The sequence below is a fragment of the Streptomyces sp. CB01373 genome (assembly GCF_002803075.1).
GTDB lineage: Bacteria > Actinomycetota > Actinomycetes > Streptomycetales > Streptomycetaceae > Streptomyces.
The window spans coordinates 1-113,670 of the sequence record NZ_NNBK01000015.1 but is presented as its reverse complement, the minus strand read 5'-3'; the positions used below and the strand labels follow the sequence as shown (position 1 = coordinate 113,670).

101 protein-coding genes, 12 pseudogenes and 1 riboswitch (1 of these 114 only partly in view) are annotated in these 113,670 nt (G+C 70.1%); of the genes and pseudogenes, 54 read left to right on the top strand and 59 right to left on the bottom strand.

What is annotated here, in order from left to right:
- The 7 genes from CG719_RS24675 to CG719_RS24645 form a co-directional block, all read right to left on the bottom strand.
- Positions 1-846, bottom strand: the start of a protein-coding gene (locus tag CG719_RS24675; RefSeq protein WP_100570870.1) for a glycoside hydrolase family 3 protein. It extends 2,058 nt beyond the left edge of the window; the window shows 846 of its 2,904 coding nt (coding positions 1-846); the start codon lies at positions 844-846; its stop codon lies beyond the left edge, outside the window.
- Between the two features lie 41 nt (positions 847-887).
- A complete protein-coding gene (locus CG719_RS24670) occupies positions 888-1,898 on the bottom strand; it encodes a LacI family DNA-binding transcriptional regulator (RefSeq protein WP_100570869.1) in 1,011 nt (336 codons plus the stop codon).
- 31 nt (positions 1,899-1,929) lie between these two features.
- Positions 1,930-4,218 carry an alpha-xylosidase gene (yicI, locus tag CG719_RS24665; RefSeq protein ID WP_100570868.1) on the bottom strand — a complete coding sequence of 763 codons (2,289 nt, stop codon included), beginning with the start codon at positions 4,216-4,218 and terminating at the stop codon, positions 1,930-1,932.
- A gap of 11 nt (positions 4,219-4,229) precedes the next feature.
- Positions 4,230-5,057, bottom strand: coding sequence for a carbohydrate ABC transporter permease (locus tag CG719_RS24660; protein WP_100570867.1), 828 nt, complete (start codon positions 5,055-5,057; stop codon positions 4,230-4,232).
- Positions 5,054-6,004, bottom strand: coding sequence for a carbohydrate ABC transporter permease (locus tag CG719_RS24655; protein WP_100570866.1), 951 nt, complete (start codon positions 6,002-6,004; stop codon positions 5,054-5,056). The genes CG719_RS24660 and CG719_RS24655 overlap by 4 nt, the downstream gene beginning before the upstream one ends.
- Positions 6,001-7,293, bottom strand: a complete 1,293-nt coding sequence (locus tag CG719_RS24650) for an ABC transporter substrate-binding protein (RefSeq protein WP_199836763.1) — start codon at positions 7,291-7,293, stop codon at positions 6,001-6,003. The genes CG719_RS24655 and CG719_RS24650 overlap by 4 nt, the downstream gene beginning before the upstream one ends.
- A gap of 196 nt (positions 7,294-7,489) precedes the next feature.
- Positions 7,490-10,210 carry an ATP-binding protein gene (locus CG719_RS24645; RefSeq protein WP_159024949.1) on the bottom strand — a complete coding sequence of 907 codons (2,721 nt, stop codon included), beginning with the start codon at positions 10,208-10,210 and terminating at the stop codon, positions 7,490-7,492.
- 220 nt (positions 10,211-10,430) lie between these two features.
- Here CG719_RS24645 and CG719_RS24640 point away from each other — a divergent pair, with 220 nt between their 5' ends.
- The 3 genes from CG719_RS24640 (at position 10,431) to CG719_RS24630 (ending at position 11,988) form a co-directional block, all read left to right on the top strand.
- The gene (locus tag CG719_RS24640; protein WP_100570864.1) at positions 10,431-11,186 is read left to right on the top strand and encodes a hypothetical protein; all 756 of its coding nucleotides are present in this window, start codon (positions 10,431-10,433) and stop codon (positions 11,184-11,186) included.
- An 87-nt stretch (positions 11,187-11,273) separates the two neighbouring features.
- Entirely contained in the window at positions 11,274-11,507 is a 234-nt protein-coding gene (locus CG719_RS24635; RefSeq protein ID WP_100570863.1) for a heavy-metal-associated domain-containing protein, read from the top strand.
- Positions 11,508-11,532: 25 nt separating this feature from the next.
- Positions 11,533-11,988: a hypothetical protein gene (locus CG719_RS24630; protein ID WP_100570862.1), complete on the top strand. Its 456-nt coding sequence runs from the start codon at positions 11,533-11,535 to the stop codon at positions 11,986-11,988.
- 114 nt (positions 11,989-12,102) lie between these two features.
- On the opposite strand, the gene CG719_RS24625 is transcribed toward CG719_RS24630, so the two are convergent.
- Entirely contained in the window at positions 12,103-12,306 is a 204-nt protein-coding gene (locus CG719_RS24625) for a cold-shock protein (RefSeq protein WP_100570861.1), read from the bottom strand.
- Positions 12,307-12,477: 171 nt separating this feature from the next.
- Positions 12,478-12,945 (bottom strand): hypothetical protein, encoded by a 468-nt coding sequence (locus CG719_RS36715; RefSeq protein WP_234375749.1) that lies wholly within the window; start codon positions 12,943-12,945, stop codon positions 12,478-12,480.
- Between the two features lie 316 nt (positions 12,946-13,261).
- Between CG719_RS36715 and asnB the strand changes: the two genes are divergently transcribed.
- A complete protein-coding gene (gene asnB, locus CG719_RS24610; protein ID WP_100570860.1) occupies positions 13,262-15,100 on the top strand; it encodes an asparagine synthase (glutamine-hydrolyzing) in 1,839 nt (612 codons plus the stop codon).
- A 306-nt stretch (positions 15,101-15,406) separates the two neighbouring features.
- Entirely contained in the window at positions 15,407-16,840 is a 1,434-nt protein-coding gene (locus tag CG719_RS24605) for a glycoside hydrolase family 6 protein (protein WP_100570859.1), read from the top strand.
- Positions 16,841-17,018: 178 nt separating this feature from the next.
- Here the strand turns inward: CG719_RS24605 and CG719_RS24600 are convergent.
- A pseudogene (locus CG719_RS24600) lies at positions 17,019-17,524 on the bottom strand (hypothetical protein).
- A gap of 24 nt (positions 17,525-17,548) precedes the next feature.
- Complete coding sequence (locus CG719_RS24595) at positions 17,549-18,619, bottom strand: DNA polymerase III subunit beta family protein (RefSeq protein WP_100570858.1); 1,071 nt, start codon at positions 18,617-18,619, stop codon at positions 17,549-17,551.
- Between the two features lie 188 nt (positions 18,620-18,807).
- Here CG719_RS24595 and CG719_RS24590 point away from each other — a divergent pair, with 188 nt between their 5' ends.
- The 3 genes from CG719_RS24590 to CG719_RS24580 all read left to right on the top strand — a co-directional run bounded on the left by CG719_RS24590 (position 18,808) and on the right by CG719_RS24580 (position 21,352).
- Positions 18,808-19,545 carry a trimeric intracellular cation channel family protein gene (locus CG719_RS24590; protein WP_100570955.1) on the top strand — a complete coding sequence of 246 codons (738 nt, stop codon included), beginning with the start codon at positions 18,808-18,810 and terminating at the stop codon, positions 19,543-19,545.
- Positions 19,542-20,798, top strand: coding sequence for a M20 family metallopeptidase (locus tag CG719_RS24585; protein WP_100570857.1), 1,257 nt, complete (start codon positions 19,542-19,544; stop codon positions 20,796-20,798). Before CG719_RS24590 ends, CG719_RS24585 begins: the two co-directional genes overlap by 4 nt.
- A gap of 116 nt (positions 20,799-20,914) precedes the next feature.
- The gene (locus CG719_RS24580; protein WP_100570856.1) at positions 20,915-21,352 is read left to right on the top strand and encodes a cytidine deaminase; all 438 of its coding nucleotides are present in this window, start codon (positions 20,915-20,917) and stop codon (positions 21,350-21,352) included.
- A 287-nt stretch (positions 21,353-21,639) separates the two neighbouring features.
- Here the strand turns inward: CG719_RS24580 and CG719_RS24575 are convergent, their stop codons facing one another.
- Complete coding sequence (locus tag CG719_RS24575; protein ID WP_234375748.1) at positions 21,640-22,122, bottom strand: GNAT family N-acetyltransferase; 483 nt, start codon at positions 22,120-22,122, stop codon at positions 21,640-21,642.
- Between the two features lie 303 nt (positions 22,123-22,425).
- Between CG719_RS24575 and CG719_RS24570 the strand changes: the two are divergent.
- Both CG719_RS24570 and CG719_RS24565 read left to right on the top strand, forming a co-directional pair.
- Positions 22,426-23,021: pseudogene (locus tag CG719_RS24570) on the top strand (globin domain-containing protein); the annotation flags it as partial.
- Positions 23,022-23,174: 153 nt separating this feature from the next.
- Positions 23,175-23,753: a maltokinase N-terminal cap-like domain-containing protein gene (locus CG719_RS24565; RefSeq protein WP_100570854.1), complete on the top strand. Its 579-nt coding sequence runs from the start codon at positions 23,175-23,177 to the stop codon at positions 23,751-23,753.
- A 73-nt stretch (positions 23,754-23,826) separates the two neighbouring features.
- On the opposite strand, the gene CG719_RS24560 is transcribed toward CG719_RS24565, so the two are convergent.
- The 8 genes and pseudogenes from CG719_RS24560 to CG719_RS24525 form a co-directional block, all read right to left on the bottom strand.
- Complete coding sequence (locus tag CG719_RS24560; protein WP_100570853.1) at positions 23,827-26,034, bottom strand: xanthine dehydrogenase family protein molybdopterin-binding subunit; 2,208 nt, start codon at positions 26,032-26,034, stop codon at positions 23,827-23,829.
- Between the two features lie 4 nt (positions 26,035-26,038).
- Positions 26,039-27,028, bottom strand: a complete 990-nt coding sequence (locus tag CG719_RS24555) for an FAD binding domain-containing protein (RefSeq protein WP_100570852.1) — start codon at positions 27,026-27,028, stop codon at positions 26,039-26,041.
- Positions 27,015-27,545 (bottom strand): (2Fe-2S)-binding protein, encoded by a 531-nt coding sequence (locus tag CG719_RS24550; protein WP_100570851.1) that lies wholly within the window; start codon positions 27,543-27,545, stop codon positions 27,015-27,017. Before CG719_RS24550 ends, CG719_RS24555 begins: the two co-directional genes overlap by 14 nt.
- Before the next feature lie 268 nt (positions 27,546-27,813).
- Complete coding sequence (locus tag CG719_RS24545; RefSeq protein WP_100570850.1) at positions 27,814-28,269, bottom strand: DUF5707 domain-containing protein; 456 nt, start codon at positions 28,267-28,269, stop codon at positions 27,814-27,816.
- 195 nt (positions 28,270-28,464) lie between these two features.
- The gene (locus tag CG719_RS24540; protein ID WP_100570849.1) at positions 28,465-29,259 is read right to left on the bottom strand and encodes an amino acid ABC transporter ATP-binding protein; all 795 of its coding nucleotides are present in this window, start codon (positions 29,257-29,259) and stop codon (positions 28,465-28,467) included.
- Positions 29,256-30,101 carry an amino acid ABC transporter permease gene (locus CG719_RS24535; protein WP_100570954.1) on the bottom strand — a complete coding sequence of 282 codons (846 nt, stop codon included), beginning with the start codon at positions 30,099-30,101 and terminating at the stop codon, positions 29,256-29,258. The genes CG719_RS24540 and CG719_RS24535 overlap by 4 nt, the downstream gene beginning before the upstream one ends.
- Positions 30,098-30,946 (bottom strand): transporter substrate-binding domain-containing protein, encoded by an 849-nt coding sequence (locus CG719_RS24530; RefSeq protein WP_100570848.1) that lies wholly within the window; start codon positions 30,944-30,946, stop codon positions 30,098-30,100. The genes CG719_RS24535 and CG719_RS24530 overlap by 4 nt, the downstream gene beginning before the upstream one ends.
- 171 nt (positions 30,947-31,117) lie before the next feature.
- Positions 31,118-31,378: pseudogene (locus CG719_RS24525) on the bottom strand (VOC family protein); the annotation flags it as partial.
- A gap of 97 nt (positions 31,379-31,475) precedes the next feature.
- Here CG719_RS24525 and CG719_RS24520 point away from each other — a divergent pair.
- Positions 31,476-32,465: an NAD(P)-dependent alcohol dehydrogenase gene (locus CG719_RS24520; RefSeq protein ID WP_100570847.1), complete on the top strand. Its 990-nt coding sequence runs from the start codon at positions 31,476-31,478 to the stop codon at positions 32,463-32,465.
- Positions 32,466-32,503: 38 nt separating this feature from the next.
- Here CG719_RS24520 and CG719_RS24515 read toward each other — a convergent pair.
- Positions 32,504-33,158, bottom strand: a pseudogene (locus CG719_RS24515) (HAD family hydrolase).
- A 229-nt stretch (positions 33,159-33,387) separates the two neighbouring features.
- On the opposite strand from CG719_RS24515, the pseudogene CG719_RS24510 reads away from it, so the two are divergent.
- From CG719_RS24510 to CG719_RS24460, 10 genes and pseudogenes are all read left to right on the top strand, one after another.
- Positions 33,388-33,990: pseudogene (locus CG719_RS24510) on the top strand (SDR family oxidoreductase); the annotation flags it as partial.
- Between the two features lie 234 nt (positions 33,991-34,224).
- Positions 34,225-35,382 carry an acyl-CoA dehydrogenase family protein gene (locus tag CG719_RS24505; protein ID WP_100570953.1) on the top strand — a complete coding sequence of 386 codons (1,158 nt, stop codon included), beginning with the start codon at positions 34,225-34,227 and terminating at the stop codon, positions 35,380-35,382.
- Positions 35,379-36,233, top strand: a complete 855-nt coding sequence (locus tag CG719_RS24500; protein WP_100570846.1) for a phosphate/phosphite/phosphonate ABC transporter substrate-binding protein — start codon at positions 35,379-35,381, stop codon at positions 36,231-36,233. Before CG719_RS24505 ends, CG719_RS24500 begins: the two co-directional genes overlap by 4 nt.
- Entirely contained in the window at positions 36,230-37,435 is a 1,206-nt protein-coding gene (locus CG719_RS24495) for a hypothetical protein (protein WP_100570845.1), read from the top strand. The genes CG719_RS24500 and CG719_RS24495 overlap by 4 nt, the downstream gene beginning before the upstream one ends.
- Positions 37,436-37,541: 106 nt before the next feature.
- Entirely contained in the window at positions 37,542-38,522 is a 981-nt protein-coding gene (locus CG719_RS24490) for a zinc-dependent alcohol dehydrogenase family protein (protein WP_100570844.1), read from the top strand.
- 1,383 nt (positions 38,523-39,905) lie between these two features.
- The gene (locus CG719_RS24480; RefSeq protein WP_100570842.1) at positions 39,906-40,088 is read left to right on the top strand and encodes a hypothetical protein; all 183 of its coding nucleotides are present in this window, start codon (positions 39,906-39,908) and stop codon (positions 40,086-40,088) included.
- Positions 40,046-40,390: a hypothetical protein gene (locus tag CG719_RS24475; protein WP_234375747.1), complete on the top strand. Its 345-nt coding sequence runs from the start codon at positions 40,046-40,048 to the stop codon at positions 40,388-40,390. Before CG719_RS24480 ends, CG719_RS24475 begins: the two co-directional genes overlap by 43 nt.
- Positions 40,391-40,458: 68 nt before the next feature.
- A riboswitch (M-box (ykoK) riboswitch) is annotated at positions 40,459-40,632 on the top strand.
- 336 nt (positions 40,633-40,968) lie between these two features.
- Positions 40,969-42,600, top strand: coding sequence for an NRAMP family divalent metal transporter (locus CG719_RS24465; RefSeq protein ID WP_100570840.1), 1,632 nt, complete (start codon positions 40,969-40,971; stop codon positions 42,598-42,600).
- 187 nt (positions 42,601-42,787) lie between these two features.
- Positions 42,788-43,159: a hypothetical protein gene (locus tag CG719_RS35500; RefSeq protein ID WP_159024948.1), complete on the top strand. Its 372-nt coding sequence runs from the start codon at positions 42,788-42,790 to the stop codon at positions 43,157-43,159.
- Between the two features lie 266 nt (positions 43,160-43,425).
- Positions 43,426-44,910 carry a peptidoglycan D,D-transpeptidase FtsI family protein gene (locus tag CG719_RS24460; RefSeq protein ID WP_100570839.1) on the top strand — a complete coding sequence of 495 codons (1,485 nt, stop codon included), beginning with the start codon at positions 43,426-43,428 and terminating at the stop codon, positions 44,908-44,910.
- A gap of 87 nt (positions 44,911-44,997) precedes the next feature.
- Here the strand turns inward: CG719_RS24460 and CG719_RS24455 are convergent, their stop codons facing one another.
- Positions 44,998-45,186 (bottom strand): hypothetical protein, encoded by a 189-nt coding sequence (locus CG719_RS24455; RefSeq protein ID WP_442802747.1) that lies wholly within the window; start codon positions 45,184-45,186, stop codon positions 44,998-45,000.
- A 21-nt stretch (positions 45,187-45,207) separates the two neighbouring features.
- Here CG719_RS24455 and CG719_RS36710 point away from each other — a divergent pair.
- The 6 genes and pseudogenes from CG719_RS36710 to CG719_RS24430 all read left to right on the top strand — a co-directional run.
- Positions 45,208-45,297, top strand: a pseudogene (locus tag CG719_RS36710) (Lrp/AsnC family transcriptional regulator); the annotation flags it as partial.
- 117 nt (positions 45,298-45,414) lie between these two features.
- Positions 45,415-45,618 (top strand): hypothetical protein, encoded by a 204-nt coding sequence (locus CG719_RS35930; protein WP_199836762.1) that lies wholly within the window; start codon positions 45,415-45,417, stop codon positions 45,616-45,618.
- 249 nt (positions 45,619-45,867) lie between these two features.
- Positions 45,868-46,308 (top strand): annotated as a pseudogene (locus CG719_RS24445) (PP2C family protein-serine/threonine phosphatase); the annotation flags it as partial.
- Complete coding sequence (locus CG719_RS24440) at positions 46,305-46,715, top strand: VOC family protein (RefSeq protein ID WP_100570838.1); 411 nt, start codon at positions 46,305-46,307, stop codon at positions 46,713-46,715. The pseudogene CG719_RS24445 and the gene CG719_RS24440, both read left to right, overlap by 4 nt.
- A 152-nt stretch (positions 46,716-46,867) precedes the next feature.
- Complete coding sequence (locus CG719_RS24435; RefSeq protein ID WP_100570837.1) at positions 46,868-47,386, top strand: helix-turn-helix transcriptional regulator; 519 nt, start codon at positions 46,868-46,870, stop codon at positions 47,384-47,386.
- Positions 47,386-48,069 (top strand): glyoxalase, encoded by a 684-nt coding sequence (locus CG719_RS24430; protein ID WP_199836761.1) that lies wholly within the window; start codon positions 47,386-47,388, stop codon positions 48,067-48,069. The genes CG719_RS24435 and CG719_RS24430 overlap by 1 nt, the downstream gene beginning before the upstream one ends.
- 39 nt (positions 48,070-48,108) lie before the next feature.
- Here the strand turns inward: CG719_RS24430 and CG719_RS24425 are convergent, their stop codons facing one another.
- A complete protein-coding gene (locus CG719_RS24425; RefSeq protein ID WP_100570835.1) occupies positions 48,109-48,735 on the bottom strand; it encodes an isochorismatase family protein in 627 nt (208 codons plus the stop codon).
- 212 nt (positions 48,736-48,947) lie between these two features.
- Between CG719_RS24425 and CG719_RS24420 the strand changes: the two genes are divergently transcribed.
- Positions 48,948-49,430 carry a MarR family winged helix-turn-helix transcriptional regulator gene (locus tag CG719_RS24420; protein WP_100570834.1) on the top strand — a complete coding sequence of 161 codons (483 nt, stop codon included), beginning with the start codon at positions 48,948-48,950 and terminating at the stop codon, positions 49,428-49,430.
- 105 nt (positions 49,431-49,535) lie between these two features.
- Here the strand turns inward: CG719_RS24420 and CG719_RS24415 are convergent, their stop codons facing one another.
- Together CG719_RS24415 and CG719_RS24410 are read right to left on the bottom strand one after the other, a co-directional pair.
- Positions 49,536-50,453: an NmrA family NAD(P)-binding protein gene (locus CG719_RS24415; RefSeq protein ID WP_100570833.1), complete on the bottom strand. Its 918-nt coding sequence runs from the start codon at positions 50,451-50,453 to the stop codon at positions 49,536-49,538.
- Between the two features lie 160 nt (positions 50,454-50,613).
- Positions 50,614-51,024, bottom strand: coding sequence for a nuclear transport factor 2 family protein (locus tag CG719_RS24410; protein ID WP_100570832.1), 411 nt, complete (start codon positions 51,022-51,024; stop codon positions 50,614-50,616).
- 71 nt (positions 51,025-51,095) lie between these two features.
- Here CG719_RS24410 and CG719_RS35495 point away from each other — a divergent pair, with 71 nt between their 5' ends.
- The 4 genes from CG719_RS35495 to CG719_RS24390 all read left to right on the top strand — a co-directional run bounded on the left by CG719_RS35495 (position 51,096) and on the right by CG719_RS24390 (position 53,733).
- The gene (locus CG719_RS35495) at positions 51,096-51,407 is read left to right on the top strand and encodes a hypothetical protein (protein ID WP_159024947.1); all 312 of its coding nucleotides are present in this window, start codon (positions 51,096-51,098) and stop codon (positions 51,405-51,407) included.
- Positions 51,408-51,524: 117 nt separating this feature from the next.
- Positions 51,525-52,214 (top strand): ArsR/SmtB family transcription factor, encoded by a 690-nt coding sequence (locus tag CG719_RS24400; RefSeq protein ID WP_234375745.1) that lies wholly within the window; start codon positions 51,525-51,527, stop codon positions 52,212-52,214.
- Positions 52,211-53,398 carry a cysteine desulfurase family protein gene (locus tag CG719_RS24395; RefSeq protein ID WP_234375744.1) on the top strand — a complete coding sequence of 396 codons (1,188 nt, stop codon included), beginning with the start codon at positions 52,211-52,213 and terminating at the stop codon, positions 53,396-53,398. Before CG719_RS24400 ends, CG719_RS24395 begins: the two co-directional genes overlap by 4 nt.
- The gene (locus CG719_RS24390; protein WP_100570828.1) at positions 53,395-53,733 is read left to right on the top strand and encodes a sulfurtransferase TusA family protein; all 339 of its coding nucleotides are present in this window, start codon (positions 53,395-53,397) and stop codon (positions 53,731-53,733) included. Before CG719_RS24395 ends, CG719_RS24390 begins: the two co-directional genes overlap by 4 nt.
- A 156-nt stretch (positions 53,734-53,889) precedes the next feature.
- Here CG719_RS24390 and CG719_RS24385 read toward each other — a convergent pair whose 3' ends face one another.
- Positions 53,890-54,168, bottom strand: coding sequence for a hypothetical protein (locus CG719_RS24385; protein WP_100570827.1), 279 nt, complete (start codon positions 54,166-54,168; stop codon positions 53,890-53,892).
- A 309-nt stretch (positions 54,169-54,477) separates the two neighbouring features.
- Here CG719_RS24385 and CG719_RS24375 point away from each other — a divergent pair, with 309 nt between their 5' ends.
- Together CG719_RS24375 and CG719_RS24370 are read left to right on the top strand one after the other, a co-directional pair.
- Entirely contained in the window at positions 54,478-55,818 is a 1,341-nt protein-coding gene (locus CG719_RS24375; RefSeq protein ID WP_100570825.1) for a hypothetical protein, read from the top strand.
- Positions 55,819-56,359: 541 nt separating this feature from the next.
- Positions 56,360-56,902 (top strand): carbonic anhydrase, encoded by a 543-nt coding sequence (locus CG719_RS24370; protein ID WP_100570824.1) that lies wholly within the window; start codon positions 56,360-56,362, stop codon positions 56,900-56,902.
- Between the two features lie 189 nt (positions 56,903-57,091).
- Here CG719_RS24370 and CG719_RS24365 read toward each other — a convergent pair whose 3' ends face one another.
- Together CG719_RS24365 and CG719_RS24360 are read right to left on the bottom strand one after the other, a co-directional pair.
- Complete coding sequence (locus CG719_RS24365) at positions 57,092-57,877, bottom strand: MIP/aquaporin family protein (protein ID WP_100570823.1); 786 nt, start codon at positions 57,875-57,877, stop codon at positions 57,092-57,094.
- A 38-nt stretch (positions 57,878-57,915) separates the two neighbouring features.
- Positions 57,916-58,890: a quinone oxidoreductase family protein gene (locus CG719_RS24360; RefSeq protein ID WP_100570822.1), complete on the bottom strand. Its 975-nt coding sequence runs from the start codon at positions 58,888-58,890 to the stop codon at positions 57,916-57,918.
- Between the two features lie 139 nt (positions 58,891-59,029).
- Here CG719_RS24360 and CG719_RS24355 point away from each other — a divergent pair, with 139 nt between their 5' ends.
- Positions 59,030-59,914 (top strand): LysR family transcriptional regulator, encoded by an 885-nt coding sequence (locus CG719_RS24355; RefSeq protein WP_100570821.1) that lies wholly within the window; start codon positions 59,030-59,032, stop codon positions 59,912-59,914.
- Positions 59,915-60,079: 165 nt separating this feature from the next.
- On the opposite strand, the gene CG719_RS24350 is transcribed toward CG719_RS24355, so the two are convergent.
- From CG719_RS24350 to CG719_RS24320, 7 genes are all read right to left on the bottom strand, one after another.
- The gene (locus CG719_RS24350; protein ID WP_100570820.1) at positions 60,080-60,934 is read right to left on the bottom strand and encodes an amidohydrolase family protein; all 855 of its coding nucleotides are present in this window, start codon (positions 60,932-60,934) and stop codon (positions 60,080-60,082) included.
- A complete protein-coding gene (locus tag CG719_RS24345; protein ID WP_100570819.1) occupies positions 60,931-61,245 on the bottom strand; it encodes an L-rhamnose mutarotase in 315 nt (104 codons plus the stop codon). Before CG719_RS24345 ends, CG719_RS24350 begins: the two co-directional genes overlap by 4 nt.
- Before the next feature lie 162 nt (positions 61,246-61,407).
- Complete coding sequence (locus tag CG719_RS24340) at positions 61,408-62,163, bottom strand: SDR family NAD(P)-dependent oxidoreductase (protein WP_100570818.1); 756 nt, start codon at positions 62,161-62,163, stop codon at positions 61,408-61,410.
- Positions 62,160-63,500: an L-fuconate dehydratase gene (locus tag CG719_RS24335; RefSeq protein ID WP_100570817.1), complete on the bottom strand. Its 1,341-nt coding sequence runs from the start codon at positions 63,498-63,500 to the stop codon at positions 62,160-62,162. Before CG719_RS24335 ends, CG719_RS24340 begins: the two co-directional genes overlap by 4 nt.
- Before the next feature lie 37 nt (positions 63,501-63,537).
- Positions 63,538-64,566, bottom strand: a complete 1,029-nt coding sequence (locus CG719_RS24330) for an ABC transporter permease (protein WP_100570816.1) — start codon at positions 64,564-64,566, stop codon at positions 63,538-63,540.
- On the bottom strand, positions 64,559-66,070 hold the full coding sequence (locus CG719_RS24325; protein WP_100570815.1) for a sugar ABC transporter ATP-binding protein: 1,512 nt from the start codon (positions 66,068-66,070) through the stop codon (positions 64,559-64,561). The genes CG719_RS24330 and CG719_RS24325 overlap by 8 nt, the downstream gene beginning before the upstream one ends.
- Entirely contained in the window at positions 66,067-67,176 is a 1,110-nt protein-coding gene (locus CG719_RS24320; RefSeq protein ID WP_100570814.1) for a sugar ABC transporter substrate-binding protein, read from the bottom strand. The genes CG719_RS24325 and CG719_RS24320 overlap by 4 nt, the downstream gene beginning before the upstream one ends.
- A gap of 161 nt (positions 67,177-67,337) precedes the next feature.
- Here CG719_RS24320 and CG719_RS24315 point away from each other — a divergent pair, with 161 nt between their 5' ends.
- On the top strand, positions 67,338-68,075 hold the full coding sequence (locus CG719_RS24315; protein WP_100570813.1) for a FadR/GntR family transcriptional regulator: 738 nt from the start codon (positions 67,338-67,340) through the stop codon (positions 68,073-68,075).
- A gap of 307 nt (positions 68,076-68,382) precedes the next feature.
- Here CG719_RS24315 and CG719_RS24310 read toward each other — a convergent pair whose 3' ends face one another.
- Positions 68,383-70,596, bottom strand: coding sequence for an ArnT family glycosyltransferase (locus CG719_RS24310; protein ID WP_100570812.1), 2,214 nt, complete (start codon positions 70,594-70,596; stop codon positions 68,383-68,385).
- 255 nt (positions 70,597-70,851) lie between these two features.
- On the opposite strand from CG719_RS24310, the pseudogene CG719_RS24305 reads away from it, so the two are divergent.
- Together CG719_RS24305 and CG719_RS24300 are read left to right on the top strand one after the other, a co-directional pair.
- Positions 70,852-71,683: pseudogene (locus CG719_RS24305) on the top strand (IS5 family transposase).
- The gene (locus CG719_RS24300) at positions 71,680-72,078 is read left to right on the top strand and encodes a hypothetical protein (protein WP_100570811.1); all 399 of its coding nucleotides are present in this window, start codon (positions 71,680-71,682) and stop codon (positions 72,076-72,078) included. Before CG719_RS24305 ends, CG719_RS24300 begins: the two are co-directional and overlap by 4 nt.
- A 55-nt stretch (positions 72,079-72,133) precedes the next feature.
- On the opposite strand, the gene CG719_RS24295 is transcribed toward CG719_RS24300, so the two are convergent.
- Together CG719_RS24295 and CG719_RS24290 are read right to left on the bottom strand one after the other, a co-directional pair.
- Positions 72,134-72,733 (bottom strand): hypothetical protein, encoded by a 600-nt coding sequence (locus tag CG719_RS24295; RefSeq protein ID WP_100570810.1) that lies wholly within the window; start codon positions 72,731-72,733, stop codon positions 72,134-72,136.
- A 480-nt stretch (positions 72,734-73,213) separates the two neighbouring features.
- Positions 73,214-73,375: pseudogene (locus CG719_RS24290) on the bottom strand (transposase); the annotation flags it as partial.
- Positions 73,376-73,918: 543 nt separating this feature from the next.
- Here CG719_RS24290 and CG719_RS24285 point away from each other — a divergent pair.
- The gene (locus CG719_RS24285; RefSeq protein ID WP_234375743.1) at positions 73,919-74,932 is read left to right on the top strand and encodes a permease; all 1,014 of its coding nucleotides are present in this window, start codon (positions 73,919-73,921) and stop codon (positions 74,930-74,932) included.
- Complete coding sequence (locus tag CG719_RS24280; protein ID WP_100570809.1) at positions 74,929-75,681, top strand: TIGR03943 family putative permease subunit; 753 nt, start codon at positions 74,929-74,931, stop codon at positions 75,679-75,681. Before CG719_RS24285 ends, CG719_RS24280 begins: the two co-directional genes overlap by 4 nt.
- Before the next feature lie 51 nt (positions 75,682-75,732).
- Here CG719_RS24280 and CG719_RS24275 read toward each other — a convergent pair whose 3' ends face one another.
- Complete coding sequence (locus tag CG719_RS24275; RefSeq protein ID WP_442802745.1) at positions 75,733-75,915, bottom strand: hypothetical protein; 183 nt, start codon at positions 75,913-75,915, stop codon at positions 75,733-75,735.
- 361 nt (positions 75,916-76,276) lie between these two features.
- Entirely contained in the window at positions 76,277-77,077 is an 801-nt protein-coding gene (locus tag CG719_RS24270; RefSeq protein ID WP_100570808.1) for an AraC family transcriptional regulator, read from the bottom strand.
- A gap of 85 nt (positions 77,078-77,162) precedes the next feature.
- Here CG719_RS24270 and CG719_RS24265 point away from each other — a divergent pair, with 85 nt between their 5' ends.
- Positions 77,163-77,966 carry a sulfite exporter TauE/SafE family protein gene (locus tag CG719_RS24265; protein ID WP_199836760.1) on the top strand — a complete coding sequence of 268 codons (804 nt, stop codon included), beginning with the start codon at positions 77,163-77,165 and terminating at the stop codon, positions 77,964-77,966.
- Between the two features lie 105 nt (positions 77,967-78,071).
- Here the strand turns inward: CG719_RS24265 and CG719_RS24260 are convergent, their stop codons facing one another.
- Together CG719_RS24260 and CG719_RS24255 are read right to left on the bottom strand one after the other, a co-directional pair.
- Positions 78,072-78,980 (bottom strand): LysR family transcriptional regulator, encoded by a 909-nt coding sequence (locus CG719_RS24260; RefSeq protein WP_100570807.1) that lies wholly within the window; start codon positions 78,978-78,980, stop codon positions 78,072-78,074.
- A gap of 48 nt (positions 78,981-79,028) precedes the next feature.
- Complete coding sequence (locus CG719_RS24255; protein ID WP_100570806.1) at positions 79,029-79,886, bottom strand: NAD-dependent epimerase/dehydratase family protein; 858 nt, start codon at positions 79,884-79,886, stop codon at positions 79,029-79,031.
- A gap of 350 nt (positions 79,887-80,236) precedes the next feature.
- On the opposite strand from CG719_RS24255, the gene CG719_RS35925 reads away from it, so the two are divergent.
- The gene (locus CG719_RS35925; protein WP_199836759.1) at positions 80,237-80,593 is read left to right on the top strand and encodes a hypothetical protein; all 357 of its coding nucleotides are present in this window, start codon (positions 80,237-80,239) and stop codon (positions 80,591-80,593) included.
- A gap of 70 nt (positions 80,594-80,663) precedes the next feature.
- On the opposite strand, the gene CG719_RS24245 is transcribed toward CG719_RS35925, so the two are convergent.
- From CG719_RS24245 to CG719_RS24225, 4 genes are all read right to left on the bottom strand, one after another.
- Positions 80,664-82,844 carry an RICIN domain-containing protein gene (locus CG719_RS24245; RefSeq protein ID WP_100570950.1) on the bottom strand — a complete coding sequence of 727 codons (2,181 nt, stop codon included), beginning with the start codon at positions 82,842-82,844 and terminating at the stop codon, positions 80,664-80,666.
- 101 nt (positions 82,845-82,945) lie between these two features.
- A complete protein-coding gene (locus CG719_RS24240; protein ID WP_100570805.1) occupies positions 82,946-84,304 on the bottom strand; it encodes a lectin in 1,359 nt (452 codons plus the stop codon).
- Between the two features lie 371 nt (positions 84,305-84,675).
- Positions 84,676-85,263 carry a DUF4240 domain-containing protein gene (locus CG719_RS24230; protein ID WP_100570803.1) on the bottom strand — a complete coding sequence of 196 codons (588 nt, stop codon included), beginning with the start codon at positions 85,261-85,263 and terminating at the stop codon, positions 84,676-84,678.
- A gap of 140 nt (positions 85,264-85,403) precedes the next feature.
- Positions 85,404-86,060, bottom strand: coding sequence for a hypothetical protein (locus CG719_RS24225; protein ID WP_100570802.1), 657 nt, complete (start codon positions 86,058-86,060; stop codon positions 85,404-85,406).
- 192 nt (positions 86,061-86,252) lie between these two features.
- Between CG719_RS24225 and CG719_RS24220 the strand changes: the two genes are divergently transcribed.
- Positions 86,253-86,897, top strand: a complete 645-nt coding sequence (locus CG719_RS24220; protein ID WP_100570801.1) for an HAD-IA family hydrolase — start codon at positions 86,253-86,255, stop codon at positions 86,895-86,897.
- A 33-nt stretch (positions 86,898-86,930) separates the two neighbouring features.
- Here the strand turns inward: CG719_RS24220 and CG719_RS35920 are convergent.
- The 3 genes and pseudogenes from CG719_RS35920 to CG719_RS24205 form a co-directional block, all read right to left on the bottom strand.
- Positions 86,931-87,062, bottom strand: a pseudogene (locus CG719_RS35920) (IS21-like element helper ATPase IstB); the annotation flags it as partial.
- Positions 87,063-87,213: 151 nt separating this feature from the next.
- Complete coding sequence (locus CG719_RS24210; RefSeq protein ID WP_100570800.1) at positions 87,214-90,171, bottom strand: aminotransferase; 2,958 nt, start codon at positions 90,169-90,171, stop codon at positions 87,214-87,216.
- Positions 90,172-90,234: 63 nt separating this feature from the next.
- Positions 90,235-90,675: an Lrp/AsnC family transcriptional regulator gene (locus CG719_RS24205; protein ID WP_100570799.1), complete on the bottom strand. Its 441-nt coding sequence runs from the start codon at positions 90,673-90,675 to the stop codon at positions 90,235-90,237.
- Positions 90,676-90,947: 272 nt separating this feature from the next.
- On the opposite strand from CG719_RS24205, the gene CG719_RS24200 reads away from it, so the two are divergent.
- The 7 genes and pseudogenes from CG719_RS24200 to CG719_RS36700 all read left to right on the top strand — a co-directional run.
- On the top strand, positions 90,948-92,381 hold the full coding sequence (locus CG719_RS24200) for a M20/M25/M40 family metallo-hydrolase (RefSeq protein WP_100570798.1): 1,434 nt from the start codon (positions 90,948-90,950) through the stop codon (positions 92,379-92,381).
- 189 nt (positions 92,382-92,570) lie between these two features.
- Complete coding sequence (locus CG719_RS24195; RefSeq protein ID WP_100570797.1) at positions 92,571-93,218, top strand: DUF3558 family protein; 648 nt, start codon at positions 92,571-92,573, stop codon at positions 93,216-93,218.
- A 485-nt stretch (positions 93,219-93,703) separates the two neighbouring features.
- Positions 93,704-95,233, top strand: a complete 1,530-nt coding sequence (locus CG719_RS24190; RefSeq protein WP_159024946.1) for a hypothetical protein — start codon at positions 93,704-93,706, stop codon at positions 95,231-95,233.
- Positions 95,234-95,265: 32 nt separating this feature from the next.
- Positions 95,266-95,817 carry a DUF3558 family protein gene (locus CG719_RS24185; RefSeq protein ID WP_100570795.1) on the top strand — a complete coding sequence of 184 codons (552 nt, stop codon included), beginning with the start codon at positions 95,266-95,268 and terminating at the stop codon, positions 95,815-95,817.
- Between the two features lie 243 nt (positions 95,818-96,060).
- Positions 96,061-98,190: a BTAD domain-containing putative transcriptional regulator gene (locus CG719_RS24180; protein WP_100570794.1), complete on the top strand. Its 2,130-nt coding sequence runs from the start codon at positions 96,061-96,063 to the stop codon at positions 98,188-98,190.
- Positions 98,191-98,323: 133 nt separating this feature from the next.
- Positions 98,324-98,674: a dihydrodipicolinate synthase family protein gene (locus CG719_RS35225; RefSeq protein ID WP_234375742.1), complete on the top strand. Its 351-nt coding sequence runs from the start codon at positions 98,324-98,326 to the stop codon at positions 98,672-98,674.
- A 125-nt stretch (positions 98,675-98,799) separates the two neighbouring features.
- Positions 98,800-99,186: pseudogene (locus CG719_RS36700) on the top strand (inositol monophosphatase family protein); the annotation flags it as partial.
- 192 nt (positions 99,187-99,378) lie between these two features.
- Here the strand turns inward: CG719_RS36700 and CG719_RS24165 are convergent.
- Positions 99,379-100,161, bottom strand: coding sequence for a helix-turn-helix domain-containing protein (locus tag CG719_RS24165; RefSeq protein WP_100570793.1), 783 nt, complete (start codon positions 100,159-100,161; stop codon positions 99,379-99,381).
- A gap of 259 nt (positions 100,162-100,420) precedes the next feature.
- On the opposite strand from CG719_RS24165, the gene CG719_RS24160 reads away from it, so the two are divergent.
- Positions 100,421-101,086, top strand: a complete 666-nt coding sequence (locus CG719_RS24160) for a DUF4097 family beta strand repeat-containing protein (protein WP_100570792.1) — start codon at positions 100,421-100,423, stop codon at positions 101,084-101,086.
- Between the two features lie 198 nt (positions 101,087-101,284).
- A complete protein-coding gene (locus CG719_RS24155; protein ID WP_234375741.1) occupies positions 101,285-101,695 on the top strand; it encodes an alpha/beta fold hydrolase in 411 nt (136 codons plus the stop codon).
- A gap of 436 nt (positions 101,696-102,131) precedes the next feature.
- On the opposite strand, the gene CG719_RS24150 is transcribed toward CG719_RS24155, so the two are convergent.
- From CG719_RS24150 to CG719_RS36695, 5 genes are all read right to left on the bottom strand, one after another.
- Entirely contained in the window at positions 102,132-103,025 is an 894-nt protein-coding gene (locus CG719_RS24150) for an inositol monophosphatase family protein (RefSeq protein WP_234375740.1), read from the bottom strand.
- A 115-nt stretch (positions 103,026-103,140) separates the two neighbouring features.
- Positions 103,141-104,358 (bottom strand): hypothetical protein, encoded by a 1,218-nt coding sequence (locus CG719_RS24145; protein ID WP_159024945.1) that lies wholly within the window; start codon positions 104,356-104,358, stop codon positions 103,141-103,143.
- 269 nt (positions 104,359-104,627) lie between these two features.
- Entirely contained in the window at positions 104,628-104,954 is a 327-nt protein-coding gene (locus CG719_RS24140) for a helix-turn-helix domain-containing protein (protein WP_100570789.1), read from the bottom strand.
- On the bottom strand, positions 104,954-105,916 hold the full coding sequence (locus CG719_RS24135; RefSeq protein WP_234375739.1) for a tyrosine-type recombinase/integrase: 963 nt from the start codon (positions 105,914-105,916) through the stop codon (positions 104,954-104,956). The genes CG719_RS24140 and CG719_RS24135 overlap by 1 nt, the downstream gene beginning before the upstream one ends.
- Entirely contained in the window at positions 105,888-106,091 is a 204-nt protein-coding gene (locus tag CG719_RS36695) for a hypothetical protein (protein ID WP_234375738.1), read from the bottom strand. Before CG719_RS36695 ends, CG719_RS24135 begins: the two co-directional genes overlap by 29 nt.
- A gap of 337 nt (positions 106,092-106,428) precedes the next feature.
- Here CG719_RS36695 and CG719_RS24130 point away from each other — a divergent pair.
- Both CG719_RS24130 and CG719_RS24125 read left to right on the top strand, forming a co-directional pair.
- Positions 106,429-108,341: pseudogene (locus CG719_RS24130) on the top strand (DUF4158 domain-containing protein); the annotation flags it as partial.
- Between the two features lie 80 nt (positions 108,342-108,421).
- The gene (locus CG719_RS24125) at positions 108,422-108,904 is read left to right on the top strand and encodes an Imm21 family immunity protein (RefSeq protein WP_100570788.1); all 483 of its coding nucleotides are present in this window, start codon (positions 108,422-108,424) and stop codon (positions 108,902-108,904) included.
- Positions 108,905-108,943: 39 nt separating this feature from the next.
- Here the strand turns inward: CG719_RS24125 and CG719_RS36685 are convergent, their stop codons facing one another.
- The 4 genes from CG719_RS36685 to CG719_RS24110 form a co-directional block, all read right to left on the bottom strand.
- A complete protein-coding gene (locus CG719_RS36685; protein WP_234375736.1) occupies positions 108,944-109,846 on the bottom strand; it encodes a transposase in 903 nt (300 codons plus the stop codon).
- A 27-nt stretch (positions 109,847-109,873) separates the two neighbouring features.
- Complete coding sequence (locus tag CG719_RS36680) at positions 109,874-110,536, bottom strand: transposase family protein (protein WP_234375735.1); 663 nt, start codon at positions 110,534-110,536, stop codon at positions 109,874-109,876.
- A gap of 415 nt (positions 110,537-110,951) precedes the next feature.
- A complete protein-coding gene (locus CG719_RS24115) occupies positions 110,952-111,845 on the bottom strand; it encodes a hypothetical protein (RefSeq protein ID WP_234375734.1) in 894 nt (297 codons plus the stop codon).
- A 330-nt stretch (positions 111,846-112,175) separates the two neighbouring features.
- Positions 112,176-113,543 carry an SMI1/KNR4 family protein gene (locus CG719_RS24110; RefSeq protein WP_234375733.1) on the bottom strand — a complete coding sequence of 456 codons (1,368 nt, stop codon included), beginning with the start codon at positions 113,541-113,543 and terminating at the stop codon, positions 112,176-112,178.
- Positions 113,544-113,670: the final 127 nt, after the last annotated feature.

The window sequence follows — 113,670 nt, the reverse complement described above, 5'->3', positions numbered from 1 at the left end:
GCCCTGGCTGCCGGTCAGGTTGCCGGGCGCGAAGGCGTCCGTCACGTTCAGCAGGTCCCGCGAGGTCCAGGAGCGCACGGTGTCGTCCAGGGCCGGGTCCACCGTGTCGGGGCGGCCGTTGACGAGGTTGTAGGAGGACATCACCCCGGTTGCCGCGTCCGCCTCGATCGCGGGCCTGAAGGCCTGCTCGTCGTACTCCTTCAGCACGCGCGGGCGCAGTTCGGAGGACGTGGTGTCGCGCTGGTACTCGTTGTTGTTGGCGAGGAAGTGCTTGAGCGTGGGAGCCGTCTTGAGGTGGTCCGGGTCGCCGCCGGTCAGACCGGTGCCGTATGCGGCGGAGATCGAGCCGGTGAGGTAGGGGTCCTCGGAGTAGCCTTCCTCGTTGCGGCCCCAGCGTGGGTCGCGCAGCAGGTTCACCACGGGCGCCCACAGATTGAGGCCCCAGCCGGCCGGGCGTTCCTGCTGGAAGCCGCGTGCCTCGTCGCCGACCGCCGAGCCGACCTGCCGGATCAGCTCCGGGTCCCAGGTGGAGGCGAGTCCGACGGCCTGCGGGAACACGGTGGTTTTGCCGAGCCAGGCCACTCCGTGCAGGGCCTCCGTGCCGGTGCGGAACTCCCGGATGCCGAGGCGGGGGATCGCGGGCTCGTACTGGTGGAGAAGGGAGATCCGCTCGTCGGGCGTCAGCCGGGAGAGCAGGTCGTCGACGCGCCGGTCGACGGGCAGGCGCGGGTCGCGGAAGGGGTGGACGGGGTCGCCGGCGTGGGCGGGAGCTGTGGCGCTCAGGCCCGCGATCAGGGCGAGCGCCACGGCGAGGGTGGTTCTGCGTCTTCCTCTGGTGCCTTTCATGTCACGGCTCCTTCGGCAAGTGCTGTGCTGGGTGGGGAACTTCAGGGGACGTCGCGCGGCCTCGTGCTCGCGCGGTCCGTCAGCCGGGGCGGCAGCAGCGTCGCCTCGGGTACGGCCGTGCCGTCCAGCTTCTTCATCAGCAACTCCACGGCCAGCGCGCCCAGTTCGGCGGACGGCAGGGCGACCGATGTGACGGGGACGCGGAGGGACTCGGCGAGCTCGTCGGGGCAGATCGCGGTGACGGACAGGTCACCGGGGACGCGCAGTCCGAGCCGCTCGAAGGCGTCGATCAGCGGCTCCAGGACCGCCTCGTTGTGCACGACCACCCCGGTCAGCGCGGGCTGCCCGCGCAGCATCTGCTCGGCGATGCGGCGGGCGGCCGCGGGCGTGGCCTCGCACGGGTGGACGGAGGACGCGAGCCCGTTGCGGTCGGCGGCGGCCGTGAACCCCTGTACCACCCGCTCGGCGAACGCCGTCTCCCGCACGTACACCTCGGGCGGCGACCCGACCAGCGCGACGACGCGGTGCCCCAGACCCGCCAGCCGCTCCACGCACAGCTCGCCCGCCGCCCTGAAGTCGAGGTCGACGCAGGTGAGTCCGCCGGGCTCCAGGGGGAACCCGATCATCACCGAGGGCCGGTCGAGTGACCGCAGCAACGGCAGCCGCGGATCGCGCAGTTGTACGTCCATGACGATCAGCGCGTCGGCCAGAGCGGTGTCCGCGACCCTGCGCAGTCCCTCGTCGCCCTCCTCCTGGGTGAGCAGCAGCACGTCGTGGTCGTGCCCGCGCGCGGTGGTCACCACCGACACCGCGAACTGCATGGCCACCGGGACATGGATGCCGGAGCGCAGCGGGACGACCAGCGCCACGACGTTCGACCTGCTGCTGGCCAGTGCCCGGGCACCGGCGTGCGGCCGGTAGCCCAGCTCGCGGATGGACGCCTCGACGCGTTGCCGGGTCTCCTCGGAGATGGGGCGCTTGCCGCTGAGGGCGTACGAGACGGTGCTCGGGGACACACCCGCGTGCCGTGCCACGTCCGTGATCTTCACCATGGTCAGTCCAGCTCCAGTGGGGGAGGAACCATCAGGCCGCCTTCAGCTCCAGCGACAGGAATCCGGTGCCCGCGGGCGCCCGCGCGATCCGCTCCCCGCAGGCCAGCGCCCAGGGTGCGGCCGGGTCGCTGCCGGCGGCCCGCAGCGTGTCGCCCTCCCGGACGACGGTGAACGTCACGTCCCCCACCGGCACGGTCACCCGCGCCCCGGGCTCCAGTCCGTACACGCGCAGGGTGACGCCGTCGGCGTACGCGTAGTCGGGCCGGTCGTCCACCGCGCCCACCGGGATCACCGCACCGGGCCTTACCAGCAGCGGAACGCTGGAGAACCCGTGCCGCTCGCGCACCCAGCGCGGGCCGGTCACGGTGTGCCCGTCGAGGAAGTGGGTCCACGTCCCCTCGGGCACGTAGTACGAGACGTCTCCCTCGTCGTCGAAGACCGGAGCGACGAGCAGATCGGGCCCGAGCATGTACTGCCGCTCCAGATGCGCGCAGCCGGGGTCGTCCGGGAACTCCAGCACCATCGCCCGCATCAGCGGCACCCCCTCCGCGCGGGCGGCGCGGGCGGCCTCGTACAGGTACGGCATGAGGCGCATCTTCAGCCGGGTGAACAGTCTGAGGACGTCCACGGCCTCCTCGTCGAACAGCCAGGGCACACGGTACGACGAGGAGCCGTGCAGCCGGCTGTGCGAGGACAGCAGCCCGAAGGCGATCCACCGTTTGAGCAGCGCCGGGGTCGGGGTGCCCTCGAAGCCCCCGATGTCGTGGCTCCAGAACCCGAAGCCGGACAGCCCGAGACTGAGCCCGCCGCGCAGCGACTCGGCCATCGACTCGTAGGTGGCCTCGCAGTCGCCGCCCCAGTGCACGGGGAAGCGCTGGCTGCCGGCGGTCGCCGAGCGCGCGAAGACGACGGCCTCGTCCTCGCCCCGGTGCTTCCGCAGCACTTCGAAGACGGTGCGGTTGTACAGGTACGTGTAGTAGTTGTGCATCCGCTCCGGGTCCGAGCCGTCCGCGTAGGCCACGTCGACAGGGATCCGCTCGCCGAAGTCGGTCTTGAAACAGTCGACGCCCTGTGCAAGCAGTGCCTCCAGCTTGGACGCGTACCAGTCGCGGGCGGCCGGGCTGGTGAAGTCGACGAGCGCCATGCCCGGCTGCCACAGGTCCCACTGCCACACGCTGCCGTCGCGCCTTCTGAGCAGATGGCCGAGGGCCTTTCCCTCGGCGAAGAGGGGCGAGCGCTGCGCGATGTACGGGTTGATCCAGACGCAGATGTGGAGGCCCTTGGCCTTCAGCCGGGCCAGCATGCCCTCCGGGTCGGGGAACACCCGCGGATCCCACCGGAAGTCGCACCAGTTGAACTCGCGCATCCAGAAACAGTCGAAGTGGAAGACGGACAGCGGCAGTTCGCGTTCCCTCATGCCGTCGATGAAGGAGGTGACGGTGGCCTCGTCGTACGAGGTGGTGAAGGAGGTGGACAGCCACAGGCCGAACGACCAGGCGGGCGGGAGCGCCGGGCGGCCGGTGAGGGCCGTGTACGTGCGCAGGATGTCCTTCGGGGTGGGCCCGTGGATGACGTAGTACGTCAACTGCTGGCTCTCCACGCTGAACTGGACCCGGGACACCGCCTCCGAGCCGACCTCGAAGGACACCTTGCCCGGATGGTCGACGAAGACGCCGTATCCCGCGTTCGTCAGGTAGAACGGGGCGTTCTTGTAGGCCTGTTCCGTCGCCGTGCCGCCGTCGGCGTTCCACATGTCGACGACCTGGCCGTTCTTGACGAGCGGCCCGAAGCGTTCGCCGAGGCCGTACACCGAGGTGCCGATGCCCAGACTCAGCTGCTCCCGCAGATAGTGGGCGCCGGTGGCGTCGTGCATGATGCCCATGCCCTTGCGGCCGCTGCTGGTGAGGACACGGCCGTGGGCGAGGAAGTCGACGTGCCAGGGCCCGGTGCGGGTGACGCGCACCGACAGGGTCCCGGAGGTCAGGGTGGCGTGCTCGTCGTCGTACTCCACCTGCGCCGTGCTGCCTTCGGGGGGACGTTCCCCGGGTCCCGGGAGGTCGTCCCGCCGCACCTCGAACCGCGGCCCTCGGGGCTGCTCGCCCTGGAAATGGGTGATCGTGAGGCCGATGACGTTCGGCATCGGCGCGTGGGCGCTGATCGTCACGACCGGTCCCTTCAGCAGGTCGCCGCGGTGGCGGATGGGCTGGGTCGGCGCGTGGATCTCCAGGGCTCCCGCGGAGGCGGTCACGTCCAGGACCTCGACCGGGTGGGCCGCGGTGACGCCTTCGCGCAGCAGCCAGTAGCCGTCGGTGAACTTCAAGCGCGTACCCCCTACTTGACGGCACCCACGGCGATGCCGCGGGTGAGAGTCCGCTGGAAGACGAGGAAGAAGACGAGGGCGGGCAGGACGCCCAGCAGGGCCGCCGCGTTGGTCATCGTGGCGTCCATCAGGCGTTGGCCCTGGAGGACGCCGAGCGCCACCGACACCGTCTGGTTGTCGTTGGAGATCAGCATGACCAGGGGGAGCAGGAACTCGTTCCATGTCCAGATGAAGAAGAAGACGAGCAGCACACCGATGGTGGGCCGGCTGACGGGGACCACGACCCGCCACAGCACCTGCCACCTGTTCGCCCCGTCGATCCGGGCGGCCTCGATGATCTCGCGCGGGAACCGGCCCAGCACGGAGGAGAGCAGATAGGTGCCGAAGGCTGCCTGGAGCACCGTGAAGACGATGATCACGCTCAGCCGGGTGTCGTAGAGGCCGGCCTGCTTGCTCAAGTAGTACAGCGGGTAGACCAGCGCCTCCTGCGGCAGCATGTTGGCGAGGACGAAGAAGGCCAGCACCCAGGTGCGGCCCTTGATGCGGCCGATGCCGATGGCGTACGCGTTGAGGATCGACAGGGCCGCCGCCAGGACCGCCACACAGCCGCTGATCAGCGCCGAGTTGACGAGCTTCTGGCCGTAGTCGACGCGCTGCCAGAAGTCCTTGAGGCCGTCCAGGTACAAGCCCCTCGGCAGGCTCAGCGGTCCGTGCTGGGAGTACTCGGCCGGTGACTTGACCGCGTTGACGGCGACGATCAGGAACGGCACCACCATGAACAGGGCCGCGATGCAGAGCGCCACGAGAACGGGGTAGCGGCGCAGGGCACTCGTCGTCATGTGCGGACCCCTTCCTCGGCGTCCTCGGCACGGGTCTGGAGTTTCAGGCCGATCAGAGAGAGCAGCATGATGATCACGGTCAGCACGGTGGAGATCGCGGCACCGTAACCGACCTGGGTCTTCTCGAAGAACGTGGTGAAGGAGAAGTACGACGGGACGTCGGTCGCGCCGCCCGGACCGCCCTTGGTGAGCACGTACACCGCGCCGAAGACCTTGAGCGCGGCGATGCTGCACCAGGTGAGCACGACCGAGATCTCGGGTCTGATCTGCGGCAGCGTGATGTGCCAGAAGCGGCGCCACCAGCCGGCGCCGTCCAGTTCCGCCGCCTCGTACAACTGAGGTTCGACGCGCTGGAGCCCCGCCATGAAGACGACGAGCGGGAAGCCGATCTGCACCCACACCATCACCCCCATCACGCTGTAGAGGGCGATGTCCGGGTCACCGAGCCAGTCCTGCTGCCAGGAGCCGAGCCCGACCGCGTTCAGCAGCGCGTTCAGAGTGCCGTTGTCGGGCGCGAGGATCCAGCTCCAGACGATGCCGGCGACCGCGATGGGGAGCACCTGGGGGAGGTAGAAGCAGGCGCGCAGGACGGTGGCCGTCCGGCTGCCGAAGTGCTTGCCGATGTGGTCGAACAGTGCGGCGGCCAGGACCAGTCCGAGCATCGTCGGCACCACGGCCATGGCGACGACCATGAACAGGCTGTGCCGGAACGACGCCCAGAACTCCGAGTCGTCCATCAGCTCGCGGTAGTTGGCGAGTCCGGTCCACCGGGGGCTGCCGACCCCCTGCCAGTCGGTGAAGCTCACACCGGTGTTCATCAGGAACGGCACGACGATGACGGCGAGGAAGGCGAGGACACCGGGGACGAGGAAGAGGGCGTAGGACTGGTGCGGGCGGGGCCGGCGCGCGCCGCCGGCCCGCGAGCCCCGTTCGACGGTGGCCGTCACTTCTTCGGCACACCCTTGTCGTACGCCTTCTGCAGCGCGTCGAGGCAGGCGTCCGGTGTCGCACTGCCCGTGATCAGCTTCTGTGTCTCGGAGACAAGGACGTCGTAGAAGCCGGGGACGGGCCAGTCGGGGTAGAAGGCCAGGCCGTCGCGGCCGGAGACGGTGTTGAAGTCGGCGATGAGCGTCTTGGCCCGCGGGTCGGTGATGGCGGAGGGGTCCGCCGCCACGGGCACGCCGCCCTTGTTGCCCAGCAGGTTCTGGATCTTCTTCGACATGGTGATGTCGATGAAGTCGTACGCGAGCTCCTTGTTCCTGGCGCCCCGGGGGACGACCCAGAGGTTGCCTCCGGAGCCGAGGGTGAGGTCGGAACCGGGCCACAGGACGGTGCCCCAGTCGAACTTGTTCTCCGCCGTGAAGCGGCCGTACCACCAGCTCCCGCTGAACAGGATCGGGTTCTTGCCCTGGATGAAGGCCACACCGGCGTCCTCGGCCTTGGTGCCGCTGGACGTCTTGCTGATGTAGCCCTTCTTCACCCAGTCGGCGAAGGTGGTCGCGCCGTATGTCCAGGCGGCGTCGTGGAAGTCGGTCCTGCCCCGGTAGAGCTCGTAGGAGTCGACCCAGGAGCGGTCGGCCTTCGACAGCGCCAGCTGGTACAGGTACTGCTGGGCCATGTACTCGGCGCCGGCGTTGGCGAGCGGCGTGACGCCCTTGGCGACGAACGTGTCCATGGCGGAGGTGAGGTCGTCGAAGGTCTTCGGCTCGGCGACCCCGTACTTCTTGAAGAGGGCCTTGTTGTAGAAGACCATGGTGTATTCGGCGTAGTTGGGTATCCCGTACCACTTGCCGGAGCCCATGACCCCGCCCGTGTCGTACTGGCTGGTGGTCTTCACTCCCGCGCTGAGCTTCTTGTCCCAGCCGCGCTTGGTGACCTCGGCGGTCAGATCGGTGAGGAGTCCCTGCCGGGAGAGCAGGCCCGCGGTGGCGTTGCCCTTGTTGTACTCCATGATGTCGGGCGCGTCGGAGGAGTTGAGGACCATGGGCGCGGTCTTCTGGATCTGTTCGAAGCCCTTCTCCTCGAACTTCACCTTCACGCCCGGGTGTTCCGCCTCGAACTCCTTGATGGCCTCGTTCCAGGCGGCGCCCATCGCGCTGTCCGGGCCCTCGTAGTGCCACAGCCGGAGCGTCCTGCCGTCCGGGGAACCGCCGTCCGAGCCACCGCAGGAGACCAGAAGCAGGGATCCGGCGAGGACCACCGCCGTCGCCACCACACGCCTTCGTGCCGTCAACATCGCGTGCCTCCAGGGGAGTCGGATGGAAATCAGGGACGTCACACAGCATTCATCGAATCGCTTCGATGCGTGACGTCGAAGCGCTTCGACGGTGGAAGGTAGGGCGGAGGACGCGGGCGCGTCAATGGGGTGGGCGCCAATCGGCCGATATTCGCGACGGTGACTGACGGGGTCTACGGGCGAAGGGCCACGCCGGTCACAGGTCGAGGGCGAGCGCGGCGAGCTCGGCGCGGGAGCTGATGCCCAACTTGGAGTAGCAGTTCCGCAGATGGAAGTCGACGGTGCGTGAGCTCACGAACAGCTGCGCGGCCACGTCCCGGTTCGACAGGCCCTGCCGGACCAGGCCGGCGACTTGGCGTTCCTGCGGGGTCAGCTCGGTGGCGGTGGTGACGTCGCGTCGGCGGGCGGACTCCCCGGCGGCGCGCAGCTCCTGCGCGGCCCGCTCGGCCCACGGGCCGGCGCCGAGATCCTCGAACAGCGCCAGCGCGGCGCGCAGATGCTCGCGGGCGTCGACCCGGCGGCGGGCGCGGCGCAGGTGCTCGCCGAAGGCCAGGTGGGTACGGGCCCGGTCGGGCAGCCGCGGGGAGCGGGCGTGCGCGGCGAGAGCACGCTGGAAGTGGACCTCGGTGTCACCGTCGCTGTCGGATTCCAGCAGGGCACGGCCGTGTTCGACGACCGCGGTCGCGGCCGGCAGACCGGTGCCCGCGGCGAACTGTTCCAGCTCGGCCAGCCGGCCGCGGGCGAGATCGCGTCGGTCGCCGCGGACGGCGGCATCGAACAGGTCGAGGGCGGCCAGGCGGCGCCACACCGGCCCCGTGATCTGCTCCAGGTGTCGCAGCGCGGTCGCCGGCCGCGCGGCCGCGCGCAGCCCGCGCGTCCAGTGCGCCAGGTCGGCGACGAGGCCGTCGGTGATGCCGACCCGGTGCTTGCCCCGGATCTCGGCGACCCTCTCCAGGTGCCGCTCGGCCGTGTCGTCCCCACGCAGCGCCGCGACCAGGGCGAGCTGCGCGGTGGGCAGCGCGGTCAGCCCCGGGTGCCCGGTGCCGGCGGTCAGCGGCAGTGCCTCGGCGGCGGCACCGGAGGCCTTCGACCAGGCGCCGGTCGCGATCTGGAAGTGGACACCGCGGGTGAGGGCGTGCTCGACCATGTTCAGCGCGCCGTCGCGGCGGGCGGCGCTCAACTGCTGCTCGTGCAGCCGCAGTCCGCGCTCGTCGTCGTCGATCAGCATCGCGGCGATGCCCAGGTTGGGCTGCAGCACATGGTCGTCGACCGGGTCGGCCTCGGTGAGGGCGAACGCGCACCGGAAGGACTCCGCGGCGGCCGCCCAGTCGCTGCGGGCGACGGCATCGAAGCCGTGCAGCAGGGCCCAGGCGGCCTGCACCCGGGGCGGCGAGTCCGGCGCGGGCCCGGTCACCAGCGCGGTCGGGTTCACCGCGCGCGGGGATCGGGCGCCGAACGCCGCGAGCGACGCGGCGAGCATCGCCAGCTGGGCCACCAGCGCCGCGTCCACGCCGACGGCGGCCTCGGCGGCCTGCAGGACGAGGTCATAGCCGTCGTTCAGCGAGCGGGTGTTCCACTCGATCTGCCCCTGCAGCGCGAGCAGTTGCGCCCGCGGCAGCGGATCGGTCACGTCCGTCGCGGCGGCCCGGGCGAGTGCCGAGGCGCGCGACGCGTGCGCGCCCAGCCAGGCCGAGGACGCGGCCAGGTACAGCCGCCGCCCGCGGGCCTCACCCCCCGCGGTGAGCTCGGCGGCGCGGGCCCACGCGGCGGACGCGGCCTCATGACCGCCACGGGCCGCGGCACGCTCGGCGACCTGGTCGAGGGCGCCGACGACGTCCTCGTCGGGCCGGTCGGCGGCGGCGGCCAGGTGCCAGGCCCGCCGCTCTGGGTCGCCGGTCAGCGCCTCGGCGAGCACACGGTGCGCGGCCCGGCGCTGCGCGCTGGTGGCCGCCCGGTAGACCGCCGAGCGAACCAGCGGGTGGTGGAGGGAGACGGCGTCGCCGTCCACGCGCAGCAGCCCGGACCGCTCCACCGCGTCCAGGGCGGCATCAGCGGCGTCGAGGCGCTCGGCGGCGTCGCGGACCACGGTCAGGCGGGCGGTGTCGTCGGTCGCGGCGACCAGCAGGAACCGCTGCGCGGGCTCGTCGAGGCGGCGGTAGCGGTCGAGGAAGGCGCGCTCCACGCCGCCGGTCAGCGGCAGCGGGGTGGGCAGCGGCGCCCGGCCGGTCAGCTGGTCGGCGGTGAGCACCCCGGCCAGCTCGACCAGCGCGAGCGGGTTGCCGCCGGTGCCCGCGACCAACTGGTCGCGCACCGCCGGATCGATGCCGGTCCCGGCCCGGGTGGACAGCAGTGCGTCGGCGTCGGCGCCGGTCACGCCGCCGAGCACGACGGTGGGCAGATCCCCGGCGTCGAAGCGGCGGGCGTCCCCGTCGCGGGCGGCGAACAGCAGCGCCACACGCTCGGCCTGCAGCCGGCGGGCGGCGAACAGCAGCGCCGCCGACGACGCGTCGTCGAGCCAGTGCGCGTCGTCGACGACGACCAGCAGCGGCGACTCCTCCGCGGCGTCGGCGAGCAGACTCAGCGTGCCGAGGAACGCAAGGAAGCGGTCACCCTCGCCCTCGGCCTCACCCATCGCCGCGCGCAGTGCCGCGGCCTGCGGCACCGGCAGGGCGTCGATGCGGGTGCGCAGCGGCCACAGCAGCCGCTGCAGCGCGGCGAAGGCCAGCGGTGACTCGGACTCCACTCCGGAGGTGCGCAGCACCCGCAGGTCCAGTGCGGTCGCCGGCGCGTCGTCCAGCAGCGCCGACTTGCCGGCCCCGGGGACGCCGCGCACCACCAGCGCACCGCCGCGGCCGGCGCGGGCGGCGTCGAGCAGGGCGGCGATCGCCGCGCGTTCAGGGTCCCGTCCGGCCAGCACGAGCCCCACGGTACCGAACGCTCCGGACCCGTCCCGGACCAGGACCTGGCGACCTCACCGGTGCCGACCGGGCCTTCGCCGCCGTCGTCGGCGACGCGATCGTCGGCGCCCTGGCCCGAGCCCGGCGGAGAACCCGGCGATTTTCCCGGTGCGACACACCCTGTCCCACGCCGATTCTTCAACCTGCCCGGCTTCATCATGAGACCTCGAGGAGTTCCCCTTGCCGTACAGCACCCTGCCCGCTGCGGGCGTCACCCCCGCAGACACCGAACCCCTGGCGCGTCGCACGTCGCTGCGGCTGTCCGCCACGCTGCTTCTCGCCGGACAGCTCCTGTACATCGCGATCACCCAGTTCCACACCGGCGGGGACGCGAACGACCACCATGCCGTGTTCGCCGCTTACGCCGACAGCGGGATGTGGACACTCGTTCACCTCGGCCAGTTCGCGGGGATGGCGATCCTCCTCGCAGGGCTGTTCGCCCTGCTCTTCGCCCTGGACGTCCGCAGCAGGACAGCGAGGTGGGCGGGCCGGTTCGGTGCCGCCTCCGCGGCGGCGACGCTGGCGCTGTACGGCGTCCTCCAGGCAGTGGACGGGGTCGCCCTCAAGCAGGCGGTGAACGCCTGGGCGAGCGCCCCGGCCCCCGAGAAGGCGGCGCGCTTCGCGAGTGCCGAGGCCGTCCGCTGGCTCGAGTGGGGGGTGAGGAGCTACCAGAACTTCGCCCTGGGCCTCGCCGTGCTCCTGTTCGCGGTCGCCGCCGCGCGGACGGCTTGGATCCCGCGGCCGGTGGTCCACCTGATGGGTCTTTCCGGCCTCAGCTACCTGGTGCAGGGCTGGGTGGTCGGCTCCGGGGGCTTCTCCTCGACGGAGTCCATCGCCATCGTGCTGGCCTTCGTCCTGGACGTGGCGTGGATGAGCTGGCTGGTCGCGGTCGCCTGGCGGATACGGGTCCCGGCGGCCGCGTCGCCCGGCCGATGAGGGCGCGGACCGAGTACCGGTCATCCCCGGCCCGCGAACCGCGGGCCACCTGACCGCACCGTCACCACCGCATCCAGGAGTTCCTTCTTGCTCTCCGGCACCCCCCGCACCTTCATCGGCTCAACCACCTTCGAGATCACCGGTATGACCTGTGCGCACTGTGTCCACTCCGTCACCGAGGAGATCTCGGGCATCGCCGGCGTCGAGTCCGTCACCGTCGACCTGGCCACCGGCACCGCCACCGTCACCGCCTCCCAGCCCGTCGACCGCGCCGACATCGCCGCCGCGGTCGACGAGGCCGGGTACGCCCTCGTCCCGTGACCCGCACCCACCTCTGGAGACATCCGTGCACGACCGCACTGCCACCCCGACCGCCGTCCCCGCGCCCACCGACCCCGCGGCCCACGACGGCCACCGCCTGAGCGCCAAGAAATTCGCCCTGCACTTCGCCGAGATGGTCGTGGCCATGGTCGTCGGCATGGTGGTCCTGCACCCGGTGTGGATGGCCGTCCTCGACACCCTCGGCGCCGCCGGAGTGATGCACAACCCCTACAGCGGCGCGCTGATCATGGCGACGAACATGACGGTGGCCATGTCCGCGTGGATGAAGTTCCGCGGCCATCGCTGGCGGCCCGTCGCCGAGATGGGCGCGGCCATGTACGCGCCCTTCCTCGTACTGTTCGCGCCGCTGTCGCTGGGACTCATCGACGCCGGCGCCCTGATGCTGTGGGGCCACCTGCTCATGCTTCCGGCGATGGCCGCGGCCATGCTGCTGCGTCCGCACGAGTACGCCCACTGCTGAGACCGCGACCGCGGTGCCGGCCCGTCCGGCGGCCGGACCCGGCCGTCAGGCCCTTCGCGGCATGAAAGAGGCGGGTTGCCTGCTCGGCAACCCGCCTCGCATCATCGTGAGCGGTCAGCCCCGGACGATGTTCTGCGCCTGCGGGCCCTTCTGGCCCTGGCCGATGTCAAAGGTGACGTGCTCGCCCTCGGTCAGCTCACGGTAGCCTGCGCCCTGGATCTCGGAGTAGTGGGCGAAGACGTCCGGGCCTCCGTCGTCCTGGGCGATGAAGCCGTAGCCCTTTTCGGAGTTGAACCACTTCACGGTGCCGCTGGCCATACTGATATTCCTTCGTCCATGCCTGGGAACAGCCCTTGATCACGGGCATCCCCGACTCCCGTGGCTGGGGAGCCATCAGCCGTTCTACCCCGCACCGCTCGGTATACCCGTCCGGAACACGCGCAGGTGCGGCCCGAGCGTCGGTGAGGCGGAGGCACAGGCCCGGTGAGCTCAGGTGATCGGGGTGGACACCGTGCCGATACCGTCGACGGCCACCTCGACCAGGTCCCCGGTCCGCAGGTACCTTCGCGGCGAGCGAGCCCTCGTGACCGGGGAGTTCGGTGAACTCGTCACCGTCCAGGCGGGCTGCGCATGTGCCCCAAGGAATGAAGTGACACCGGCAACCGTGCGCATCCGACAGCGGGACATCGTCTCCTGCTCGTCGTTCAACTGCGCCCCCGTCGCGAGCGTGGACTCGTTGTCCCGCCAGGTCTCGCGCAGCAGCGCCATCGTGCCCCGGACGTGCGAGAAGTGCCGTGCGAACTCCGCGAAGAACTCGTCACTGGTGACCGGGGAGCCTTCGGAAGGGTCCTTGCGCCGGGTCAGCTCGCGCAGCTCGTCGAGCATGCGCCGCCCCGCGCCCTGGGACCAGGCCGCCTGGTGCAGGCCTGCCGGCAGGGCATGACTCACCCGGCTCATGCAGCGACCTCGCCGGAGAGCGGGTTCGAGGAGGCGGAGGTCAACTCTCGGCGCGACCGACGGTGACGGTACAGAGCCATTCGCCGGACAGTTCCTGCGCCCGAAAGAAGGCGAAAGCCGCTGGGCCGGACAGACGGCGTGCGAGCCGGGGTAATGCTGTGCGGCGGGCCGAGAGCCGACGGCCGCGGCCCGGAACCCGGTGCTCGCGGCCGGGGCGAGGCTCGTAGGGCTCAATACGAACTGGTTCGCCGGGAGCGGCTGCAGGAAGCCGCAGGTGGTCGGGCTCGCCCCGGAGGCCGGACACGGGAGGTAACACATGTGCGGGATCACCGGCTGGGTGTCCTTCGACCGTGATCTGCGGTCCGAGAGCGCGACTTTGGACGCGATGACAGAGACCATGTCCTGCCGGGGTCCCGACGACCGCGGAACCTGGGCCGAGGGACCCGCGGCCCTCGGCCACCGCAGGCTCGCGATCATCGACCTTCCCGGCGGCCGGCAGCCGATGAGCGTCCGGACGCCCGAGGGCACGGTGGTGCTCGTCTACTCGGGGGAGACCTACAACTTCACCGAACTGCGGAGCGAGCTGACCGGCCTGGGCCACCGCTTCACGACCGACTCGGACACCGAGGTGGTCCTGAACGCCTACCTCGAATGGGGCGAGGGGCTCGCCAGGCGGCTCAACGGCATGTTCGCGTTCGCGGTGTGGGACGGCCGCCACAACCGGCTCGTGATGGTCCGCGACCGTATGGGGATCAAGCCGTTCTACTACTACCCGACCTCCGACGGCGTGCTGTTCGGCTCCGAACCCAAGGCCATCCTCGCCCATCCGCTCGCCCGCGCCCGCGTCCGCCTCGACGGACTGCGGGAGATGTTCTCGATGGTCAAGACGCCCGGACACGCCATGTGGGACGGCATGCGCGAACTGGAGCCCGGCACCGTACTCACCGTCGACCGGCAGGGGATGCGCCGACGCGTCTACTGGCAACTGGAGACCCGTCCGCACACCGACGACCGCGGCGCCACCATCGCCACCGTACGCTCACTGCTCGACGACATCGTCCGCCGCCAGCTCGTCGCCGACGTTCCCCGCTGCATGCTGCTGTCGGGTGGCCTGGACTCCTCGGCCCTGACCGCCCTGGCCGCCCGCCAACTGGCCGAGCACGGCGAGAAGGTACGCAGCTTCGCCGTGGACTTCGCGGGACATGCCGACAACTTCATCGCCGACGAACTGCGCACCACACCCGACGCCCCGTACGTGCACGACGTCGCCCGCGCTTCGGGCACCGAGCACCAGGACATCGTCATCGACGCGCGGGCCCTCGCCGACCTCGACGTAAGGGCGGAGACGATCCGGGCGCGCGACCTGCCCGTGGGCGTCGGCGATCTGGACTCCTCCCTCTACCTGCTCCTCCGGGCGATCCGCGAGCACTCCACGGTCGCGCTGTCCGGCGAGTCGGCCGACGAGGTCTTCGGCGGCTACCTCCAGTTCTTCGACGAGAAGGCCCGGACCACCGACACTTTCCCGTGGATGGCCCAGGCCGAGCGCTTCGGCAGCGACTCCGGCGTCCTGAACCCCGCTCTCGCCGAAGCCCTGGACCTGAAGGCGTACGTCGCCGACAGCTACTGCACCGCCGTCTCGGACATCCGCCGCCTCGACGGGGAGAGCGACTTCGAGTACCGGATGCGGAAGATCTGCCATCTGCACCTGACCCGGTTCGTACGGGTCCTGCTGGACCGCAAGGACCGGCTGAGCATGGCGGTCGGCCTTGAGGTGCGGGTGCCGTTCTGCGACCACCGGCTCGTCGAGTACGTGTACAACGCTCCCTGGTCGCTGAAGTCGTTCGACGGGAGGGAGAAGAGCCTGCTCAGGGAGGCGACCGCCGACCTTATCCCACGGTCCGTGTACGACAGGACGAAGAGCCCCTACCCGTCGACCCAGGACCCGCAGTACGCCGTCGCCATCCAGGAGCACGTCAGGGACATCCTCGCCCGCCCGTCCCACCCGGTCTTCGACCTGCTCGACCGGGACCGGGTGCACCAAGCGGCCTACCGGGACGCCCCGCAGGTCACGCTGGCCTCACGGCGCGGCCTCGAACGCACCGTCAACCTGGCGCTGTGGCTGGACATGTACAAGCCGGAGCTGCTGCTCACCTGACGTCCCTGTGACCGTGCCGGCCGGCACGGCGGACGTCGAGTTCGCCGTCCCGGCATTCGAGGGAGCCCGCAGCCCGGCCCGGCAGGCCGGCGAGGCTGCGGGGGTGCACTCCCACAGCGGCCGGCCCCGTCCTCAGGAGCCGGGGACCGTTTCACGGAAGCGCTCCCGTGAAGTTTGTTATTCACGGGAGTTGAGGGATTACGTGAACCTGTCACGCATGGATACGCTGCTCAGGGGCGCGGGAGCGCTCCCACGATCCTGCGCACGCCCCTGGCACTCTCCGACCCGAGAGCACGGAGGACGACTGTGACACCCCCCGACCACGCCCGGCATCCCGGGAAATCCCCCAGCGGCCCTTCCGCACGCCGCACTTCACTCAGGCGCCGGGTCGCCGCCCTGGGCCTGGCGGCCGGTGTGGCGACGGCCGGAACGGTGCTGCTGACCCAGGTGCAGGCGGCCGCGGTGCAGGGCAGCCTGCCCGCCGGTACCCAGTTCTACAAGGACCCCAACTCCCAGGTGGTCAAGTGGGCGGCCGCCAACCCCGGTGACTCGCGCCAGCCCGTGATCTCCACCAAAATCGCAAGCCAGCCGCAGGCCGTCTGGTTCTCCGTGTACAGCCCCTCCACCGTCACCGCCGACGTCAGCAAGGTCACCTCGGCCGCGGCCGCCGCCGGCCAGGTTCCAGTGCTGGTGGCGTACACGATCCCCAACCGCGACTGCGGAGGTGCCTCCGCGGGCGGCGCCCCTGACCTCGCCTCCTACGACAGCTGGGCCCGCGGCTTCGCGGCCGGACTCGGCAGCGGGCCGTCGGTCGTCATTCTGGAGCCCGACTCCATCGCCCTCACCACCTGCCTCAACTCCCAGCAGCTGAGCGACCGTTACGCCTCGCTCTCGCGGGCCGGAGCCGCCATCCACGCGGCCGCGCCTCAGGCCAAGGTTTACATGGATGGCGGTCACTCCACCTGGAACAGCGCCTCCGAGCAGGCGAACCGGCTGCGCGGCGCGGGTGTGCTGACCAATGCCGACGGCTTCTACACCAATGTCTCCAACTTCAACACCACTGCGGGCGAGGTGAGTTATGACAAGGCGATCCTCTCGGCGCTGGGCAACCCGTCCCATCTGCACGCCGTGGTGGACACCAGCCGGAACGGCAACGGCCCGGCGGGCGGCGGGGCCTGGTGCGATCCCTCCGGTCGCTCCCTCGGGAACTATCCCACCGTCAACACCGGAGACGCGGCGATCGACGCCTTCCTCTGGGTGAAACCGCCGGGTGAGGCGGACGGTTGTGCGGGCAAGGCGGGCACCTTCCTGCCCGACATCGCCTACGCGCTGGCCGTCAACGCCCCCAACCCGCCCACGAGCCCGCCGCCGACCACACCGCCGCCCAGCAGCCCGCCGCCCACCAACCCCCCGTCGGCCGGCGCCTGTGCCGTGAGCTACAGGATCAGCAGCTCCTGGGCGGGCGGATTCAACGCCGATGTGACCGTGAAGAACTCCGGCGGCGCCGCCATCAACGGCTGGACGCTGAAGTGGACCTTCCCGAACGATCAGAAGGTCGTCAGCGCCTGGAACGCCACCGCGACCCAGTCCGGCAACGCGGTGACCGTCACCAACCTGAGCTACAACGGCTCTCTGCCGGCGGGAGGCTCGACCTCCTTCGGTTTCCAGGGCAGTTCCGGCTCAGCCAACTCCGCCCCCACCGGCTTCACCCTCAACGGCACCGCCTGCACCGCGTCCTGACGGCACACCGCCCCTCGGCCGGCCCGACTCCTCCGGGCCGGCCGACCGTGCTCCCGCGCGATCCGCCGCACAACGCCGGGGAGCAGGCCACGTACTGCTGGTCGCGCTGCCTCGTGCGGCAGTGCTCCATCAGGCGACGGTGGTCGCCCCTCAACGGTGAGGGGCGCGTTCCTGTGCGTCATGCAGCGGGGCCCGGGGCGGAGACTCGCTTGGCGATGTCCCGCCGAGATGGCTTCTGCCACCTCATCAAGGGCAATACGGAGGAAGGACCCGTACGCGTCCTGGGGGAGGCTCGGGGCATGCTCCTTGGCCGCGATCATGTGCTCGCCGGCTGCGTCGAAGGAGCCGAGGCGGCGGTAGTTGTCGGCGAGGTTGAGGTGCAGGGACGGATAGAAGCCGGCGATGTGAAGGTCGGCTGGTGCTGCTGAACGCGCTGCTCGGTCACGGCGTCGGCAGCGTCCAGGGCGCGGATGTCCCAGGCCGGGCCTGGGCGGGGTCTTCGTAGAGGTCTGCCAGGTAGTGCGCGAGAGTGCAGCGGTGCAGCGGGTCGCCGGTGACGCCGATCGCGGACCACAGGGCCAGGAGCTTCTGGCGGGCGGAAGCGACGTCGCCGGCTCGTCCTTCGACGACGGCTTGGCTGATGGCTTCCATGGTCGTGTCGCGGCTGGTGGGGGTGGCGGTCATGGTGTTGTTCCTCGTCGTTCTTGCTCAGGCTGAGCGGTCGGACTTGATGGGCATGGTCAGGGTGGTGAGATCACCGCGGTCGGCGGAGCGGATCGTGACGGGCTGGTCCGGCCCTCGCAGGTCGGGCATCACGTCGGGGCCGATAGCGGTGCTGACGGCCGGACAGAGCGTGGTCGGCTCGAAGGAGATCTGAAGATTCAGCCCCGTCGTGGTGGCCGCGAGCGGGACACCTGGGGCCTCTGCCTCCGTCGCCAGGACATTCAGGCCGTGATGGGTCACCCGCAGCGTGATTCGATCTTCCGGGTGTTCTTCCAGCGCTCGCAGGAGGAGATCTTTCGAGAGCGTCACCCGGGTCGTGGCCTCGGGCAGCGACGCGAGCATCAGCCGGTAGTCGGGAAACTCCTCCGACAGCAGCCGGCAATGCCGGTCTTCCCGGTCTGCCATGCGCAGCCAGAATCCGTGCTGCGTCACCTCGACCCGCACCAGTGCGCTGCGGCGGATGTCCGAGATCGCGGCACGCAGTTCGTCACCGTCGACCGTGGCGGCCCAGGCCGCGGCCGTTGCTTCGGCCGGCACCAGGGTCCGGGTCGCGAGGCGGTACCGGTCCGTTGCGGTCAGCGTGACCGCTTCCTGCATCGCCTCGACGTGCAGGGCGCCGAGCACTGGCATCCCGGGTTCATGCGCGGTCGCGGTCAGGACCTGCTCGATCGCGTCGGCCAGAACCGGCCCCTTCAGCGCGGCAATCAGCAGACTCCGTACTTCCGTGAGCGAGTACTTGATCGAAGCGGCCTTCTGCTGCACTGCCGACGCGTCCCCGAGGACCTTCGCGACGTGCTCGTCGATCAGCCGGGACGCCTCACCGGGCTCGGCGTCGAGGACCGCTTCGACAACAGTGATGGGCATGGCGATGTCGCGGAGCTGACGCAGCGCGGTTGCCCGTGCCACCCGGTCGGCACCGTAGTAGCGGTAGCCGGAGACAGGGTCGACCTCGACAGGAGTAAGCACCCCGGAATCGGCGTAGAAGCGCAAGGCGCTCGCGGTCAGCCCGGTGCGTCGGGCAAAGACCCCGATCGGCATCAACTCAGAGTTCGGCACCCCGCCATCGTGGGGCTTCAACCAACATGAAGGTCAACACCGGCCAGGTCTTCCGCGCCCCGCACCCGTGACCGCGCGCGATCCGGCCTGGTGGCCGCGTGTCGCGGGGCGTCGCTGTCCGTGGTGGGCTGCGCGTGCCGTGGGGACGCAGAGTCACTAGGCTCGACATCGTGTCCACCGTGTGTGTGATGTCGGCTTCCCCGATCCCCGCCGGAGTGGCGGTCGCGACGCGCTATCTCGACCTCGCCGGTGTCTTCTCGTGCGCACTGCTGGGAGGCGCCGTGGCCCGCACGGCCGGGCTGGACCTGTTCGGGTTCTTGGTGGTGGGCATCATCTCCGGTCTGGGCGGAGGCGTGATCAGGGACGTGCTGCTGCAGCACGGCACACCGGTCGCGCTGACCGACTACGCCTACCTGCCGACCGCCATCGCCGGTTCCGTGGTGGTCTTTCTCATCAAGATCAGCGAGGCGTCCTGGACCCGGCTCTTCACCGCCCTCGACGCCGCCGTCCTCGGCTTCTGGGCGGTCACCGGGGTCAACAAGACGCTCGCCGTGGGGCTGGGATGGCTTCCGGCGGTCCTCCTGGGCACCGTGACCGCCGTCGGCGGCGGCGCCCTGCGCGATGTCGTCCTCGGCCGGGTACCGGCCGTCTTCGGGGGCAACGGTCTGTACGCCACCGTCGCCATCGCGGTCGCCGGAGTCACGGTGCTCTGCGTGTACCTCGGCGTGCCGGCCATCGGTGCCGGCCTGGGCATCACCCTGGCCCTGGCCTTCCGGCTCAGCGCTGTGCGATTCGGCTGGAATCTGCCCAACAGCCTGGACTGGCAGCCCCGTTCCAGGATGGCCGCGACACTGCGGCACGGCACCGGCACCGCCGCCCGGAAAGGGAAAGAAGACCAGTCCCACCCGCGCAAGGAGACGTCGTGACCGACCGGAACGCTGCGGTACTGTCCGGCCTCGCCGGCATCCGCTCCGATCTCGAGGACCTCTACCGGGACCTGCACAGGCACCCCGAACTCGGCCTGCGCGAGCACCGCACGGCGAAGAAGGCTTCCGACGCCCTGCGGGAACTCGGTTACGAGGTCACCGACGGCATCGGCGGCACGGGCGTGATCGGCGTACTGGCCAACGGCGACGGACCCACCGTCATGGCCCGCGCGGACATGGACGCCCTCCCGGTACGCGAACAGACCGGCCTGCCTTACGCCTCCACCGTGACCCTGACCGGTCCGGACGGCACCGAGCAGCCGGTCATGCACGCCTGCGGGCACGATGTGCACGTGACCGCCCTGCTCGGCTGCGCACAGCTGATGAATCGGGCCAAGGACGCCTGGCGCGGTACCTTCGTGGCGCTGTTCCAGCCCTCGGAGGAGAACGGCGACGGCGCCCAGGCCATGATCGACGACGGTCTCACGGCAAGGGCGCCCCGACCCGACGTGGTACTCGCCCAGCACGTCCTGCCCTATCCGGCCGGCTACGTCGGCACCCGTCCGGGGTCCTTCCTGTCGGCCGCGGACAGCCTGCGCGTCACCGTCCACGGCCGAGGAGCCCACGGCTCCATGCCCCAGGCAGCGGTCGACCCCGTGGTGATGGCCGCCATGATCGTGGTGCGCCTGCAGACCATCGTGTCCCGGGAACTCGCCGCCATCACCCCCGCCGTCGTCACCGTGGGCAGCATCCACGCCGGCACCGGCCCCAACGTCATCCCCGACAGCGCCGTCATCGAACTCAACGTCCGCACCTACGACGATGCGACGCGCAGCCAGGTGCTGAAGGCGATCGAGCGCATCGTCCGGACCGAGAGCGAGGCGTCCGGGTCGCCGAAGGCACCCGAGATCGAACGAACGGCGGCCTTCCCGCCCACCGTCAACGACGAGGAGACGACCCGGCGCGTCGCCGAGGCGTTCACGGCCCACTTCGGCGACGACGCACACACCATCGACCTGCAGACCGCCAGCGAGGACATGAGCGAGATCCCCCAAGCGTTCGGCGCGCCCTTCACCTACTGGGGCATCGGAGGCGTCGACGCCGAGCTGTACGCCGAGGCCGCCAAGAAGGGCACCATCGCCCAGGACGTCCCGGTCAACCACAGCCCCGCCTTCGCCCCCGTCGTCCAACCGACCCTGGACACCGGCGTCAGCGCAATGACGGTGGCCGCACTCGCCTGGCTCGGCAGCTGACGTGAACCCGGCACAGGTCTCCGACGAGCACGTCCGGCAAGCACACCGCCGATATTCGCTTGCGCACCCTCGTCAAGTGGGCCAGCGTCGCCTGACACCCGACGAAGGCAGAGAAGATGACCACGCAGACCCACCCCCTCGACCATGAACTCATCGAGGCCGCGGCCCACGTCGCTCGTACACGCTGCCGGGGCGACAACCACACCATGGCAGCCGCGGCCCGCGCCCGGGACGGCCGGATCGTCACCGCGGTGAACGCCTACCACTTCACCGGAGGGCCCTGCGCCGAGTTGGTCCTCATCGGCACTGCGGCCGCCCAGGGCGCCTACGAGCTGGACACGATCGTCGCCGTCGGCGACCGCGACCGAGGGGTCGTTCCCCCGTGCGGCCGGTGCCGTCAGGTCCTTCTCGACTACTTCCCCGCCCTCAAGGTCATCGTCGGCGGGGGCGACCGCGTCCGAACCGTCCTCATCACCGACTTGCTGCCCGAAAGCTACGTATGGGCCGACCACCAGCTCGACGACGGGGAAACCGCGCCACACGGCATGGGCTGACACCGCCGGCCGGCAACAGGGCGAACGTCGCCTGATGCGGCACCATGCGGGTCACCCGGGCGGTCGAGACGGCCGGTGCCACAGAATCCTGTGGCACCGCCGTCAACCAGTGACATGTCCGTGAGTGTGGCGCGAAAGAGAGTTGAGGCATCGACTCCCGTCACGGGAGTCTCCAGGTGCTCGCCGAGCAGGGGGACGCCGACGGGGAGGGCGACAGGCATGCTGCGCATCCATTTCACGACCGCGAGACCTGCCGGCCCACGGCCTGTTCGAGCCGGTCGGCCGGATCATCCGTCCCCGGCGTTCGTGGGCAGGATGAGCCGCAGAACGGTCTCGCCGTCGTAGGTCTCACCGGTGGGCTCGAACCCGAACTTCCGGTAGAAGGGCTCCGGTTCGCCGTCGCCGGACTCGTAGCTGGTCAGCAGCTCGGTGCCGCCGTCCGCGCGAACCAGGTCGGCGATCTGCGTGAGCGCGTCCCGGCCGATCCCTCGCCCCTGGTGCCGCTTGTCGACGAGGAGGCGCCAGATGAAGTGCCGTCCTTCGAAAGGACCCGTCGGCGGCTTCCAGGACAGCATCACGAAGCCGACCGGCTCGTCGCCGCGGTACAGGGCCCGGTACCAGGGATTGGCCTCGGGCGTCTTCGCCGCCTCCTTGAGCGACCAGGACACGGAGGCGACGAACTGCTTCTGGTCACGGCGGACGCGCAGGGCACGAACGGCATCCCGGTTGTCGTCGGTGATCTCCCGTAGGTGCACGCCTGGGGACCTCATGCCACACCCTTTCCTCGCTCCGGCGACCGCGCCACCGGGCCGACGTGAAGAGCCGCCGTGGCAGCGTATGCGACACACACGATCCGGAGCGTGACCGGCACGCCGGGCTGTGCTCGTCATGGCGCCGCTGTCCGGGCTCACGCCGACCCGGGCCAACAGGCCCAGTCACTCAGGGATGTTCAGCCCTGTTCCCGCTCACGGAAGAACCGGCACGATCGATGCGCCGGCCGTGTCCGCAGGACGGACCCCCGGCGGCGACGGCGAGCGCCGTCCCCCGTATGCCCCGCACCGCAAAGGAGAGTCATGCTTTCGCCCGAGTCGGCCGCGGTCGTCCGCGTCACCCTGCCCGCCGTCGGCGGGGCGCTGGACGAGATCACGACCCGCTTCTACGGAACCATGTTCGCCGAGCAGCCCGAACTGCTGGACGGGCTGTTCAACCGCGGCAACCAGGCAAGCGGCGAGCAGCGCCGGGCGCTGGCCGGGTCCATCGCCGGCTTCGCCACGGCACTGCTGGACGGCCCCGGCACCCGCCCTGACGCCCTTCTCGCCCGCATCGCCCACAAGCACGCCGCTCTCGCGTCACCGAGGACCAGTACACGATCGTCCACAAGTACCTGTTCCGCGCGATCGGCGACGTACTGGGTGAGGCGGTCACCCCCGAGGTGGCCGCCGCCTGGGACGAGGTGTACTGGCTTATGGCCGGCGCCCTCATCGCCCGGGAGGCCCGCCTCTACCAGGAAGCACAGGTCGACCCGCGCGATCCGTGGCGCCAGTGGACCGTCGTGGAGCGGCGGGAGGAGACCCCGGACGTGGTGTCCTTCCTGCTGCGCCCGGCCGACGACGGCCCGGTTCCCGCAGCCCGCGCCGGCCAGTACGTCAGCGCCCAGGCCGAGCAGCCCTGCCGGCACCCCTATCGGTCCCGTACCTGCGCCCGTCCCCAACTGCGAGGCAAATCAGGTCACTTGTTGCCGCTCGGGAAGCACAGTCGCTTCCTGTAGGTTCGATCACGTCCCGTTGGAGACGGGTCTGGACCTACGCGCGAGGGAGCCCGGATGGCCTTCATCCATCACACCACCATGACGCCGACCAAGCTGGAACTTCTCACCGAGTGGCTGCCGAAGCAGAACTGGTACTTGGGCGCCGCGAAGACGCCGGAACTGTTCAAGGCCGGTGGGTTCCGCCTGGACGATCCGGAGGGCGCGGTCGGGATCGAGTTCATGGTCGTGGTGGACGCCGCCGCGCAGGAGCCGGTGGCGTATCTCGTGCCGATGGGCTACCGCGATACGGCGCTGGAGGGCGTCCCGGGGGAGGCCCTGATCGGCACCTCCGAGCATGGGGTGCTGGGCACTCGGTGGATCTACGACGGCGTCCACGACCCGGTGGTGATGGCGCAGTTGCGCGCCCTCCTGCGCGGCGAGGCGATGCCGCAGCACCAGAGCGAGAGCGACACCCCTGACCCGACCGTCACCGTGCACGGCACCGGCCCTGACGATGGGCTCGACGTGCACATCAACCGAGTCCTGCGGCCGGCGGAGGCTGCTCAGAAGTCGTCCGGAAGCCTCGTCGCCGGGTGGACCTGGCCGAACGGAACGACCGTACGGAGCGTATTCGCGGCCATGGCGCCGCAGTAGGAGGTCACGCGGGCAGAGAGCGCCGGCCGGCCCGACCAGTCACTTGGCGACGGCGACGGCAACCAGCAACTGTTCAGAGGAGGTTGTCGGGGGTGATCGGCAGTTCGCGGAGGCGTTTTCCGGTGGCGTGGTGGACGGCGTTGGCAAGCGCGGGTGCGATGCCGACGAGGCCGACCTCGCCGACGCCTTTGGTGCCGGTCGGGCTGGCGTGGTCGGGTTCGCCGACGAAGACCACGTCGAGTTCGGGTATGTCGGCGTTCACAGCGACGAGGTAGTCGGCGAGTGTGGCGTTGGTGACGCGTCCGGTGCGCGGGTCGGTGGCGGTGTCCTCGTAGAGGGTCATGCCGATGCCGCCGACGATCCCGCCGATGATCTGGCTCCTGGCGGTCTTCGCGTTGAGGATGCGGCCGCCGTCGATGGCGGAGACCACCCGCGTGACCCGGATGAGGCCGAGGTCGGCGTCGACGCGGACTTCCGCGAACGTCGCGCCGTACGCGCCGGCGAGGGACATGCCCAGTTCGGCGGCCGAGGGTGGGGTGCTGTTCCCGTTCGCCGTGAGTTCGGACAACCCGTGGCGGGCGAGGATGTCGGCGTACGGCTCCCCGCGGCCGGGGCGCCCCGCGAGGTGGAGCCGCCCACCGGTGGACTCCACGTCGTCGGGGGACGCGCCCCGCAGCGGCGAGTCGGCGTCGCCGTGCGCGAGCCCCGCGAACGAGCGCATCAGTTGCCGGCAGGCGTTGTGAACGGCGTTGCCCAGCGCGCCGGTCAGGCCGGAGCCGCCCGCCATCATCGAGTGCGGCATGTCCGAGTCGCCCAAATCGAAGCGGACCAGGTTCAGGGGCAGACCCAGTTCCTCGGCGGCGAGTTGGGCCATCACGGTGTACGTGCCGGTCCCGATGTCGGTCGCCGCGCTGCGCACCAGCACGCTGCCGTCGCTGTGGATGGTGGCCTGCGCCGTGCAGGGCTGTGCGAAGTAGGGAAACAGCGCGCTTGCCATGCCGTAGCCGATGAGCCAGTTCTCCTCGCGCATGGAGCACGGTTCGGGGTCGCGGTCGGACCAGCCGAAGCGGCGGGCGCCGGCCTCGTAGCACTCCAGGAGCGCCTTGCCCGACCAGGGCAGTCCGTTGCGCGGGTCGACGTCCGTGTGGTTGCGCAACCTCAGCTCCAAGGGGTCCATGCGCAGGGTGCAGGCCAGTTCGTCGAGCGCCGACTCCAGCGCGAAGTTGCCCTGTGCCGCGGCAGGGGCGCGCATGGATGTCGGCAGGGCGATGTTGAGCCGCGCCTGCCGGTCCCGTGTGGTCACGTGGGGGCACTGGTAGGCGAAGGCGGTTCCCGAGGCGAACGGCTCGTAGTCGCTGCCCTCCATGCTCAGGGAGCTGAGGCTGCGGTGGTCGAGGGCGACCAGTTCGCCGTCGCGAGTGGCGCCGACGGCCAGCCACTGCACGCCGCTGGGGCGGTGTCCGACGGAGGTGAACATCTGCGGCCGGGTCAGGACCAGCTTGACCGGGCGGTTGAGCATGCGCGCGGCCATGGCGGTCAGGATCACGTGCGGCCACACGCGCAGCGCGGCGCCGAAGCCCCCGCCGACGTACGGGACCAGCACCCGCACCGAGCTCTCCGGGATGCCGAAGACCGTGGCGAGGGTGGTGCGAACCCCCGACGGCCACTGGCTGGTGTCGTGGACGGTGAGGGTGTCGCCCTCCCACACGGCCAGGGTGGCGAACAGCCCGAGCGGGTTGTGGGTGTTGTCCGCCGTGGTGTACGTGGCCCGGAGGGTCACCTCCGCCCTCCGCAGCGCCGCGGCGGCGTCGCCGCGCGAGTGGTCCGTCCCCCACGGGTCCGCGAGCTGTTCGGCCCGGGGGTCCTGGAGGTCCAGCAGCGGCTCCGAGGCCTCGTAGTCGGCCCGCACCAGCCGTGCCGCGGCGGCGGCCTGCTCCGGGGTCTCGGCCACCACGAAGGCGATGTGCTGCCCGTGGTGGAGGATCCGGTCGTTCCGCAGGGGTGAGGGCGTCGGCTCCCCGAGCACCGTCGCCGGTCCCGTGGCGACCTCGGGGGCGTTCTCGTGGGTCAGGACCGAGAGCACGCCCGGGGACTGCTCCGCGGCCCCGGTGTGCATACGGACGATCCGGCCCGCGGCGACGGTGCTCTGCACCACGGCGCCGTAGGCCTGGCCGGGGACGCTGAAGTCCATGGGGTACGGGGCCGTGCCGGTGACCTTGCGCGGGCCGTCGACCCGGTTGATGCCCGCGCCGACCAGCGGCCTGCTCTCGACGGTGCTCATGCGGTCACTCCTGCACTCCCGAGACGGTCTGCAACTGGCGCACCAGGGTGCGCCGGGCGAGCGGCACCTTGAACGCCGTGCCCGGGACGGTCCAGGCATCGCGCATCGTGGCCCCGGCCGCGTCCTGGAACGTGGCCGTCGTGGCCGGCGCGCCGGTCAGCACGTGCTCGGCCTCGTAGGCCCGCCAGGGCTTCGACCCGACCCCGCCCAGCCCGATACGGGCCTGGCGGATCGTGCCGCCGTCCATGACGAGCAGCACCGCGGCCGAGGTGAGGGCGAACTCGTACGACGCCCGCTCGCGGACCTTGAGGTAGCCCGACCGGGCGGTCGGCGGCGGCAGCGGGATCTCGACCTCGGTGATCAGCTCGGCGTGCTCCAGAACGTTCTCCCGCTCGGGGCTTTCGTCGGCCGTCAGGTAGAACTCCGTCAGCGGCACCGTGCGACGCGTGGAGACCCCCTGGATGTTCACGACCGCGTCGAGCGCCACCATGGCGACGGCGAGGTCGGAGGCGTGCAGCGCGATGCACCGCTCGCTCACGCCGAGCACGGCGTGCATACGCGCCACGCCCTGCACCGCGGCGCAGCCGGAGCCCGGTGCGCGCTTGTTGCACTCGGCGACCGTCGGGTCGCGGAAGTAGCGGCAGCGGGTGCGCTGCAGCAGGTTGCCTCCGATGGTGGCCATGTTCCGCAGCTGCACCGAGGCGCCCTGCAGCAGGGACTCGCGCACCATGGGCAGCCGCTGGGCCACCGTGGCGTCGGCGGCCAGTTCCTCCATGCTGGCGAGCGCCCCCACGTGGAGGCGGTCGCCGCGGCGCTCGATGCCGTGCAGCGGGAGCCGGGTGATGTCGATCAGCCGCGGCGGCTCCAGGACCCCGTCCTTCATCAGGTCGAGTTGTGTCGTGCCGCCCGCCAGGCAGGACGCCGCCGGGTCGTCCGCCAGCAGCTGCACCGCCTCCTGGGTGTTGGTGGCCCGGACGTAGTCAAAGGCGCGCATCGGTGCCTCCTCCGGACGCCGCTTCGCGTATCGCGGCCACGATGTTGGGATAGGCGCCGCAACGGCACAGGTTGCCGCTCATGAACTCCCGGATCTCCGCATCGGAGCCGGCCCGGCCCTCGGCCATCAGCGCCACCGCGGACATGATCTGCCCCGGCGTGCAGAAGCCGCACTGGAAGCCGTCGTGCTCCATGAACGCCTGCTGCACCGGATGCGGTCCGTCGGCGCCGGAGACGCCCTCGATGGTGGTGATCGCCCGGCCCTCGGCCTGGGCCGCCAGGGTCAGGCAGGCGAGCACTCTCCTGCTGTCCAGGTGGACCGTGCACGCGCCGCAGGCACCCTGGTCGCAGCCCTTCTTCGTGCCCACCAGGCCCAGCCGGTCCCGCAGGGCGTCCAGCAGGGTGACCCGGGTGTCCAGGCGCAGGGTGTGCGACCGCCCGTTCACGGTGAGTGTCACGACCCGCTCGGTGACCGCGGGACGGCCGTCCGTGTCCCGTTCCCTCGCCACGTCCCTCATCGCGTCCTCCTCCGGACGGGTCGGATACGACTCGTGCCCCAGGTGGGGGCGGATCCGGTGAGTGGGTTCCTCAGGCGCCACGAAAGGCGGAAATCGACCTTTTCGCGCCAATACGTCCGCCTTTTTCCTCAATATACGCCGAACGGGTGTACCGGCACGGGGTGCCGGCCCGTCTCCACGCCGCCCTCTCCCAAGACGGAACCCCTGCTCGATGAGCAGGGGTTCCGGGTGGTGGAAACGTGAGCACTCGACCGCGTGCGCGTCCGGGTCACCGGACGGTGAAGTCGGCCGCCTTGGTGTCCAGTGTCGTGGTGCCGTCCTTCGCGGTGGCCAGGACGGCCACGTGCCAGGCACCGCGCGGGGACGACTTGGCGTCGGCGTCGGTGACCCGGACGGTGTAGGTGCAGCGCACGGTGTCCTGCCCGGCGGACTTGCAGACGGCCGCCGTCTCCGCGGCGGCCATGTCCTTGGCGGTCAGCCCCTTCCCGGCGAAGGACGACTGCTGCGGCCAGGCCAGCACCTTCACGCTCTTGACACCGGAGGACGCCGTGACGTCGGTGACGAAGACCAGCGAGCCGTCGCGGTTCCCGTCGGGAGCCGAGTAGCGGGCGGTACTGTGCCCCAGCACCGGGGTCTGCTCCCCGGCCTGGGCGAGAGCGAACGCACCGGCGCCACCGAGGAGAGCGACACCGGCGACGACGGACAGAGCAACACGTCGGGACATGGGAATCTCCGTAACTGTCTCAACCCTGGATCGGGCTGCGCCACTTGGCTGCGGCGCTGCACCGATCCTCGCCGCGCGAGGACTCGCCGGACATGAGTGCGCATACTCAAGCCGAGTCGGGTAAAGGCCTCAGTCCGGACGGGTGATCACCTGGGGCACCGCGCGACCGCTCATGTACCGCACCCGGATTCGGTGCTACCCGCTCGCGCCGGCCCGGTCCGCCTTGTCCTCCTCGACCTGCGCCTTCGCGGGGTCCAGGAGCCGGGACAGGAAGTGCCGGGTGCGTTCATGAGCGGGGTTACCGATGACCTGGTCCGGTGTGCCGTCCTCGACGATCACCCCGCCGTCCATGAAGACGACCCGGTCGGCGACCTCCCGCGCGAAGCTCATCTCGTGGGTGACGACCATCATCGTCATGCCCTCGTCGGCGAGCATGCGCATCACGGCGAGGACGTCACCCACCAGCTCGGGATCGAGCGCGGAGGTCGGCTCGTCGAAGAGCATCACCTCGGGGCCCATGGCGAGCGCGCGGGCGATGGCGACACGCTGCTGCTGACCACCGGAGAGCGAGGTGGGATAGGCGTCCGCCTTCTCGGACAGGCCGACACGCCCCAGGTTCTCGGCGGCGATCTCCGCTGCTCGCGCCTTGCCCCGGCCGAGGACCCGGCGCTGCGGCAGCGTGAGGTTCTCGGTCACCGTCAGGTGCGGGAAGAGGTTGAACTGCTGGAACACCATGCCGATACGGCGGCGTACGGCGTCGATGTCCACATCGGGGTCGGTCACCTCGGTGCCGCCGACGAAGACCTGCCCCTTGGTGGGCTCCTCCAGGAGGTTCACACAGCGCAGCAGGGTCGACTTGCCGGAGCCGGAGGGCCCGATGACACAGACCACCTCGCCCTGGCCGATCTCCAGGTCGATACCGCGCAGCACCTCGTTGTCACCGAAGGACTTGTGCAGGCCGCGGACGAGTATCTCGGGGACAGTGCTCACTTGACGGCTCCCTGGGCCTTGGTCTCCATGCGGCGCACCACGAATCCGAGCGGGATAGTGACCAGCAGATAGCACAGGCCCGCGACCAGGATCGGCGTGGAGTTGGCGGTCTGGCTGGCCAGATCCCGGCCGAACTTGGACAGTTCGCGCTCCTCCAGCGTGACGCCGAGGAACAGCACCAGCGAGGAGTCCTTGAAGAGCAGGACCAGTTCGTTGGTGAGCGGCGGGAGAATGATGCGGAACGCCTGCGGAACGATGATGGAGACCATGGCCCGGGCCGGCGAGAAGCCCAGCGAACGGGCCGCCTCCATCTGCCCCTTGGGCACGGCCTGGATGCCCGCGCGGATCGTCTCCGCCATGTACGCGGCCGAGACCAGTCCGAGCGCGAGAGCCACCTTGCCGTACGTTCCCCCGATGATCTCCGTGCCGGGGAAGGCCAGCGGCACGGCCACACCGACGAAGATGAAGATCAGCAGGGCGGGCAGACCGCGGAAGATCTCGATGTAGACCCCGGCGACCCAGCGGTAGGGGCCCACGGACGACAGCCGCATCAACGCGATGACCATGCCGAGGACCAGGCCCACGACGAAGCCGGTCACGGTGAACAGCACGGTGTTCTTCAGCGCCAGGGTGATGACGTCCGGGAACATCCGCCGCGCGATGTCCGCCTGGGCGAACTGGTTGCCCAGCCGGCCCCAGTCGGCCGTGACCGCGAAGGCGATCACGGCGGCGACGAAGACGGCGTACTGCGCGCCGCGCGAGAGGGCGCGGCGCCGGCTCCTGGTCAGACGCCTTCTGCGGGGCCGGACCTCGGCGCCGGCGGTGCCGATGGCGTCACTCATGAGGCGGACGGCGAGGCGGCGGACGGGGTGTACGGGCCGATCCACTGCTCGTACAGCTTCTGGTAGGTGCCGTCGGCCTTCGCGTTCTTGATCGCCTTGTTGACCGCGGCGACGAGTTCGGAGTTGCCCTTCTTCACCGTGAAGCCGTACTGCTCACCGGTGTCGAGGTTGCCGACCACCTTGAAGGCGTCGGCGTTGGCCTTGTCCTTGAGCCAGCCCTGGACCACCGGGTAGTCGATGACGACCGCCTGGACCTGTCCGGTGCGCAGGCCGTTGAGGACGGCGTCGGAGGACTCGAAGGAGACGGGGTCGAAGCCCTGCCCCCGCACGTAGTCCTCCCCGGTGGTCTGCGCCTGGGCACCGAGCTTTTTGCCCTTGGCCTTCACATCGGCCAGGGACGTGACGCCGCTCTTCTTGTCGACCAGGACGGCCTGCGTGGCGTCGAAGTACGGGTCGGAGAAGTCGACGTTCTTCTTGCGCTCGGCGGTGATGGTCATGCCCGCGGCGGCCAGATCGCACTCGCCGGAGTTGAGGAACGCGCCGGTCTTGAAGTTCTCGAAAGGCGTGTCGAGGATCTGCTGCTTCACCCCGAGGTCCTTGGCGACCAGGTCGATCAGGGAGACGTCGAAGCCCTGGACCTTGCCGTCGATCTCCGACTGGAAGGGCGGGTACGGCAGATGCGTGCAGGTCGTGAGCCGGCCCGCCTTGACGAGGTCGACCCCGCCGTCGGCCGACTTGCCCGCGCCGCCGCTGCCGCTCGACGTGCAGCCTGCCACGAGCACCGCTCCGGCTGTCGCGGTGATGGCGGCCAGGATGCGGACCCGGCGTCCGAGGAGCGTGTTCACGGGGGGACCTCTCTGTGGGGGACGTGCGCATGCAGACTATAAGAAGATCTTTGACCCCCTCAAACAAACCTGAGGCGCAGGTGATTCCGTGCCCGCACCATCCCCGGACCGCCGTCACCTTGAGCGCGAACCGCGGCAGTCGACTCGCGAAGGCGCCATGCCCGCGGCCAGTCAGCCGAGACAGAACTTGTTGCCCTCCATGTCCTGCATCACGAGGCACGACTCGTTGAAGCCATGGGCGAGCAGCAGACGCACGCGAACCGCGCCGAGCGCGATCAGCCGTGCGCACTCGGCCTCAAGCGCGGCCACGCGCTCCTCACCCACGAGCCCGGTGCCGACCCGCACGTCAAGATGCACCCGATGTAGGCGCACTTGATCGCTCCACGGATCAAGCCCTGGCGGACTTTCGGGAGAGCGCCCCCTTCCGCCCGGGCATTGACGGCCGTGGTGCGTACGCCTACCTTGCCCTCACTCGCGCGGCGGACAAGTGCCCGCCGTGACGGGGCCCGAGGAGATGGGGGACAGGGCGATGAAGGCAGTGCTCCAGGAGCGGTTCGGGCCGCCGGACATCCTGCGGCTGGGGGAAGTCGACCGGCCCCGGGCCGAGGCCGGTCAGGTGCTCGTACGTGTGCACGCCGCCGCGCTCAACCCCTACGACTGGCACATGATGCGCGGCGACCCCTACGCGGCACGGCTGATGGGGGGCATGGGACTGAGCCGTCCGAAGTGCCGGGTGGCCGGCATCGACGCGGCCGGAGTGGTGGAGGCCGTCGGCGCCGGCGTGGAAGGGCTCCGGCCCGGCACTGCGGTACTGGGCTTCTGTGCGGGGGCGTTCGCCGAATACGCCTGCGCCACGGCGGAGTTGGTGGTGCCCAAGCCCGAGCGTCTGTCCTTCGAGCAGGCCGCGGCCGTGCCGATGGGGGCGGTGACCGCACTGCGCGGCATCCGGACGGTGGGCCGGGCCCGGGCCGGGCAGCGGGTGCTGGTCAACGGCGCGGGCGGAGGCGTGGGCACCTTCGCCGTACAGATCGCGGCCGGCCTGGACGCGGAGGTCACCGGGGTGTGCAGCGCCGGCAGCGCCGGACTGGTGCAGTCACTGGGCGCCGCGCACGTCATCGACTACGCCCGCGAGGACTTCACCGACGGACGTGTCCGCTACGACGTGATTCTGGACAACGTGGGCAACCTTCCGCCGGGCCGACTGCGCCGGGCTCTCACCCCGACCGGGATCCTGGTGGCCAACGGCGGCGGCTCACCCGGCCGGCTGTTCGGGGCGATCGGCTCCATGCTGAAGCTGGCCGCGGCCAACGCGGTCACCCGGCACAGCCTGCGTCCGATCATCCCGGCGACCCCGGGCGGTCCCGCCCATGAGGACCTGCTCGCCGTTACCGCGCTCATCGAGGCCGGTCAGGTCACTCCCGTGGTCGGCCGGACCTACTCCCTGGCCGACACGGCCGAGGCCATGCGCCATGTGGAGGAGGGCCACTCCCGCGGCAAGACCGTGATCACTGTGCGCTGACGTGTGCGGAAGCGCTGGTCCGGCGTGCAGTGGGCTGTTCAGGCCAGGGGACTGTCCGTGAGGCGGGCCAGCAGGTGCGCGGGGTCGTCGTAGACCGCGCCCGCCCCTGCCTGTTCCAGGTCGGCGCGCGGGATGCCGCCACACAGGACGCCGACGCAGCGAACCCCGGCCCGGCTGCCGGCCCGCATGTCCCACACGGTGTCGCCCACGAACACGGCCCGCTCGGCGGGGACCCCCCAGTTCGAGAGCGTGCGCGACCGGTTCGGGCGCGGGCTTGCCCTCCTCGACGTCGTCGGAACTGGCCGTGGCGGCGATGGCCTCGTCCGCGTCGATGGCGCGGCGCAGCGCACTCAGCTCGGGGCCGCTCGCCGAAGTGGCGAGGACCACCGCCCACCCGTTCCGGTGCAGTCGCCGGAGCAGCCGCCCGACGTCCTGAAGGGCCGGCAGCCTGTCGAAGTACTGGGCGTACAGGGCGCTGTCGGCGGCGCTGAGCCGGGGGTCCTGCTCCTTGTCGCGGTCCTCGCCGAGCAGGTGCGCGATCAGATCGGTGGAGCCGAGCCCGACCGCGCGATGGATGGCGTGCATGGGCACCCGGTGCCCTGCCTGCCGGAAGGCCTCCCACCAGGTGGTGACGTGGAGGTGGTTGGTGTCGACGAGCGTTCCTTCGACGTCGAAGACGGCGGCACAGTCCATCCGGGGTCCCTTGTCGCATGCGAGTCGAACGGATGAGAGGCACGGGCACCGGGTCAGGTGCCCGTCATGCCGGGCGGCGTCCCGCGCTCCCGGGTCGTGCCCAGCAACTGGTACCCGGTCACGTGGTCACCACGCGCTCCGGAGGCGTTCCGCACTCCTCCGGGTCTGTCGGCGCCTCCACCTCCTCAAGGGGTTCCGCGGCGCCGCCGGGGGAGCGCATCACCCCAGGTCCCGCCTGCCCGCCGCCGCGGACGTACTGGACGAACTGTGCGACGGACTCGGCCGGCTCGATGTGCTGGTCAACAACGCCGGCATCGGCACGACCACGCCTTTCGTCGACCTCGCCCCGGACGACGTGTGACGTGTGCTGGACGTGGACCTGGTCGGGCCGCTGCTGTGCGGGCAGAAGGCGGCGCGCCGGATGATCGGGCAGGGCCACGGCGGCCGGATCGTCAACGTGACCTCCGTGCACGAGCACCAGCCGCGTGTCGGCGCCGGACCGTACTGCGCGGCCAAGGCCGGCCTCGGCCTGCTGACCCAGGTCATGGCCCTGGAGCTCGCCGAGCACGGCATCACCGTCACCGCGGTCGCGCTCGGCGAGATCGCCACGCCCATGACCGGCCAGGAGGACACGGACGTGCACACCGAGCGGCGCCCCGGGGTGCCGCTCGGGCGGCCCTGAGACGCCCGCGAGGTCGCCGCCGTGATCGCCTTCCTCGCGGGACCCGACACCTCCTACGTCACGGGCGCGTCCTGAAGCGTCGACGGCGGCATGCTGCGCATGGGCCCCATGGCCGGCTCGCACCTGGAAAGCGACGACTGGAGGCGCCCTGAGCCGGCGGCCGGCGGGGGGAATGCTACAGCGCCGCGGTCCAGCCGCCGTCGACCGTCCGGGTGTGGCCGGCGATGCAGGAGGACGCCCGGGAGGACAGGAGACGACTGCGCCGGACGCGCCTCATCTCTTCCCGTGGCGGCGGCGCGTGCTCCTCCCGTCTTGCCGGACGGAATGCTTGACTTCGGAACAACGCAGGGCATTTCGCGACTACTCGTATCAAGGTGCGTCAATATGCAGGCAAGGCGAGCAGCATCCCCGTACCCCTGGACCGACGAGTTCGAGGCCGTCGTCCGCGAGATCGTCGGACCGCTCGCCGACGACGTGGACCGGGCCGGCCGCTTCCCGAGCGAGGGGGTCCGGGCACTGGGCGAGGCCGGCCTGCCGGCCCTGCTCCTGTCGCGCGAGAGCGGCGGGGCGGGCGCTGGACTGCGCGAAGGCGCGCAGGTGATCGAACGGCTCGCGGGCGCCTGCGGGTCGACGGCCATGGTGCTGCTGATGCACTACTCGGCCCTGAGCGTCCTGGACCGGTACGCCCCTGACGACGTGCGGCGTGACATCGCCGCGGGCCGTCATCTGAGCACGCTTGCGTTCTCCGAGCGGGGCTCCCGCAGCCACTTCTGGGCCCCGGTGGGCACGGCCACGCCCGACGGGACCGACACGGTGTGCCTGGACGCGCAGAAGTCGTGGGTCACCTCGGCCGGCCAGGCCGACAGCTACGTCTGGTCGAGCAAACCGGTCCAGGAGGACGGCGTCATGTCGTTGTGGCTCGTGCCCGGCGGCAGCGCCGGACTCGAAGTGCACGGCGAGTACGACGGGTTCGGACTGCGCGGCAACGCCTCCAGCCCCATGTCCGCCAAAGCGGTCCGCGTTCCCCGGACCGCACTGCTGGGAGCCGACGGGGAAGGGCTCACCACGGCTCTGGACGCGGTGCTGCCGTGCTTCCTGGTACTCAGCGCGGCCTTCTCGCTCGGTGTGACCGAAGCCCTGCTCGGTCTCACCGCCACGCACCTTCGCGACACGCGGCTTGAGCACCTGGACCAGACGCTCGCGCAGCAGCCGCTGACGCGCCACCAGTTCGCACAACTGCGGCTGAGCGCCGACTCGTTGCGCGCCATGATGGGGGAGACGCTCACCGCGCTGGAGAACGGACGCCCGGAGGCGACGCTGCGGGTCCTGCAGATCAAGGCCCTCGCCGCCGAGACCGCCGCCGCGGTCGCGGACGGCGCGATGCGACTGTGCGGCGGCTCCGCCTTCCGCCGTGAGACCGGCCTCGAACGGCGCTTCCGCGACGCGCTCGCGGCCCGTGTGATGGCACCGACCACCGAAGCCCTGCACGACTTCTGCGGCCGCACGGAACTGGGCCTGCCGCTCTTCGAGGAGGCCCGATGAGAGAGCTGGTGCTCGGCGCCGTAGCGTACGACCCCAAGGTCGTGACGATCTGGTCCGGATTCCGGTCGTGGCTGCGCGCGCGGGACCTGCCCTTCGACTTCGTGCTCCACTCCCATTACGAGCGGCAGACCCGCGATCTGGTCGACGGGCGGATCGACGCCGCCTGGCACTCACCGCTGGCCTGGCTGCGCACCCGTCGGCTGGCCGCCGCGGCCGGGGCGGTGGTGAGACCGCTCGTCATGCGGGACACCGACCGCGACCTGACCTCCGTGGTCGTGGTCCGGTGCGACAGCACACTCCGCTCGCCGGCCGACCTCAAGGGCAGGACCGTTGCCGTCGGCGCGGTCGACTCGCCCCAGGCGACCCTGATCCCGCTGCGGCACCTGGCCGACCTCGGCCTGGTCGCGGGCGCCGACTTCGAGGTACGCCGCCACGACACCGGAGTGGGCCTGCACGGCGACCACATCGGCGGCGAACGGGACGCGGCACGCGCCCTGATGGCGGGAGCGGCGGACGCCGCCTGCATGATCGACGCCAACCACCTGCTGTTCGCGCAGGAGGGCACCCTCCCGCCCGGCAGCACACGCCTCCTGACGCGCACCCCGCCCTACGACCACTGCCTCCTGGCGGCGGGACCGTCCCTGGACACGGAACTCGGGGAGCGGTTCACGGACCTCCTGCTGGCCATGTCCTACGACGATCCCGAAGTCCGCCGGCTCCTGGACCTGGAGGGGCTCACCCGCTGGGTGCCCGGGCGGGAGACCGGTTTCGGCCCGCTGACCGCGGCCGTCGACGCCACGGGCTTCTACGACGCGAGCGGCCGGATCACCGCGGACGGCTACCAGCCATGACCCCCGGCACGGCCGTGGTCGACCTCGGGGCGCTCGGCTTCGAGCAGGGCGCCCACCTGCTGCTGGACCGCGCCCTGCGGCAGGCGCCGCACGGCAGCCGGATCGAGGTCCTCGGCACGGACCCGGCCCTGCTGCCGCACCTGGCCGTCTGGTGCCGCCATGAAGGGCACGAGCTTCGGACCGCCGAGCCGGGGGAGGCGCCGATGGTGGCGCGCCTGCGGGCGGGGCCTGCCGCGGAGGCACGTTTCAAGGCCGCACAACGCGCCGGTGGCCCGTCCGCCGCGCAGATCGCCGAGCGGGCGCCCCTGCACTGGGGCCTCGCGGCACGCGGGGCGCTGGTGGAGGCGGGCGGCCCCGAGGTGCCCTTCACGGTGGTCGACCGGGACATCGCGTGGGCTGACCTCGCGCCGCGCCTTTACCAGCAGGCGGCCGCCTCACAGTGGGACCCCCAGGATGCGGTGGAGTGGGATGCCGATTTCACCCTGCCCGACGAGATCGAGGCCGCCGTCGTCCAGGTGATGACGTACCTCGTGGAGAACGAACAGGCCGCCCTCGTGGTGCCTGCGCGACTGCTGGTCCAGGTCCATCCCCACTTCCGTGAGGTGCTCCAACTGCTGGCGGTCCAGGCCGCCGACGAGGCCCGGCACGTGGAGGTCTTCACCCGGCGGGCGCTGCTGCGGGGCGGTGCGATGGGCACCTCCTCGGTGGGCGGCAGGGCGTCGCTCGCGACCCTGCTGACCGAGCCGGACTTCTCCATCGCGTCCTTCTTGCTCTCCGTGCTCGGGGAGGGCAGCTTCCTCAGCCTCCTGGCGTTCCTGGAGCGGCACGCCCCCGACCCGGTCACCCGCCGCGTCAGCCGTCTGGTCCGCCAGGACGAGGCGCGGCACGTGGCGTTCGGGGTCGGGCACCTGGAGCACCGGGCCACGGTCGACCCGCTGCTGCACGACCGGCTGCGGGCCGCGGTGGAGCGGCGGCACGACGCGCTGACCGGGACGGCGGGACTCAACCGGGACGTCTTCGACTCCCTGGTGCTGCTGGCTGCGGGCTCCTTCGAGCCGCAGGACATCGCACGCGGCTGGCAGGCGGTGCGACGGCTGCGGACCGAGATGGACGAGGGACGCCGCCACCGCCTGTCCCGTCTGGGCTTCTCCGACGGCGAGGCGGCCGCCCTGTCCGCACTGCACACCCGCAACTTCATGTGACGCGCGCTCCATCGAGCCGAGCCGGACGCACCACCCCGGGCCGTCGTGAGGACCGCCTGTTCGTAGGATGAGGCGTCCTGACGGGTGCACGGTAGGGAGGCCGTTGATGCTGGCTGCCGTCGCCGACTCGCCCGGACCGCTCGCCGAGGTCCTGTCCCTGCGTGATGTGGACGAGCCCGCGACTCCTGGCACGGGTGAGGTCGTGGTGCGCATGCTCGCGTCGACCGTCAACCCCTCGGACGAGGTGACCGTCTCGGGTGCCTACGGCTCGCGGACGTCGTTCCCCATGGTCCCGGGGTTCGAGGGCGTTGGTGTGATCGACGCTGCCGGCCCGGGCGTGCCTGCTGCGGCGGTGGGCCGGCGTGTCCTGCCGCTGGGGTCCGCCGGGGCCTGGCAGCAGTACAAGAGACTCGACTACTCCTGGTGTGTTCCGGTGCCGGACGACCTTCCCGACGAGGTCGCCTGCTTCGCCTGCATCAACCCCTTGACGGCCGTGCTGATGGTCGAGCGGTTCTGCCGGCCGGGCGTGCGGAACGTGGTGGTCACAGCGGCGACATCGGCCATCGGCCGACACCTGGCGGAACTCCTGACCGATCGTGGGGTCGCACCGGTCGGGGTCGTGCGCGGAACGCCGGGCCGGACGGTGGCCGAGCCGTCCCGGTGGCGGGCCGTGATCCGGACGAACGAGCCCGGGTGGCGCGAAGAATTGCGGTCGGTGATCGGCCCTCAAGGCGCCGATGTGGCCTTCGACTGCGTCGGTGGCGGCATGGGCGAAGAGGTGTTCACGCTGACGGCGTGCGGCGGCGTGTTCGTCCACTACGGCCTGCTGTCGGGAACGCCGCTCTCGGCGGAGTGCGTCACCGGCCGCGGAGACGTACGAGTGGAGCTCTTCCGCCTGCGCGACACCGTTCACGAGGACGGCGGACGGCACCTGTCCGGGCTGTTCGCACCGGTCTTCGAGAGCCTGCGCCGCGGACGCCTGCGCACGGCCGTCGGAAAGCGCGTCGGGCTCAGCGAACTCACCGGCCACCTCGACAGCCCGGCAAGCGGCCCCGCGGGGAAGATCCTCATCGACCCGCAGAGGTGACCACCGCCGCGGACCCGGTCGGCGCCGTTTCCGGCGCTGTCGTGAGTACGAGCCGAGTCCGCACTCGTGATCAGGAGCGGATCATCCTTACTACATGCGCCAACTGCGTGTCCACGACCCACAGCCATACAGGTCCGTCAGACGATTCGCACTCGATCACCGAGACGCCGGCTGGGAGCCACAACGCCTCTTGGGCGCCCTTCTGCCGGCGTACTCGGACAACACGCAGATCTGCCGGGACCTCACGGAGCCGAGTCCACGGCCAGCGAGGTTCCCATCGAAACTCTTCGGCGTCAGCTCGCACCCGGCCCGAACTCCATAGGCTGCCCACATCCGGCCGCTTGGCCCCGACAAGGAAGAGGGTTGCCTGCCCCATCCTGGCCCGTGCCAACGCCTGCCGCGATCGCCGACGGCGGATCACCTCGCCGAGCGGCACGCTGAGCATGAAGCAGATCCCCATGATCCACATAGACATGCGAGCAGTAAAACAGCTTGGTGACTGATCGCCAAAAGCCGATCCCGCCCGCTGGTGCACCAGGTGTCCTGGCGGTTGGGGCGCTCATCGGGAATGCCGACTGGAAGTGGTGCGGAATTCCTTTCGTGCCCATTTCTGCCCGAGGAATGCTGGATGTTTGATTCCAGCCATATTGCTTTACACCTGGGTGCGCGCGAGCCGCATGCCGGGGTGTCTCAGCCTCAGCCGCCGTTCACCGCACCGGCGTTGGAACTGCAGTTGGGCACAGTGCTGGTCGCCTGGCGCCATCTGTGGGAGACGCCCCCCTCCATTGTGGTGGCGATGCGCCGGATGATGACACGGACCGCCCGCCCCGGCTGTGGCTTCGGTTCTGTCTGTCCGCCGTCACGGCCTCCGGCGGGACGGCTGGTCGACGGAGTGCACATCAGCACCCGCCGGCTCGACCGTCCGGGCGCGGCACCGTGTCCCTCGCCCGCCACACCGTGCCCATTCCGCCGCTTCCGAGCCGTTCGATCAGCTGGAAGCGTCCGTCCACGAGCTCTTCCTCCGCACCCATGCGCAACAGATCAGGGACTGTGCAAGATCACGTAAGGCGGTTGAGACGGCTCGCTCATCGACCTGGTGAACATCGTGGCTCTCACCCGTAGCGTGCGTTGGAGACGGTTGTACCCTGGGTCGAGTGGGTTGTGCCCACGCACCATGTGACCGCTGCCAGCCCGAGGAGGTGACGGGATGAGTCCCTGCAGTAGTAGTCCCAGCAGTCCCAGCTCCCATTCCGTTGCACCCGGGGCGCCCGGCGGCCACCGCGCCGTCCTCTGACGGCCGCCTCGACTCGAAGTGCGAAGCGCCGGGCGGTGATCGTGTTCGCCGCCGGCGCGCCTCGGGTGCCGATCAGGCGGAGGTGCGTCATGACGATCACCATCACCCTGCCCCGTTTCCCTGTTCCCGAGGTGGCCGAGCGCGGTCTGCGGCAGTTGCTGCCGGTCGCCGAACCGGCGGTGCTCGCCCTGGCCGACGCGTGCGGCGTCGGGATGCCGGTGAGCCTGCTGTGGCTCGGCGTCAAGCTCGCCCGGTCGTCCACGCAGAGCTGATCGACGAGCTGATCGACAGCGCGGCCCGTGGGAGGCAGACGGTGAACGGTCCGCAGGAAGAAGCACGCCTGGCGGTTCGCCGCGCGAGGCAACGGCTGACCGAGGACGCGGCCGCCCTGATGGCCGCGTCCGGGGAAGCCGCCGAGATCGGGATGGAGACGCGTGCGGAAGAGCTCCGACGTGCCGTCCTCGTCGCCTGGAGCACCGGTGTGGCGCCCGAGGACATTGCCCAGGACGCCGGTGTGGAGCTCCGTGTGATCCGCGGCTGGGCCGTCCCGGGCCGCACACGTCCTGGCTCTTGATTGCGTCAAGACCTGGTCAACAAGTTGCGTAGACGTGCAAGTATGGCGCTACACTCGGGAAGGTTGAAGAGGCACCTCGTTCGGTGAGGCGTCTTCACGGACACAGGCCACTGACCCCACGACGTCGAGAGACGCCCAGGGTCAGGACAGGTCTCCCCGGCCCAAGGGGTGACCCCAAGTGGCTTCCCACGCAGAGGGATTACGCCGTGGAGTGCCAAAGCTCTGACGAGTTGGGGTGTACCGGCCGCCGTCGTGCGGACGGGACCGGTTCGCTCCTTGCCGTGTCGTCGACGACGCCCCTCGTGCGGGTGTCCCCGGCCGGAAGGAGGCGAGAGACATGGATTGCAGTAGCAGTCCGGGCCACAGTCGGCCCCTGACCCGCTTGTCCTCGCATTCTTCCGGCACGCGGTAACCATCTCCCTGCGCGGCCGCGCTGCGCCCCGTCTTCCCACCTTCCCCCCTTCGTCCTGACGACCGTGGAGACGGTGTGAGCTGTCCTGCGCGCCCGGGCGCGTGGGGGGATGGCTGCCTCGTGCCTCCGAACACCTCCCCCGGTGGGGGGATTTGGGAGGTACCCCATGGCCAACACCACCGCCGCGGCAGCCCGCTCCGCGGTTCTCGACGACGCGCACGTCGGTGACATCCGAGGCGCGCTCGGCACCATCAAGCTCGACGACACCGCACCCCGCACCGGCCTGCCGGCCAAGCTCAAGACCCTTCTGGCCATCGTCGGCCCCGGCCTGATCGTGATGGTCGGCGACAACGACGCCGGTGCCTTCGCCACCTATGGCCAGGCGGGCCAGAACTACGGCACCCACCTGCTGTGGACCCTGCTGCTCCTGGTGCCCGTGCTGTACGTGAACCAGGAGATGGTGCTGCGGCTCGGCGCGGTCACCGGTGTCGGCCACGCGCGGCTGATCCTGGAGCGGTTCGGGAAGTTCTGGGGCGCCTTCAGTGTGATCGATCTGTTCCTGCTCAACGCGCTCACCCTGGTGACGGAGTTCATCGGCATCACCCTGGCGGCCGGCTACCTGGGGCTGCCCAGGACCGCCGCCGTGGTCCTCGCGGCCGGGATCATCATCGCGTCGGCGTTCACGGGATCGTTCCGGCGGTTCGAGCGGATGGCGATGGCACTGTGCGCGGCCTCGCTGCTCCTGGTCCCGATCTACTTCATGATCCACCCGCACACCTCTCAGATGGCGTGGGACTTCATCGTGCCGGGCCTTCCCGGCGGGAGCGGACAGCTGTCGACGGTGATGCTCCTGATCATCGGAATCGTGGGGACGACGGTGGCTCCGTGGCAGCTGTTCTTCCAGCAGTCATACGTGATCGACAAGCGGATTACGCCGCGTTTCATGTGCTACGAGAAGGCCGACCTGTGGATCGGCATCGTCGTGGTGGTGGTCGGGGCGGCGGCGATGATGGGCTTCACCGCCGCGGCGTTCGCGGGTACCCACGGGTTCGGCCAGTTCACCGACAGTGCGGGCATCGCCACCGGGCTCGAGCAGAAGGCCGGCAAGCTGGCCGGGGTACTGTTCGCGATCGCGCTGCTGGACGCCTCGATCATCGGCGCGTTCGCGGTGTCCCTGTCGACCGCCTACGCGATCGGTGACGTGCTCGGGCTCAGGCACTCCCTGCACCGCGGCGTACGGGGCGCCAAGGGCTTCTACGCCGTCTACGCCGGGCTGGTGGCCGCCGCCGCGGTGATCGTGCTGATCCCCGGCTCCCCGCTGGGCCTGCTGACCGAGGGCGTACAGACCCTGGCCGGGGTGCTGCTGCCGTCGGCGTCGGTGTTCCTGCTGCTGCTGTGCAACGACAGGGCCGTCCTGGGCCCATGGGTCAACGGTCGCAGGACCAACGCGTTCACCGCCGCCGTGGTCGGTGTGCTGGTCGCCCTGTCGATCATCCTGACCGCCTCCGTGCTGTTCCCGGACATCTCCGCGCACGCGATCCTGCGGATCATGGCCGGATGCGCCATCGCCGGGGTGCTGGCCACCGGATACTCCCTCCTCCGGCGCCACGGTCGGACGGCGGAGGAGCCGATCGACCGCACGGGCCGGGACACATGGCGAATGCCCCGCCTGGAAACGCTGACCCGGCCGGTGACGTCCACCGCGTACCGGATCGGTATGGGCGCCCTGCGCACCTATCTGCTGATCGCCATGGTCCTGGTCGTCATCAAGATCGTCCAGGTGGCACTCGGGAACTGATCACCGCGGCACGCCTGCCGAAAGGCGGCCCGCCCTGAAGCAGGTGCCCCGTGCACCCCCTGACCACTTCGCAGTTCCTGACCATGCTCGCAACCGGCGCGCCCTGCGGGGCGCTGATCGGCGTCGAGCGGCAGCAGGGCGCCCGGATTCTTCGAGGGCGGAGCCTTTTGATCGGCACAATGTCCCGGTGACCCTCTTCACCTGCGCGAACTGTCGTCAGCCACTCACCGGAGATCTCAAGGAGGCACGGCCCCAGCGCGACACCGAAAAGCGGTGCGGTCACCGGATCGCTCCTCCGCGGATGGCCCGAGGCACCTATGCGATCAGCCATGACGCCAGTCGCTTCATCCTGCATCCCGACGACGTGCCGGGAACGGTTCCGCACCCCGATCACGGGCGTCGCAACGGCTGCTGCGGACTCGACGGTCAGGACGGGCCCAATCTCGTCTGTGCGGCCTGCGGCTCCGAGGTCGCCACCAAACAATCGGACTGCTGGACCCGGCATCTGGTGGCGCTGACGGCCGCCAAAGTCGTCGGCGAAGCCGAATTTCCATACTGAACTTGTCGGCTCCGGAACATGTGCGCGCTGCGGAAGGACGCAGCCCGGGCACTGAGCCCACCCCTTGGTGGGCGGGACACGGCGTGTTGTGTGAGTCTGCCCTGTCGACGATCCGTCGCAGCGACGGGGGAGCCCGAACCCCTGTGCGAACTGTGCGGCTATGGTGCTCGCATGGCCCTACCTACCCTCATAATCGTCAGGAACCGCCTGCGACCTGCCCAGTTGGCCACGGCCACCATGCCCGGGCTCGTAGCTGGAGGCCGGCGATGAACCGGCCTGTGCGGGCGATTGCTGTCTTCTGCGGCGTGCTGATGCTGGCTCTGCTGGTTCGGGCGAACTGGCTGCAATACGTGAATGCCGAGGAGTTGGCGTCGGATACGCACAATCGCCGTGTGCTGATCGAACGGTTCGCCGCTCCACGGGGTGACATCATCGTCGGTGGCGAGGCGGTGACCGGGGCCGAGGCGGTCGCGGGCAGGGAACTCAAGTACAAGCGCACCTACGTCAACGGTCCGATGTACGCGCCGGTGACCGGCTTCGCGTCACAGGCGCAGGGCATGTCGCTGCTGGAGAAGACCTATGACGGCATCCTGTCGGGGCAGGACGACCGGCTGGCGTTCCAGCACTTCCTGGACGTGGCGACGGGCAAGGAACGTGGCACAGGGTCCGTGGTGACGACGATCGACCCGCGGGCGCAGAAGGCGGCGTACAAGGGGCTGACCGGTCTGAAGGGTGCGCGGGGGGCCGTGGTCGCTCTGGATCCGAAGACCGGGAAGGTGCTGGCCCTGGCGTCGGCGCCGTCCTACGATCCGTCGGTGTTCGCGGGCAACACCTTCAAGGAGTCCGACAGGTTCCTGGCCCTGGACAAGGACAAGGGCAAGCCGCTGGCGAACCGGCCGCTGCGGGAGACCTATCCGCCCGGCTCCACGTTCAAGATCCTCACGGCTGCCGCGGCCCTGGAGCACGGCGTGGTCTCGGACATCGACGCTCCGAGCGGGGCGGTGTCCCCCTACCCGTTGCCCCAGTCGACGAACCGGATCGGCAGCGAGGCCGGCGACGCGACCTGCGGCAACGCTTCCATGAAGACCGCGATGCAGTACTCCTGCAACAACGTCTTCCTCGACGCCGCCGCCAAGCTGGGGGAGGACCGGATGCGCGAGACGGCGGAGAAGTTCGGGTTCAACGAGGACGTCTACTCACCGGACTTCGGAGACCTGCGCGCCACGAAGAGCATCTATCCGCAGGACCTGGACAAGCCAGGAACCGCGCTGACCGGCATGGGGCAAGGCAGCCTCACCAGCACTCCCATGCAGATGGCCATGGTCACCGCGGCACTGGCCAACGACGGCAAGCTCATGCAGCCCTACATCGTCGACGAGATCCGGGGACCGGACCTCAGCGCTCTGGAGAAGACCGCGCCGACCGTCATGAGCCAGGCCGTCTCCGCCGACACCGCGCACAAGGTGCAGCAGATGATGGAGCACACTGCCAAGGAAGGCAGCGCCCAGCGCGCGCTGATCGACGGCATCGTGGTCGGCGGCAAGACCGGCACAGCGCAGCGAGGCGTGAACGTCGCCGACGAAGTTCCTTACGGCTGGTTCGTCTCCTACGGCAAAAAGCCCGACGGCGCCTCGGTTGCCGTCGCCGTCTTCATCGACCCCACCGACATGGACATCTCCCGCCAGGACATCTCCGGCGGCCGACTCGGCGCTCCCATCGCGCGCAGCGTCATGATGGCCGTACTGCGGTAGTAGAGGGGCTCGCACCGGGCGGCGCCAAGGTTCCAGGACGGACCTCGACGCCGCCACGGCCGGCCACGGGAAGCCGCGCCGTCGGCACTACGCGAGCAGCCGCTCCACCAGCAGCAGGACACCGATGACGATCATCGCGGCTCCCGAGAAGCGGGTCACTGCTGAGGCGACGGCTGGACGTGTTCGCAGCACCCGTCGCGCGGCGGTGCCCACGCCTGTGTAGACCACGGCGCAGTTGGCGGTGTGCACCGGGCCCAGCACAGCGATCTGAGCCATGAGCGGCCAACTCGTGCCACAGAGCGTCTCGCCACCCTGCCCGGTGTCCAGCGCCTCAGCTCCACCCTCGTCATGGCGGACGTCGTCTCAGCCCGCCCTCTGCCCCTGTGACACCCGAGTGCTGCAACCACGCGAGCAGACTTGTGGTGGAAGCGGTGCCTGGCCCGGGTGAAAGGTTGAGCAGTGGGGCGGCATGACACCACGACCGGAAGGACGGAGGTGGCGGGCGTGGCTCTGCCGGACGGCGACGAATGGCTCTCCGGGATCCTCGGTGAGGGCCATATACGCGGCTTTGATCAGCTGCCCGCGCTGGTGGCCAAGCACGCGGCACGGGCGGGGATGGGCGATGCGCGCGTCTTCCTTCCGGACCTGCGCCGGCAACTGCTGCGGGAGGTCACGGGCCAGGGCCTCGACGCCGGCGCCGGGGGGTGAGACCTACGAGGTCGACGGCACCCTGCCGGCCGGGCGTTCGCCGGCAGCCAACTCCTGCCGGGCGGCGACGGGGAGCCGCGCCGGTGGTGGGTGCCGATCCTGGGCGGCACCGAGCGGCTCGGCGTGCTACGGGTCGATCTCGCCCCCGGAGTCGGGCCCGAGCAAGCAGCCGTGCTGGCCTCGCTGATCGCGCTGGAACCTCATGCCCCCGCTGTGCTTCGCCAACCACGCCGTGGCAATCGTGGCGGCAACCGCGGCCACCCGGCGCCGGTCCTGATCAGAGGCGGGAGGTGGATCACCACGTTGAGGTGTCCACCCTCGCACCCGCTGGGGACCGAACTGGACGTCCCCGCCACCCTCTGCCGCGAGCAACTGGAACCCGGAGACCGCGTCGTGCTCTACACCGACGGCGTCACAGAGGCCCGAGACCGTTGCGGCCCTGAGTTCGGTCTGGACGGCCTGACGGACTTCATCGTCCGCCACTACGCGGACGGCCTGCCATTCGCCGAGACGATGCGACGCTTGATGCACGCGATAGTGGACCACCACGCCGGGCAGCCGGCCGACGACGCCACCGTGCTCTGCCTGGAATGGCTCGGACCCAGCCGGAACACCCAGCTGCGCCCTCAAAATATCGATCAGGAATGGAGAAGCGCAGGCACAGAGCCGCCTCTAATCTGGCCGTCATGAACATCACCATTCACGCGACTTCCCTCCCGCACGACGACCCGGATGCGTCGCTCGCCTTCTACCGAGACGTCCTCGGCTTCGAGGTCCGCAGCGACGTCGGGCAGGGGAAGATGCGCTGGATCACGGTCGGCCCGGCCGGTCAGCCCGACACGTCGATCCTTCTGGCGCCGCCGGCTGCCGACCCGGGAATCACCGAGGATGAACGCCGCACCATCACCGAGATGATGGCCAAGGGCACCTACGGCTGGATCCTGCTGGCCACCCCGGACCTCGACGCCACGTTCGAGAGGGTGCAGGCCGGGGACACCGAGGTCGTGCAGGAGCCGACCGAGCAGCCGTACGGTATCCGCGACTGTGCCTTCCGCGATCCTGCGGGCAACCTGGTCCGTATCCAGGAGCTTCGCTGAGTCGTGCGGGTGCCGATGAGGCCGTACGGTCCGGCAGCGCCGCCGCCTGCAGGAACGCGGCGGCGCCCCAGCGCCGAGGTATCGGCCCTTCCGGCCGCCAGCACCAGGGCACTCGTGGACGTATGAAAGACGAAAAGAGGGGGAGTGTGCCCATGTGCCAGCCCGAGTGGCGGCGAGCACGCGTCCAGGCGCAGCGCCTGGCCGATCTCGCGCGGCTGCGCCGTGTCCGGGACCGGATCGACAGGGAGTACGCGCAGCCGCTGAACGTGGAGGCGCTCGCCCGGGACGTGAACATGTCCGCCGGGCACCTGAGCCGGTCGTTCCGGGCCGCCTACGGTGAGTCGCCGTACGCGTACCTGATGACGCGCCGCATCGAGCGCGCGACGGCGCTGCTGCGGCGGGGTGACCTCAGCGTCACCGATGTCTGCTTCGCGGTCGGCTGCGCGTCGCTGGGCACGTTCACCACCCGCTTCACCGAGCTCGTCGGCATGCCGCCCGGGGCCTTCCGGCGCCAGGCGGCGGAGGAGGCCGGTCATGCCGATGCTGTGGGCGCGTCCGACGACGGGGGTTCTGCGATCACGGTGGAGGGGATGCCGGCGTGCGTGGCGAAGCAAGTGACAAGACCGGTCAGGAATCGAGAAGCGCCGGCTCCCGACCAGCCCCTAGCGTGATGGTCATGGCAACCACGACTTCCACCGCATCCACCACGTCCATCGCGTCCGTCATCCTCGAGGTGGCCGACCCCGAGGCTGCCCACCGCTTCTACACCGCCTTCGGGGTGGACACGTACGTAAGCCTGCGGGCGTCCGACGCAGACTCCACCGGATTCCGCGGCTTCACCCTGGCGCTCACGGTGTCCGGGCCGGCCACCGTCGACAGCTTCCTGGACGCCGCCGTCGACGCGGGCGCCACGGTGCTGAAGCCCGCCGCGAAGTCGCTGTGGGGCTATGGCGGCGTCGTCCAGGCCCCGGACGGGACGATCTGGAAGGTCGCGACCTCGGCGAAGAAGGACACCGGCCCGGCCACTCGCGAGATCGACGAGGTCGTCCTCCTGCTCGGCGTCGAGGACGTGAAGGCCAGCAAGCAGTTCTACGTCGGCCGCGGTCTGACCGTGGCCAGAAGCTTCGGCGGCAAGTACGCCGAGTTCGCCTCCGGCGACTCCAGCCCCGTCAAGCTGGCGCTGTACAAGCGCCGCGGCCTGGCCAAGGACCTCGGCGTCTCCGACGACGGCACCGGCTCCCACCGCATCGCCCTCGGCACCGCCGCCGACCCTTTCACCGATCCGGACGGATTTACCTGGGAGACCGCCGCGTCACCGGCCCCCGAGGCGCCCACAGCGGCTGCATCGTTCTGACACCGGACCGGGGAACCTCAGGATCTCCGACGCCTCGGGCTAGGCCTGGTGGGCGGCGGAGATCTGGCCGACCAGGACGGCGAACGGCATGTCGAGTGCGGCGTAGCAGGGACCGGCCTCGGGGGAGGCGTTGTCGGCCAGGGACTCGACCATGAGAGTGGCGTAGTCGCTGACGATGACGCCCGCCTGCTGCATGCGCAGCAGTCCGGCCTCCCGCTTGGTCCGGCTGAAGGTGCCGGAGGCGTCCACGGCGACGTAGGCGTCGTACCCGGCTGCCGTCGCGGAGATCGCGGGCAGTGCCGCGCATACCTTGAGCGACACCCCGGCGAAGATCAGCTTTCGTCGGCCGGTGGTCTCGATGGCCTCGTGGACCCGGTCGTCGTGCCAGGCGTTGACCGTGCTGCGGTCGATGATCTTCTGTCCGGCAGGCAGCGCCTGGACCAGTTCGGGGGTGGTCGGCCCCCACATGCTGTCGGCTGCAGTGGTGGTGACGACCAGTGGCATGCCCAGCACGGTCGCCGCCCGTGCCAGCGCCACCACGTTGTGCTTCAGTTCCTCGACGGGGATGTCCCGGACGCCGGACAGAAGACCCACTTGGTGGTCGACCAGCACCACGGCGGTGTTCTCCCGGGTGACCGGCTCCAGGAACTTGCTGCGCTCGCTCATCTTCCGCTCCTCGAGGGTTGAGCCACAGCTTTATTGGTCACTAAACTAGATAGTCAAATTTGGTGACTACTTGACGCTATACCTCGGCCCTCCGAGGCGCAAGCACTGGTCGGGTAGGGCCCCGGGGCTGGGTCGCGGGCCCACTGGGCGGGTGAGTAGAACCGCTGGTCACACAGCACGAGCGGCGGACAGCCGCCGGGACGGGAGCAGCGTTGACCGGGCACCAGGCCACGGAACCGGACCTCGGCGTGCTCGCCGCCCGGATCCTCTTCTCCGTTCAGCGGGAGCTGTTCACCGAGCTCGCCGAGCAGGGCTTCGACGACATCCGGCCCCGCGCCGGCGCCGTCCTCGCCTACCTGCGAGCCGACGGCATCCGCGCCAGCGAACTCGCCCGCGCCTCCGGACAGCACAAGCAGGTCATCGGCTCCCTCATCGACGACCTCGAACGCCTGGGCTACGTCGAACGCAGACCCGACCCTGCGGACCGCCGCGCCAAACTGATCTGCCCCACCGAACGCGGCCTGCTCCAGATGGAGGCCGCCGCCGCCATCATGCGCACGATCGAGGAACGCCACGCCAAGGCACTCGGCAAGCAGGAGTACGCCGCCTTGAAGACGGCTCTGCAACGTGTGGCCGATCTCCAACGCAGGGCCCAGCGCGACAGCCAGGACCCGGGACGAAGCCACGGCAACTGAGCGACCAGCGAGGCTGGTTGGGCGTCAGTGCCCCAGGAGTGGCCTTCGCCGGCGCGAGGCCCCGGCGGCGGGACCCAGCAGCGAGCGAAGGCACCCGCACCGGACTCACTCCAGGCACCGTGAGGTGCTGGACCGGCATCCGCTGTCGAACTCCCGCGGGGGGCGTCCGAGGAGTTCGGTGATGTCGTTCGTGGCGCGGTCGTAGCGGTTTTCGCGGTGCAGCCGGGCCATGGTGGCGAGGTGATCGAAGACGTGGGGCGGCAGGTCCTGCTTCTTCAGGTCGTTCTCCAGCCACTCCTCGTACGGCACGTCGACGTAGGTCACGGTGCGGCCCAGGGCGGTGGAGACTTCGGCGGCGATGGCTGCCATGTCGCGGGAGTGCGAACCGGTCAGTTCGTAGACCCGGCGGGCGGGCGGGGCCGGGTCGAGCAGGAGGTGTGCGATCACCTCGGCCACGTCGGCCGCGGCGACCGGAGAGGTCCGGGCGGAGCCGAACGGGAGGCGGATCGTGCCGTCCCGCAGGATGGAGGCGGCGGCGACCCGGGCGAAGAGCGGATTCTCCATGAACACCGTGGGCCGCACGTGCACGACCGGCGCCCCCGACCAGTCGAGGACGTGCTCGGTCAGCCAGTGCAGTCGCTGCTGCCGGGATTCGGCGGCGCTGGTGAGGCTCATCTGCGACACCGTCATCTGCGACATGCTCACCAGCAGATCGAGGCCGTCGCCCTCCCGTACGGCGGCCGCGACCGTGGTGGCGGCCTCCAGGTAGACGGGGGACACGCTCATCCCGAAGTAGGCGCGGTGGCAGCCCGCCAGCGCCCGCACCACGTCGGAGCCGTGTGTGAGGTCGCCGACCACCACCTCCACCCCGTCCAGGGTCCGCAGCGCCGAGGTCCGCTCGTCGTCGTGATGAACCAGAGCCCGCACCGGCACACCCTGCGCACGCACAAGGTCGAGGACCATGCTTCCGACTCCGCCGACCGTGCCACCGACGCCGGTGACAAGGATGGGTCCTACGCCCATGTCGATCGCCTCCTGTCTTCCGAACCGGGATGTCCGGTCCGCTCGCCGCTGTCCGGCCTCGCAATCCGCCGGTCGCCCGCGCGTCTGCCTGCCGGCCTCCGGATCACCTGTGCCGGCAAGCCCTCCCGCCGTACCGGCGCGTGCGCGGCTCGGTAAGCGGTCATGCCCGGCGTTCCTCGGGGAACTCGTCGCCGTACATCGGCAGGCCGCTCAGGGACTGCTCGCGGGTGGCTTCCGCCTCGATCACGTCCCAGTGCTCGGCGAGGACACCGTTCTCGAGGCGGAGGAAGTCGACGGCGATCCACGGGGCGGGCTGGCCGTGCCCGGAGAACCGGCCGCGCACCATGACCATGTCCCCCTCGGCCATGATCAGTTCGCATTCGTGCCGCAGCTCCGCCGGGAAGCTCCGCACGAGGTCGAAGAGTCCCTCACGGCCGGGTGCGATGTGGGCGCTGTGCTGGATGTAGCCGGGGGACCAGAACCGCTCGGCGGCGGCGTAGTCCCGCTTGTTGAACAGCGCGTCGAACGCTTCGCGGACGATGGCCTTGTTGCTGTCCTCGACGGTGCTCATGAGGTGGTCACCCTCTGTCTGGTTCTTGTGGAGGCGGGGTGTCTCGTTGATGCTTCCCGCGGCCCGGGCCAGTGGCGTCCGCCGATGCGGTACTGCGCGAAGAGCCCGAGGGTCACGGTGGCAATGACGACGGCGCCGTAGCCGAGGAAGGTCCCGAGCAGACCGGCCGGAGCGACCAGGAGGCCCGCGATGACGGCCGGGATGGCAGAACCGCCCCCTCGACGTCGGGGCGGCGACACCGCTCCGAGGATCTGCAGTTCATGCTGCTGGTGATCGTCAACGTCTGTGTCGGCGGTCTGGTCGGTCTGGAGCGCTCCACCATCACCTCCGACGGCGCGAACCCCAGACGCCCCCGCGCACCGACCTTCGTATGCAGGGTTTAAAGGGGGCGCTCCGCAAAGTCCGCAGCGCTCGGCTCTGTAACAAGGGCCGCGACGGCGTGGTCGAGTCCAGTCACGCTCGGTTGTCCTCGGGTGCCCGGTAGGCTATTCCATAGAACCATGGAGAAAAGGGAAGGGATCATGGCGTCCAAGGAGTCGAAGGCGCAGCTGTACGAGGCGTTCGCAGCCAGCGGGAAGGCTCTGGCCAGCGGCAAGCGCCTGGAACTGCTCGACCTGCTCGCCCAGGGCGAGCGCACGGTCGACGCGCTCTCCAAGGCAGCGGGCCTGAACCTGACCACCGCCTCCGCCCACCTGCAGACCCTCAAGCAGGCCGGGTTCGTCGCCACCCGTCGCGAGGGCGTACGCATCCACTACCGGCTCGCCGGAGACGACGTCGCCCAGCTGCTCGCGCTGCTGCGCAAGGTCGCCGAAACCCACCAGGCCGCCGTCCCCGCCGCCCGCGACGCCTACCTCGGCGACGGCGCCGAACCGGAGGTCACCCGCCAGGAGCTGGCCGCGCGCGCGAACGCCGGACAGCTGGTCCTGCTGGACGTGCGCCCCCTGGAGGAGTACGAGGCCGGGCACATCCCCGGCGCCGTCTGCATCCCCGTCGAGGAACTCGCCGGTCGCATCGGCGAACTCCCCGAGGACGCCGACGTCGTGGTCTACTGCCGCGGCGAATACTGCGCCCTGGCCTACGACGCCGTCCGCCTCCTGAGCGACTACGGCCGCCGCGCCATCCGCCTCAACGACGGCATGCTCGAATGGCGCCTGGCCGAGATGCCCGTCGACGCCGGAGCCCTGACGTGACCCACCAGACCCCGCCGCCGCCCCCAGGCCTTACCAGCGGCCCCGTCTACCTGGACTACAACGCAACCACCCCCGTGGACCCCCGCGTCGCCGACGCCATGGTCCCCTACCTGACCACCCACTTCGGCAACCCCTCCAGCACCCACCCCTACGCCGCCGAGCCCCGCCGCGCCCTCGCGGCAGCGCGTGCCCAGGTCGCCGGCCTCATCGGCGCCCGAGCCGGCGAGATCGTCTTCACCGCCTCCGGCTCCGAGGCCGACCTGCTCGCCCTGCGCGGCGCCACGCTCGCATCCCGCCACCCCCGCCCCCACGTGATCACCCAGGCCACCGAGCACCCCGCCGTCCTGGCCACCTGCCAGGCCCTCACGCGCCTGCATGGCGCGCGCGTCACCGTGCTGCCCATCGACCACGAGGGCCTGCTCGACCCCGCCGCGCTCGCCGACGCCCTCGATGAGGACACCGTGCTGGTCTCCGTCATGGCCGCCAACAACGAGACCGGCGCCCTCCAACCCGTCCGTGAACTGGCGGAGATCACCCACCGGGCCGGCGCTCTCTTCCACTGCGACGCCGCCCAGGCCGCCGGGAAGATCCCCCTCGACGTGCGCGATCTCGGCGCCGACCTGCTCACTCTCGTGGGCCACAAGATGTACGCGCCCAAGGGGGCCGCCGCCCTCTACATCCGCGACGGCATCGATCTGGAGCCCGTTGTCTACGGCGGCAGCCAGGAAGCGGGCCTGCGCGCCGGCACCGAGAACACCGCCCTCGCCGTCGCCCTCGGGACCGCCGCTCAACTCGCCGCCGACGACCTCGCAGGCGGTGCCCCGGCCCGCATCCAGTCCCTGCGCGACGAGCTTCACGCCCGCCTCACCGCCGCTCTGCCCGGTCGGCTCCGCCTCAACGGCCCGGCCGCCCGGCGGCTACCGAACACGCTGAACATCAGCATCGACGGCACCCGCGGACACGATGTCCTCGCCGCGACTCCCACCGTCGCCGCCTCCACCGGCTCCGCCTGCCACAGCGGCACCCACACTCCCTCACCCGTCCTGACCGCCATGGGCTACGACCCCGAACGGGCGCTGGCCGCACTCCGGCTCACCCTCGGCCGCTGGAGCACAGCCGACGACATCACCGCTGCGGCCGACGCCCTCACCCGCGCCGTATCAACCACCGCGAGCAGCCGATGACCACCACCGAGCACTCGGCCGAACCGCTCCCGGCCGAACTCCGCAGTGAAGCGGACCTCACCGTCGACGGCGCCGGGCTGCTGTGTGTCACGCTGCTGCTGAAGCTGCGCGCCGCCATCGGCGGCGCAGCCCCCGGAACCCTCGTTCACGTCATCGCCACCGACCCCGCGGCCTCCCTCGACCTGCCCGCCTGGTGCCACATGACCGGCCACACGTACCTCGGCTCCCTCCCCAGCGGCACCGAGCAGGCCGAGCACACGGTGTACGCGCTCCGCATCAGCGCCAACGCGCACTGCACCAGACCCGACGCTCCCTGGCACACCACCCTGCCCTGACCACCCCCCGAGTGCGGCTACCGGCTCAGCAGGTCCGCCGCGAACGGCGACAGGTGACCGGCGGCGAACAGAGCGCAGCCCAACGAGCGCCCGGCCAGGCCCGCGCCGAGTTCTCGGGTCTGGTTCTGGGTGACTGCGGTGGGCAGTTGGTGGCGCTCAGCCAGCGGGAAGGTCTGCTCGGCTTCTGCTCCGTCGGCTGCGGATCTCGCTCAGCGACAGGACGATGGCCGCGAGGGTGAGGGGGAAGGCGAGGGCGCCGGCGATCTGGGTGATACCGAAGGCGCGCAGGAGGCTCGCGCCGAGCGCGATCAGGAAGAGGGACAGGGGGAGGCATCTGCGCCACGCCGGAAGGTCCCGCATCCGGGCAACAGAGAGCGAGCAGCAGAGCGTGAGGCAGAAGACCGTGATGCCCACGGCGGCGGTTGCGATCAGCATAAGGAGACGTCTCTCAGGGGAGTCGGGCGTTCCCTTCGATCGCGGGGCTCATGCGGCAGGGGAGGGATGGCCCTACGGAGCGTCTCGGCGGGGGCACCATTCTATTGGTCGCAGGTGTGGTGGAGCGACAACCCGACAGCACAGCCGGCCTTGGCTTCGGCGGGTTGATGGACGTCTGTGTCCACTGGTCGGCGTTGTTGTGCAACCGTCAACCCTTCTTGATCGTCTTGGGAGTTGTGGCCTGGCGTGGGCCGCTGATCGGCGCCCACGTCGGCTGCGTGACCTGACCGTCTCTCACCTGGAGATGTCATGAGAGCTGACTCCGTGCGCCGCGTACTGCGGCTCGGAGCCTGCACGACGCTCGCTGCCGGACTCGTCGCCGTGGGGCTCACCACTGCTCCTGCGTTCGCTGAGACCGAGCCGGAGACCGACCAACTCTGGATCACAGCTCCGTACGACCCGAACCTGCCGCTCGGCATCGACGGCGGAACACCGTTGACCCGCACGCTCGATGTCAGGCTCAACCACGACAACGACCATGTCGCGGTGACCGATGGCCGGCTCACGGTGGACGCTTCCGGTCTCGCCGGGGTCGCCGAGATCACCTGGCCGGACAACTGCACACCGAGTGGCGCTACCGCGGTGTGCGAGGTGTCCGAGGTGCCAGTGACCGGGAACACCGGCGGCGAGGTCCATCTGAAGGTCCGTGCGGCTGACGGGGCGGCCGTCGGGGCGCGGGGCCGTATCACCTTCAAGGCGACAGCCACCGCCGGCCTGGCAGGTACGCTCACCGCCCACCGGGACAGCACCACGGTCACGGTCGCGTCGGGACCCGACCTCGGAATCGCGGCCGGCGGCGACATCGAGCACGTCCTGCCGGGCAGCACGCAGACGCTTCCGTTCACGGTCACCAACTACGGCAACGAGACCGCGCACGGCTTCACCATCAGGGTGATGGCCTCGTACGAGTTGCGATACGTCAACCGGTACGACGCCTGTGTCTATACGACGTCGAGCGGGGACGGTTATGCCCCGATGTCGTTCGCGGACTGCACCTTCGATCAGGATCTGGCCCCGGGAGCCTCCTTCGAGCTGCCCGAGCCGCTGCGGGTCGCGCTCACCCGGCACGCGCTCCAGGAGCGGGTGGACATCTGGGCGCAGCCGGTCGGCGCGACCGACCTGGGGGGCTACGACGACTACGTGGCGCTGCAGATCGGTGCCGACAGCACCGCCGACTTCTCGGTGACCGGCGCGGCGGTCACGGGCGCCGCGGGCGAGACGGTCACCGCGTCGCTCACCTTCAAGAACAACGGGCCCGGCTGGCTGGGCAACCTGGTCTCCGGGGATCCGGTCGCCGTGCTCCGGCTGATCGTTCCGCCCGGCACCACGGTCACGGGCGTGCCGGAGAGTTGCATTCCGCGAACCCTGTCCGGCGACGCCTACTACCAGGGCCGTACGGGCGCCCCGCGCTACGACTGCCGGCTGCCGTACTGGGTGCTGGAGAACACGGAGCAATCCTTCGCCTTCAAGCTCCGGATCGACACGGTGGTGCCCTCAGCGACAGGTGAGGTCAGCATCCATCCCCCGTTCGGCGAGTTCCGCCACGACCCGGACCTGACGAACAACACGGCCGTCCTCACCGTGAACTAGCGCCCACCAGCGCCCCGGAAGGCACCTTCTCTCAGCGCGTCGCGCGGGTCTTCTCCGCGCGACGCGCCACCCCCTTCACGATCTTCCGGCCGTCGATCGCCAGTTCGCGGAAAATCCCGCTGACCTGGTCGGTGAAGCCCCTGGAGTCGATCTCACGCGAGGGGCTGCGCCACCTCGGGGGGCTTCTTCAGCGGTTGACTCGCGGGTCATGCTCGAGGCGCGCAAGGAGGGATTCGGCCCGCCCCCTGCCACCACGGCCGGCCCGACCACGCAGCCGGCCACGATCCCACGTCCAGGTCCGGTGTGGCTGATCGCGCGGCGGTCGTTCGCGCTGGGACTTCAGGCGGGCGGTGCTCGGCTCCCTCTTGCCGGGCGAGCCCGCCTGGCGCATGTTCCGCTCGTGGGCGATGGTGGCGCTAAGGACGGCTCGCTGTGCGGTGCCTGGCCGAGCGGGCCGGCTCGCGCATCGCGGAGATCGACGGCACGCATGCGATGCCGGTCTCACAGCCTCAGGCTGCCACCGCTCCTGAAGGGATCAGCCATGTCGAACTTCACCCCGTACCTGGAGCGCAACCAGGCTTTCGCGGCCGCCGGTGCCCAGGCCGATGTCCCCCAGGTCCCGTTCATCCCCTTCAAGCAGCTGTACCTGATCATCTGCATCGATCCGCGTGTGGAGCCCGCGGCTGTGCTCGGCGTCCGGCTCGGAGAAGCGATCGTCGCACGTAATGTCGGTGGCCGCGTGACTCCGGCGGTCATCAAGGACCTCGCCTGGATCGTGCACCTGCACGAGAACAAGACCCCCGACGCGGACTGGTTCGAGGTCGCCGTCATTCACCACACCGACTGCGGTTCTGGGTTGTTCGCCGACGACGATCTGCGCGCCGGCTACGCCGCCCGCGGCGGCTGGGACGACCAGACCTCCTTGGAGATGGCCGTCCTGGAGCCGTCAAAGACGGTCCAGAAGGACGTCGCGAAGCTGCGCGCGGCACCGGAGCTCGCGTCGGCCATCGGCCACATCAAGATCGGCGGCTACGCCTATGACCTCGGGACCGGGAAGATCACCACCGTCGTGCAGCCCGGCTGAGCAGGCCCCGGTCGTCGCCGGCAGTCAGTCCCGGCCGGCGACGAGGCGGGCAGCAACTGAGCCCAACACCGGATGCCGGGGCATCGCTGTCGCTGGGGAAGCAGCAACGAACTCGGCATGCTGCGTGGACTCTGCCTCGCCGAGGTGTGACCCACCGAGCGGCGGCCCGGTCGCGGCTGACAAGAGCCATCACCCTGATTCAGCGGTGCGCCCACGCGTCCTTCCTGCCCGCCGGTGAAGGAGGGCATTGCGGAGCGAAGCTGCCAGGAGGGCGCCCACCATCGGGGCCAGCAGGTAGACCCAGAGGTAGTCCAGTCGGTCTGCGGCGACGGCCGGTCCGAACTGGCGGGCGGGGTTGACCGAACCGCCCGTCGTCGTCCCCAGCAGTGCGATCGCCGTTCCGATCAGGAGTCCGACGAGCCATGGGACCAGCGGCGCCAGTTTGGGCACCGCTACAAAGAGCCCGACGAGAAGCACGATGATGCTCATCGAGACGGTCTCCGCCGCGAACAGCGCCCCGGCGGACCAGCCGAGACCGGGTTGGAGTGACGTGTCCTCGATCGGCGGCCTGCCCACGACGGGGCCCCACGTGGCGAGGCCCGCGAATGTGCCGAGAAGGGAGCCGACGAGCTGGGCCGCGATGTAGGGCGCGACCGCGGCGCCCGGGAAGAGCCCGAAGCGCCACATGGCGATGGAGATGGCGGGGTTGATGTGTCCGCCCGAGGCCTTCCCCGCCGGGCTGAGGATGAGCCCGGCCAGTAGCACGCCCACACACGCACCGATGACCAGCAGTTCCTCATGGGCTCTCGGGATCGCCGCCGAGACGGGTGAGGGCCCGGCGACCCAGCGCACGATCGTGGTGACGCCGAAGAGCAGCGCGGTGGCCAGCAGGCATTCCAGGGCGCTGCCTCGGGTCAGCGTCCGCCAAGTGACCGGACCGGCCGGGGGGCCGTATGGTCCGGCGGTCTGGTCCATGATGGTGAGCCCTGCCTGAGGTGTGCGGGAGCTGGGGGTCAGGGGCAGATGACGACGCGGCCTCGTATCCGGTTCTCCACCGCGAGGTAGGCGTCCTGGCCGTTCTCCAGGCCGTAGCGGTTGGCGATGGGCAGGGGGCGGAACTCTCCGGAGTCGAAGAACGGGGCGAGTCGTTGGAGCCTCGCGCCCGACTCGACGACGTCGTAGTGCCCGCTGTTGCACCCGAAGACCCGGATCTCGTCGCGGTACAGCTCGACCAGGTCGATCTCCACGGTCCGCGTGCCCACGGCGCTGATCACCACGAGTCGGCCCCGGCGGGCCAGCGAGGCCAGCGCCGCCGGCGTGGTGACGCCACCGACTGCGTCGTACACCACATCGGCACCCCTGCCTGCGGTGAGCCGCTTGATCTCCGAGGCGGTGTCCCGCGCACTGCCGTCGAGCGCGACGAACTCCTTGATGATCGATGCGGCGGGGGTACCGTCGGCGGGGTGGACCCGGTCCACGCCGATCACCCGGGCTCCAAGGGCGTGGGCGATCTGGGCGACGGCGCCGCCGACTCCGCCGGAGACGCCGAAGACGGCGATGATCTCGTCCTTGGCCAGTTGGGCGGCCTCGACGGCGCCGAGCCAGCCGGTGACGAAGTTGACCCCCACGGCCGAAGCCTCCTCGAAGCTCAGCCGCTCGGGCTTGCGGGCCAGCGCCGCCGCCGGAACAGTGAGCATCTGCGCATGTGAGCCGTCGCGGGTGAACCCGACATCCCCGCCAGTGCCCCAGACCTCGACGCCGACCCAATCGTGCGGCCCGTCGACGACAACGCCGGCGAAGTCGCGCCCGGGGATACGAGGAAGAGTCGTTCCCTCCATCTGACCGGCGACGTTCTTCAGGTCCGACGGGTTCACCGAGGCAGCCTTGACGGCTACGACGGCCTCACCGTCCCCCGCTACGGGGTCGGGCATCTCGGCCAGGCCCAGGACGTGGGGATCGCCGAAGCGGTCGAAACGCAGAGCACGCATGACGGCACCTTTCTGAGCCGGGACGGGCCATCCGCCCGCCGTGTGACAGCCCCCACACCACCGAGCATCACGCAGCTCCCTCATCGCGTCCAACGACAGTTTTCGATCAGCTCTATCTCCATCGGAGATAATGGGAGCTATGGAGCTCCGGCAGTTGGAGTACTTCGTCGCGGTCGCCGAGGAGATGAGCTTCTCCCGGGGAGCGCGACGGCAGAACGTCGTCCAGTCAGCGGTTTCCACCGCTGTCGGGAAGCTGGAACGCGAACTCGGTACGCCGCTCTTCGACCGGTCGAAGCTGCGCATCGAGCTCACGCCCGCCGGACGGGCCTTCCTGGCCGAGGCCAGGTCCACCCTGCACGCCGCCCAGCGGGCGAAGGATGCGGTGACCGGCTTCCACGGGCGGCTCAGCGGCACCGTCGATCTGGGGACGCTCATGTCATCCGGCCCGGTTGACGTCCCCGCCGCGCTCGGCCGGTTCCACGCGGCGTATCCGCTGGTGTCGGTGCGGCTGCGGCAGGGCCCCGCGGGATCGGCCGGGCATGTCGCGGCGATCGCCGAGGGCTCCCTCGACCTGGCCCTGGTCTCCCTGAGCGGCAAGCCCGCGATGGTCTCGCTACGACCACTCGTCGAAGAACCGATGGTCTTCCTGTGCCGCCCGGATCATGCCCTGGCCCGCCGCAGGCAGATCCGGATCACCGACCTCGCGGATGAGACGTTCGTGCACTTCGTCACCGGCTGGGGCGTCCGCCGCCAGGTGGACCAGGTGTTCCGAGACGCCGGCGTGGAACCCGCCGCACCCTACGAGGTCTCGGACTACGCCACCGCCGCCGGGCTTGTCCGCCACCGGCTCGGCACCACGCTCGTCCCCAGATCAGCGGCTGCCCCCTACACCGAACTGCGTGCCCTCCCCCTCGTCCCGACCGTGACATGGCGTCTGTCCCTGGCCGTCCCTGACGGACGGAAACTGTCCCCCGCCGCTGCGGCTCTGGCCGACGCACTGGGCCGTCAGGCGGGCGGGGCCTGAGCCCATCAAGCCGATGTGACACGGGCCCGGCCATCGCGGCCGCCACCCCGGAGACCTGACGAACCTCCCGCCGCAGCGCCGGCAGACTCCACGGGACGTCGCCGAACCGTGGGTCCCGAGCCGGTGCCCAGGCTCATCGGGGCCTCCCGTCCCGGACCCCGCCGACTACGAGCTCGACTGAGCCAGCCCGTAGACGCGCACGGCCGTTCCCTCGAACACCGCGGTGCGTTCGTGCTCGGTGAGCGTGGAGGTCAGGTCCCGGGCCGTGGTCAGGACCTCCTCGTATGGGGCCGCGAGGGTGCACACGGGCCAGTCCGAGCCGTACATCAGACGGTCCGGGCCGAAGGCCTCCAGCGCCACCTCCGCATAGGGGCGGAGGTCGGCCGGCATCCAGGCGGTGAGGTCGGCCTCCGTGACCATGCCCGACAGTTTGCAGACGGTGTTGGGCCGGCCGGCGAGCGCATGTACGGCGCTCGCCCAGGGCTCCAGCTCTCCGGAGACGATGGGCGGCTTGCCCAGGTGGTCGAGGACGAAGGTGAGTTCCGGGAGGGTCGCGGCCGCCTCCGTGCAGGCCGGCAGCTGGTGGGGGAGGACGACCAGGTCGTAGGCGAGGCCCGCGTCGGCTACGGCGGCCAGGCCCCGCCGTACGTCGGCCCGCAGCAGCCATCCCGGGTCGGGCTCGCCCTGCACCTGGTGGCGGATGCCCTTCAGGAAACGGCCGCCTGGGAGCCCACGCAGGCGGGCGAGTTCGTCGGCGACGTCGGGGCGGGTGAGGTCGGTCCAGCCGACGACACCCGCGATCAGATCGTGTTCGGCGGCCAGGGCCAGCAGTTCGGGGGTCTCCTCCGGCAGGGTGACCGTCTGGACGAGGACCGTGCGGGCCACTCCGGCCGCCTCGGCACGGGGTTTCAGGTTCTCCACGGTGAAGTTCCGTCTGAGCGGCCGGAGTCGGGGTCCCACGATCCAATCCTGGTCGCGGATCGACAGGTCCCAGACGTGATGGTGGGCGTCCACGGTCACGGCAGCTCCCACACGACGGGCAGCCCCGCGTCGACGCCCCCGCGGGAGTAGTCGTGCACGACGTCGAGCAGCTCGGCCATGCGTGCCTGCCAGGCGACGTTGGCCGGCAGCCGCTCCAGTTGGGCGAGGAGGCGGGGGTAGTCCTCGCACTCCAATAGGTGGAAGAGGTCGGTGCCGCTGCGCCAGATCGTCCAGGAGGTGGCCCCGGCGGCGCGGATGGCGGCGGTCAGCTCGGCCGGGACCTCCCGGTGCGCGGCCTCGTAGTCGGTGATCCGGTCGGGCCTGACCTTGGTGTGCAGGGCGACTCTCATGAGGTCTCCTCGGTGGGCGGTAGGCCCGTCTCGCGTACTTCCCCACAGAAGGCGACGGGGACGTGGATTGCGAACTGCTCTGTGTAGTAGCGGACTTCGGCAGCAGAGCCGGCACTGATCAGAAGGCTGGGCCGGCCTCGACACCGCTGCGGCTCAGGGCGGTCACCGGACCGCCGGGCGCAGCCGCAGGCCCTGCATGCCGCCGTCGACGGCGAGTGCGGTACCGGTCGTGGCGCCGGACAGGGGACCGGCCAAATAAGCGATGGCGCCCGCGACTTCGGCGGCGGTGACGAGCCGGCCGGTGGGCTGGCGGGCCTGAAGTGCGGCGCGCTCGGCGGCCGGGTCGGGAGCGGCGTCCAGCAGGCGGCCGACCCACGGTGTGTCCACCGTGCCGGGGTTGACGCAGTTGACGCGGATGCCCTCGCGGACGTGGTCGGCGGCCATGGCCAGGGTCAGCGAGTACACGGCGCCCTTGGTGGCGCTGTACAGGGCGCGCTGCGGCAGTCCCGCGGTGGCCGCGATGGAGCAGGTGTTGACGATCGCCGCGTGCGAGGAGCCGCGCAGATGCGGCAGGGCGGCGCGGGCGGTGCGGACCATGCCGAGGACGTTGACGTCGAAGACGCGGCGCCACTCCTCGTCGTCGTTGTCCTCGACGGTGCCCTGGGCGCCGATGCCGGCGTTGTTCACCAGGACGTCGAGTCCCCCAAGGGCCTCGGCGGCCTGCTCGACGGCCCCGCGCACCGAGGTGTCGTCGGTGACGTCGGCACGGAAGGCGAGCAGCGGCTTCGCCACGGACGACGGGTCCAGGTCCAGGACGGCGACCTGCGCGCCCCGCTCGGCGAGGAGTTCGGCACTCGCCCTGCCGATGCCGGAGGCGCCTCCCGTCACCAGAGCCCTGAGTCCCTGGAAGTCGCTCATGCCGCATGTCCCTTCTGCAGGTCGGGGTCGGTGGCCCAGAAGGTGCCGCCGGGGAACGTGTAGCGCGCTATGGACTCCGGTCGCATGGCGGCCGAGAAGCCCGGGGCGGTGGGGGCCGCGTAGTGACCGTCCTGGATCACCACCGGGTTCAGGAAGTGCTCGTGGAGGTGGTCGACGTACTCGATCACCCGGTCCTCGGTGGTGCCGGAGACCGCGACGTAGTCGAACATCGACAGATGCTGCACCAGTTCGCACAGGCCGACCCCGCCCGCGTGCGGGCAGACGGGGACTCCGTACTTGGCGGCCAGCAGCAGGATCGCGAGGTTCTCGTTGACGCCGGCGACGCGCGCCGCGTCGATCTGGAGCACGTCGAGGGCGCCTGCCTGGAGCATCTGCTTGAAGACGATGCGGTTGTGCACGTGCTCGCCGGTGGCGACCTTCACCGGGGCCACGGCCTTGCGGACCGCCGCGTGGGCGAGGATGTCGTCGGGGCTGGTGGGCTCCTCGATCCAGTACGGGGCGAACGCGGCGAGCGCCCGGGTCCAGCGGATCGCCTCGGCCACGCCCCAGCGCTGGTTGGCGTCGATGGCGATGCGGACGTCCGGCCCGACGACCGTCCGGGCCACCCGGCAGCGGCGCACGTCGTCGTCAAGGTCCGCACCGACCTTCAGCTTGATCTGGGTGAATCCGTCGGCAACGGCCTGGGCGGCGAGTCGGCTGAGCTTGTCGTCGTCGTAGCCGAGCCAGCCCGCCGAGGTCGTGTAGGCGGGGTAGCCACGCTGGAGCAGGCGCGTCGTGCGCTCCTTCGCGCCCTCCCGGCCACGGCGCAGGATCTGGAGCGCCTCCTCGGGGGTGAGCGCGTCGGTGATGTAGCGGAAGTCGATCTGGCTCACCAGCCACTCGGGGTCGGCCTTGGCGAGCAACTGCCACAGGGGCTGCCGCGCGCGCTTGGCGGCGAGGTCCCACACGGCGTTGACGACCGCGCCGATCGCCATGTGCATCACGCCCTTCTCCGGTCCCAGCCAGCGCAGTTGACTGTCTCCGATCAGGTCCCGGAACAGCGAGCCGGGGTCGCCGCACACGTCGTCTACCAGGCGTCCGACCACGTGGTGGCGCAGCGCGTGGATCGCGGCGACCTGGACGTCGTTGCCCCGTCCGATGGTGAAGGTGAAGCCGTGTCCCTCCGCTCCGCCGTCCTCGTCCGTGCGCAGCACGACATAGGCCGCCGAGTAGTCGGGGTCCGGGTTCATGGCGTCGGAGCCGTCGAGCTCGCGCGAGGTGGGGAAGCGGATGTCGTGGGTGTCGACCGCGATGATGCGGGCGGGCGTCGCAGACACGGATGGCCTTTCGGTCGGTGACGGGGGAACCGGCGGGTCAGTCCTGGGCGCGGCCCGTCGTCACACGGGCGATCATGAGCGCGACCAGAATGATTCCGCCGTAGATGGCCTGGATCCAGAACGACGGCACCTGGGCGAGGGTGAGCAGGTTCTGCACGACGCCGAGCAGGAGTACGCCGGTCAGGGCGCCGAACATGGTGCCCTTGCCGCCGTCCAGGCTGATGCCGCCGATCACCGCTGCCGCGAACACTGTGAAGATCATGTTCTGGCCCTGGTTGGCGCTGATCGCGCCGACGTAGCCGGTCTGCATGATCCCGCCGGCCGAGGCCAGGACGCCGGCGACGACGAACACGCCGAGCATGACCCGCTCGACGCGGATGCCGGCCGCGCGGGCCGCCTCCGCGTTGCCGCCGATGGCGTACAGGGCTCGTCCGACGCGGTGGTACTTGAGCAACAGCCCGGCGACCGCGAAGGCGACGGCGGCCAGCCACACCGACAGAGGGACGGCCAGGAAGGTGGTGGTTGCCAGGGAGTAGAAGCTGTCGGGCATGCCGAACAGCGTCTTGCCCTTGGTGACACCGACCAGCAGACCGCGCAGCACGATCAGCATCGCCAGGGTCACGATGAAGGCGTTGAGCTTGAACCTGACGACGAGGACACCGTTGAAGAGGCCGACGACCGCGCCCACCACCAGGATCGCGAGCAGGGCGAGCGGCGCCGGGAACGTCACGCCCCATCCGGTCTGGTCCGAGGGGAGCACGAGGAGGGCGCCCACGGCCGGTGCGATACCGACGACCGACTCCAGGGACAGGTCGAACTTGCCGGTGATCAGCACCAGCGACTCGGCGAGCACCACCATGGCGAGGGCGGCGGAGGCGCCGAGGATCGAGATCAGGTTGCGCTCGGTGAGGAACGAGTCGTTGACGACCGTGCCGAGCACCATCAGCAGCAACAGCGCGGGCAACAGAGCGAGTTCGCGGGCCCGGCGCAGCAGGACCGTCCTGGCCGATCCCGCGGCGGTGGCGCGCGGCGGCGCGAGCGGCGCGGCCGCCCTGGTGTCAGCCATGGTCCACTCCTTCGATGGAGGCGATGAGCTCGTGGTCGCGCCAGCCCGCCGGGTGTTCGGCTACGACGCGGCCGTGGAAGAGGACGAGGACGCGGTCGCAGCGGCGCAGGTCGTCGAGTTCGTCGGACACGACGAGCACGGCGGTGCCGTCCTCGCGGGCGTTGTCCATCCGCGCCAGCAGGGACTCCTTGGACTTCACGTCGACGCCCGCGGTGGGGTTGATGAGCACCAGCAGCCGCGGGTCGGAGGCCAGGGCGCGGGCCATGACGACCTTCTGCGCGTTGCCGCCGGACAGGTCCGCCACCGGCTGGTCGGGGCCCTCGGTGTGGATACCGAGGCGCTCGATCAGTCCGCCGGCGACACCGCGTCTGGTGTCGGTGGAGACGAAGCCGAAGCGGCCGAGCCGGTCCAGCACGCTCATGGTGGCGTTGTCGCCGACCGTCATGCCGGCGACCAGACCCTGTTCGTGCCGGTCGCGGGGCACACAGCCGACACCCGACCTGAGCGCGGCCCGCACATCGCCGAACGGCAGCTTCCTGCCGTCGAGTTCGGCGGTCCCGCCGGTCGGGGTGTGCAGTCCGGCGAAGGTCTCGGCCAGCTCGATCTTGCCGCTGCCGCTGGAGCCGGCGAGTCCGACGACCTCGCCACCGCGGACGGTGAGGTCCACGTGCGCGTAGGCCTCGGAGGTGAGCCCGCGCGCGTCGAGCACCACGGGAGTGCCGACGGCGTCCGCGTCGTGTGCGTGCCCGCGCTCGTGCTCCGGGACCGACTCTCCCGCCATCGCCTCCACCAGGGCCGCGCGCGACAGGCCGGCGACCGGCGCTGTCGTGATCCATCGGGCGTCGCGCAGCACGGTGACGGTCTGGCAGACCTCGTAGACCTCCTGGAGATGGTGTGAGATGAACAGGAAGGTGACGCCGGAGTCCTGAAGGGCGCGCATCCGCGTGAACAGCCGCTCGATCTCGCGGTTGTCGAGCTGGGCGGTCGGCTCGTCGAGGACGATGAACCGCGCGCCGAAGCTCAGCGCCCGAACGATCTCGACCATCTGCCGTTCCTCGACCTTGAGTTCGCGGGTACGGGCCTCCGGGTCGACCCGCACGTCCCAGGTGTCGAGGAGGTCGGCGGCCTGCTGTCTCAGCCGGCGCCAGCTGATGAGGCGTCCGCGGCCCGTGGGCTGGCGGTTGATGAACAGGTTCTCGGCGACCGTCAGTTCGGGGACGACCGTCGGCTTCTGGTACACACAGGCGACCTTTCGGCGCCAGGCGTCGCGGTCGGTGAGCGCGGGCGCGGACTCCCCGTCGAAGCGGACCTCGCCCTCGTCGGGGGCCTGGAGACCGGTGAGCACGGCGACGAGGGTGGACTTGCCGGCGCCGTTGCGGCCGACGAGGGCGTGGGACTCGCCGGGCAGGACGGTGAGCCGGCCGTCGGCGAGGGCGACGGTGGGCCCGTAGCGCTTGACGATGCCCCGCGCCTGAACCAGCGGCGTGGTGTCGGAGCCGCTCATCGGACCGTGTTGCCCCAGAGTTCGGGGTCGTCGACGTTGTCCTTGGTGACCAGTGGGGCGGGCAACTGGTCCTCCAGGATGCCGCTGGGCAGCGTGACGATCGTGGAGCCGTGGTCGGTGGGCCCCGGCTTGAACGTCCTGCCCTGCATCGCCGCCTTGATGTAGTACATGCCGTACTTGGCGTAGGCGTCGGCGGGCTGCGAGACGGTGGCGTCGATCTCACCCTTGCGGATGGCCTCGTACTCCTGCGGGATGCCGTCGTTGGAGACGACGACGATGTGCCCGGCCGTGCCCGCCGTCTTCAGCATCTTCTTGGACTTCAGGGTCTGCAGGGTGGGCGCGAGGTATACGCCACCCGCCTGCATGTAGATGCCCCTGATGTCGGGGTTGGCGTTCAGGAGCGTGTCGAGCTTGGAGGCGGCCGTGTCGGACTCCCACTTGGCGGGGATCTCCAGCACCTTCAACTTGGGGAAGTTCTTCCGCACGCAGGAACGGAACGCCTCCGAGCGGTCGCGGCCGTTGACCGAGGCCAGGTCGCCCATGATCTGCACGACCTTGCCCGAGCCGATGTGCGCGCCCAGGTACTGGCAGGCCTTCTCGCCGTAGGCGACGTTGTCCGCCCGCACGACCATGGCGACCTTGCCCTTGTCGGGTGCCACGTCGACGGCGACCACGGGGACGCCCTTGCGCTCGGCCTGGTCGAGTCCGGCCTGGATGGCGGCGCTGTCCAGCGGGGCGACGACGAGGCCCTTCACGCCCTGGTTGAGCTCGTTGTTGATGTCGGTGATCTGCTGCGAGGGGTCGCTGTTGGAGTTGACTGTCTTCAGTGCGTCGACACCCTGGGACGTGGCCATCTTCGGCACGTAGTCGTTGTACGACTGCCAGAACGGCGAGGTGAGCAGGGGCAGGATCACCCCGACCTTGCCGTCGCCTTTGGCGCCCGTCGCGCCGCTGTCCTTGGTGCTGCCGCATGCCGTGAGCGCCAGGGTGCCGCAGGCGGCCGCGGCTGTCGCGCGCACCGCCCACGAGGGGAATCGCCTGTCCTGCCGCCGCCTGTCCTCGCGCCGCCTGTCTTGCCGTCCGTTCCGCGCTGTGTTGCCGGCCATGTGTCGGCTCCTCATCGAGCGAAATCGAGCAGTTGACGCATATTTATCAGACCACTTGGCGCCCACAACACCCTTCGGAGCCGATATTTGCTACTTGCCAGCCGCAGTGGTCGGACCACATCGATGACTAAACTGCGGCGCACGGCGACAGGAGGAGTGGCGTGGACGAAACCGCTGCGGGGGAGACGGAACCGGAGAGCACCGCGGCCGCTCCGCAGAAGGGCACGGTGACGCAGCGCGCCATCGACCAGATCAAGGCGATGATCGCCGAAGGACTGCTGGAGCCAGGGCAACGCCTGCCCACCGAGCGGGACCTCGCGGCGCAGCTGGGCATCTCCCGCAGTTCTATGCGTGAGGCGATCCGCGCGCTGACCGTGCTCGGCGTGCTGGACGCCCGGCACGGCTCGGGCACCTACGTCACTCGGCTGGAGGCCGGTGACCTGCTGGAGACGTTCGGCGTGGTCGCAGACCTCTCCCGCGGCCCGCGCCTGGTGGAGCTGCTCGAGGTGCGCCGCATCCTGGAGTCGACGGCGACCGCGCTGGCGGCGGCCCGGATCACCCCGGACCAGCTTGCCGAGGTGGAGAAGCACCTGACGGCGATGAACACCACCGACGATCCGGAGGAGATCCTCGCCCACGACCTCGCCTTCCACCAGGAGATCGCGATGGCCGCGGGCAACGAGACGATGGCCGCGATCCTGGACGGCCTGTCCTCACGCACCTTCCGCGCCCGCGTCTGGCGCGGCTACCAGGAGGAGGGGGCCTTTGCCCGGACCCGCCGCGAACACGCCGCGATCCACCGGGCACTGACCGCCCGGGACCCGGAGGCCGCACGGGCAGCCGCGGCCGCGCACGTGGGCGAGGTGGAGGAGTGGCTGCGGGCGCAACTGGACCTGTAGCGGACCCGGAATTCGCCTCCAAGGTGCATATCGGTGATCCGGCGCCGTTCAGCGGGGCCCGGCCGGCGCGCGCCATGCTCGACGAGGCTGCGGCCGACGCGGACGCCGGCGCAGGCCTCGCGCAGCGCACCCGCCGCCGTCGACGCGACCTTCCGCGCCCGGCTGCCCGCCGCGCACCTGGACCACAGGCCGCCCGCCACCGGCGGGGTGGGGGAGCAGGAGTACGCGCGCGCCGCGGTGGTGCTTCACCGAACCCCATGAACACGGAGGGTCTCCGGGGCGGCTGGTCGCGGCGGCCGGGGGCGGTTCACGCGGCGCCGGAGGTGCATCGGTACAGCGCCTCGCCCGTTGCGCCGGACGGTTCCGTGGCGCCGGCGGATTCCGTTCCGCCGTAAGTGGAGGCCGGTACGGGGGTGCAGGCGGACCGGACCCAGGCGGTGATCTGCGTGGCACCGGTGCCGTTGCCGGTGCCGTTGCCGGACAGGGCGCCCGTGTCGCGACCGCCGCCGCTCAGCAGCATGTACCGGAGCTTGCCGGAGGCGACCAGGTGCCGGAACTGCGCCTCGGTCGGGAACGGCACATCGCCGCTGTAGCCGCCCAACGGCAGGACATGGGCACCGGTGGAGAGGATGTAGGGAGAGGCGCGCCTCCAGCCGGTCGTGGCGAAGACGTAGGCGGCCGAGCCCTGGTGCGAGGTGGCGTACCGGAGCAACTCCCTCTGGGCCACGGTGAGTCGGTCGTCGTCCTGGAGGACGTTGAAGCCACCCGCGCCACCCGGCGCGCCGGGCGCGCCCTGGGTCTCCCCACTGCTGCCGGCACTGGTCCGGGGGCGCTGCCCCGTCCGGCCGCCCGCCGACGTCACCGAGCGGTGGCCGCGGTGCTTGCCGGACGGGCCGACCGCGCCCCTGCCGGAACTGGCGTACGCGGGGTTGAAGACCTGCACCGCCCACGCGCTCGGCGCGAACAGCAGCGCGGCGAGGGACGTGGCCAGCCCGGCGAGGGCGAGCCTGCCGCCGGAGGCGCCACGGCCCCGACGGCCCAGCACCAGCAGGACGACGGCCCCCAGGCCGAGCAGCCCCACGGCGGGTGCCAGCCAGGGCAGGAACGACGGGAACTCGCCGGCGAGATACGCGCTCCACGCCGCCGTGGCCGCCACCGCGCCCGGCAGCGCCCACGCGCGGGGGCCGCCCGCACGGTATGCACGCCACATCAGTGCGACGCCGCCGCCGGTGAGCGCGGCGAGCGGTACGGCGATGACGCCCATGTAGTACGTGTGGCCAGCGACGCTGCCCGCGCTGAACACCAGGAAGTACGTGGCCAGCCAGGTACCCCACAGGAGGGATCCGGCGCGGATCCGGTCGGTGCGTGGCCGGCCCCGGCGCCACAGCACACCGCAGGCGATGGCGACAGCGGCGATCGGGTAGAGCCAGCCGGTCTGCGAGGCGAGCGACCTGCCGAACATCTTCGACCAGCCGTCCTGGTCGCCGCCCCTGCCGCCGGACCCGGCCTGGCGGGCCTCGCTCGTCGGGGTTGCCGGCACATGGGTGACCGAACCCGCGCTCTGGCCGCCCTGCGAAGCACCATTCGTACTGGTTTCACGGTCGGCGATGCTGCCGTGGCCGCCTCCGCCGTTCCGTGTCGCGCTCACGCTGCCCGTGGAGGCCGCGCTGACACCGAGCGAGGAGAAGCGGTTGAGGAAGTTGTAGCCGACGACCATGCTGAAGGCGGAGTTGTCGGTGGTGCCGTCGACATAGGGCCGGTCCTTGGCCGGAGTGAGGGTGACGGCGATCATCCAGGACATCGAGACCGCGGCCATCACCAGCCCGGACACGCCCAGGTGCGCCAGCCGCCTGCGCAGCACGATCGGTGCCGACAGCAGATAGACGAGGGCGAGCGCGGGAAGCACCGCCCACGCCTCCAGCATCTTGGCCTGGAAGCCGAGACCGACCCACACCCCGGCGAACAGCAGCGGGCGCAGCCGGCCGTTCCGGGCGGCCCGCTGGGTCGCCTCGGCCGCCAGCAGCACGCACAGGGTGAAGGCGGGGTCCTCGACGGCAGTCCGGAAGAGCCCCACGGCCACCGGGGTCAGCAGAAACGCCGTGGCGGCGATGAGCGCTGCCTCGACTCCGGCCCAGCGCCGCACCAACCGGTACAGGACCAGCAGGCTCGCCACGCCCTCGATGACCTGAGGAAGAACCAGTGCCCAGGGGTGGAATCCGAAGATGCGGACGGAGAGTGCCTGTGGCCAGAGGAATCCAGGCAGTTTGTCGAGCGTAATGGAATTTCCAGGGTCGAAAGACCCGTAGAAGAAGGCCTTCCAGCTCTCCGACATGCTGCGGACGGCGTTGGCGTAGAACGTGTGGTACTGGCTGTGGTTGATCCCCCAGGCGTAAAGCACGGCGGCCAGCACGGTGATGACCAGCAGCGCGGGGCGCGCATACGCCGGCTGGCCCGCCGGCGCTCTCCAGCGCGCTCGGCGGTCGGCCCCTGCGGCGGTCGGGTCGAGAACTGTCGTAGCCATGCCCAGCAGTCTTCGGTACCACGCGAGCCCACTACGCCACAGAAACTCGCTTCAAGGCAATTCTCATTCTCCCGAGGGCAATCCTTTAACCGCGACGGGCAGAACGCGGCTTCGTTGGTTTCCAGGATTCCGGCCTCGACTTCTGAGGGCTGAGAGGGCGGTTCATGACTCTTTGAGTATTTCTGTGGTCGCCTGATGGTGTGAGCGAGGACGGAATCTGCTGGTCCGCCGCCTGCGGTCTGTTGAGGTGGCGGGGTGAGTGAACGCAAGCCGTATCCGAGTGACTTATCGGACAAGCAGTGGTCGTTGGTCGAGCCGGTGATCACCGCATGGAAGGACCGGCACCGCTCGGTCAGCGGCCATCAGGGCGCCTATGCGATGCGGGAGATCGTGAACTCGATCCTTTATCAGGGGCGGACCGGCTGTCAGTGGGCCTATCTCCCGCACGACCTACCGCCGAAGAGCGCGACGTACTACTACTTCGCCGCCTGGCGGGACGACGGGACCGACCAGGTCCTCCACGAACTCCTGCGGTGCCAGGTGAGGGAGCGGGCCCGCCGATTAGAGGACCCGACCCTGGTGGTGCTGGACACCCAGAGTGTCCACGCAGCCGCCGGGGTCCCCGCCGCCACGACCGGCCGGGATCCGGCCAAGCGGGTGCCGGGCCGTGGACGTTCTCGGTCTGGTGATCGCGGTGGTGGTCCTCGCCGCGATCGCGCACGACAACGCCGCGGGCATCGCCCTGCTGGACCAGGTCGCCGAGCACGCCGGTGGCACCGTCGAGAAGGCCCTGGTCGACCAGGGCTTCAAGAACCAGGTCGTCGTGCACGGCGCCGGCCTGGGCATCGACGTTGAGATTGTCGAACGCAACCCGCAGGACAAGGGCTTCGTCCCGCAGCCGAAACGGTGGAGGGTCGAGCAGACCTACGGGATCTTGATATTGCACCGGCGCATGGTCCGCGACTACGAGCACCATCCGTCCTCGTCCGCCTCCCGCGTCTACTGGGCAATGACTCACGTCATGGTCCGCCGACTCACCGGCACGAACGCCTCTGCCTGGCGCGACCCACAGGCGGTTTCCGCATGAACATCCGGCCCCTGCTCGACGCGCTGGACATCCAGGAGAGTGCCGCCCGGGCTCAGGCCGATGACCTCCGCACGCAGATCGGCCAGCTGCAGACCCGGCTACGGGAGGCCGAGACACACCTCGAGCATCTCGTGATCACCCGGAAGACCGTCACCGGCCTTGCCGACCGGCTCCCGGTCGGCCCACCGGACCTGCCCGAACACCCGGACTACCCCCGCATCCTCGCCGTCTTCAACGACGCGACCCGACCGCTGCGGGCCAAGGACGTCTGCCAAGCCCTCGACCACGAACTGCTGCCGAAGAACATCGAAGGCACCCGAGCCAAGCTGAAACGCCTGGTCAAACTCGGCATCCTCACCGAAGCCGACACCGGCAGCTTCACGGGCTCCCCCTGAAGACTGCACTCGGATGGTTCGTTTGGGGTTGTGCCTGGTCAAGGGGTACCGGTGCTCACCTCTCGGGGTCGGGCCAAGTCGCCACAAGTGCTCGCCGATTTGGAAAGCGGGGACCGGAGACCATCTCCTGGGTGGTCTCACCGTTGAGCCAGCACACTTGCTCGGGGCCGCCGTCGCCGGTGTCGAACAGGCAGCACACTCCGCCGCTGGCGGCGGTGAGGTCGGTGAACACCTTCCTGATGTTGGTCGACCGCGCGAACAAGCGGCTCATCCTCGACGTCGCTGCCCAGAACTCCACCGACGCGTAACCAGGGTGCAGGAAGGACTCGAACCGGATCGTCGCGTAGATGTACCCGATCTGGATGCGCCCGTCCGCCTCGGGTTCGGGGCCGCCCGTCTCCGCGTACTCGCGCAGTACGTCATCGACGTCGAACATGATGGACGTGTCGAGCTCGAGCGTGCTGCTCGTGGAGCAGTCGACTGGCTCGCTCTTGAAGTGGGACGTGAACGGGAGGACGAGCCGCTCACCGCCGGGCAGGGTGAGCTCGAGCGGCGGCACGCGAGGGGCCGGTGACGCCAGCTCGCCCAGATTGGCCAGCGCCTTGGCGACGTTTCGGGGACGTAGATAGATGTCGTAGCCGTAGGTCAGCCCCATTCTTCCCCCTCTACCGGGTCGAACCGCACCTTCTCATGACCCGCCCCTGGGACGCCTGCCGGTTTTGGAGAGGCACGCCGATCCGGCACCACAGTGGTTTCCCGCTGCTCCTTGCCTGCGTGGGTTCACCGCACCCAGTCCCCGCTCGCTGACCGGCGGATTCCACCCATGCTCACAGGCAATAGCAGGAAGCACTCAAAGGCTCACGAACCGCCCTCTGAGAACCCCTAACGGAATGCCCTACGCGGTCTTGAGGGATACGCCGGGGGTCGTGAACGAGCCCGGTTGCCAGTGTCCGCACGTGACTCTGACCGACCTCAGAACGGCTTTCGTGACGATGAGCAGCGGCGGCGCGTCCAGAGGGTCATTCATGATCGCCTTGTGATCCGAGATCGCGGCTTCATGGCCGCCCAGGACAACGACAGTTAACGCGGCCGGAGCTTCTTCAGCCGTCGCCAGCAGATGATGCTGCAAGCGAGGCTGAGGAAGGCTTCGTGGATGTCGTCGCGTACCTTGGAGGAGTGGGATCAGCTGGGTGACGTCGTTGCGGTTGCCGCTGGTCAGGGCGGCGGCGAGTGGGATGCCGGTGGCGTCGGTGATCAGATAATGCTTGCTGCCCCTCCTGCCCCGGTCGACGGGGCTTCTTGCCAGGCGTGCGTGGTGAAAGCGGCATCCGGCGGTCACCGAAGCCGCTTCTCCGCAACAACTGGCAACTCGTCCTGGTCTGCAACAGCAACAGCGTCAACGGTGCCCAGGTGACCGTCAACGGCCGCTGGCACACGGGCGACGGCTCCGACACCCTCTACTGCCCCAACGGCTACAGCGCCGCCTACACCAAGGTCAACAGCGACAACTGACCCCGGGCTCGCGACTGGGTGCCGGACCCTTCCTGCGGCTGTGGTGCTCGGTGCCACCGCCGCGCCGAGGGTTTCCTGACCGTGCCGAGCCTGCCGCCCCTCCTCGGGCGGCGGCGCATCCGGGTCGCGCGTGGGCGAGACGGTATACGGCCAAAGACGGTGAACGCCCACGGCGAGGGCCGGTGAATGGGGCAGGGAAGAGCCGGCGAACGAGTACGGGGTCATTGAGCGGCAAAGTCCCGGGTCCGCGGTGAGACACGGCACCCGGCACGACGTAGGGGAGGGAGGGATCCCCCCGCCGCCCGACCCTCCCGGAGGTACCTCGCCTGTGACGACCGTCAAAGCACCCCCGGCCCCGGGCGACGGCCGCGGTGACGAGGAGACTCCTCGGGGCTGGCATTTCAACTCCTCTCTGGGAATGACCCTGTTGCTGCTCCTGCTCGTGGTCGGGCAGAGCCCGATCCGGCGGGCGCTGGGCGCGCCGGTGATGCAGAGCTGGATGACCATCTTCCTCGCGGTGGTCGTCCAGGCACTTCCCTTCCTGGTCCTCGGCGTGCTGCTGTCGGCGGCTCTCGTGGTGTTCGTTCCGCCGTCGTTCTTCGCCCGTGCGCTGCCGAAGCGGCCCGCCCTCGCGGTGCCGGTCGCCGGGGTGGCCGGGGCGGTCCTGCCCGGTTGCGAATGCGCCTCGGTGCCGGTCGCCGGAGCGCTTGTGCGCCGAGGGGTCACGCCCGCGGCGGCGCTGGCCTTCCTGCTGTCCGCTCCCGCGATCAACCCGATCGTGCTGACCGCCACGGCCGTCGCGTTCCCGCGGAACCCGGAGATGGTCCTCGGCCGCTTCGTGGCGAGCCTGCTCGTGGCGTGCGCGATGGGCTGGCTGTGGCAGCGTCCCGGCCGCGCCGACTGGCTGCGGCCGCCGGCCCGTGCCTCGTACGAGGGCCGGAGTAAAGGCGCGGCATTCTGGGGTTCCGTACGGCATGACGTGATGCATGCCGGCGGGTTCCTGGCCGTCGGCGCCATGGCCGCGGCCACGCTCAAGGCCGTGGCACCGGAGAGCTGGCTGCGGACGGCGGCCGGCAACCCGGCCGTCGCGATCCTCGCGCTCTCGGTCCTCGCGGTGCTGCTGTCGATCTGCTCGGAGGCGGACGCGTTCGTCGCCGCGTCGCTGTCCCAGTTCTCGCTCGTCGCCCGGCTGGCGTTCCTTGTGGTCGGCCCGATGATCGACCTGAAGCTGTTCGCGATGCAGGCCGGCACCTTCGGCCGCTCCTTCGCGTTGCGGTTCGCTCCCGCCACCTTCGTGCTGGCGGTCCTGGTGTCGGTCTTGGTCGGGGCGGTGCTCCTGTGAGCCGCCAGGCACAGGCGGCCCTCCTGTTCCTGGTCGGCGGGGCGATGGTGCACACCGGCGCCACCAGCCTTTACCTGCGCTACGTCAAGACCGGGCTGCAGCCCCTGCTGCTCGCGGCCGGAGCCGTCCTGATCGCCACTGCCGTCGCCACCGCCTGGTACGAACTGCGCCGGCCGGCCACCGTCGGTCGGCAGCGGTACACGGGAGAGACGCGCGACGGACACCGGGACGGCGACGGCCACCGCGAGCCCCGGATCTCCTGGCTCCTCGTACTGCCCCTGTTCGCCCTCATCCTGGCCGCCCCGCCCGCACTCGGTTCCTACGACGCCATGCGCACCGGAACGGCCCTCCAGCCGCCCCTGGCCTATCCGGCCTTGCCGTCGGGCGATCCGCTCAAGCTCACCCTGGTGGACTATGCGGGGCGCGCGGCGTACGGGCACGGGCGCTCCCTCGGTAACCGGAAGGTCGAGATCACGGGGTTCGTCGCCCTCGACCGCGGCGGTACGCCCTACCTCGTCCGCATGGCCCTCAACTGCTGTGCCGCCGACGCCCAGCCGGTCAAGATCGGCATGTCCGGAAAGCTGCCGCCCGTCCTGCAACCCGACTCCTGGCTCCAGGTCACCGGCACCTACACCGGCAAGCGGACCAAGGACCCGGTCGGTGGCGGGATCATTCCGTTCATCGACGTCGTCGAAGCCAAGCCGGTCCCAGCCCCGGAGGACCCGTACGACGAGAGCTGGAACCAGTAGGGCGGGCGCGACACGCACGGCGTGCCGGGGAGTCCGGCGGCCCCGGCCGGCTCAACCGGCGGACACCCGCGTCCCTTCCAGCGTCACGGTCGGCACCCGGTCCCGTTGTGCGTCGTCCGGGAAGCTGGTCGCCGTGATCCCGGCCGCCATGCGCAGCTCGTCGAAGCAGATGTCGGTACGGGCCCCGCCGGCCTTCTCGGCCCGCTCGAACAAGGGACCGCCGGCCTGGTACACGGACTCCCGGCAGGCCAGGCAGCAGTGGCAGGTGGCCTTCGTGGCCCTGGCCGCGCTGCTCGTCCTCGCCCGGCGAGCTCGCGGGGGCTCTGGTTCGGGAACGACCTGCCGGCGCCGGCCGGCCGAGTGGACCGAGGCCGGGGTGTGGTTCCGGCTGCACGAGGTCCTCCTGGACACGCTCCGCAGCGCGAACGCCCTGGACTTCTCGCGGGCGGCGGTCGACGACTCCCACGCCCGGGCGTTACAGGGGGCTCCGAGGCCGGACGACGTCCCGTTGACCGTGGCAGGACGGGCACCCGGCGGAGCTCGACACCCTCGGCCTGGGCGTAGGCGAACACCCCTGGTCGGAGCCTTCGGAAAGTCATCGCGAGTTGCGACTGCCGCTGGGGCCGCCGCTTTGGCGGCTCGCGGCAAAGCGGGAAGGAGGCACGCCGAAGGTACGTGTGAAGGCGGCGGTGAACGCGGCGGGAGAGGCATAGCCGAGACGGACACCGACCTCGCTGACCGACGCGGTGCGCAGCAGCGGCATGGCCGCGAGCAGGCGGGCGCGGGCCCGCCACACGGCCGGGCTGTCACCGGTCTCCGAGCGGAAGCGCCGAGTGAAGGCCCGTTCGCTCATGGCTGTCCTCGCGGCCCATGCGGCGTTGGTGACGCCGGCGTCTGGGGCGGCCAGGTATTCGCGGCAGAGTTCCGCGAGATCGGCGGCGGCGGGAATCCCGACGTGGAACGGGAGCGCGGCGAGCTCAGCGATCTCGTGCAGGAGGAGGGCGGCAATGCTTCCCTCCCGTCCGGACAGGCTGTAATCGATCTCGAACTCGACAGCGACCAGGAGTAGTTCGCGCAACAGCGGCGGAACGTTGACGACGGTGCAGGTGGCTGGCCACCAGGGGACGGCATTCGGCTCGATGTACAGGCTCCGGGTACTCACCCCCAGCATGTGGACCCGGTGCCGGGTAGCGGCCGGAATCAGAACGGCGCGCTCGGGCGGAACGGTCCAGGTGCCCTCGGCGGTGTCGACGACCATCACCCCGGTGGCGCCGTAGAGAAACTGGGCGCGCCGGTGTTCGTGCCAGTCCAGTACGTGGCCGGGCGGATAGTCGGTGCCGATCGGCAGGACGACCCGGTCGGCGTGGTCGACGCCGGCCAGGGAGACGTTCTTCACCCCGTCATCCTACTGGCTGAGACGCGAAGGAACGGTGCCGGATATCGCATGCGGGAAACCCGTCGGAGCTGGTGGAGTGGGGGCTGTGGATGTTGTGGCATTGATCGGGATCGGGCTCCTCACGGGGGCGACCACGGTGTTGTTCGGATTCGGCGGCGGGTTCGTCACGGTGCCGGTCGTGGTGTGGGCTGACGCCGCGCTCGGCGCGGACGCGATGCAGGTGGCGACTGCCACCTCGGCCCTGGTGATGGTAGTGAATGCGGGTTTCGCGACAGCCGTCACACCGAGGCGGGTGCTCCTCGCGCTCCGCGGCAGCGGCATGCTGCTCCTCCTGCTCGCGGCCGGTGCCTCGGTCGGCGCGCTCGCCACGCGCCTCGCCCCGGCCGGTCTGGCCCGCTGGGCCTTCGTCGCGTACGTCGCTCTCACCATCGCCGACGTCCTCCTGCGCCCCGGCTTCCTGCGCCCGGGCTCCCGGATCGAGGCGACCTCCGATGCTCCGCGTCCACTGCCGACCGTCCTCGGCGCGCCGGCTGGTGCGGTCGCGGCCTTCCTCGGTGTGGGGGGCAGCGTTATGACCGTCCCCGCAATGCGGAGGGCAGGGCACACGATGCGCGTGGCGACCGCGCTGGCCAACCCCCTCACCCTCGCCATCGCACTGCCGGCCACCGCAGTGTCTCTGGGCGGCGCCGCGGTCCCCGCTGCCGCTGACGCGCACCTGCAACTGGTGGGGCTCATTGACCTTCGCGCTGCCTCGGCGCTGCTCCTCGGCGCTCTGCCGGTGATCGCGATACTCCGACGGCGCCCGCCACGGATCCCAGACCGCACCTACGCCTGGGCGTACATCGGACTGCTTGCCATGGTGACAGTCGCCATGCTGCTCTCGGCTTAGCCGGCGGCTGTCGGCAATTGGCTGCAGCCGTATGCGGAGTCGCGGTAGAGACCGCGGGCGTGGCGTTGGCTCTGCATGACCGCGGCGTGCTCGATGGCGGTGGTCTCACCCGGGGGCCGGTGGGGTCAGCAGGTGGGCGACGTCGGCGAAGTCGGTGATGAACGGTGAGCTGCTGGTCGTGCTCCAGGCGAGGCATACGTGGCCCACTGCGATGTCCTCGACGGGGAGCGTGACGACGTCGTGGCGAGTGTAGAAGGCGGCGGTGGAGAGCGGGATGACGCAGATGCCGGCCCCGGCCGCGACCAGTTCGAGTTTTTCCTCCACGCTGTTGATCGGCCGGACCTCGGCGCGCTCTCCGGTGCGCAGTTCGTCGGCCACATCCCGCCACTCCGGTACAGCGTCGGGATCCTGGAGCAGGTGCTCGCCGGCCAGGTCGCCGACGATGAGCGAGGACTTCGCGGCCAGTGGGTGGTCCGCCGGCAGTGCGACGACGCGGGGCTCGGTGAACAGGCGCCGTACCTGCAGGCCGTGCCGGTCGATGGGGAGGCGGACGATGCTGACGTCGGCCCGGCCGTCGCGCAGGACCTCGACCTGGTCCTGCCAGCCGGTCCGCAGCAGCCGGACGTCCAGTCCGGGGTGGCGGGAGGTCAGGGCACGTACCGCCGGGGTCACGGTGATGCCGGGCATGAAGCCGATGGTGAACTTCGGGGTAGCGGCGGCCGCGGCGGTGACCGCGCGGACCATGGCTGTGCAGGCCGCCAGCAGCCGGGGGGCTTCCTCCAGGAGCCGGGCTCCGGCCGCGGTCAGCGCGGTGCCCCGCCGGTCGCGGCAGAAGAGGAGCACACCCAGGTCGTCCTCAAGAGCACGCATCTGGCGGGAGAGAGCCGGCTGGGCGATGTGCAGCCGCTCGGCGGCGCGGCCGAAGTGCAGTTCCTCGGCGACCGCCACGAAGTAGCGCAGCTTGCGCAGGTCGACGTCCACGCCGGTGTCCTCTCTCGTCGTCCCCGTCGTCATCCCTCTGCGTTGACCTTCCTACCCCGGTGCGTGGGGACTCGTCGGTCATCATTCTTGAGCGAAGACGGCCAGCGGGTCGGTGAATGCGGGGGCCCAGCCGAGTTCGGCGCGGGCGCGGGTCGGGGTGATCTGCTGGTCCAGGGCGAAGGCGTCAGCGATGGGGCCCATGTCGGCGCGCGCCTGCTCCAGCGTGATGGACACGGTCTTGCCTGCCAGCCCGGCCCCGTGGCTGACGGCCTGTGCGACCTCCCGGGCCGTCGGACTGATGCCGCCCACACCCGCGTAGATTGAACCGGCCTTGGCGCGCAGGGCCGCCACGTAGAGTTCGGCGAGGTCCTCGACGTGGACCAGGGCCCAGTGCTGAAAGCCGTCGCCGATGTAGGCGATGGCGCCGGCTTCCCGGCCGGGCCGGGTGAAGAAGGTCTCGATGAGCCGGTTGTCCCCGCCGTACAACAGTCCGGGGCGGATGATCACGGGACGGCCGCCGCGGGCGGCGCGGGCCAGGACGGCGTCCTCGACGGGCTTGCGCCAGGCGACCAGGGCCGGCGGGTTCCAGGGAGCGTCCTCGTCCACGACGCCGTCGGTGTCGCCGTAGACCCACGTGCCGCCGGTGTGGAGGTAGGGGCCGGGGCCGAGACCGTCCTGCATGGCGGTGGCCGCGGCGAGGTCCTCCTCTCCTGTCTGAGCCTGGGCGAGGTGGATCACGGCCTCGGCGTGTGCCGCCGCGTCGTTGAGAACGGCCAGGTCCCCCAGGCTTCCGCGGACCGAAGCCGCCCCAAGGTGCTGGACCGCCCGGGCCGCGTGTTCGCTGCGGGACAGAGCGCGCACGGTGTGACCGTGGCGGTTCAGCGCCTTGATGACGGCCGTACCGATGTAACCGGAGCCGCCGGTGACGAAGACCTTCATGACGATCGTCCTCTCGTTTCGGGATCTTTTTCAGCCTGCGCCCGACGGGGTGGGTGCGTCCAAGACCTGTCCCGCCCGCTGTGATGCCGCTCCGGCATCAGACCGGGACAGCGGGTGCCGCGATCACCGCAGTGCACGTCCCCGGCCGGTACGCCGCCGCCCGCCGCCGACAGAGCTGCGACCGCCGAGGACGGCGCGGTCGCGACAGCGCGGGCTGCCGGGCTGCGATACCCGACCGAGCCACGGTCCCGCCCCCGTGCGCGGTGATGGCGCACGGGTGATCGGCGACCCGACGGATCTACCTCGACGGCTTCGCCGAGGTTTTCGCCGCCGCCGGCCCCGCCGCGGTGGTGTGGGACAACCGAGGCTTCGGCGACTCGGACCAGCACGCGCTCACCTACGCCCAGAACCGGCCCGAAGTGGACCCTGACCGCATCGGCGTGTGGGGCAGCAGCTTCACCGGCGGCCACGCCTTCGTCGCCGCCGGTACGCCACCCGCGATGATCCCCGTCATCGGGGACGACCCGGCGCGGGTGACGTGCATCCCCGCCGCCCCCATGGAGGGACGCATCAGCGGCATCGTCGGCACCCTGAACGCCTGCTGCTCGCTGTGCCTGCCCGCGGCCGTGTTCGACTTCGGCGTCCGCCCGTCCACGGCGGGCCCGGCGGAGGCCGGCCGTGGCCAGTGCGCGCCGGCCGGCGTTTGATCGGACTGCACCGTGCCAACGGCCCCGCAGCCAGGGCTGCGGGGCCGTCGCCCGTCATGACCTGGGACGGTTACGGGTAACTGGTGAGGTTCGCGACGTTGTTGGCGGAGTTGGACGGGCCTCCGGTGTTGTTGATGACGCGGCTGATGGTGCCCGTGCCGCCGAGGGAGACCGTGACCATGCTGGTGAAGCGCACGTTCGGGTTGTTCGGTGCCTCGATGGCACGCGCGGCGGTCACGCTCGGATTGACGTTGAAGTAGCAGTAGCTGCCGAGGCCGTACGCCTGGTGGCTGGTGACGGAGTCGGCCACCTTGTAGGCGGCGTAGCCCTGGGTGGAGCCGTTCATCCAGGCCGCCTGGTTGGGCGGGTCGTAGGGCATCTCGTTCTGGTAGAAGTACGTCCGGCCGCCGTTGCCGTTCCAGACGGTCTGGTACTTCTGGTAGTGCTCGACGAACAGGCCGTACATCGTGACGTTGTCGCCGTTCACCACGAGTCCGGTGTCGCCGGTGTTGCTGGTCCAGCCGACGCCGCTGCCGTGGTCGGCGCGCCAGATCCACATGTGGTCGCCGATGACGTTGGCGCTGTTGACGACGAGGCTGGTGGTCGCCTTGCCGACGCCCGCGCCGCCGACGCGGAAGTACACGTCGTGCAGGGAGGCCGGGTTCGCCGCGTGGGAGGCCGTGGAGCCGCGCGGGCCGACCTCCAGCAGCGTGGGCGAGTTGGTGGTGCCCGCGTCGAAGAGGACGCCCGCGATCTTCACACCGTCGACGTCCGCGACAGTCATCGCCGTGACCCCGTTGTCCGGTATGAGCGTGGCGAGGCCGAGGCCCAGGACGACGGTGTCGGGCCGGGTCACCCGCAGGGTCTGGTCGAGGTGGTAGACACCGGGTGTGACCAGGAGGTTCTTGCCCGAGGCCAGGGCGGTGTTGATCTGCGCGGCGGTCGCGCCCGGCTTCACGACGTAGAAGGTGTCCAGGGACAGGGAGGTGCCGGCGGCGCTGCCGCTCGCCCAGCTGGTCGCGGTGGAGTTGGTGCGCACCACCGGGACGAACACCTGGTAGGCGCCGGCCCCGTCCACGTACAGGAAGGGCTTCTCGCGGGTCACCGGGCTCTGCGCGACCGTCGTGTACGGCGGGTTCGGGAAGCTGGTGGCGGGCACGCCCTGGCTGCCGACGAAGACCATGTTCCAGTTGGACCCGGTCCAGCCGCCGAGCTGCGCGTTACGGGTCAGCCACTGCTGCTGGCTGCCCGAGTTGACCCGGCCGTCGATCTTGCTGTCGGCGAGGTAACCGCCGCTGGACCAGCCGCCGTCGTCCAGCGCGAGGTTGCCGCGCAGGTGCATCCGGCGGTACGAGGCCGCCTGCGAGACCGCCCAACGGTCGTTGCCGCCGGTCGGGTTGACCGACAGGTTCTCTGCGCCGCGCCAGAAGTTCTGCGTGGCGTTGCCCTGGAACCAGTCGGCCTCCGCGTGCACCGCGCCGTTGACGGTCACCGCGTCGGGGGTCAGGCCGAGGCCGAGGACCTGGGTGTAGAAGCCGACGTTGACGTCGGCGCTGTAGGTGCCAGGCTTGAACATGACGGCGTAGCGCTGGGAGCCGAACTGGTTGGTCTCCTGCTGCTTGAAGATCGAGTTCAGTCTGCTCTGGATCGTCGACGACGACATGGACGGGTCGAAGACGACCACGTTCGGGCCGAGGTCCGTCGATCCCGCGGGCGGGGTCACGGGGGTCACCTGGAAGCGTTGGGCGGCGGTGCCGTTGCAGGTGTACTGCACGAGCTGCACGCTGTCGGCGGTCGAGGCGGCGGGGTCGTCCAGGCACTTGCCGCTGTTGCGGTTGACGAAGTGGTAGGCGCCGCCGCCCTCGTCGACGGGCAGCCACTGCTGGTTGGCACCGCCGCCGTAGGCCCACAGCTGGAGCGGGGCGTTGTCGGCCGTGGACACGTTCGTCACGTCCACGACCTGGCCGACGTCGTTGCGGTTGTTGATGCGTACGTAGCTGCCGCTGGTGGCGGTGAAACTCCACTGCTGCGCGGTGGAGTTGTTGCAGGTGTACTGCTGAACCGCCGTGCCGTTTGCGGTGCCGGCGGCGCGGGCGTCGAGGCACTTGCCGCTGACCGCGTTGACGACGGTGGCCCAGTCGGTGGGCAGGGCGGCGGCCGCGGCGGCGGCCGCGCGCGGGGCGGACGTGCCGGGGTCCGCGGGAGTCGCGGCGCCCGCGGGAGCGGCCGTGAGGAAGGACGCCGCCGTCATGGTGACCAGGCTTGCGGCCAGGTATCTGGTGGCGGGGCGTGGGAGTCGGAACACGGGTCCTCCTTGCCGAACGGGTCGGCCGATGGGGATGGGGGATGCGATCAGCCGGTGTAGGCGGCGAAGACGCGTGTGTAGTCCCAGGCGGACTGGCCGACGCCGGAGCAGCTGTCGGCCGGGCCGCCGGTGCACGGGCGGTCGCGGTTGGCCGACCAGAAGGTCAGCCGGGCCAGGTGGTGCTGCTGGGCGTAGCCGAGGATGGTACGGAAGTCCGCGACCGTCACCGTCTCGTTCTGGTCGGTGATGCCGTTCATCGACGAGATGCCCATGGTGCGGTAGGCCTGGTCGTCGCTGTAGTGGTACGCGTTCTTCAGCGCGTTCTTGAGGCCCTCGGCGGCCTGCACGGTCAGGTTGCCCATGTTCCGTCCGGCACCGCCGAAGTCGAACGGCATGATGGCCCAGGCGTCGGCGGCCAGGCCGGAGGAGGCAGCCCGGTTGATCAGACTGGTGTCAGGGCCGCTCTGCCCGGTGCCGATGGTGATGTACACCTTCAGACCAGGGTTGTTGGCCTTCACGGTCTTCAACGCGTCGACCGTGCGCTGCTGGACGGTCGGGTTGCTGTACGCGTCGGCTTCGAGGTCGATGTCGATGGCCTTCAGACCGTAGGCGCTGATCACCTTCTGGTACGCGGAGGCGAGTTCGCCCGCGCTGGAGCAGGAACTCTCCAGCTTGTTGCCGCTGTAGCCGCCGAAGGAGGGGATGATGTCGCCGCCGTTCGCGCGCACGGTGTTGACGGTCTGCTGGTCGACGCCGCCGGTGAGCGGCCGGCTGCCGTCCCACTGGGGGTTGCAGTAGCCATTGCTGAGGACGAAGGCGAGCGTGAACCACTTGACGCCGGTGGCGTTGGTGATCGTGGTCGGGCTCGGCGGGCTGCCCCAGCCGTTGTAGAGGTAGGGCGCCACGGCCATGGACGTGGCCGGCGGGGGGCCGCCGTCCGCGGCGGGCGCGGTCCACTTCTGGTTGCTCGCGCCGGTGCAGGACCAGATCTGGGCGCGGGCGCCGTTGGCCGACGACTTGTCGGTGACGTCCAGGCACTTGTTGGCCTGCTGGTTGACGATGTCGCGCGCGGCGGTGACGGTCCACTTCTGGTTGGCGGCGCCGGTGCAGGACCACAGCTGGACCTTGGCACCGTCTGCGGTCGAACCGCCGGTGACGTCGAGGCACTTGCCGAGAGCGCGGATGGTGCCGTCGGAGCCGGCCGTCCACTGCTGGGCGGCGGTGCCGTTGCAGTCGTAGAGCTGCACGGCCGTGCCGTCGGCCGAGCCGGCACCGGCGACGTCGAGACACTTCCCCGCCAGTCCGGTGATGGTGCCGGTGGCGGCCTGGGCAGGGCCGGCCATGAGGAGGCCGGCGGAGAGGGCGAGTGCGGCGAGTGACGCGACTGCGAGCAGAGGTCTGGCCATGGGGGGAGTTGGCCTTTCACGTGGGGGTGGCGGAACGCGGCCCCAACACCGCCGTGACGCACGGACGTTGAGCGCATTCCATGTACTTTGTTTAAGGCGTGAAGCTAAAGGTCCGGACCATCGCCGTCAAGAGATGAAGCAGCACCTGGGATGCAATCGCCTCGATCCGCGATGAGTTGAACACCGGTGGAGGCCCGGCGGACACCACCGACCCGGTCCGGAACCGGGGGCAGATGCAGGTACTGGACCACGAGCTCGGAGGCGTGGAGCATGGCGCGTACGGTGCGGTCGATCAGCCGGACTGGGACCGAGTAGCGGTTCATCCGGACGCAGATCTGTTCTCTGAACTTGGTGGTGAGGAGCCGGCGAACTCAGTCGTCGTCGTGATCGAGGAAGAGGCGGGCCAGTCCGGGAAGACGGGCATGCATTTCCGAGGCGTCGTCGAAGTCGAAGCTCTCGCCCATATCGGCTGGTTCGCGGTCGGTTCGGGGGCCGCGGAACTGGTCGTAGTCGTCGTAGAAGGTGCAGTCGTCCTCGTCGCCGTTGATGCGCCTGTATGCGTAGGAGGCCGCGTAATTGACCGTTTCGTTGAACAGCGCCTCGTCGCTGCCTTCGGCTGCCGCAGCGATGACGTCTGGATGCACGGCGAGAACATCGGGTGCGGTGGCGGCCCGGTCGTACCAATCCCGGCCCTGCGCGATGAGTCCGGCACGGAAGTCCATGAAGGCGTCGTCGGAACAGCCTCCGCCGATCAGATAGCCGGCAGCCCACAAGTCCCAGCGGTGGATGGCCCCGTGGAGCTGGTCGAAGCACTGCTGGTATTCGAGGATCGTCTGCTTCGACGTCGCCGCGAGCCGTTCGACCAGGGCCGATGCGAATGCCTGGCCCGGGTCGCCGGAGGCCGAGGCGGCGTCGGTGCGCGCTGTTTCGATGATGGTCCAGAAGTCGTCGACGTTCATGGCCGCACCTTCTCACCTGGCCCTGACAACTGACTGCGGGGATTGGACGTGCCGCTGGGCGGCAGGAAGCTCGGGCCTCCGCGCTACGGCCATCGGCGTTGCAACGTCGACCGGCATCAGAGATGCACGCCAACGGAACGTCAAAAGACGTTGCCGAGTGCCAGGCTCAGAACCAGGAGACCAAGGCTCACTGGCATGCCCACCAGGGCCAGAAGCAGTGGGAGGAACGCGGCAAGCAGGTTGGACAGGGAGCGTCCCGGCTGCAGCCGGTTGCCCCACCCGCGGCCGACTTCCACACGCAACCGCTCGGCCGCCCGGCCGGAGACGAGAACGGGTGAGCCCGAGCGCTCGAGCAGCGCCTCGCGCACTGCGGTGTCAGGTGTTCCTTTGCCACCTGCGAGCTTGTCGATGATGATTCGGGTGCCGTGTACGTCCGTGAGGACGAGCCAGGCAGCGGAGGTACCGCGTCCGGAGATCTCCAGGCAACCGACCTTCTTGAGCTGGGTGAGATCGACGGTGCGTCGGCCGGTGAGCGTGCGGGCGGAGAGCAGACCGCCTGCGTGCAGTTGTGCGTGCCAGCCCTGATTGACGCCGTACACCGCTGCGGCACCGAGCAGGGGCGAGAACATCGCGAACAGGCACAGCCCGTCGTCGACCAGACCGGCTCGCACGAGCATCGCCGGTACCACCACCAGAAGCGGCGTGGTCAGGTAGGCGAGGAGGTTGCCGATCCGCTGCCCCGGCCGCCCCTGGCCGGGAACGGTGGATATCGTGCCTTCGGTTGAGTCGGTGGTCATGCCCCGACGGTATCCATCACTCAGGGGCGGGGTCACGAACCCGCAGGTGGGAAGTGTCGGCAACTCGCGTCGGAAATCGTTTCGAGGCGAGTTGGCGAGTAACTCGGGTCCAGTCGTCGTGATCGATGTCGATGAGATTGGATGTCACTGCGGTGGTCGTCTGGTCTTGGAAGATCTCGACGGGGAGGGATCATGACGCTCGGTGCGGTGCTGTTCGACGTGGACGGGGTCTTGCTCGACTCGGCTGAGGCGCATCGGCGTGTGTGGGGTGCCTGGGCGGGGCTGCGGGGCCTGAACGCCAGTGTGGTTTGGCCGTTGACGTTCGGTCGGCGGCCGGAGGACACGGTGAGGCTGACAGCCCCGGAACTGGATCCCTCGCAAGAGCGCTTGGTGCTCGACCAACTCCTGGATCAGCAACAGGATGCCTTTCCTGCGGTCCATGGCGCCGTCGAGCTGTTGTCGGCGCTGCCCGTGGACGCCTGGGCCATCGTGACCTCGGGCGACCGGGGGTCCGTGCATGCCCGGTTCGCGGCGGCGGGTCTGCCGCTGCCGCGGGTGCAGGTTTATGGGAGCGATGTTGTGCAGGCCAAGCCCGCGCCCGAGTGCTATCTGAAGGCGGCGGCCGCTCTCGGCCTGGAACCGTCGGCGTGTCTGGTCGTGGAGGACGCGCCTGCCGGGGTGGCTGCCGGGAAGGCGGCTGGGTGTCGGGTGGCCGGCTTCACCTCGACGCATCACCGGGACGATCTGCGCCCAGCGGATCTGTTTTTCGACACGCACGCGGATACGGCCGCCTATCTGAGGGCGGCCGCACTGCTGTCGACCGGCCCGTCGGCGTAGAAGAACCGACGGTCTGGTCTTGCCCTCCCCGGGTCAGCCGGCCCGCTCGGCTTGGGCCCCGGTGTGCGCGAGACGGCACTCGGTGCCGGTCCGGATGATCGCGCCGTTGAAGGTGAGGCGGTCGGCGATGGCCGCGCAGAGTCAGGGGTCGGTGAAGGTCTTCGTTCAGCCGCAGAAGGATTTTCGGACGAGCCGCCTACCGAATGGGTGCCGCACCCCGCGCCGCGGATGCGAGCCCGCCGGCGACGACGGCTACGCCGACGGGCCGGCACCCATCTGGGAGGCAGCGTCCGATCCGGCCTCCGGACGAACGACGTCAGCGAGAGTGACCGAGTTGGGCGAGGGCGTGGTCCAGCATGTCGACGAAGAAGTCCACCGCGGTGGTGTCGATGCACAACGGCGGCTTGATCTTCAGGATGTTGAGGTGGTCACCGGTGGGCTGGACGATGACACCGAGGTCGAGCACGCGGTCGCAGAGTTCGGCGGTCTCTTCCGTGGCGGGTTCCAAGGTGACGCGGTCGCGGACGAGTTCGAGGCCGAGGTAGAGGCCCGAGCCGTGGACAGCGCCGATGATGCCGTAGCGGCCGGCCAGTGCCTCAAGTCGGCTCTTCAGACGGCCACCGACGCGCACCGCGTTGCCTTGGAGGTCCTCATCGCGCAGGGTGTCCAGGACAGTGAGGCCCACGACGCTGGAGACCGGGCTGCCACCGGTGGAGGAGAAGAAGTAACCCTGGTCGCGGTACCGGTCCGCAACCGACTTGGACGTGATGACGGCACCGAGGGGGTGCCCGTTGCCCATGGCCTTGGCGACACAGACGACGTCGGGGACGACCTGCTGCTGTTCGAAGCCCCAGAACCAGTGTCCGAGGCGGCCGTAGCCGACCTGGACCTCGTCGGCGACGGCCAGGCCACCGTGACGGCGCACCGCCGCGTACACCTCGGCGAGATAGCCGTCGGGCAGGGCGACTCCTCCGGCGTTGCCGTAGAAGGTCTCGCTGAGGAAAGCCCCTGCCGGGCGGCCGGAGGCGGCCAGTTCGTCGATCACCGCGGCGGCCTCGGGCCCGTAGCGCAGCGCGTCCGCCCCGCGGTGCAGGCCGCGATAGGAATTGGGCGAGTCCACGGTGTGGACCCAACCCGGCCGGGTTGCCAGGGCGTTCGGGTTGTCCTGGAGTGAGGTGGAGACCGCGTCGGAGGCGTAGGTCCAGCCGTGGTATGCCTCTCGCAGAGCGACGACGTCGTGCTGTCCGGAGGCTCCGATGGCCAGCCGCAGGCCCAGATCCACTGCCTCGGAACCGGAGTTGACCAGGAACACCGTGTCCAGGGGCGCGGGCAGGAGGGCGGCGAGGCGTTCGGTGAACTCCACCACCGAGGCGTAGTGGAATCGTGAGTTGGTGTTGAGTCGTCGCAACTGCCGGGAGACCGCCCGCTCGACGCGGGGGTGTGCATGGCCCAGCGGGGTGACGTTGTTGACGATGTCGAGGTAGGAGCGGCCGTCGGTGGAGAGCAGATGGTGGCGCCAGCCGCGCTCGACGCGGGGAGGTTCGGTGTAGTAGTGCTCCTGCACGGTCGCGAACACGGCGTCACGTCGGTCGAGCAGGTCCCTGTCCTGCGCACGGTCGGTGGCCCGGAGACCGATGAGCGGGGCGGGGTCTGCGGTGAGCGCGAGCCAGCCGGCGGCGTACTCGGGGCGCACGGTGGCAGGGACGGAGGGGCCGTCGGTGTCACGCAGCGCAAGGTGGAGCGGAGTTCCTGAGGGGAGATGGGCGAGGTCCTCGCCCGCCTGGACTGTCGAGCCGGTGGAGACCACTGGGTGAACCGTGCGGGGGAAGGACAACGTCAGCGTCCGCGGGCCGTAGGTGATCTCCACGCGGCCCGGTGCCGCGGCGAGGACCTTCCCCGCGGCCGGGGCCCGCGCCACATCGGGCCGGCCGAGCCACAGGTCGATGCCGGTGGGTACCGTGGGAGCGGAGACGGCTGACAGTGCCGGAGCCTGAGTGAGTCGTGGATGCGCGTACCGGGTGGCCACCGCGGCCGCTCCGTCCGCGAGCGCGGAGGCCGCGAGCCGGTCCTCGGTGCCGGCTTCGAGCCAGGCTCCGTGGTCCATGGAGTCGGCGCCGGTGGACAGGTCGAGGAGGGTGATGTCGTCGGCGGCGAGGCCGCGCAGCAGGAAGTGCGCCGGTGAATCGGCGCGGGCAGGGACGTCGGCCAGGCCGATCGCGTCCTTGATGAGGTGGACCATCACTGGCAGGGGCAGTCGGGTGGCCTGCTCGAATATGTGCCACTCGCGGTCGAGCGCGGCCTTGGCGTAGGCGTTGTCCTCGTCGACGGCGGCCTGGTGCCGCCCGCTGGCGACCAGGCCGGCCGCGCGCAGGACCACGAGCGGCCACAACGCCTCCGCCTCCTCCGGGGACAGCGACCGAACGGCGTGGAAGGCCCGGACGGCGGGCAGCAGGTGATGGGGCTCGACCCCGTCGTGGTGGAGCATCGAGGAGAGCGAAACGGCCAGTTCGCCGACCGCCCAGCTCGTGGTCACGTCACCGAAGTCGATGACTCCGTCGGGCACGGGCAGGCGGTGATCGGGAGAACAGATCAGATTGTCGTCGGTGAGGTCCAGGTGCACCGCCTGCGACGGGAGCACGGCGGCAAGCTGCTGGACCCGCGCCCAGGCGTCGGCTGTCGCGGCCTGAACGGCGGCGCGCCGGTCGGGCTCGTCGATGTGCTCTGCGAGCTTGGCGACGACGCGGTCGGCGTGCCGCAGGTCCCACTGCAGAACGCGTTCGAGGCCCGGGTGGTGGAAGTCGCGCAGGGCGGTGCTGACCTTCCCGACGATCGTGCCCATGGCTGCCACGGTGCCCGGGGACAGGTGCCGTGGTCCCGAGAGCGCGCCGCCGGGCAGGTACCGCAGGAGCCGCGCGACGGCCGGCCCGCTCTCGGTGTCCACCGTCGTGCAGTACGGGGAGCCGTCGGGGTGGCGCAGGACGGTGGCGATGCGCAGTTCCGGGTGAGCCGCGGCGATCAGTTCGGCGGCGGTGTCCTGGGCTTCGATCTCCGTAGGACTGAAGGCGGGGTTGGCGATCTTCAGAATCGCCAAGGCCGTCCCGTCATCGTCGCACAGCAGGAAGTTGGCGTCCTGCTGGCTTCCCAGCGCCTCCGCGTGAGCGCTCATGCCGAAGCACTGGGCGGCAATGCCCTCTGCCTGAGCGGGTGTCACCTGTGGCACCGGAAGCGCTTCCTGGCTGAAGAAGTCGATGGTGCGGTACTCGTCGTGCGGCATGCAAGGTTCCTCGGCTGGTGTGGAGCGTGGTGTGGGCAGGCTGGGCTCGGACGCTCGGCTGCCTCAGTCGACTTCCCACAAGAAGCGGTGCGTGTGAATCGCGAAGTAGGGGAAGCTCTCCACGGATGCGACGCCCTCGACGGCCCGTACGACGTCGTTGATGAAGTCCAGAAGATCACTGGGGCGACCGCACACGACCTCGGTGAACAGGTCGTAGCGGCCAGAAGTCAGGACTGTGTACACGACTTCTTCATGCCGGGACAGTTCATCGGCCACCGCCCGGGAATCGCCCCCGATGCGCAGGCCCAGGAGAGCCATCGTCTGCTGGCCCATGGTCATCGGGTCGGTCACCCCGACGACCTGGACCGCCTTGGTGTCCAGCAGGCGCTGCAGCCGGTGCCTCGCGGCCGAGGGCGACAGTCCCACCTTGGGCCCCAGCTCGGCGTAGGGGATGCGACCGTCGACCTGCAGCTCCCGCAGGATGGCCCGGTCGATGTCGTCCATGAAGGACCTCCCTCATCTGCATGAACGGCAAGTCGTGTCGTCGTTTCAAGTACGATGACGGATCACTTCGCTCGAATCAAGTGTGCTGACGACGGAATCGAGCGAACCCCGGCTCGCAGGCTTTTGTGGGCGCGCCGGAGCCCTGTCAGGTTCCCGGCCGTGCCGGCTGACCGAGCCGACGCCGGCGGGTCATCGGTTTTCGTCCGTGCCGCAGCAGGCGAGCCTGAAGGTGCCCCTTGTGCATGCTTGGCAGGGTCATGACCATAGCTCTCATGTCACAACAGCCCCGCACGGGACCCCACCGCCGAACCGTCCTCTCCGCGGCCGCCGGAGCCGCGGCACTGGGCGTCGCGTCGGCATCGGCCGGCGCGGCGCCCGCAGCCGCCGCCAACAGCGGCAACGAGCCTGCCGGCCGGCCTGCCACCGCCCAACATCCCACCCGCGAACTGCGTCAACTTCTCAAGGAGATCGACCGCGACCGTATCGAGGCGACAGTGCGCAAGCTCGCCTCCTTCGGTACCCGGCACACCTTGTCCAGCCAGGACGATCCGCGGCGGGGCATTGGCGCGGCCCGCGACTGGATCTTCTCCGAAATGAAGAAGTACGCCGCTGCCTCGGGCGGCCGGATGACCGTCGAACTGCAGTCGTTCGTACAACAGCCCGTACCGCGCGTCCCCGTACCGACCCGCATCACCAACGTCGTCGCGACCCTCCGTGGCTCGGCCGCCCCCGATCGCGTGTACGTCGTCTCCGGGCACTACGACTCCCGGGCCACCGACGTCATGGACGCCGGCAGCGATGCGCCCGGTGCCGATGACGACGCCTCCGGTGTCGCGGTGGCCATGGAGCTGGCACGCGTGATGGCGGTCAGGCGTCCCGCCGCGACCATCGTCTTCGCGGCCGTCGCGGGCGAGGAACAGGGCCTGCTCGGAGCTGCCCACATGGCCGAGCAGTTCAAGACTGCCGGTGCGGACCTCCAGGCCATGTTCACCAATGACATCGTCGGCAGTTCCACCGCCGACGACGGCACCCGCGACCCGTACACGATCCGGCTGTTCGCCGAGGGCGTGCCCACCTCCGAGACCTCCGAACAGGCGGCCACCCGCCGCTCGGTGGGCGGCGAGAACGACTCCCCGTCCCGACAGCTCGCCCGCTTCGTACGCGATGTCGCGGTCAACGGCGCGACGGGCATGAACGTACGCGTCGTCTACCGCCGCGACCGGTATCTGCGCGGCGGCGACCACATCCCCTTCCTCGAACGAGGCTTCGCCGCCGCCCGTTTCACCGAGCCCGCCGAGGACTACGCACACCAGCACCAGGACGTGAAGGTCGTCGACGGCAAACAGTTCGGCGACCTGCCCGAGTTCTGCGACTTCGGCTTCATCGAGCGCGTGGCCAAGGTCAACGGAGCCGCACTGTGGACCCTCGCACAGGCCCCCGGCACCCCGAGGGGCGTGGGGATCGTCACCAGCAAGCTGACCAACGACACCGAGCTGGTGTGGGAGCGCGGTACGGAGGCGGACCTGGCCGGGTACGAGGTGGTGTGGCGGGAGACCACGGCGCCCGAGTGGACCCACGTGACCGAGGTCGGTGATGCAACCAGCCACACGGTGGAACTGTCCAAGGACAATGTCTACTTCGGTGTTCGCGCGGTGAACCGGGCCGGCCTGCGTGGCCCGGTGGCGTTCCCGGTTCCGAAGCCCTGACCACGGGCATGGCCGTTCCCTGGGGAGCGGCCACCCCGAACCGTCCCGCCCCACCGCGTCGGCCGATCGATTCCAGGGTGTCCGTCACCAGTCCCGCGCACAAGCGCGGGCTGTGCTCGCCCAGTCGGCGGCGAGCGGCGCCTTTGGTCACCTGAAGAATTCCCCAACGGGGCGCGAACACTAGCGTCCATGCTGATCAGGACGGTGGACCGGTCCGGATGGTACGGGGCCGCAGCCGCCGCCCTCACGCGGCGCCAGGTCTGCGGCGATGGTGACAAGGAGGTCTGGCTGATGATGTTCCGAAAACGCTCGCGGTATGCTCCGGTGCTGACCATGTCGTTGCTCGTGACGCTCGCCGCGGCCGGGTGCGGCGGCTCCGGCGAGGGGTCTCCCTCGGCCGCCGACCGACCGCGGTCGGACGCCACGGCCCGCACGGGCGACAGCGGCGGAACTCCGGCGAAAAGGCCGCCGGCGGACCCCTGCGGGCTCGTCTCCGTCCAGGAGGTGCAGCAGTTGGGAGGCGTGTCCGTCACGGCGAAGACGAGCGAGTTCAACACCACGGGCTGCGAGTACTCGCACGAAGGGGTGCTGATCTCCTCGACCGTACAGGGCGACGAAGCCAAGGCCTTCGCCGACGACATGCTCGCGGGAGCTCACAAGAGGCGGCTCTCCGGCGTGGGCGAGGAGGCCTACTCCTACGACGCCTCCGACCACGGGACCTTCGCCGTGCTCTTCCGGAAGTCGGGCACCTGGGTCGCGATGACCGTGGTGGCGGACAGGGCGGACAACGCCGGACGGCTGAACGAACTCGCCCGGACGGTGGCCGCCCGCATCTGACACCGGCAGCCGGACCCGCGCCGAGCCGCACCCCACGAGCCCGGTGCGCGTTCGGCGTGGGCACGTGCCGGGGCAGTTGGTGCCCGGTGCCCCGGCGGTCGGTCCGGAGGAGAGGGCCGGGCACGGGCAGAAGTGTGGTCGTGCCGCGCGGACCGTTCCCGGGACCCACCTCGTCCGGCCGTGCCCGGAACCCCGCACGTCCGCGTGGGTGTGCGCATGCGTGACGCGGCCGGTGGCGGAGCAGTCCACGAGGCCGTCCGTCGACTGCCGCCGCTGCCCGGCAGCCGCAGCGGCCACGAGAGACGACGCAGCTACCAGTGGCCCGAAGGATTCCTGAACAGGGCGCGAACACGCCAGTCGATGATGGTCCGCGGGGGACACGGCGCCGCGCGCGTCGGCCATGGCGAACGGATCACGGCATGAGAATCATCCGGCTGTCGTCGGCTGTGTCACGGGGGGTTACGGCTCTGCGCCGGGGGTGGGCCATGCGTGCCGCGTGCCCGGGGAGGCGGGTCGCAGCGCTCGCGATCGCGCTCCTCCTGGCCACCACGGCGGCATGCGGTGGCGCACCCGGGCGCGTGCACGAGGGCTCCGGTCCGGCCGACACGCCCGAGGCCGCGCTCACCTACGGGACCGGGCCGGTCCGTGACCCGTCGGTCACCTACCAGCCCGACGTCGTGATCGTCGAGGACGGACCCCGAGCGATCCGGTCGGCATCCAGTGACGGCCTGACCTGGACCCTCGACGGAAAAGCCCGCGGCGCCCAGGACGTTCGGCCCGGAAAGGTCCTGTACGCCACCAGCCGCGCGGTGGGGCGGGTGCAGAAGGTGCGCCGGGCACACGGGGACGTCGTGGCCACCCTGGGCCCGGTGGAGTTCACCGAGGTCTTCCGCGACGCCCACCTCACCCTCGACCAGGACATCGACGACGGCGCGCTCCACTACCTGGAGATCCCGGACCTGCCCGGGGCGGTGACCGTGCCTGCGGATGCCCCGGCGAACGTTGCGACGGAGGCTGGGAAGGGCGTTGCGAAGGATGCCGCGCGGGACGTCCCGACGACGGCGCGGACAATCGGACGAACATCGGTGCGCGCCGCGCATTCGGGACGTGTCGGCACCGTGGTCGCACGTGGACCGGACCGGCTCGCCGCGGCGGCCGGGGACACGCTGCCGCCGGCCAGGTCGAGCAGCGTCACAGCGGATCTCGGGGAATGGAAGGCCGAGCCGTACCGCAGTCCGGGGGCGTTCGGCCTGAAGTTCAATCACAAGGCCGCGGGCGGGCTCAAGGTCTTCGTCGACTTCTCGCTGAAGACGGAGAAGCTGCACATCCGTTCCGATGTACGGATCTCCGGCGGTCGGGTCGCCGACGGGGCCACGTTCGCCGTCGAGGGGATCAAAAGCGCCGCGATCAGTATCGCCGCCGGTGCGGCCAACGGTGTCATCGACAACTCGAAGATCCGGGCCGAGGTACCGGTCCAGATGACCCTGCCGATCGCGGGGACCCCGTTCGCCTTCAGCATCAGCTGGAAGTTCAGCGTCGCCACCGCACTCGGCGGCAACAACACCACGGTGACCGCCAGTGGTGAATGGGGGCTCGACGGTGCCATCGGCATGGTCAACGGCGCGATCGTCACCCCCAAGCTCTCGGTGATCAAAAGCATCATGGACTCGATCACCGGAATCTCCGTCGGAGTCAGCGGCATCGCCACAGCCGTCGAGTTCAAGGTCCAGTTCGGGGTCGGTGTGCCCGCCGCCTTCGCCGGTCCCTACGCCAAACTCGTCATGGACTTCGGGGTGACCAACGGCTCGGCCCTCGGCGCCCCCCTGACCCGCTGTGTCGGAGCCACGCTGGACGGCAAGGTCGGCGGGGGCGTGGGGGTCTCGGTCTCCGCCGTGGCCATGGCCGCCCTCAAGAAGGTCCTGCCCACGATGAAGTTCGAGCTGCAACAGGAGAGTCTGACACCTTTCGTCCACAGACAGCAGACGCTGCCGGACGTACCGCTGTGCAAGTCCTGACACCGACACCAAGGCAGACAGCGAGGATCCCGATGAACCGCAACCGCAACCGCAGCCGCCCGCTTTCGCCACTGGTGCCCCTGGCCGTGCTCGCCGTGCTCGGGCTGTCCGGGTGCGGCGGCCACGGACAGCCCTCAGCCGCCACCCCCTCGTCGGCTGACCCGGCCCCGGCATCCCGGACTCCGGAGAAGAGCGCCGAGGCGCCGCCGCCGAACGGGGCGGACGTCGACCCCTGCGCCCTGGTGACCAAGCAGGAGGCCGAGAAGCTGGCCGGTACAGCGCTTGACCCCGCGACACCGGTAGGGGAGACCTGCACCTACACCGGTCCCGTCACCGGGCCGACGGCCCAGGTGGAAATCTTCGTCGGGGACGGCGCGAAGAAGTACCTCGACATCGAACGCGACCTCGGACACACGCTGAGGCCGCTGGCCGGTGTCGGCGACGAGGCGTACGCCGAGGACGAGGCGGTCTTCCTCCGCAGGTCCGACCTGTGGGTGTCGATCCGCCTGGTGCGCCTCAACGACCCGGCGGAGAACCGCACACCACTGGAAGAACTGGCCCGAAAGGTGGCCGCCCGGATCTGACCCGCGTCCGCGGTGCGCACCCGTCCCATCCCGAGGAACTCCTGCGATCCCAAGCGTCGCCGTCGTTCTTCGACAACACCGCCGAGTACCGGATCGACGCGCCGGAGAACCTCGGTGAGGGCCGGCTCTCCGAGCCCGCCGGAGATCTCACCGGGACCCACGCCAGAAACCCCGCCCGGAGTGAGTCCCTGACTTCCCGAAACCACCCGGCCCGTCCGCCTTCGTCATGAGTATCCTGACGCGGTGACCACCAGCGCGGGAGGGGCCGCGGGCGCTGACCGGGTGCGCGACCCCGATACCGTCGCACGGCTGGCGGAGTCGGCGCTGCGACAGGGGCAATACCACGAGGCGCTGCGGCATGTCGCAACGCTCCCGGCGGACGCGCCGCTGCCTGCCGAACTGGCCTGGCGGCTCGGCCGGGTACTCCACCAGCGGGGCGAGTTCGAGGGCGCCGAGTCGCTGTACGAACGCGCGGCCGCCGATGCCGGGGACACCGGCGCTGACCGGGCCCAGCTGCTGGCCGGCCGGTCGGCAGCACGCTGGGCCCGTGGTGACCGGGTGCGGGCGCGGAGCCTTGCAGACGAGGCGGTGCGGGCTGCCGAGCAGAGCCGCGACGACGCCGCGCTGGCGGCGGCCTACCTCGCCCAGGCGCTGGCCGCCTTCAGCGAGGGCGACCGCGCCGCCAACGAACACGCCTACGCCATGGCTTTCGCGGCGGCGGAACGGGCCGGGGACATAGGCCTGCAACTGCGGATCCGCTCCAACGTCGGCTCCCGCCTGGTCGAGGAGGGGCGTCTGCGTGAGGCGGTCGGTGCCCTCACCGAGGCGATCGGTCTCGGTGAGGGCGCCCCCCAGCAGACGCTGCTCGCACTGGCCCTGCACAACCGCGCCGAGGCCTGGCTGGGACTCAGCGACCTCGACGCTGCCCGCGCGGACGCCGACCGTGCGCTCACCCTGTGGCAGCGGGAGGGCTCCCCGCTCGCCGCGTTCGGACTGCTGATGATCGCCCGGGTGCACCTGGCCCGGGGCTCCTCCTGGCAGGCCATGGCGGCGTACCGCGAGGCCGTGGCGATGGCCGAGCCGGACGGCAACGCCCAGGTCGTCGCACAGGCATGGGCTGGACTGGCGCGCACCTGCTACGCCGACGATCCGGCCGAGGCGGCGCGGTACGCGGAGTTGTCTCTCACGCATCCGAGCGCCGCCGGGCCGGTCACCGGTCAGCTGGCCGCGGGCTGGGTCGCATTGTGCAGCGGAGACACCGCCTCGGCCGCCCGGTACGCCGCAGACGTCCGCTCGGAGGCCGGCCGCCGCCGCGACCCGGCCGGGCTGGCCGAGGCGATGGAACTCGCCGCGCTCGCCGTATACCGGAGTGATGCGGCCACGGCGCCGGGACGCCTTGCTGGACGCCGTGCCGCCGGGCTGGTGGAGGCGGCCGCGATCTGGACCGACGCGGGCAACGAGATCGCACTGGCCACCAACGCGCTGCTGCGGGCGCGCCATGCGGGCGATCGGCTGTCCGAGGACGTCGCCTGGCAGCGGCTGCACCGGCTCGGGGTGTGCGACGACGTCTGGCACATCGCAGGGCCGCTGGCGGCGATCGGTCCGCCGCCGGTCCCCGAGGTGGCCGTGCAGACCCTGGGCCACTTGGCGGTGCTGCTCTCCGGAACGCCCGTGCCCCCGGCCGGATGGCAGTCACGGAAGGCCCGTGAGCTGGTCATGGTCCTGGCGGGTCAGCTGGGAAGACCGGTCACCCGGACCGCGCTCGCCGCCCTGTTGTGGCCGCAGACGCCTCAGGAGGTGGCCAACCGCCGGCTGTCGGTGCTGATTTCGACGGTGCGCGCGGTCCTCGACCCGGCGCGGCGGCACCCGGCCAACCGCTTTCTGGTCACCGACACCTCCACCGTGCGACTCAACACGGACCACGTCGTCCTCGACACGGTCCGGTTCCACGACACGGCCCGTGCGGCCATCGCGGCGGACGCCGCGGTCGAGGGCAGCCGGGACAGGGCGGCCGCCGCCGACGTGGTGGCGCGCCTCGAAGTGGTCGTCGGTATGTACACCGGCGACTTCGGCGACGACGGTGAGCTCACCGGGGAGTGGAGCGACCGCCCGCGCGCAGCCTTCGCCGAGCTGCACCGCGACGTCGTCCGTACCCTCGCCCGGCGCTGCCTGCGGCTGGACCGCTGCGACGCGGCAGCGGGCTGGTACCTGCGCCTGATCGGCGAGGACGGCTACGACGAGTCGGCCCACCTCGGACTGATCGCCGCACTCTCCGCGGCGGGCCGTCACGGCGAAGCACGCCGCCGCTACCGCGACTACGCCAAGCGCATGGACGAGATCGATGTCCACCCCGCACCCTTCCCCACGGCGTGACCGCCCGGGCGGGAAGCCCGCGGCGTACGGGTCGTCTCTCACGCCCGGTCCCGGGCCGCACCGGACGTCGGCCGCCGGACCGCGACCATCCCCGGCCAAGCGCCGACCACATGTCGAGAACGGGCGGCCGAGTATGAGCGATCCCGCGGTCATCACGGAGAGGGAACCCGACCCACGGCAACCCTGGCCCAGGTACGCCTCGCCGGGCCTGGAAGTGATCAACGGCGCCGACGACGTCATGCTGGAGAGTCTGCTGATGGGCGCCACCGGCTGGTTCGCCGGCTTCCCGAACGTCTTCGCGGCGGAGTCCGCCTTTCTGTACGACCTGGCCGTCGCCGGGAAGCCGGCGGAGGCCCGCACGGTGTACGAACCGCTCGCGGCGCAAGCCGCTGACGCCATCGCCCCACCCCCGTCCGGGATGAAGCCGTACGAGGTCGAGGAGGTCATGCGCGTGCGGCGGGAGCGCCGGGAAGCCCAGGCGTGACCGCCTCGGACCGCACAGCCCCCACGGCTGCCGAGGTCCGTTCGATCCCCACGGCCGGATCCGGCCGGGAGTCGGTCGGCAGTGGGGCGAAGACCTGAGCCACTGCCGCCGATGTCCTGCCTGACATGGCCAACTCATATGCGGGCCTTGGCGATGGCGGCGTCGCGATAACCGAGGCACGCGCCGGCGCCGACGTGGTGCGCACCATGTACGGTCGGCGGCTTACCCGCATCGACAAGGGCGCCGGGGACTTCGTGACCGCCGCGGATGTGGAGGCCGAGAAGTCGATCCTCAGTGTCATCCATACCGCTCGGCCCGACGCACGTGTGCTCGGCGAGGAGGGCGGGCGGCACAGTGCGGCGGAGGCCGCGCGACAGTGGTTGGTGGATCCCCTGTGCGGCACGCTGAACTACGCCGTCGGCAACATGCTCGTGGCCGACAACGTGGCGCTGCGCGGCGGTGCAGCTGCGGTGGCCGACCCGCTCAGCGGCGAGGGACTTGCCCGACCCGGTCGCCATGACTACCTGAGTGTGCAGTCCGTGTTCAGGGTCGTTGTGATTGGTGGGCATTGCGGGGGTGTGGAGTGCTGCGTGGTCAGTCTCGCGTTGGTGAGTGCGGGGACTCTTCGGCGCGTTCCGGTCCTTGAGTTCTGGGGAAGCCCGGGGGCGCGGGGGTGAACCGTGGGCCGGCTGGGTGGTGTTGCCTCATGGTGTGGTTGTGGGGCCGGTTGCTCGTCCGTCGCGCGGGTTCGGTTCGGCGATGGTGTCCGAGGTTGTCCTTGTTCGGGTGTGGAGGACTTCGCGGCCTTGTTCGGCGGCGTGGATGAGGTTTTCGCTGACGAAGTCGAGGAAACGGGCGGCGTTTTCGAGGCGGGTGGCGGCGGGGGTGCCGTGGCCGAGGAGGCTGGCGCCTTGGCGTGCGGTTTCGATGAAGTGGTCGTTGGCGCGGGCGCTGCGGAGCATGGACTGGTACCAGAGGTCGTCATCGACGACGTAGCGCTCGCGGCGGCGTTCGTCGCGTTCGCGGCGGACGAGGTCCAGGCTTTCGAGGAATGTGATTGCTTTGGAGATGGAGGCGGGGCTGACGGTGAGGTGCTGGGCGAGTTCGGATGCGGTGAGGCTGCCGGTGTCGGTGGTGTAGAGGCAGCTCAGGACCCGGGCCATCATCCTGGGCAGGCCCGAGGCCATGAGGACGGTGGTGAGTTGTTCCTGGTAGCCGCGCACGGCTTCGGCGTCGCGGCCGTGGGGCTGCTGGAGTCTCTGCGCCTCTTGGGGTGCGGCCTGCCTGCGCCGGTGGGTGCGCTGTTGGGTGGCGTGGTGGGCTAGGTCTGCGCGGTAGCCGGCGGGGCCGCCGTTGCGCATCACCTCGCGGGTGATCGTGGAGGTGGGGCGGTCCAGACGCCGGGCGATTTCGGCGTAGGCGAGGTTGTCGGTCAGTCCTGCCGCGATCTGCTGGCGTTCGGCCTGCGTGAGTCTGCCTCCCGGCATCACGCCTCCCTTTTCCTTGCCCGGGACTGCTCCGCGGGGTGCTGCTCGGTGTCGCCTGACGTATCCATCATAGCTTTCGCCTTCAATCCATTGCAACGACCGGCTGTGCGGTCATTGCGTTAAGCGAGAGAGCGTTGCAACGATTAAGGTGCTTCTACCTGCGTCAACGCGTCTTTCATGCAAAAGCTCTGTTGCCGTGATGCAGAAAGCAACGTAGCTTTCCTGTTGTCGGAAACGCCAGTGAGTACAGGAGAGCATCATGCAGAAGTTCGACACTCCCGCCCCGATCGCGACCGTCGTGGACATCCCCGCCGGACGTATCCAGCTGATCGCCGCCGACCGTGCCACCACGACCGTCGAGGTTCTGCCCGCGAACCCTGCCAAGAGGCGCGACGTGCAGAGCGCCGAGCAGACCACCGTCACCTGCACCGACGGTGTCCTGCGGATCAGCACCGCCGAGCCCGAGAACCAGCTCTTCGGCCCCTCCGGCTCGGTGGAGGTCACCGTCAAGCTGCCCGCCGGCTCCCGCGTCGAGGCCAGGACCGCCGCCTGCGAGCTGCGTGGTGTCGGCCGCCTCGGTGACGTCGCCTTCGACGGCGCATACCGTCAGATCAAGATCGACGAGGCGGCGAGTCTGCGTCTCACCGCGGTCGACGGTGACATCGAGGTCGGCCGGCTCGGCGGCCCCGCCGAGATCATCACCGCCAAGGGCGACATCCGCATCACCGAAGCCATGCGCGGCACGGTGGTGGCCACTACGCAGTCCGGCGACATCACGGTCGGCGCCGCCACCGGCGTCTCGGCCGCCCTGGACGCCGACACCGCCTACGGCCGCGTCAGCAACGCCCTGAAGAACGACGGCACCACCGAACTCCACATCCGCGCCACCACCTCCCACGGCGACATCACCGCCCGCAGCCTCTGAACCGGCCGGGCCAGGACGCCCCGGCCGGCCCCACCGCGACCGGCAACCCGCCGGCCACCGCCGACGGCCGGCCGCCCCCAGAAGCCTGCGATCCACATACAGACCTTGAGGGCGGCCGGCGTCCTCAGAGGCCTGCGATTCACATACAGGCCCTGACCCTGCTGTACCGGATGCCTCACGCGACCAAAGGGGGAACACGTGACGAGCAACAGCACTCCCGCGACCCGTCCGAAGTGGGCCGGCATGGTGCCGGTGGAGGACGCGGCCCTGGCCGTCATGGACACCGGCGGTCCCGGCGCCCCGGTCGTCTACCGCAACGGCCAGTTCGCCACCCAGGGTTACTGGCGGCGGGTCACCGCCGAGCTGGGGGCCGCATGGCGGCACATCACCTACGATGAGCAGGCACGCGGCAGATCCGAGCGTTCGGCGGACTATTCCTTCCAGGCCGCCGTCCGCGATGTCGACGCCGTTCTCGCCGCCAGGGGAGTGGACCGGGCCCTTGTCGTGGGATGGTCCTACGGGGCGGTCGTCGCAGCCCATTGGGCCGGCCGCAATCCCGAGCGCGCCCTGGGCGCGGTCCTGGTTGGTGCAGCCCGCTGCCGAGCCTGAGAAATGGACCGTCTTCCTCAACGAAGGGCGCGGCCCCCTTCGGGAAGCCTCTCCAGTGTCATGTAGCCAGTTCATCCTCGACGTGGTGACCGGCATGACGGCTTCGTTTTACTTCACCGGCCTCGACGACATCGTTGACCCAAAAGACAGGACTCGTTTCATACCCAACTCGCAGCTCCTCAGCCAATAGGAGCCTGAGGTCAGGCCGGCCGACGACTGCTGCATCCGGGCTGCTCTGCCCCATGGCGACTGCGTTCGTCGTTCGTTGAATCGAGTCCGCCCCTTTCAAAGGGCCTGGGGGCGCGCCGCCGGGCACTGAACAGGAGAAAGAGGACAGCAGTCCTGCCGCCACCGGCCGTGGTGGTGGTAAGGATGGCTATTCGAGAGGGGTGAGTTCTCCTGCTCGTGCATCGATCAACATCGATGAGTTCTCAGGTCACCGCGCTGATGCGGCGATGTCGAGCAGTTGGTCGTGAAGTCCAGGGCGGGCGAACAGTGCGGCTCCGGTGTCGGTGCGCTGCTGGCCTGAGAGGTCGCTGAAGACACCCCCGGCCTCCTGGACGATCGGAATCAGGGCCGCGATGTCCCACGGACCGGCTCCTAGTAGGAGGAAGGCGTCGAGCTGACCTGTTGCCACGAGGAGGGCGCCGTGGCAGGTGCCGGATCCTGTGGACGGTTTCTTGGGCAGGGGTGCGGTGTGATCCGCGTTGGACCATTCGAGTGTCGGGGTGGTGCGCGCGGTGCGGGCGGCCAGTGCCGCGGCAACAGCGCGGTGGGCCTTGTTCAGCCTGGTCGGGGGCGGCCAGATCCCGAGGGCGGACTCGGCAGCGTTGCCGCCCTCGCTGATTCTCAGCGGTTGGGTCGGGTCGGACGGGTGGGCTGGAAGTGGTTTGGTCCACGCACCGTGGCTCGGCAGTGCCCACCAGCGGCGGCCCAGCGCGGGAGCGGAGACCATGCCGAGGGTGATGCGGCCGTCGTCCTCCAGCGCGATCAAGGTGCTCCATTCGGGATCCCCGGCTAGGAAGCTTGCCGTGCCGTCGATGGCGTCGATGATCCAGCGGCGACGGCCCTGGCCGTGGGCGCCGGACTCCTCACCGACGATTGCGTCGTCGGGGTACTGCTCGTGGATGCGGCGGAGCAGCGCTTCTTCGATTTCCAGGTCAGCGGCGCTGACGGGGCTTCCATCACCCTTGATCTGTACTGCTCTCTCGTCCGCTCTCCAATGCTGGTGGCCGATGCTGGCTGCCTGATCGGCGAGATGATGGGCAAACGTCAAGTCTGCTGAGTCTGGCATGAGTTGCAGTCTGCCTGACCGGTCTTGCTTGGTCACCTTCCTGGGCAGAGCAGCGTTCCGGGACCCGGTCGCCACTGGCCGGTCGGAGGCGTTCCTCTGGGCGGTCTCCGTTCTTCAGCCGATGCGCGAGTCGGGTTGCCGAGGATCCCTGTCAGATGGTGCGTTGTTCTTTCGAGGGAAGTGGCGCGTAGGCGAGGAAGTCGGTGCCGGCACGTTCCGCGTAGCGCATCGCGGTGGCAGCGCTGATGCCCAGGGTGTCCGCGAGGACGGACGGCGGAGCCTCGCGGACCATCTGGAGCCAGGTGCGCGAACGGGCGGCGAGAGGCCGGATACCGATCGCGCGGAGGATGCTCGCGGCGGCATAGACGTGCATGGGACGGCCGGGCATGAAACCCGGGAACAGCAGCTCGGAGGTCGGGTTTGCGGCGGTGTTAAGGCCGGGGCGGGCCGTCAGGTGAACACGGATCACGACTGCCGCCGGTTCCGGCACGCTCAACCAGTCTGAGCCGAAGGCGACTTGGAGCCCGTCAGGGGTGTCGCGCACTTGATCGGTGCGGAGTTTCACAATCCGCGAGAGCGGCTGACCGAAGAGTATGAGTATCAGCCCGATGGCCCGGTGGGCGGCGGGCAGCGTGTCGTGGAGAAGGAGCGTCCGCAAAGCGTTGAGGTGTTCTTCCTCGCTGGCCAGGGGGCTGGAGCGGCTTGTCGGCAGGGGCAGGGTGATGTTGCGGACGAGACGCTGTCTGATGGCCCAGTAGAGGAGGTTGGCGTACTGACGGGTCGTGGTGCCGTTGCCGAACCATGCGTCGATATCGTACTGAGTGCACTCGCCGAGTCGACGGCCTCGGATTCCAAGCCAGTTCAGGAACTGGGTGGCGACGGTGATGTGCTGCTTGGCGCGAAGGAATGCGCCGGCGGTCACAGGCGCGGTGCGGGCCTGGTCCCGTAGCCGCCGCTTCAGGTGCCAGCGGCTGTAGCGCTCGATGAGGCGGCGCTGCTCGGGATCACTGATCGCATCGAGTTTCGGGGTGAGCCAGCGGTCGAAGGCCGCGAGGTGCTCGTCGCGTTGGGGCAGGCAGCCGTGGGTGACCAGCAGACCGCGCAGGTACTCGACCGTCCGTGTCGGAGGCAGGCCGTCCAACGCCTCGTGACTGAGGGCGATGCTGCCGTCGGCCAGGCCACGCAGCAGTTCCCGGACGCGCGGGTTCTGACTGATCCAGGTGCACCCGGTGTTGGGGCGAGGCATGCCGACGATGGCCTGGGCCAGCGGCTGCAAAGACTCGGGTATGGCGCCGTCCGGGCCCGCAGGAACGGTACTGACCCTGACTGTGAGCAGACAGCGCCAGCAGATCGACTGATCGGTGGTCATGGCTTCGTCACCGCAGCGCTTGCAGCGGACGTCCCAAGGGACATCGCAGCAGCGGACGCAGAGGAACCGGCCGGCCGAGTCGATTCCGGGCAGAATGCCCTGGTGGCTGCAGCAGGCGCAGGTGCCCTGCCGGGTGCGTGCGGCTCGGACGCAGTAGCGGCAGACGATGCCTTCTGGCCAGCAGGTCGGCTTGGGGTAGCAGTTGCCACACCGGACGCAGGCAGGCCAGAGGCCGGGATCGGAGACGTACTTACGTGGCCGGGGCACGGTCAGTCCTCCAGGATGCGAGCCCGCTCAGGTCGAAAGTCCGGCTTGAGGTCGATCACGGTGGCCTCATCCGCCGTGCGCTTGCGTCGGTCGGCCTCGACGTAGGGCTCGATCAGATCCGCGGGCGAGCAGTTGAGGATGTCGCAGAGCGCTGCGAGCACTGGCAGCGACAGGCGCTCCGGCCGGTCGGTGACCAGGCGATAGACCTGGGCCGTGGACAGGTTGATGCCTCGGTCGCGCAGGAGCGGGATCAGCTCCGTGGTCTTCCAGATGTTGTGCGCGGCCATGATGCGCCGCAGATGCCAGTGATAGCTCAGCCGTCGGACCATCAGATGCCCTGCCTGCCGGTGACTCCGAGCGTCCTGCCGATCGTTCCGTCGAGCACTCGGCGCAGGGTGCGGGTGCGGAAGTCGGAGGACACCGAGGTGTAGAGCGAGGTGGTAGAGGCGTAGGAATGCCCGACCTGTTGCTGGACGAACAACGGGTCGTAGCCAGCCTCGATCAGGTGCGTCACGTAGGAGTGCCGCAGGCAGTGCAGGCTGAGTTCGGCGGGCAGGCCCAGCGCGTCCCGGTAGGCGGCGAAACGGTCGCCCAGAGCGCCCATGTCCAGCTGCCGGGAACGCTCGCTCGGCCACAGAGCCGTGCTACCCGCAGCCGTGTCGAACAGCTCCCGGTAACCGTCGAGCCACTGCTGCATGACCTTCACCGACCAGGGAAAGACGGTCAGGACGCTGCGGCGCTTGGGCGCCGAGCCCTTGGACGCCTTGCCCCAGCGGACATAGACGACGCCCAGGTCCCCGAACTCGGGAGCATGCGGGTTGCGGCCGAAGTCGGCGAGCTCCAGTTTGATGACTTCACGGCGCCGCAGCCCCCAGGCGTAGGTTGCCTTCAAGGCCGCCGCATCGCGCATGGCGGTCAGCCAGCCTTTACGCCCCGAGGTCCTGGCGGCGGCCACCTGGTCGTCCGCGTAGTTGAAAAGCCGTTGGAGTTCCACCTTCGTCAAGGCGCGGCGTCCGGGCCGTCCCTCGTAGTCGGCGGCGTGGACAGCGGTGTTCCACTCAAAGAACACCTGCGCCGGGTGGGTGCCGAACAACCGCTCGCTGACGGCCGTCCACTGATACCGCGGGTCGGCCGCATACTCCAGGAACAACCGCACATGGCCCTGGTAGCTGCGGATGGTCGACTGCGCCCGGGCCTGGCCGTCGCTGCGCAGGTGCGCGGTGAACTCCTCGACATCCTGTGGCCGCCAGGTCCACGGCCACTCATTGGTGTACCGCTGAAAGCGGCGCACCGCTGCCACTCGATCCTCGATCGTTGCTCTTGGCGAGGTTCCGGGCCAGCTGCTGATCGCGCCAGCCCGCGAGCATCGTCTCGAACACCTGTGCTTCCGGGTGCAGCAGCGGCGTACCGCCCACCACGAACAACGACGGTGCCGCACCGGGCACGTTCCACGACGAACCGCCCACCACCAGCCCCCCAACATGCCCCGAGTAGAGCGAACGAATCGTTCGTCAAATGAGAACGAGCGAGGTAGGACCAGGTCACGGCACCTGTCAGAACACGTTGGTACCGAGGTCCACCTGCCCGCCGACTCGACGATCACCCAGAAAGGGCCTGTTCGCGAGTCTCCTCACCCACGAGGGCGAGTTCTCGCAGCAGATGCAACTCACGGCCCTTGGACCATCGGTACAGCCATTAACGCTAAGCACTTGATCTTGGTCGTCTAGCACAGGTGATCGGTTCCGTGCGGGGGTTCGGCAGAAGATCCTCGATCACTGGTGGGACGTGGCTACGGTCCGCCGCATGCCGGTGGAGTTTCTGACTGATGAGCAGGCTGAGGCGTACGGGAAGTTTGCCGAGGAGCCGACGAGGCCTGAGCTGGAGCGCTTCTTCTTCCTTGATGACGAGGACCGGAAGCTGATCGCGAAGCGGCGCGGTGACCACAGTCGCCTCGGATTCGCTCTTCAGATGTGCACGGTGAGGTACATCGGGCTGTTCCTGGAGGACCCGCTCGACGTGCCGTGGCCCGTCGTCGAGCATCTGGCCGAGCAGTTGGGGATCAAGGACGTCTCCCAGATCAAGCGGTATACCGAGCGCAAGCCGACGCCGTACGAACATGCGTGGGAGATCCGCGACGCGTACGGCTACCACCTGTACGAGAACCACGAGCAGGGGCGGAAGTTCCGGCGTTCCTGCATGGGCGGGCGTGGACGGCTCACGCGGAGGGGCCGAAGGCGCTGTTCGATCACGCGGTGGGCTGGCTGCGCCGGCACCGGGTGCTGCTTCCGGGGGTGAGCGTGCTGGCCCGGCAGGTCGCCGAGGTCCGCACCATCGCGGACAGGCGGCTGCACGTCACTGTCGCCAAGGCGGCCCGGCGGGCGGATGCGGCGCTGCCCGGGGACCTGGTGGCCACGCTGAAGACGCCGGAGGGCAAACGGTATTCCGAGCTGGAGCGGATGCGCCGGCCACCGACGCGGACCACGGGCACCGCGATGAAGGCCGCGTTGCAGCGGGTCGATGACATCGCCGCTTTCCAGCTGGGGCGGGTGAAACTGGACAAAGTCCCGCCGAACCGGCTCTCCGCCCTGGCCCGGTCCGGGCTGGGCACCAAGGCGCCGAAGCTGGAGCGGACCAGTGAGCCCAAGCGCACCGCGATGCTCACCGCGGTGATGCGCCACCTGGAGGCGAAGGCGATCGACGACGCGCTCGACCTGTTCGAGATCCTGATGGTTACTCGGCTGATCAGCACCGCGAAGCGGTCCACGGACAAACATCGCCTCTCGACTCTGCCACAGCTGGAGAAGGCGGCACGGATCACGGCCAGAGTCTCGAAGGTGGTCATCGAGGAGCTGGAGCTCATCGAGGAGACCGGCTGCGATGTCGACGTGGCGGCGCTGGAGGAGGTCGCGCCCCGGGCAGCGCTCTCCAGCGCGGCCGCCACGGTGGTGAGCCTGGTGCCGGAGGACGACGACACGGCCGAGACCGCGCTGCGCGGGGCGCTGGCGCTGCGCTACAACACCGTCAAGCCCTTCCTGTCGTTGCTGGGCGAGACCTCGGCGCTCGGCGCGGCGACCGGCGGGATGCGCGTCCTGACCGGGGTGAAGCGGCTCCCGGCCCTGTCGCGGCGGAAGGTGAGCGAGAAGCCGCTGCTGCCGCGCGAGATCGACGACAAGCTGGTGCCGCCGCACTGGCGCAAGGCGGTGTACGCGAACGCGGACCTGCCGGAGGGAGCGGTGGACCGCGACGCGTACGTGGTGTGCGTGCTGGAGCAGCTGTTCCGCGCGCTGAAGCGCCGCGATGTCTTCGCCTCCCCCTCGCACCGCTGGTCCGATCCGCGCGCCCGCCTGCTTCAGGGCAAGGGCTGGGAGGCGGTGCGCGAGGACGTCCTGGCGGGATTGAGCCTCGACGAGAATGCCGATCAGCACCTGGGGGAGCTGATCGAGGCGCTGGACGCGATGTGGAAGCAGATGGCCGAGCGCCTCGAAGAGGCCGGCGCCGACGCGAAGATCAGTATCGAGGTACAGCCCAACGGACGCGCGAAGCTGAACGTGGAGAAGCTCCACGCGCTGGGCGAGCCGAAGTCGCTGGACTGGCTGCGCAAGCGGGTCGAGAAGATGCTCCCGAAGATCGACCTGCCGGACCTGCTGTTCGAGGTGCACGCTTGGACCAGGTTCCTGAATGCCTTCGTGCACCTGGGCGACGGCAGGACCCGTATTGACCACCACAGGCATGAGGTTTGTCCGACCTGGCACATACGCTGTCGCCACGGAACAGAGATCCTGAAGCTGGAGGCGGCATGTCGTTGACGTGGCTGGAGACGGAGGGCGGCCCGTTCATCGTGGTTCCACGCACCTCGCTGTCGCACTGGTCGGGAACGGAGGGCGACTACGACCGAGCTTGCGAGGTGATGGATTTCGCCGGAGTCCTCGCACTGCCTGACGGAGCCGAGGCGCTGGTTCTCGGGGACGAACCTCTCTCCACCGCCTACCTTCCCGCGCACCGAGTCCTCGTCCGCTGGTACTACGCAGAGAGCGAGGAAGGTGTCGCCGACATCATTCGGGCTGGGCTTGCCAACGCCGAGTGGGAGGAAGGACCCGTACTGAGCACCACGGGCGAGCTCGTCATGTTCGACGCCGCCTACTTCGGCACTGAGGTCGGGACACTCGCTGACAGCACGACTCTCGAACTCGCCGCCGGCCGCTACCGGGTGGACTCGACAAGCATCGAACCCAATGACCTGACGTCCTTTCGTGTCCACCGATTTGTCGCGCTGGCCTGACCCGACGTTCGTAAAGATCGTGGGAAGTCGCTGCTGAGGTCACTGAAGCAGGATCATCTTGCGTAGGAGTTCGAATCCGGCTCGCCCGTAGAGCTGCCTTTTAATCTTCTTGATGCGGTTCACGGCGCCTTCGATACTGCCGGAACTCCAGTCCAGGGTGAGGCCGGCTATCACGGCGTCGAGGTCCCGCAGCAGGTGGAGTGCGAAGCCGGTGAGTCCGGGTAGTTGACTGGCGTCGACTGCGTGGATCCAGGCAGGGAGCATGGCGCCGAGGCGGCCCGTGAGTATCTCGCCGAAGTCGCGGACATGCCCGGCGGCCGCGTCCAGTTCCGGGCAGCGTGCCAGGACATCCTTCAGGCCGGCGTGGTCTTCCTCGGCCAAGGTCGTGGGGTGTCGGGTGAGCCAGCCGGTCACCTGCCGCACCGTCGGCGGCCGTGGTGGTGCAGTGGACGGAGCCCCGCGCAAAGTGGCGATGTGCGCGCGGACCATGCCGTAGGTGACAGGAGCCTGCTCGGCTACCAGCTCGCCGTGCAGTTGGGTGACGCTGGTACATCCCTCGGCGAATCGCCGCTCCAAGTAGGTCTTGTAGGGGTCCAGTCTGCTGGGCCGGGGCCGGTTCTCGCGGAAGGTGTCCTGCCAGCGGGCGGCGTTCGCATACCGGAGCACGGTGTTGAGACCCCAGCCCAGGTGCCGGGCAATCGCCCGGCGTGAGTGACCCTGGGCGAGCAGCTCGTGGACCAGGGCATGTGAGGCCTTCTTCCGCTCGGCCCGCCGGCCGACGGGCTCCGAGTCGTCCTGCGGCTGATCGGAATCCCCTCCGGTGGCCTCCGGCAACATGCCGTTGGGCGACGGGTTGCGCAAGCACTCGCGGTGGGCGCCGACGCAGGTCTCCACGGCCCGGCCGAGGCCCTGCCACAGATGGAACCGGTCAGCGACCTGCAAGGCATCAGGGGCACCGCGCCGGGCACCCTAGGCGTAGGCGCCGGCCCGGTCCCGGCAGATGATCTCCACACCGGGGTGACGGACCAGCCACGCGGCCAGCGGCCCGGCTTCACGCGTCGGCAGCACATCGACCACGTGATGGTCTTCGACGCTGGTCAAGACGGTGGAGTAGGTCTGACCACGACGGATCGCGAAGTCGTCCACACCCAGCACCCGCGGAGTGCTGAACTGTGGATCGGGCAAGGCCATGACCCTGCGTAACAAGGTCATCCGTCCGGCGCTGAAGCCCAGCTGGCTCGCCAGCCGGGCGCCGGCCCGCCCGGCCAGCGCGAGCCCCACTCGCTCCAGGGCATGGTTGAGCCGCGTGGTGAACCGTGCGTACGAGGCGGCCAGCCGCGAGAACGGCTCGGAGAACGTCCGGCGCGGACAGTCCGCCGCCCCGCAGATGAAACGCCGGACCGTCAGCCGGATCACAAAGCCCTGGTCAGCCAGAGGAAGGTCCTTCAGCCTCCGCTGATAACGGTCGTGGACCCGGTCCGAGAAGCGGCCGCAGTCCGGACATGCAGAGCCTGCGTCCCGGCCCCTCGCCACCACCTCGACCGTGCCGAACGCGGCCGAAACCGCCTCGATCTCCACCTCGTCGATCCCCTCGAAAACCAGCGAGTCCCAGAACGGTGCATCGGTCTGCATGACCAACACCATCACCGCCCACAACCGACCGCAGCAGCGGCCAGCAGACATCTGAGGGAGCGTCACTTCCAACTGCCGGACGACAAGGCGTACGCGGTCTCACACGAACCCAACTCCTCGCAATCGAACGTCGGAGTAACGCTCTGCGACGACTCCCCAAGATCTGTGCCAGAACCGAGAAATGTAGGAACGGATGTTGGCGAGTGTTGGCAGCGGTTCCTGCCCCAGAGGGCCGGGAATGTCGGCCAGAAGCAGAAACAGCCAGGAGGCCGAACACCGATGCGACGCATCCACCAGGGGAGTCCGGGCCTGCAACGTCCGCCCCACCGGCACCGTGGGCTCCCAGATCGATCCGAAAACTGCCATCAAGGCACCGGCATCCTCGTCGCGACCACCTGAGCCGACCGGGCCGGGCTCAGCAGTCGTAGCGGTGGGTATACGGGGTGTCCGGACAGATGCGGCAGACGAAGAAATACATGCCGCCGAGGTCGCCGAGGTCCATGCCGTGCCCGAACGCGACGAGGGCGCCGGGATCCGCCTCGGCCCGCCAGGACGGGGTCGCGTCCCCGTCCTGGCGGGGGTCCCGGTCGTCCAGGGGGAGCCAACGGCCCATGCCCGGCTCGGTCGCGGTGACACTGAGTAGGTGTTCCATGCGGGTGCCGCAACCCGCGCAGTCGGGCCAGTCGGGCGGCTGGGTCCATCCCGGGTAGCCGCCGACCTTGCTCTGCTGCGTGGTGGCCACCTCGAAGTAGTCGTAGCCCCGTTCATCCTTCAAGGCCTCGAACCGCTCGTCGAGCAGTTCGCCGAGCCCTTCCGGCAGGTCCCAGTTCGGGTACTCCACAGCCGGTGTGGGGGACACCGTGCAAGGACGCGGCAGGTAGTCCCCCTCCGCGGTGTGCGGGCGAGGCGGTTCGCCGGCAGTGGCGCCAGCGGCTATCAGCGCCGAGCTGCGCCAGTAGAGCCGGGGGTTAGCTGCGTACTGGTCGTCCTCGTGAACGAGCGGGCACCACAGGATCTGCAACAGGTCGGTACCAGCGGGGAAGACGAGGTCGGGCACGTTCCGTGCGTACAGCTGGACCACCGGGACCATCGCGACCGGCTCGGGCCCGACGGGCGCGCTGAGCGGCTTGTAGTGGTCTGGTTCGGCGCACATCGGCCAGGGCTCGTCGGCCGGCCACAGCAGCGGCCCGCCGATGGAGCTGTCATCCGGGCCCGGCTGCCCGGCCCGGGGGTAAAGGAGGGTGACCTCGCGGACCGTACCGGTCAGCTCCGGAAAGGCCGCCTCGACCTCGAAGGGGATAGGCGCCAACGGCCGCGGCCCGGTCCGCCGGGCTTGAGCACTGTCCTGCTGTGTGTGCCCTGATGGCATGGGGCCTCCTGCTACTGGTGGTCGAACGCCACCGACCCTAGCCCCCGCCGCCGACAGCCGACGGTCCTGCCCTTACCTCCCGCTGCACTGCCTCCGAGCCGTCGGCGAGGGCCGGCCACACATTGGACTTCGGCAGCCCCCGGTCCCCCTCGGCGCGTAGAGCACAGTCACGGTCCCGAAGCAGGTACCCAGGTGTTCTCGTAACTCGGCGACATCACTTTCCCGTGGAACGAGACGTTCTCACCGCTGAGAGACAGATGTTCTTGATACTCACCTACAAAGCCAGCCCACCGGTTGTGCCGCGGGACCGAGATCTCCTTCGAGGAGCGTCTGAACGATCTGAGGCCGGCCCCAGAGGGCCAGGATCTCGTTGGCGATGGCCACGACGGGGAGGTGGTCCTGGTCACGCACCTTGATGGCTGCGGCCGACAAGGTGCGGGGGACGGCTCCGGCGTCCAGGAGAACGCGCCATTCCTGCACGCCGAGTTCCAGGAACTCCAGTCCGGCGAGCCCGGCGACCTCCATGGGATCGGTCAGCGTGCCGGGGAAAGCGGTGAGGGTGCGCAGGCGAGGCAGTCCGGTGACAGGGGCGAGGCTGAACGGCGTACCGTCCCACACACCGATGGACAGGACTTCCAGGGCGGGGTGAGCGGCGGCCTGGATGGTCTCAAGGCTTCCGCTGCCGACCCTGGCCACGACCGGAAGCTGGTCGCCGCGGCGGTCACGGCGTTCTTCCCTCACCCGGCCCAGAACGAAGTCGGTGAGGGAGTCAGCTATGAGTTCGGCGCCGAGGCTCTGCTCGTGGTCGACGAGGATGACCTGCCCGAGGTGTCCGCCCGGGCCGGGCGTCAGATCGACCGCCAGCTCGTCGCCGCCGTTGCCCCCGAAGACGATCCAGCCGGGTGAGCCGGCCAGGCCCTGCACCGCGGCGTCGGGCGGGGTGCTGACCGCCTTCGTCGCCGACAAACCCCAGCGGGAGTGACGGGCCGCCGCATCGACGCCGTACAGGTCGTCCAGGGCGGAGAGCTCGCAGCCGACCGCCGTAGTGACACGGTCCGCCGCTTCGTAGTCGTCGCCCCAGTCCTCCCATCGTGCCCGTGTCACCCGGTAGACCACCTTGAGCTCGTCGGGCAGCGTGACGCCGAGGCGCGCTTCGGCGGCAGCGATCTCCCCCTCCGTCGCGCCGATGGCGTCGGGCAAACGCTCGCGGAGCGTCCGATCCAGCAACCCCAGGTCCGCCGAGGGGGCGGGCATCGCCCCGGGCACCGGATCGGGGAGGCGGCGCCAGGGCTCGGGAAGGGAGCCGTCGGCCAGGACGAGTACCCCCAGGTCCGGGTAGCCGACGGCGGCTTCCACGACCGGGCTGGGCCAGACCAGGCCGAGCGTGGTGCTTCCGTCCGGTTGGACCTCCGCACTGAACGCGATCTCCTCAACTCTGCCACGCGCGAGTGCCCGCTGTATGTCCTCCACTGCGATCCGCTCTGTCGATGACATACGTCCCGGCAGGGTCAGACTCCAGCCGGAGCGGCTGATGCGTCCCGCCACACGGGCGGAGCGGGCAGCACGCCTCTCCGTGTCGCCGGCCAGCAGGAGCCGCAGTACGGGCTCCCAGGTCGCGAAATCGTGTACCGATGACAAGGGGGGTCTCCGATCAATCATGCGCAGACCGTACGCGGAGCCAGTGACAATGGATGTGGCCGGAGGGGGGTTGCGTCCTGGGAAGTGGTGTACGGGCTCCCACCTGATCCGGGCGTTTGGTCCGGCG

What these genes read in the sequence shown, in the direction of transcription:
- CG719_RS24460 (WP_100570839.1), top strand. Translation starts at nt 43,426, where the DNA reads ATGAACCGGCCTGTGCGGGCGATTGCTGTCTTCTGCGGCGTGCTGATG.
- CG719_RS24440 (WP_100570838.1), top strand. Translation starts at nt 46,305, where the DNA reads ATGAACATCACCATTCACGCGACTTCCCTCCCGCACGACGACCCGGAT.
- CG719_RS24260 (WP_100570807.1), bottom strand. Translation starts at nt 78,980, where the DNA reads ATGACGACGGGGACGACGAGAGAGGACACCGGCGTGGACGTCGACCTG.
- CG719_RS24325 (WP_100570815.1), bottom strand. Translation starts at nt 66,070, where the DNA reads ATGAGCGGCTCCGACACCACGCCGCTGGTTCAGGCGCGGGGCATCGTC.
- CG719_RS24580 (WP_100570856.1), top strand. Translation starts at nt 20,915, where the DNA reads ATGACCACGCAGACCCACCCCCTCGACCATGAACTCATCGAGGCCGCG.
- CG719_RS35225 (WP_234375742.1), top strand. Translation starts at nt 98,324, where the DNA reads ATGAGCGATCCCGCGGTCATCACGGAGAGGGAACCCGACCCACGGCAA.
- CG719_RS24365 (WP_100570823.1), bottom strand. Translation starts at nt 57,877, where the DNA reads ATGGACCAGACCGCCGGACCATACGGCCCCCCGGCCGGTCCGGTCACT.
- CG719_RS24415 (WP_100570833.1), bottom strand. Translation starts at nt 50,453, where the DNA reads ATGGGCGTAGGACCCATCCTTGTCACCGGCGTCGGTGGCACGGTCGGC.
- CG719_RS24340 (WP_100570818.1), bottom strand. Translation starts at nt 62,163, where the DNA reads ATGAGCGACTTCCAGGGACTCAGGGCTCTGGTGACGGGAGGCGCCTCC.
- CG719_RS24245 (WP_100570950.1), bottom strand. Translation starts at nt 82,844, where the DNA reads ATGACGGCGGCGTCCTTCCTCACGGCCGCTCCCGCGGGCGCCGCGACT.
- CG719_RS24550 (WP_100570851.1), bottom strand. Translation starts at nt 27,545, where the DNA reads ATGAGGGACGTGGCGAGGGAACGGGACACGGACGGCCGTCCCGCGGTC.
- CG719_RS24370 (WP_100570824.1), top strand. Translation starts at nt 56,360, where the DNA reads ATGTCGAACTTCACCCCGTACCTGGAGCGCAACCAGGCTTTCGCGGCC.
- CG719_RS24220 (WP_100570801.1), top strand. Translation starts at nt 86,253, where the DNA reads ATGACGCTCGGTGCGGTGCTGTTCGACGTGGACGGGGTCTTGCTCGAC.
- CG719_RS24210 (WP_100570800.1), bottom strand. Translation starts at nt 90,171, where the DNA reads ATGCCGCACGACGAGTACCGCACCATCGACTTCTTCAGCCAGGAAGCG.
- CG719_RS24575 (WP_234375748.1), bottom strand. Translation starts at nt 22,122, where the DNA reads ATGAGGTCCCCAGGCGTGCACCTACGGGAGATCACCGACGACAACCGG.
- CG719_RS24590 (WP_100570955.1), top strand. Translation starts at nt 18,808, where the DNA reads ATGTCGGCTTCCCCGATCCCCGCCGGAGTGGCGGTCGCGACGCGCTAT.
- CG719_RS24355 (WP_100570821.1), top strand. Translation starts at nt 59,030, where the DNA reads ATGGAGCTCCGGCAGTTGGAGTACTTCGTCGCGGTCGCCGAGGAGATG.
- CG719_RS24555 (WP_100570852.1), bottom strand. Translation starts at nt 27,028, where the DNA reads ATGCGCGCCTTTGACTACGTCCGGGCCACCAACACCCAGGAGGCGGTG.
- CG719_RS24230 (WP_100570803.1), bottom strand. Translation starts at nt 85,263, where the DNA reads ATGAACGTCGACGACTTCTGGACCATCATCGAAACAGCGCGCACCGAC.
- CG719_RS24190 (WP_159024946.1), top strand. Translation starts at nt 93,704, where the DNA reads ATGCGTGCCGCGTGCCCGGGGAGGCGGGTCGCAGCGCTCGCGATCGCG.
- CG719_RS24390 (WP_100570828.1), top strand. Translation starts at nt 53,395, where the DNA reads ATGACCACCACCGAGCACTCGGCCGAACCGCTCCCGGCCGAACTCCGC.
- CG719_RS24565 (WP_100570854.1), top strand. Translation starts at nt 23,175, where the DNA reads ATGGCCTTCATCCATCACACCACCATGACGCCGACCAAGCTGGAACTT.
- asnB (WP_100570860.1), top strand. Translation starts at nt 13,262, where the DNA reads ATGTGCGGGATCACCGGCTGGGTGTCCTTCGACCGTGATCTGCGGTCC.
- CG719_RS24625 (WP_100570861.1), bottom strand. Translation starts at nt 12,306, where the DNA reads ATGGCCAGCGGCACCGTGAAGTGGTTCAACTCCGAAAAGGGCTACGGC.
- CG719_RS24205 (WP_100570799.1), bottom strand. Translation starts at nt 90,675, where the DNA reads ATGGACGACATCGACCGGGCCATCCTGCGGGAGCTGCAGGTCGACGGT.
- CG719_RS24320 (WP_100570814.1), bottom strand. Translation starts at nt 67,176, where the DNA reads ATGGCCGGCAACACAGCGCGGAACGGACGGCAAGACAGGCGGCGCGAG.
- CG719_RS24435 (WP_100570837.1), top strand. Translation starts at nt 46,868, where the DNA reads ATGTGCCAGCCCGAGTGGCGGCGAGCACGCGTCCAGGCGCAGCGCCTG.
- CG719_RS36680 (WP_234375735.1), bottom strand. Translation starts at nt 110,536, where the DNA reads ATGCAGACCGATGCACCGTTCTGGGACTCGCTGGTTTTCGAGGGGATC.
- CG719_RS24140 (WP_100570789.1), bottom strand. Translation starts at nt 104,954, where the DNA reads ATGGTCCGACGGCTGAGCTATCACTGGCATCTGCGGCGCATCATGGCC.
- CG719_RS24375 (WP_100570825.1), top strand. Translation starts at nt 54,478, where the DNA reads ATGAGAGCTGACTCCGTGCGCCGCGTACTGCGGCTCGGAGCCTGCACG.
- CG719_RS24300 (WP_100570811.1), top strand. Translation starts at nt 71,680, where the DNA reads ATGAACATCCGGCCCCTGCTCGACGCGCTGGACATCCAGGAGAGTGCC.
- CG719_RS24505 (WP_100570953.1), top strand. Translation starts at nt 34,225, where the DNA reads ATGCAGGCAAGGCGAGCAGCATCCCCGTACCCCTGGACCGACGAGTTC.
- CG719_RS24455 (WP_442802747.1), bottom strand. Translation starts at nt 45,186, where the DNA reads ATGGCTCAGATCGCTGTGCTGGGCCCGGTGCACACCGCCAACTGCGCC.
- CG719_RS36715 (WP_234375749.1), bottom strand. Translation starts at nt 12,945, where the DNA reads ATGAGCCGGGTGAGTCATGCCCTGCCGGCAGGCCTGCACCAGGCGGCC.
- CG719_RS24660 (WP_100570867.1), bottom strand. Translation starts at nt 5,057, where the DNA reads ATGACGACGAGTGCCCTGCGCCGCTACCCCGTTCTCGTGGCGCTCTGC.
- CG719_RS24520 (WP_100570847.1), top strand. Translation starts at nt 31,476, where the DNA reads ATGAAGGCAGTGCTCCAGGAGCGGTTCGGGCCGCCGGACATCCTGCGG.
- CG719_RS24310 (WP_100570812.1), bottom strand. Translation starts at nt 70,596, where the DNA reads ATGGCTACGACAGTTCTCGACCCGACCGCCGCAGGGGCCGACCGCCGA.
- CG719_RS24480 (WP_100570842.1), top strand. Translation starts at nt 39,906, where the DNA reads ATGACGATCACCATCACCCTGCCCCGTTTCCCTGTTCCCGAGGTGGCC.
- CG719_RS24255 (WP_100570806.1), bottom strand. Translation starts at nt 79,886, where the DNA reads ATGAAGGTCTTCGTCACCGGCGGCTCCGGTTACATCGGTACGGCCGTC.
- CG719_RS24160 (WP_100570792.1), top strand. Translation starts at nt 100,421, where the DNA reads ATGCAGAAGTTCGACACTCCCGCCCCGATCGCGACCGTCGTGGACATC.
- CG719_RS24200 (WP_100570798.1), top strand. Translation starts at nt 90,948, where the DNA reads ATGTCACAACAGCCCCGCACGGGACCCCACCGCCGAACCGTCCTCTCC.
- CG719_RS24560 (WP_100570853.1), bottom strand. Translation starts at nt 26,034, where the DNA reads ATGAGCACCGTCGAGAGCAGGCCGCTGGTCGGCGCGGGCATCAACCGG.
- CG719_RS24295 (WP_100570810.1), bottom strand. Translation starts at nt 72,733, where the DNA reads ATGGGGCTGACCTACGGCTACGACATCTATCTACGTCCCCGAAACGTC.
- CG719_RS24545 (WP_100570850.1), bottom strand. Translation starts at nt 28,269, where the DNA reads ATGTCCCGACGTGTTGCTCTGTCCGTCGTCGCCGGTGTCGCTCTCCTC.
- CG719_RS24345 (WP_100570819.1), bottom strand. Translation starts at nt 61,245, where the DNA reads ATGAGAGTCGCCCTGCACACCAAGGTCAGGCCCGACCGGATCACCGAC.
- CG719_RS24410 (WP_100570832.1), bottom strand. Translation starts at nt 51,024, where the DNA reads ATGAGCACCGTCGAGGACAGCAACAAGGCCATCGTCCGCGAAGCGTTC.
- CG719_RS24195 (WP_100570797.1), top strand. Translation starts at nt 92,571, where the DNA reads ATGCTGATCAGGACGGTGGACCGGTCCGGATGGTACGGGGCCGCAGCC.
- CG719_RS24185 (WP_100570795.1), top strand. Translation starts at nt 95,266, where the DNA reads ATGAACCGCAACCGCAACCGCAGCCGCCCGCTTTCGCCACTGGTGCCC.
- CG719_RS24495 (WP_100570845.1), top strand. Translation starts at nt 36,230, where the DNA reads ATGACCCCCGGCACGGCCGTGGTCGACCTCGGGGCGCTCGGCTTCGAG.
- CG719_RS24500 (WP_100570846.1), top strand. Translation starts at nt 35,379, where the DNA reads ATGAGAGAGCTGGTGCTCGGCGCCGTAGCGTACGACCCCAAGGTCGTG.
- CG719_RS24125 (WP_100570788.1), top strand. Translation starts at nt 108,422, where the DNA reads ATGTCGTTGACGTGGCTGGAGACGGAGGGCGGCCCGTTCATCGTGGTT.
- CG719_RS24650 (WP_199836763.1), bottom strand. Translation starts at nt 7,293, where the DNA reads ATGTTGACGGCACGAAGGCGTGTGGTGGCGACGGCGGTGGTCCTCGCC.
- CG719_RS24385 (WP_100570827.1), bottom strand. Translation starts at nt 54,168, where the DNA reads ATGCTGATCGCAACCGCCGCCGTGGGCATCACGGTCTTCTGCCTCACG.
- CG719_RS24535 (WP_100570954.1), bottom strand. Translation starts at nt 30,101, where the DNA reads ATGAGTGACGCCATCGGCACCGCCGGCGCCGAGGTCCGGCCCCGCAGA.
- CG719_RS24400 (WP_234375745.1), top strand. Translation starts at nt 51,525, where the DNA reads ATGGAGAAAAGGGAAGGGATCATGGCGTCCAAGGAGTCGAAGGCGCAG.
- CG719_RS24225 (WP_100570802.1), bottom strand. Translation starts at nt 86,060, where the DNA reads ATGACCACCGACTCAACCGAAGGCACGATATCCACCGTTCCCGGCCAG.
- CG719_RS24670 (WP_100570869.1), bottom strand. Translation starts at nt 1,898, where the DNA reads ATGGTGAAGATCACGGACGTGGCACGGCACGCGGGTGTGTCCCCGAGC.
- CG719_RS24430 (WP_199836761.1), top strand. Translation starts at nt 47,386, where the DNA reads ATGGTCATGGCAACCACGACTTCCACCGCATCCACCACGTCCATCGCG.
- CG719_RS24330 (WP_100570816.1), bottom strand. Translation starts at nt 64,566, where the DNA reads ATGGCTGACACCAGGGCGGCCGCGCCGCTCGCGCCGCCGCGCGCCACC.
- CG719_RS24465 (WP_100570840.1), top strand. Translation starts at nt 40,969, where the DNA reads ATGGCCAACACCACCGCCGCGGCAGCCCGCTCCGCGGTTCTCGACGAC.
- CG719_RS24165 (WP_100570793.1), bottom strand. Translation starts at nt 100,161, where the DNA reads ATGCCGGGAGGCAGACTCACGCAGGCCGAACGCCAGCAGATCGCGGCA.
- CG719_RS24240 (WP_100570805.1), bottom strand. Translation starts at nt 84,304, where the DNA reads ATGGCCAGACCTCTGCTCGCAGTCGCGTCACTCGCCGCACTCGCCCTC.
- CG719_RS24145 (WP_159024945.1), bottom strand. Translation starts at nt 104,358, where the DNA reads ATGACCACCGATCAGTCGATCTGCTGGCGCTGTCTGCTCACAGTCAGG.
- CG719_RS24425 (WP_100570835.1), bottom strand. Translation starts at nt 48,735, where the DNA reads ATGAGCGAGCGCAGCAAGTTCCTGGAGCCGGTCACCCGGGAGAACACC.
- CG719_RS24490 (WP_100570844.1), top strand. Translation starts at nt 37,542, where the DNA reads ATGCTGGCTGCCGTCGCCGACTCGCCCGGACCGCTCGCCGAGGTCCTG.
- CG719_RS24360 (WP_100570822.1), bottom strand. Translation starts at nt 58,890, where the DNA reads ATGCGTGCTCTGCGTTTCGACCGCTTCGGCGATCCCCACGTCCTGGGC.